The 113,669-nt window shown below is 72.7% G+C and carries 110 protein-coding genes (1 of these 110 only partly in view); 41 read left to right on the top strand and 69 right to left on the bottom strand.

The genetic code is table 11. The annotated features are described in order from the left end of the window. From BLT76_RS12695 to BLT76_RS12680, 4 genes are all read right to left on the bottom strand, one after another. On the bottom strand, positions 1–89 hold the beginning of the coding sequence (locus BLT76_RS12695) for a Mur ligase family protein (protein ID WP_090856247.1). 1,597 nt of this gene lie to the left of the window's left edge; 89 of the gene's 1,686 nt are visible here — the first part of the coding sequence; the start codon lies at positions 87–89; the stop codon falls past the left edge of the window. Positions 90–116: 27 nt separating this feature from the next. Then, positions 117–899 (bottom strand): enoyl-ACP reductase FabI, encoded by a 783-nt coding sequence (gene fabI, locus BLT76_RS12690; RefSeq protein WP_090856243.1) that lies wholly within the window; start codon positions 897–899, stop codon positions 117–119. Position 900: 1 nt separating this feature from the next. Then, on the bottom strand, positions 901–1,626 hold the full coding sequence (locus BLT76_RS12685) for a beta-ketoacyl-ACP reductase (RefSeq protein ID WP_090856239.1): 726 nt from the start codon (positions 1,624–1,626) through the stop codon (positions 901–903). Positions 1,627–1,838: 212 nt separating this feature from the next. Continuing rightward, positions 1,839–2,051 (bottom strand): dodecin, encoded by a 213-nt coding sequence (locus BLT76_RS12680; protein WP_090856236.1) that lies wholly within the window; start codon positions 2,049–2,051, stop codon positions 1,839–1,841. Positions 2,052–2,138: 87 nt separating this feature from the next. On the opposite strand from BLT76_RS12680, the gene BLT76_RS12675 reads away from it, so the two are divergent. After that, positions 2,139–2,477, top strand: a complete 339-nt coding sequence (locus BLT76_RS12675; RefSeq protein WP_090856233.1) for a DUF3099 domain-containing protein — start codon at positions 2,139–2,141, stop codon at positions 2,475–2,477. Positions 2,478–2,532: 55 nt separating this feature from the next. Further along, positions 2,533–2,805, top strand: coding sequence for a hypothetical protein (locus tag BLT76_RS12670; protein ID WP_218856831.1), 273 nt, complete (start codon positions 2,533–2,535; stop codon positions 2,803–2,805). Between the two features lie 2 nt (positions 2,806–2,807). On the opposite strand, the gene moaA is transcribed toward BLT76_RS12670, so the two are convergent. Beyond that, positions 2,808–3,815 carry a GTP 3',8-cyclase MoaA gene (moaA, locus tag BLT76_RS12665; RefSeq protein WP_090856230.1) on the bottom strand — a complete coding sequence of 336 codons (1,008 nt, stop codon included), beginning with the start codon at positions 3,813–3,815 and terminating at the stop codon, positions 2,808–2,810. Positions 3,816–3,856: 41 nt separating this feature from the next. Between moaA and BLT76_RS12660 the strand changes: the two genes are divergently transcribed. After that, positions 3,857–4,819: an SURF1 family cytochrome oxidase biogenesis protein gene (locus BLT76_RS12660; RefSeq protein ID WP_090856227.1), complete on the top strand. Its 963-nt coding sequence runs from the start codon at positions 3,857–3,859 to the stop codon at positions 4,817–4,819. Here the strand turns inward: BLT76_RS12660 and BLT76_RS12655 are convergent. Genes BLT76_RS12655 through BLT76_RS12645 form a run of 3 tightly spaced genes read right to left on the bottom strand, consistent with a single transcriptional unit; the run spans position 4,705 to position 8,179 of the window. Beyond that, entirely contained in the window at positions 4,705–5,460 is a 756-nt protein-coding gene (locus BLT76_RS12655) for an SDR family oxidoreductase (protein ID WP_090856224.1), read from the bottom strand. The genes BLT76_RS12660 and BLT76_RS12655 overlap by 115 nt on opposite strands. After that, positions 5,460–7,361: an ABC transporter ATP-binding protein gene (locus BLT76_RS12650; protein WP_090856221.1), complete on the bottom strand. Its 1,902-nt coding sequence runs from the start codon at positions 7,359–7,361 to the stop codon at positions 5,460–5,462. The genes BLT76_RS12655 and BLT76_RS12650 overlap by 1 nt, the downstream gene beginning before the upstream one ends. A gap of 23 nt (positions 7,362–7,384) precedes the next feature. Then, positions 7,385–8,179: an enoyl-CoA hydratase/isomerase family protein gene (locus BLT76_RS12645; RefSeq protein WP_090856634.1), complete on the bottom strand. Its 795-nt coding sequence runs from the start codon at positions 8,177–8,179 to the stop codon at positions 7,385–7,387. 127 nt (positions 8,180–8,306) lie between these two features. On the opposite strand from BLT76_RS12645, the gene BLT76_RS12640 reads away from it, so the two are divergent. The 5 genes from BLT76_RS12640 (at position 8,307) to BLT76_RS12620 (ending at position 16,603) form a co-directional block, all read left to right on the top strand. Then, positions 8,307–8,981, top strand: a complete 675-nt coding sequence (locus BLT76_RS12640) for an SDR family NAD(P)-dependent oxidoreductase (RefSeq protein ID WP_090856219.1) — start codon at positions 8,307–8,309, stop codon at positions 8,979–8,981. Continuing rightward, positions 8,981–10,033, top strand: coding sequence for an S-adenosylmethionine:tRNA ribosyltransferase-isomerase (locus BLT76_RS12635; protein ID WP_090856216.1), 1,053 nt, complete (start codon positions 8,981–8,983; stop codon positions 10,031–10,033). Before BLT76_RS12640 ends, BLT76_RS12635 begins: the two co-directional genes overlap by 1 nt. A 289-nt stretch (positions 10,034–10,322) precedes the next feature. After that, on the top strand, positions 10,323–11,819 hold the full coding sequence (locus BLT76_RS12630; RefSeq protein WP_170867039.1) for a dicarboxylate/amino acid:cation symporter: 1,497 nt from the start codon (positions 10,323–10,325) through the stop codon (positions 11,817–11,819). Next, positions 11,816–13,165 (top strand): fibronectin type III domain-containing protein, encoded by a 1,350-nt coding sequence (locus tag BLT76_RS12625; RefSeq protein WP_090856210.1) that lies wholly within the window; start codon positions 11,816–11,818, stop codon positions 13,163–13,165. The genes BLT76_RS12630 and BLT76_RS12625 overlap by 4 nt, the downstream gene beginning before the upstream one ends. 168 nt (positions 13,166–13,333) lie before the next feature. Then, on the top strand, positions 13,334–16,603 hold the full coding sequence (locus BLT76_RS12620) for an Ig-like domain-containing protein (protein WP_090856207.1): 3,270 nt from the start codon (positions 13,334–13,336) through the stop codon (positions 16,601–16,603). Positions 16,604–16,671: 68 nt separating this feature from the next. On the opposite strand, the gene BLT76_RS12615 is transcribed toward BLT76_RS12620, so the two are convergent. Beyond that, a complete protein-coding gene (locus BLT76_RS12615; protein WP_090856204.1) occupies positions 16,672–18,270 on the bottom strand; it encodes an ABC-F family ATP-binding cassette domain-containing protein in 1,599 nt (532 codons plus the stop codon). Positions 18,271–18,329: 59 nt separating this feature from the next. Between BLT76_RS12615 and ypfJ the strand changes: the two genes are divergently transcribed. From ypfJ to BLT76_RS12595, 4 genes are all read left to right on the top strand, one after another. Then, entirely contained in the window at positions 18,330–19,217 is an 888-nt protein-coding gene (gene ypfJ, locus BLT76_RS12610; protein WP_090856201.1) for a KPN_02809 family neutral zinc metallopeptidase, read from the top strand. Between the two features lie 42 nt (positions 19,218–19,259). After that, the gene (locus BLT76_RS12605) at positions 19,260–19,697 is read left to right on the top strand and encodes a response regulator (protein WP_090856198.1); all 438 of its coding nucleotides are present in this window, start codon (positions 19,260–19,262) and stop codon (positions 19,695–19,697) included. Between the two features lie 270 nt (positions 19,698–19,967). Beyond that, positions 19,968–21,014 (top strand): cytochrome P450, encoded by a 1,047-nt coding sequence (locus BLT76_RS12600; RefSeq protein WP_170867038.1) that lies wholly within the window; start codon positions 19,968–19,970, stop codon positions 21,012–21,014. 145 nt (positions 21,015–21,159) lie between these two features. Next, complete coding sequence (locus BLT76_RS12595) at positions 21,160–22,479, top strand: sensor histidine kinase (protein WP_090856192.1); 1,320 nt, start codon at positions 21,160–21,162, stop codon at positions 22,477–22,479. A 3-nt stretch (positions 22,480–22,482) separates the two neighbouring features. Here the strand turns inward: BLT76_RS12595 and BLT76_RS12590 are convergent, their stop codons facing one another. The 12 genes from BLT76_RS12590 to BLT76_RS12535 all read right to left on the bottom strand — a co-directional run bounded on the left by BLT76_RS12590 (position 22,483) and on the right by BLT76_RS12535 (position 31,605). Then, positions 22,483–23,382 (bottom strand): phosphotransferase, encoded by a 900-nt coding sequence (locus BLT76_RS12590; RefSeq protein WP_090856190.1) that lies wholly within the window; start codon positions 23,380–23,382, stop codon positions 22,483–22,485. A 40-nt stretch (positions 23,383–23,422) separates the two neighbouring features. Next, positions 23,423–24,046, bottom strand: coding sequence for an acVLRF1 family peptidyl-tRNA hydrolase (locus BLT76_RS12585; RefSeq protein ID WP_090856186.1), 624 nt, complete (start codon positions 24,044–24,046; stop codon positions 23,423–23,425). A 201-nt stretch (positions 24,047–24,247) separates the two neighbouring features. Continuing rightward, complete coding sequence (locus tag BLT76_RS12580) at positions 24,248–24,628, bottom strand: metal-sulfur cluster assembly factor (RefSeq protein ID WP_090856182.1); 381 nt, start codon at positions 24,626–24,628, stop codon at positions 24,248–24,250. Beyond that, on the bottom strand, positions 24,621–25,076 hold the full coding sequence (gene sufU, locus BLT76_RS12575) for a Fe-S cluster assembly sulfur transfer protein SufU (protein ID WP_090856180.1): 456 nt from the start codon (positions 25,074–25,076) through the stop codon (positions 24,621–24,623). The genes BLT76_RS12580 and sufU overlap by 8 nt, the downstream gene beginning before the upstream one ends. 4 nt (positions 25,077–25,080) lie before the next feature. Further along, on the bottom strand, positions 25,081–26,331 hold the full coding sequence (locus tag BLT76_RS12570) for a cysteine desulfurase (protein ID WP_090856177.1): 1,251 nt from the start codon (positions 26,329–26,331) through the stop codon (positions 25,081–25,083). A gap of 3 nt (positions 26,332–26,334) precedes the next feature. Beyond that, positions 26,335–27,093, bottom strand: coding sequence for a Fe-S cluster assembly ATPase SufC (gene sufC, locus BLT76_RS12565; protein ID WP_090856174.1), 759 nt, complete (start codon positions 27,091–27,093; stop codon positions 26,335–26,337). Next, positions 27,090–27,425 carry a non-heme iron oxygenase ferredoxin subunit gene (locus BLT76_RS12560; protein WP_090856171.1) on the bottom strand — a complete coding sequence of 112 codons (336 nt, stop codon included), beginning with the start codon at positions 27,423–27,425 and terminating at the stop codon, positions 27,090–27,092. The genes sufC and BLT76_RS12560 overlap by 4 nt, the downstream gene beginning before the upstream one ends. A 3-nt stretch (positions 27,426–27,428) precedes the next feature. Further along, entirely contained in the window at positions 27,429–28,601 is a 1,173-nt protein-coding gene (gene sufD / locus BLT76_RS12555) for a Fe-S cluster assembly protein SufD (protein ID WP_308632299.1), read from the bottom strand. 52 nt (positions 28,602–28,653) lie between these two features. Further along, positions 28,654–30,072: a Fe-S cluster assembly protein SufB gene (sufB, locus tag BLT76_RS12550; RefSeq protein WP_090856163.1), complete on the bottom strand. Its 1,419-nt coding sequence runs from the start codon at positions 30,070–30,072 to the stop codon at positions 28,654–28,656. Next, positions 30,069–30,767 carry a helix-turn-helix transcriptional regulator gene (locus BLT76_RS12545; RefSeq protein WP_090856159.1) on the bottom strand — a complete coding sequence of 233 codons (699 nt, stop codon included), beginning with the start codon at positions 30,765–30,767 and terminating at the stop codon, positions 30,069–30,071. Before BLT76_RS12545 ends, sufB begins: the two co-directional genes overlap by 4 nt. Positions 30,768–30,815: 48 nt before the next feature. Further along, positions 30,816–31,247 (bottom strand): hypothetical protein, encoded by a 432-nt coding sequence (locus tag BLT76_RS12540; protein ID WP_244509384.1) that lies wholly within the window; start codon positions 31,245–31,247, stop codon positions 30,816–30,818. After that, positions 31,240–31,605, bottom strand: coding sequence for a hypothetical protein (locus BLT76_RS12535; RefSeq protein WP_090856156.1), 366 nt, complete (start codon positions 31,603–31,605; stop codon positions 31,240–31,242). Before BLT76_RS12535 ends, BLT76_RS12540 begins: the two co-directional genes overlap by 8 nt. Before the next feature lie 97 nt (positions 31,606–31,702). Between BLT76_RS12535 and BLT76_RS12530 the strand changes: the two genes are divergently transcribed. From BLT76_RS12530 to BLT76_RS12520, 3 genes are read left to right on the top strand one after another with little or no spacing between them, the layout of a single operon-like run. Then, positions 31,703–32,641: an ABC transporter ATP-binding protein gene (locus BLT76_RS12530; RefSeq protein ID WP_244509383.1), complete on the top strand. Its 939-nt coding sequence runs from the start codon at positions 31,703–31,705 to the stop codon at positions 32,639–32,641. Then, positions 32,638–33,402 carry an ABC transporter permease gene (locus BLT76_RS12525; protein ID WP_308632298.1) on the top strand — a complete coding sequence of 255 codons (765 nt, stop codon included), beginning with the start codon at positions 32,638–32,640 and terminating at the stop codon, positions 33,400–33,402. Before BLT76_RS12530 ends, BLT76_RS12525 begins: the two co-directional genes overlap by 4 nt. Then, positions 33,393–34,361 carry a COX15/CtaA family protein gene (locus BLT76_RS12520; protein WP_244509382.1) on the top strand — a complete coding sequence of 323 codons (969 nt, stop codon included), beginning with the start codon at positions 33,393–33,395 and terminating at the stop codon, positions 34,359–34,361. Before BLT76_RS12525 ends, BLT76_RS12520 begins: the two co-directional genes overlap by 10 nt. Here BLT76_RS12520 and BLT76_RS25710 read toward each other — a convergent pair. The 9 genes from BLT76_RS25710 to BLT76_RS12475 form a co-directional block, all read right to left on the bottom strand. Beyond that, the gene (locus BLT76_RS25710; protein ID WP_170867037.1) at positions 34,343–35,545 is read right to left on the bottom strand and encodes a glycosyltransferase family 4 protein; all 1,203 of its coding nucleotides are present in this window, start codon (positions 35,543–35,545) and stop codon (positions 34,343–34,345) included. The genes BLT76_RS12520 and BLT76_RS25710 overlap by 19 nt on opposite strands. Beyond that, entirely contained in the window at positions 35,542–36,450 is a 909-nt protein-coding gene (locus tag BLT76_RS12510) for a glycosyltransferase family 2 protein (protein ID WP_090856153.1), read from the bottom strand. The genes BLT76_RS25710 and BLT76_RS12510 overlap by 4 nt, the downstream gene beginning before the upstream one ends. Further along, entirely contained in the window at positions 36,441–37,226 is a 786-nt protein-coding gene (locus BLT76_RS12505; RefSeq protein ID WP_090856150.1) for a polysaccharide deacetylase family protein, read from the bottom strand. The genes BLT76_RS12510 and BLT76_RS12505 overlap by 10 nt, the downstream gene beginning before the upstream one ends. Further along, the gene (locus tag BLT76_RS12500; RefSeq protein WP_211752914.1) at positions 37,223–38,173 is read right to left on the bottom strand and encodes a glycosyltransferase family 2 protein; all 951 of its coding nucleotides are present in this window, start codon (positions 38,171–38,173) and stop codon (positions 37,223–37,225) included. The genes BLT76_RS12505 and BLT76_RS12500 overlap by 4 nt, the downstream gene beginning before the upstream one ends. 253 nt (positions 38,174–38,426) lie before the next feature. Continuing rightward, on the bottom strand, positions 38,427–40,886 hold the full coding sequence (locus BLT76_RS12495) for a hypothetical protein (protein ID WP_090856145.1): 2,460 nt from the start codon (positions 40,884–40,886) through the stop codon (positions 38,427–38,429). Continuing rightward, entirely contained in the window at positions 40,883–43,111 is a 2,229-nt protein-coding gene (locus BLT76_RS12490; protein WP_090856142.1) for a hypothetical protein, read from the bottom strand. The genes BLT76_RS12495 and BLT76_RS12490 overlap by 4 nt, the downstream gene beginning before the upstream one ends. After that, complete coding sequence (locus tag BLT76_RS12485; RefSeq protein WP_090856139.1) at positions 43,108–44,232, bottom strand: glycosyltransferase family 4 protein; 1,125 nt, start codon at positions 44,230–44,232, stop codon at positions 43,108–43,110. Before BLT76_RS12485 ends, BLT76_RS12490 begins: the two co-directional genes overlap by 4 nt. Next, the gene (locus BLT76_RS12480; protein WP_090856136.1) at positions 44,229–45,044 is read right to left on the bottom strand and encodes a glycosyltransferase family 2 protein; all 816 of its coding nucleotides are present in this window, start codon (positions 45,042–45,044) and stop codon (positions 44,229–44,231) included. The genes BLT76_RS12485 and BLT76_RS12480 overlap by 4 nt, the downstream gene beginning before the upstream one ends. A 191-nt stretch (positions 45,045–45,235) precedes the next feature. After that, positions 45,236–46,192 carry a heme o synthase gene (locus tag BLT76_RS12475; protein WP_090856133.1) on the bottom strand — a complete coding sequence of 319 codons (957 nt, stop codon included), beginning with the start codon at positions 46,190–46,192 and terminating at the stop codon, positions 45,236–45,238. A gap of 99 nt (positions 46,193–46,291) precedes the next feature. Here BLT76_RS12475 and tkt point away from each other — a divergent pair, with 99 nt between their 5' ends. The 7 genes from tkt to BLT76_RS12440 are packed head-to-tail and all read left to right on the top strand — an operon-like array spanning position 46,292 to position 55,559. Next, a complete protein-coding gene (tkt, locus tag BLT76_RS12470) occupies positions 46,292–48,394 on the top strand; it encodes a transketolase (RefSeq protein WP_280139641.1) in 2,103 nt (700 codons plus the stop codon). A gap of 51 nt (positions 48,395–48,445) precedes the next feature. Further along, positions 48,446–49,552, top strand: a complete 1,107-nt coding sequence (gene tal / locus BLT76_RS12465; protein WP_090856127.1) for a transaldolase — start codon at positions 48,446–48,448, stop codon at positions 49,550–49,552. Further along, a complete protein-coding gene (gene pgi / locus BLT76_RS12460; protein ID WP_090856124.1) occupies positions 49,549–51,204 on the top strand; it encodes a glucose-6-phosphate isomerase in 1,656 nt (551 codons plus the stop codon). The genes tal and pgi overlap by 4 nt, the downstream gene beginning before the upstream one ends. Further along, positions 51,201–52,733: a glucose-6-phosphate dehydrogenase gene (zwf, locus tag BLT76_RS12455; RefSeq protein ID WP_090856121.1), complete on the top strand. Its 1,533-nt coding sequence runs from the start codon at positions 51,201–51,203 to the stop codon at positions 52,731–52,733. The genes pgi and zwf overlap by 4 nt, the downstream gene beginning before the upstream one ends. Beyond that, on the top strand, positions 52,733–53,671 hold the full coding sequence (locus BLT76_RS12450; RefSeq protein ID WP_090856119.1) for a glucose-6-phosphate dehydrogenase assembly protein OpcA: 939 nt from the start codon (positions 52,733–52,735) through the stop codon (positions 53,669–53,671). The genes zwf and BLT76_RS12450 overlap by 1 nt, the downstream gene beginning before the upstream one ends. Then, positions 53,668–54,411: a 6-phosphogluconolactonase gene (pgl, locus tag BLT76_RS12445; protein WP_090856117.1), complete on the top strand. Its 744-nt coding sequence runs from the start codon at positions 53,668–53,670 to the stop codon at positions 54,409–54,411. The genes BLT76_RS12450 and pgl overlap by 4 nt, the downstream gene beginning before the upstream one ends. A gap of 50 nt (positions 54,412–54,461) precedes the next feature. Beyond that, entirely contained in the window at positions 54,462–55,559 is a 1,098-nt protein-coding gene (locus BLT76_RS12440; RefSeq protein ID WP_090856618.1) for a YibE/F family protein, read from the top strand. Positions 55,560–55,712: 153 nt separating this feature from the next. On the opposite strand, the gene BLT76_RS12435 is transcribed toward BLT76_RS12440, so the two are convergent. After that, positions 55,713–56,252, bottom strand: coding sequence for a hypothetical protein (locus BLT76_RS12435; RefSeq protein WP_090856115.1), 540 nt, complete (start codon positions 56,250–56,252; stop codon positions 55,713–55,715). Positions 56,253–56,444: 192 nt separating this feature from the next. Here BLT76_RS12435 and BLT76_RS12430 point away from each other — a divergent pair, with 192 nt between their 5' ends. After that, positions 56,445–56,984 (top strand): PAS domain-containing protein, encoded by a 540-nt coding sequence (locus tag BLT76_RS12430; RefSeq protein ID WP_090856615.1) that lies wholly within the window; start codon positions 56,445–56,447, stop codon positions 56,982–56,984. Next, complete coding sequence (locus tag BLT76_RS26585; RefSeq protein WP_090856113.1) at positions 56,954–57,934, top strand: methyl-accepting chemotaxis protein; 981 nt, start codon at positions 56,954–56,956, stop codon at positions 57,932–57,934. The genes BLT76_RS12430 and BLT76_RS26585 overlap by 31 nt, the downstream gene beginning before the upstream one ends. Positions 57,935–58,043: 109 nt before the next feature. Here BLT76_RS26585 and BLT76_RS12420 read toward each other — a convergent pair whose 3' ends face one another. The 9 genes from BLT76_RS12420 to uvrC all read right to left on the bottom strand — a co-directional run bounded on the left by BLT76_RS12420 (position 58,044) and on the right by uvrC (position 66,759). Then, positions 58,044–58,403 carry an RNA polymerase-binding protein RbpA gene (locus BLT76_RS12420; RefSeq protein WP_090856111.1) on the bottom strand — a complete coding sequence of 120 codons (360 nt, stop codon included), beginning with the start codon at positions 58,401–58,403 and terminating at the stop codon, positions 58,044–58,046. Positions 58,404–58,449: 46 nt separating this feature from the next. After that, on the bottom strand, positions 58,450–58,683 hold the full coding sequence (secG, locus tag BLT76_RS12415) for a preprotein translocase subunit SecG (RefSeq protein ID WP_090856108.1): 234 nt from the start codon (positions 58,681–58,683) through the stop codon (positions 58,450–58,452). A 31-nt stretch (positions 58,684–58,714) separates the two neighbouring features. Continuing rightward, positions 58,715–59,515 carry a triose-phosphate isomerase gene (gene tpiA, locus BLT76_RS12410; protein ID WP_090856105.1) on the bottom strand — a complete coding sequence of 267 codons (801 nt, stop codon included), beginning with the start codon at positions 59,513–59,515 and terminating at the stop codon, positions 58,715–58,717. A 5-nt stretch (positions 59,516–59,520) separates the two neighbouring features. Continuing rightward, positions 59,521–60,720 carry a phosphoglycerate kinase gene (locus BLT76_RS12405; RefSeq protein WP_090856102.1) on the bottom strand — a complete coding sequence of 400 codons (1,200 nt, stop codon included), beginning with the start codon at positions 60,718–60,720 and terminating at the stop codon, positions 59,521–59,523. A 2-nt stretch (positions 60,721–60,722) separates the two neighbouring features. Continuing rightward, positions 60,723–61,718: a type I glyceraldehyde-3-phosphate dehydrogenase gene (gene gap, locus BLT76_RS12400; protein ID WP_090856099.1), complete on the bottom strand. Its 996-nt coding sequence runs from the start codon at positions 61,716–61,718 to the stop codon at positions 60,723–60,725. Positions 61,719–61,845: 127 nt separating this feature from the next. Beyond that, on the bottom strand, positions 61,846–62,832 hold the full coding sequence (gene whiA / locus BLT76_RS12395) for a DNA-binding protein WhiA (protein ID WP_090856096.1): 987 nt from the start codon (positions 62,830–62,832) through the stop codon (positions 61,846–61,848). Positions 62,833–62,899: 67 nt separating this feature from the next. Continuing rightward, the gene (locus BLT76_RS12390; protein ID WP_090856093.1) at positions 62,900–63,877 is read right to left on the bottom strand and encodes a gluconeogenesis factor YvcK family protein; all 978 of its coding nucleotides are present in this window, start codon (positions 63,875–63,877) and stop codon (positions 62,900–62,902) included. Next, positions 63,874–64,758 carry an RNase adapter RapZ gene (rapZ, locus tag BLT76_RS12385; RefSeq protein WP_090856090.1) on the bottom strand — a complete coding sequence of 295 codons (885 nt, stop codon included), beginning with the start codon at positions 64,756–64,758 and terminating at the stop codon, positions 63,874–63,876. Before rapZ ends, BLT76_RS12390 begins: the two co-directional genes overlap by 4 nt. A 3-nt stretch (positions 64,759–64,761) precedes the next feature. After that, positions 64,762–66,759, bottom strand: a complete 1,998-nt coding sequence (uvrC, locus tag BLT76_RS12380; RefSeq protein WP_090856087.1) for an excinuclease ABC subunit UvrC — start codon at positions 66,757–66,759, stop codon at positions 64,762–64,764. A gap of 94 nt (positions 66,760–66,853) precedes the next feature. Here uvrC and BLT76_RS12375 point away from each other — a divergent pair, with 94 nt between their 5' ends. Then, on the top strand, positions 66,854–68,182 hold the full coding sequence (locus tag BLT76_RS12375; protein WP_179714422.1) for a tetratricopeptide repeat protein: 1,329 nt from the start codon (positions 66,854–66,856) through the stop codon (positions 68,180–68,182). Here BLT76_RS12375 and BLT76_RS12370 read toward each other — a convergent pair. Further along, entirely contained in the window at positions 68,126–68,677 is a 552-nt protein-coding gene (locus BLT76_RS12370) for a Rieske (2Fe-2S) protein (protein ID WP_244509381.1), read from the bottom strand. The genes BLT76_RS12375 and BLT76_RS12370 overlap by 57 nt on opposite strands. Before the next feature lie 103 nt (positions 68,678–68,780). Continuing rightward, positions 68,781–71,759: an excinuclease ABC subunit UvrA gene (uvrA, locus tag BLT76_RS12365; RefSeq protein ID WP_090856084.1), complete on the bottom strand. Its 2,979-nt coding sequence runs from the start codon at positions 71,757–71,759 to the stop codon at positions 68,781–68,783. Between the two features lie 147 nt (positions 71,760–71,906). Here uvrA and BLT76_RS12360 point away from each other — a divergent pair, with 147 nt between their 5' ends. Continuing rightward, positions 71,907–72,614 carry a maleylpyruvate isomerase family mycothiol-dependent enzyme gene (locus BLT76_RS12360; protein WP_170867036.1) on the top strand — a complete coding sequence of 236 codons (708 nt, stop codon included), beginning with the start codon at positions 71,907–71,909 and terminating at the stop codon, positions 72,612–72,614. Then, the gene (locus tag BLT76_RS12355; RefSeq protein WP_090856081.1) at positions 72,608–73,282 is read left to right on the top strand and encodes an MBL fold metallo-hydrolase; all 675 of its coding nucleotides are present in this window, start codon (positions 72,608–72,610) and stop codon (positions 73,280–73,282) included. The genes BLT76_RS12360 and BLT76_RS12355 overlap by 7 nt, the downstream gene beginning before the upstream one ends. A gap of 343 nt (positions 73,283–73,625) precedes the next feature. On the opposite strand, the gene BLT76_RS12350 is transcribed toward BLT76_RS12355, so the two are convergent. From BLT76_RS12350 to BLT76_RS12335, 4 genes are all read right to left on the bottom strand, one after another. After that, positions 73,626–74,240 (bottom strand): hypothetical protein, encoded by a 615-nt coding sequence (locus BLT76_RS12350; protein WP_139175506.1) that lies wholly within the window; start codon positions 74,238–74,240, stop codon positions 73,626–73,628. Positions 74,241–74,529: 289 nt separating this feature from the next. After that, entirely contained in the window at positions 74,530–75,639 is a 1,110-nt protein-coding gene (locus BLT76_RS12345; protein WP_090856075.1) for a ferredoxin--NADP reductase, read from the bottom strand. A 4-nt stretch (positions 75,640–75,643) separates the two neighbouring features. Next, positions 75,644–75,937 (bottom strand): hypothetical protein, encoded by a 294-nt coding sequence (locus BLT76_RS12340; RefSeq protein WP_090856072.1) that lies wholly within the window; start codon positions 75,935–75,937, stop codon positions 75,644–75,646. A 6-nt stretch (positions 75,938–75,943) separates the two neighbouring features. After that, entirely contained in the window at positions 75,944–77,128 is a 1,185-nt protein-coding gene (locus BLT76_RS12335; RefSeq protein WP_090856069.1) for a 3-ketosteroid-9-alpha-monooxygenase, oxygenase component, read from the bottom strand. A 137-nt stretch (positions 77,129–77,265) separates the two neighbouring features. Here BLT76_RS12335 and BLT76_RS12330 point away from each other — a divergent pair, with 137 nt between their 5' ends. From BLT76_RS12330 to fadD1, 4 genes are all read left to right on the top strand, one after another. Beyond that, complete coding sequence (locus BLT76_RS12330) at positions 77,266–78,453, top strand: acyl-CoA dehydrogenase family protein (protein WP_090856066.1); 1,188 nt, start codon at positions 77,266–77,268, stop codon at positions 78,451–78,453. A gap of 103 nt (positions 78,454–78,556) precedes the next feature. Beyond that, positions 78,557–79,669 (top strand): acyl-CoA dehydrogenase family protein, encoded by a 1,113-nt coding sequence (locus BLT76_RS12325; RefSeq protein ID WP_090856064.1) that lies wholly within the window; start codon positions 78,557–78,559, stop codon positions 79,667–79,669. Continuing rightward, on the top strand, positions 79,666–81,231 hold the full coding sequence (locus tag BLT76_RS12320) for an AMP-binding protein (protein WP_090856061.1): 1,566 nt from the start codon (positions 79,666–79,668) through the stop codon (positions 81,229–81,231). Before BLT76_RS12325 ends, BLT76_RS12320 begins: the two co-directional genes overlap by 4 nt. 48 nt (positions 81,232–81,279) lie before the next feature. Then, positions 81,280–82,869 (top strand): fatty-acid--CoA ligase FadD1, encoded by a 1,590-nt coding sequence (gene fadD1 / locus BLT76_RS12315; RefSeq protein WP_244509380.1) that lies wholly within the window; start codon positions 81,280–81,282, stop codon positions 82,867–82,869. Positions 82,870–82,935: 66 nt separating this feature from the next. Here the strand turns inward: fadD1 and ykgO are convergent, their stop codons facing one another. From ykgO to BLT76_RS12295, 4 genes are read right to left on the bottom strand one after another with little or no spacing between them, the layout of a single operon-like run. After that, entirely contained in the window at positions 82,936–83,058 is a 123-nt protein-coding gene (gene ykgO / locus BLT76_RS12310) for a type B 50S ribosomal protein L36 (protein ID WP_090856055.1), read from the bottom strand. Continuing rightward, a complete protein-coding gene (rpmF, locus tag BLT76_RS12305; RefSeq protein ID WP_090856052.1) occupies positions 83,055–83,249 on the bottom strand; it encodes a 50S ribosomal protein L32 in 195 nt (64 codons plus the stop codon). Before rpmF ends, ykgO begins: the two co-directional genes overlap by 4 nt. Further along, positions 83,249–84,322 carry a CobW family GTP-binding protein gene (locus tag BLT76_RS12300; RefSeq protein WP_244509379.1) on the bottom strand — a complete coding sequence of 358 codons (1,074 nt, stop codon included), beginning with the start codon at positions 84,320–84,322 and terminating at the stop codon, positions 83,249–83,251. The genes rpmF and BLT76_RS12300 overlap by 1 nt, the downstream gene beginning before the upstream one ends. Beyond that, a complete protein-coding gene (locus tag BLT76_RS12295; protein ID WP_090856049.1) occupies positions 84,319–84,576 on the bottom strand; it encodes a type B 50S ribosomal protein L31 in 258 nt (85 codons plus the stop codon). Before BLT76_RS12295 ends, BLT76_RS12300 begins: the two co-directional genes overlap by 4 nt. Before the next feature lie 62 nt (positions 84,577–84,638). Here BLT76_RS12295 and rpmB point away from each other — a divergent pair, with 62 nt between their 5' ends. The 4 genes from rpmB to BLT76_RS12275 all read left to right on the top strand — a co-directional run bounded on the left by rpmB (position 84,639) and on the right by BLT76_RS12275 (position 85,832). Then, positions 84,639–84,875: a 50S ribosomal protein L28 gene (gene rpmB / locus BLT76_RS12290; RefSeq protein ID WP_090856046.1), complete on the top strand. Its 237-nt coding sequence runs from the start codon at positions 84,639–84,641 to the stop codon at positions 84,873–84,875. Next, positions 84,875–85,045, top strand: a complete 171-nt coding sequence (rpmG, locus tag BLT76_RS12285; RefSeq protein WP_090856043.1) for a 50S ribosomal protein L33 — start codon at positions 84,875–84,877, stop codon at positions 85,043–85,045. The genes rpmB and rpmG overlap by 1 nt, the downstream gene beginning before the upstream one ends. Continuing rightward, entirely contained in the window at positions 85,045–85,350 is a 306-nt protein-coding gene (gene rpsN, locus BLT76_RS12280; protein ID WP_090856040.1) for a 30S ribosomal protein S14, read from the top strand. Before rpmG ends, rpsN begins: the two co-directional genes overlap by 1 nt. Before the next feature lie 77 nt (positions 85,351–85,427). Beyond that, complete coding sequence (locus BLT76_RS12275; RefSeq protein WP_170867035.1) at positions 85,428–85,832, top strand: Fur family transcriptional regulator; 405 nt, start codon at positions 85,428–85,430, stop codon at positions 85,830–85,832. Here BLT76_RS12275 and BLT76_RS12270 read toward each other — a convergent pair. The 4 genes from BLT76_RS12270 to BLT76_RS12255 all read right to left on the bottom strand — a co-directional run bounded on the left by BLT76_RS12270 (position 85,823) and on the right by BLT76_RS12255 (position 90,297). Next, entirely contained in the window at positions 85,823–86,503 is a 681-nt protein-coding gene (locus tag BLT76_RS12270) for a TIGR03943 family putative permease subunit (RefSeq protein ID WP_090856033.1), read from the bottom strand. The genes BLT76_RS12275 and BLT76_RS12270 overlap by 10 nt on opposite strands. After that, on the bottom strand, positions 86,500–87,477 hold the full coding sequence (locus BLT76_RS12265) for a permease (RefSeq protein WP_090856605.1): 978 nt from the start codon (positions 87,475–87,477) through the stop codon (positions 86,500–86,502). Before BLT76_RS12265 ends, BLT76_RS12270 begins: the two co-directional genes overlap by 4 nt. 76 nt (positions 87,478–87,553) lie before the next feature. After that, a complete protein-coding gene (locus BLT76_RS12260; RefSeq protein ID WP_090856030.1) occupies positions 87,554–88,654 on the bottom strand; it encodes an NAD(P)H-dependent flavin oxidoreductase in 1,101 nt (366 codons plus the stop codon). After that, positions 88,654–90,297, bottom strand: coding sequence for an acyl-CoA synthetase (locus tag BLT76_RS12255; RefSeq protein WP_090856027.1), 1,644 nt, complete (start codon positions 90,295–90,297; stop codon positions 88,654–88,656). The genes BLT76_RS12260 and BLT76_RS12255 overlap by 1 nt, the downstream gene beginning before the upstream one ends. Positions 90,298–90,344: 47 nt before the next feature. Here BLT76_RS12255 and BLT76_RS12250 point away from each other — a divergent pair, with 47 nt between their 5' ends. Beyond that, positions 90,345–91,142: a crotonase/enoyl-CoA hydratase family protein gene (locus BLT76_RS12250; protein WP_090856024.1), complete on the top strand. Its 798-nt coding sequence runs from the start codon at positions 90,345–90,347 to the stop codon at positions 91,140–91,142. 84 nt (positions 91,143–91,226) lie between these two features. Here BLT76_RS12250 and BLT76_RS12245 read toward each other — a convergent pair whose 3' ends face one another. The 3 genes from BLT76_RS12245 to BLT76_RS12235 all read right to left on the bottom strand — a co-directional run bounded on the left by BLT76_RS12245 (position 91,227) and on the right by BLT76_RS12235 (position 93,060). After that, a complete protein-coding gene (locus BLT76_RS12245; RefSeq protein WP_090856021.1) occupies positions 91,227–91,658 on the bottom strand; it encodes a hypothetical protein in 432 nt (143 codons plus the stop codon). A 28-nt stretch (positions 91,659–91,686) separates the two neighbouring features. Continuing rightward, positions 91,687–92,244: a M15 family metallopeptidase gene (locus BLT76_RS12240; protein WP_090856018.1), complete on the bottom strand. Its 558-nt coding sequence runs from the start codon at positions 92,242–92,244 to the stop codon at positions 91,687–91,689. Between the two features lie 78 nt (positions 92,245–92,322). Further along, positions 92,323–93,060 carry an SDR family oxidoreductase gene (locus tag BLT76_RS12235; protein WP_090856016.1) on the bottom strand — a complete coding sequence of 246 codons (738 nt, stop codon included), beginning with the start codon at positions 93,058–93,060 and terminating at the stop codon, positions 92,323–92,325. Between the two features lie 52 nt (positions 93,061–93,112). On the opposite strand from BLT76_RS12235, the gene BLT76_RS12230 reads away from it, so the two are divergent. The 3 genes from BLT76_RS12230 to BLT76_RS12220 all read left to right on the top strand — a co-directional run bounded on the left by BLT76_RS12230 (position 93,113) and on the right by BLT76_RS12220 (position 95,146). Next, the gene (locus tag BLT76_RS12230; RefSeq protein ID WP_090856013.1) at positions 93,113–94,198 is read left to right on the top strand and encodes an NAD(P)H-dependent amine dehydrogenase family protein; all 1,086 of its coding nucleotides are present in this window, start codon (positions 93,113–93,115) and stop codon (positions 94,196–94,198) included. A 44-nt stretch (positions 94,199–94,242) separates the two neighbouring features. Further along, positions 94,243–94,578: a hypothetical protein gene (locus tag BLT76_RS12225; protein WP_090856011.1), complete on the top strand. Its 336-nt coding sequence runs from the start codon at positions 94,243–94,245 to the stop codon at positions 94,576–94,578. 88 nt (positions 94,579–94,666) lie between these two features. After that, positions 94,667–95,146, top strand: a complete 480-nt coding sequence (locus BLT76_RS12220; protein ID WP_170867034.1) for a GNAT family N-acetyltransferase — start codon at positions 94,667–94,669, stop codon at positions 95,144–95,146. On the opposite strand, the gene BLT76_RS12215 is transcribed toward BLT76_RS12220, so the two are convergent. Both BLT76_RS12215 and BLT76_RS12210 read right to left on the bottom strand, forming a co-directional pair. Next, positions 95,133–96,368: a hypothetical protein gene (locus BLT76_RS12215; RefSeq protein ID WP_090856005.1), complete on the bottom strand. Its 1,236-nt coding sequence runs from the start codon at positions 96,366–96,368 to the stop codon at positions 95,133–95,135. The genes BLT76_RS12220 and BLT76_RS12215 overlap by 14 nt on opposite strands. Before the next feature lie 14 nt (positions 96,369–96,382). Then, positions 96,383–96,934: a TetR/AcrR family transcriptional regulator gene (locus BLT76_RS12210; protein ID WP_211752912.1), complete on the bottom strand. Its 552-nt coding sequence runs from the start codon at positions 96,932–96,934 to the stop codon at positions 96,383–96,385. Between the two features lie 65 nt (positions 96,935–96,999). On the opposite strand from BLT76_RS12210, the gene BLT76_RS12205 reads away from it, so the two are divergent. Then, positions 97,000–97,551 (top strand): GNAT family N-acetyltransferase, encoded by a 552-nt coding sequence (locus BLT76_RS12205; RefSeq protein WP_090856002.1) that lies wholly within the window; start codon positions 97,000–97,002, stop codon positions 97,549–97,551. Beyond that, entirely contained in the window at positions 97,548–98,432 is an 885-nt protein-coding gene (locus BLT76_RS12200) for an aldo/keto reductase (RefSeq protein ID WP_090855998.1), read from the top strand. The genes BLT76_RS12205 and BLT76_RS12200 overlap by 4 nt, the downstream gene beginning before the upstream one ends. Before the next feature lie 94 nt (positions 98,433–98,526). On the opposite strand, the gene BLT76_RS12195 is transcribed toward BLT76_RS12200, so the two are convergent. The 10 genes from BLT76_RS12195 to BLT76_RS12150 all read right to left on the bottom strand — a co-directional run bounded on the left by BLT76_RS12195 (position 98,527) and on the right by BLT76_RS12150 (position 113,354). After that, the gene (locus BLT76_RS12195; RefSeq protein WP_244509378.1) at positions 98,527–100,212 is read right to left on the bottom strand and encodes a PucR family transcriptional regulator; all 1,686 of its coding nucleotides are present in this window, start codon (positions 100,210–100,212) and stop codon (positions 98,527–98,529) included. 86 nt (positions 100,213–100,298) lie between these two features. After that, entirely contained in the window at positions 100,299–101,405 is a 1,107-nt protein-coding gene (menC, locus tag BLT76_RS12190; RefSeq protein ID WP_090855995.1) for an o-succinylbenzoate synthase, read from the bottom strand. Continuing rightward, positions 101,402–102,277: a GNAT family N-acetyltransferase gene (locus tag BLT76_RS12185; RefSeq protein WP_244509377.1), complete on the bottom strand. Its 876-nt coding sequence runs from the start codon at positions 102,275–102,277 to the stop codon at positions 101,402–101,404. Before BLT76_RS12185 ends, menC begins: the two co-directional genes overlap by 4 nt. 32 nt (positions 102,278–102,309) lie before the next feature. After that, positions 102,310–103,434, bottom strand: a complete 1,125-nt coding sequence (locus tag BLT76_RS12180) for a M20/M25/M40 family metallo-hydrolase (protein WP_090855992.1) — start codon at positions 103,432–103,434, stop codon at positions 102,310–102,312. Beyond that, complete coding sequence (locus BLT76_RS12175) at positions 103,434–106,724, bottom strand: serine hydrolase (RefSeq protein WP_090855989.1); 3,291 nt, start codon at positions 106,722–106,724, stop codon at positions 103,434–103,436. Before BLT76_RS12175 ends, BLT76_RS12180 begins: the two co-directional genes overlap by 1 nt. Continuing rightward, positions 106,721–107,458 (bottom strand): ABC transporter ATP-binding protein, encoded by a 738-nt coding sequence (locus tag BLT76_RS12170; RefSeq protein WP_090855988.1) that lies wholly within the window; start codon positions 107,456–107,458, stop codon positions 106,721–106,723. Before BLT76_RS12170 ends, BLT76_RS12175 begins: the two co-directional genes overlap by 4 nt. Further along, the gene (locus BLT76_RS12165; protein ID WP_244509376.1) at positions 107,455–109,377 is read right to left on the bottom strand and encodes a dipeptide/oligopeptide/nickel ABC transporter permease/ATP-binding protein; all 1,923 of its coding nucleotides are present in this window, start codon (positions 109,375–109,377) and stop codon (positions 107,455–107,457) included. Before BLT76_RS12165 ends, BLT76_RS12170 begins: the two co-directional genes overlap by 4 nt. Positions 109,378–109,380: 3 nt before the next feature. Beyond that, positions 109,381–110,379 (bottom strand): ABC transporter permease, encoded by a 999-nt coding sequence (locus tag BLT76_RS12160; protein ID WP_090855985.1) that lies wholly within the window; start codon positions 110,377–110,379, stop codon positions 109,381–109,383. Positions 110,380–110,382: 3 nt separating this feature from the next. Continuing rightward, complete coding sequence (locus BLT76_RS12155; protein ID WP_090855981.1) at positions 110,383–111,930, bottom strand: ABC transporter substrate-binding protein; 1,548 nt, start codon at positions 111,928–111,930, stop codon at positions 110,383–110,385. A gap of 35 nt (positions 111,931–111,965) precedes the next feature. After that, entirely contained in the window at positions 111,966–113,354 is a 1,389-nt protein-coding gene (locus tag BLT76_RS12150) for a serine hydrolase domain-containing protein (RefSeq protein ID WP_090855978.1), read from the bottom strand. Between the last annotated feature and the right edge of the window lie 315 nt (positions 113,355–113,669).

Below are 113,669 nucleotides of genomic sequence, written 5' to 3'. Positions count from 1 at the left end.
CCGCTGATGTCGAGGGTCAGCTTGACCGCGGCGCGCGGGAAGTAGAGGTTCGGCCCTTCGAGGACGCGGAGCTCGACGAGTGAGGTCACGCCCGGGACGTTACCCAGACGGGAGGGCTAGGCCCCCATCGCGTGGAAGCCGCCGTCGACGTGGACGATCTCGCCCGACGTCGCCGGGAAGAAGTCCGACAGCAGCGCGCAGACCGCCTTGGCCGTGGGCGTGTGGTCGGCGTTGTCCCAGCCGAGCGGGGCGCGGGTCTCCCACATCGCCTCGAGGTCGGAGAAGCCCGGGATCGCCTTCGCGGCCAGCGTCTTCAGCGGACCGGCGGAGACCAGGTTGCAGCGGATGCCGTCGGGGCCCAGGTCACGGGCGAGGTAGCGCGACGTGGACTCCAGGCCGGCCTTCGCCACGCCCATCCAGTCGTACGCCGGCCACGCCACCGTGGCGTCGAAGGTCAACCCCACCACGGAGCCGCCCCGGCCCATCAGCGGCTTGGCCGCCATGGCGAGCGACTTCAGCGAGTACGCCGAGACCTGCACGGCCTGGGCGACGTCCTCCCACGGACCCTCCAGGAACTTGCCGCCCAGCAGCGTCTCGGGGTTGCCGTAGGCGATCGAGTGGACCACGCCGTCGAGGCGGGCGTCCGGACCGAGGTGCTCGCGCACCTGGTCGACCAGCCCCGCGAGGTGCTCCGGGTCGGTCACGTCCAGCTCGAGCACCGGCGGCTCGGCGGGGAGCCGCTTGGCGATCCGGCGGGTGATGCTCAGCGCCCGGCCGAAGTTGGAGATGAGCACGGTGGCACCCTGCTCCTGCGCCACCTTGGCGGTGGCGAAGCCGATCGAGCTGTCCATCGTCACGCCTGCGACGAGGATCGTCTTGCCGTCCAGGATTCCGCTCATGTCAGTGCCCCATCCCTAGTCCACCGTCGACCGGGATGACGGCCCCGGTGACGTAGCTCGCGCCGTCGCCGGTCAGCCACAGCACGGTCGACGCGATCTCCTCCGGCGCGGCGTACCGCCCCAGCGGGACCTGCGCCTTGATCGCGGCCTTCTGCTCGTCGGTGAGCACGCCGGTCATGTCGGTCTCCACGAAGCCGGGCGCCACGACGTTCGCCGTGATCGACCGAGAGCCCAGCTCCCGCGCGATCGAGCGCGCCATCCCGACCAGGCCGGCCTTGGAGGCCGCGTAGTTGACCTGCCCCGCCGAGCCGAGCAGGCCGACCACCGAGGAGATGAAGACGATGCGGCCGCGGCGCAGCCGCAACATGCCCTTCGAGGCCCGCTTGGCGAGCCGGAAGGAGCCGGTGAGGTTGGTGTCGATCACCGAGGACCAGTCGTCCTCGGACATCCGGAGCAGCAGCGTGTCGTGCGTGACGCCGGCGTTGGCCACCAGCACCTCGACCGGACCGTGCGCGGCCTCGACGGTCGCGAACGCGGCCTCGACCGCCTCGGGGTCGGTGATGTCGCAGCGGACGTCGAGCGTCCCCTCGGGCGCACCGCCGCTGCGGGTGGTCACGGCGACCCGGTCGCCGTTGGCGACGAACGCCTCGGCGATCGCCCGGCCGATGCCGCGGTTGCCGCCGGTCACGAGGACCGACCGACCAGTGGACTCGTCTGTGTCGCTCACGGCAGCGACGCTATCGACTACCAACCAGTACGCCGAACCGGGGCCGTGGTCGCGTCAGCTGCCTCGTCGGTCGAGTAGCGAGCGCCAGCGAGCGTATCGAGACCCTCCGTCCAGGTCTCGCTACGCCGGTCGCGACCTCGTTCCTCGGTCGCGCGGCTACTCGACCTCGCGGCAGCCTCTCAGCCTTCGCAAGCTCAGGCTGAGGCCGCGGATCAGTCGTCTTCGAGGCGGAAGCCGACCTTCATGCTCACCTGGAAGTGCTCGACCGCGCCGTCCTTGATCTGGCCGCGCACCTGGAGGACCTCGAACCAGTCGAGGTGACGCAGGGTCTGGCCCGCCCGCGAGACGCCGTTCCGGATCGCCTCGTCGATGCCCTCGGGCGAGGTGCCGACGATCTCGGTCACGCGGTAGGTGCGGTTGGACATGGATCCTCCGAACGGTCGTGGGAGGCCGATCGTAGGCCACCCGGGAGGGGGCTCCGGTCGGTCGTCCGCCCGACGTACGCTGAAGGCATGGCCAGGGACCGGAACCGCTCTCCCCAGGCGGTCCGGATCACCACGGCCGCCTCGGACCGCAACGCCGACATCGCGATCCGGCAGCGCCGCTACCTGCTCTCGATGAGCCTGCGGTCGCTCTGCTTCGTCGGCGCCATCATCGCGGCGCTCGCCGGCGTCGGGTGGCTGTGGCCGATCCTCATCTTCGGAGCCCTGATCCTGCCGTACATCGCCGTGGTGATGGCCAATGCGGTGAGCATGCGCTCGGACGCCTTCGACCTCGCCGACACCGCCTACCGGCGCGAGCTCGACGCCTCCACGGCGAAGCCAATCGACGACGGCCGGGAGCGCCTGTGAATACCTCCCCCGGCATGGGAGAATCGCCGGCGCGTGGTGCCGGAGAGCTCCCCCCGTGGCCTTCCGGCACCACGTCCCGTACGGCGGGTCGCCGGTGACCGCGCTCGGTCCCGAGGCGCCCACCTGCTCCTCGAAGGGCTGCACGACGGCGCCCGCGTGGGACCTGCTGTGGAACAACCCGCGCCTGCACACCCCGGAGCGGCGCAAGATCTGGCTGGCCTGCGACGAGCACCGGCCGACGCTGTCCGACTTCCTGGGCTCGCGCGGATTCCTGAAGGACGTCGAGCCGCACGATCCCGAGCGCGAGGATCCGGGCCGGCCCGTCTGAGGTCAGCCGCCGATCGCGGACATCGGCCGATCGGGCTGTAGGAACGTGGGGTCGTCGATGCCGTGACCGGCCCGCTTGCCGCGCATCGCGACCACCCAGCGGTCGGCGAGCTCCTCGTCGGTGGCCCCGCTGCGCATCGCGGCGCGCAGGTCGGACTCCTCGCGGGCGAACAGGCAGTTGCGCACCTGGCCGTCGGCGGTGAGCCGGACCCGGTCGCAGTCGCCGCAGAAGGGCCGCGTGACCGAGGCGATCACGCCGACGGTCGCCGGACCGCCGTCGACCAGCCACAGCTCGGCGGGGGCGCTCCCCCGGGGCTCGACCGCCGGCGTCAGGTCGTACGCCGCCTGCAGCGAGGCCAGGATCTCGTCGGCGGTGATCATGTCGTCGCGGGTCCAGCCGTGCTGGGCGTCGAGCGGCATCTGCTCGATGAACCGCAGCTCGTAGCCGCGCTCGACCGCCCAGCCGAGCAGCTCGGGCGCCTGGTCGTCGTTCACTCCGCGCAGCAGGACGGCGTTGACCTTGACCGGACCCAGGCCCGCGTCGTACGCCGCCTCGAGGCCGGCGACCACGTCGTCGAGCCGGTCGCGCCGGGTGATCTCGTGGAAGGTATCGCGGCGCACCGTGTCGAGGCTGACGTTGACCCGGTCGAGGCCGGCCGCCTTCAGCGCCGGAGCCGTCCGGGCCAGGCCGAGGGCGTTCGTGGTCATCGACAGCTCGACGTCGGGCGAGATCTCCCGGCTGCGGCGGACGATGTCGACGACCCCCCGGCGCACCAGCGGCTCCCCGCCGGTGAACCGCACCTCCTGCACGCCCAGCAGCTCGACGCCGACGCGCACCAGGCGGACCACCTCGTCGTCGGTCAGCACCCGCTCGTTCTCGAGCCAGTCAAGGCCCTCCTCCGGCATGCAGTAGGAGCAGCGCAGGTTGCACTTGTCGGTGAGCGAGACCCTCAGGTCGCGCGCGACCCGGCCGTATCGGTCGGAGAGCTCGCGAGCAGTGGGGGTCGGCACCCCTGAAGTGTAGGTCGGGTGGGGGCGACTAACCTCGTGGCGTGCGGTCGTTCGGGTTCCTGCTGAGCCGCCGCTGGCTGCTCTTCGCCGCGGCGATCGCCGTCGTCGCCTACGCCACCTGGTGGCTCGGCGAGTGGCAGTTCCACCGTCTGGAGGACCGGAAGGCCGACAACGCCGTGGTCCGGGCCAACGAGGCGCGGGACCCGGCGGCGGTCGGCGACGTGCTGGCGCCCGGTCGCGAGGTGGACGACGGGGACGAGTGGCGGGTCGTGACCGCCACCGGCACCTACGCCCCCGCCGACACGGTGGTGGTCCGCTACAGCGCCAGCCCGCGCACCGAGGAGAGCGGCGTGGACGTCGTCGTCCCGCTCGTCACCGACGACGGCACGGCCCTGCTGGTCAACCGGGGCTGGATGCCCACCATCAACCAGGGCGGCGACATCGGCACCGTGCCCGAGCCCCCGGCGGGCGAGGTCACGGTCACCGGCTACGTCCGCGCCGACGGCTCCGGCGACAGCACCCGGGTCAACGACGGCTCCACCCGCGCGGTCGACAGCCACGCGATCGGCGCGGCGCTCGACCGCGAGGTGTACGGCGGCTGGGTCGAGCTCCGCTCGGAGGACCCGCCGGCCGCCGAGCCACTGGTCGCCGTCGAGCTTCCGGAGCTCGACAACGGGCCGCACTTCTTCTACGGCCTGCAGTGGTGGTTCTTCGGCGTCCTCGCGATCGGCGGATTCGGCTGGTTCGCGTACGACGAGTGGCGCGGCGGCCCGTCGGCGCGTCGCGACCGAGGGTCCGGGAAGCCCGGTCGTCCCGACCGGGACGCCCGCCGCGCCCGGCGCGAGCGCTACAAGCAGGCGGTCGCGGCCGAGGAGGCGCGCCGCCGCGGTCAGATCCCCCGCAGTGACCCGCCGTCGACCGGGAGCATCGCCCCGGAGACGTACGAGGCCGCCGGCGAGAGCAGGAACGCGGCCGCCCGGCCGAACTCCTCCGGCTCGCCCTGACGACGCAGCGGGATCCGGGCCAGCGCCGACTCGCGGGCAGCGGCCGGGTCGTCCGCCGCCGCGTCCAGCTCGGCCACCCGCTCGGTGGCGACCCGTCCCGGCAGCAGTCCGTTGACGCGGACGCCCCGCGGGCCCACCTCGTCGGCCAGCGTCTTGGCGACCATGGCCAGCCCCGGGCGCAGCCCGTTGGAGATGGCCAGGTCGGCCAGCGGCGCGCGGACGCTCGTGGAGAGCACGAAGGCCAGCGACCCACTCTCGCCCAGCCCGGCGGCCAGCACCCGACCCAGCCGGACCGCGCCCAGGAAGACCGACTCGAACGCGGTCGTCCACTGCTCGTCCGTGACTTCGCTGACGGCACCTGGCGGCGGACCGCCCACACTGATCAACGCTCCGTCCAGGCGACCCCAGGCCCCCTGGGCGGCGGCCACCAGACGGTCCGGCGTGGCCGGGTCGGCGTTGTCGGCCACGACGGCGACGGCCGCGGGACCGAGGTCGGCCACCGCCCGGTCGAGGGAGACCGCCGACCGGCCCGAGAGCACCACCCGGGCGCCCTCGGCCACCAGCACGTCGGCTGTGGCGCGGCCGAGCCCGCGGGCCCCTCCGGTGACGACGAAGACCCGGTCCGTCAGGCCCAGGTCCATCAGACGGTCCCCCAGACGGCCTCGACCGCGTCGGGCGGGGCCCCGTCGTCCTCCACGAACTGGGTCCGGTAGAGGTCGGCGTAGAGACCGCCCTGGGCCAGCAGCTCCAGGTGGGTGCCGGACTGGACGATCCGGCCGTCCTCCAGGACCAGGATCAGGTCGGCGTTGCGGACGGTGGAGAGGCGGTGGGCGATGACCAGTGACGTCCGGCCCGCGAGGGCGGCGTCGAGCGCGCGCTGGACCGAGGCCTCGGACTCGCTGTCGAGGTGGGCGGTGGCCTCGTCGAGGATCACGATCGACGGCGACTTCAGCAGCAACCGGGCGATCGCCAGTCGTTGGCGCTCGCCTCCCGAGAGCCGGTAGCCGCGGTCCCCGACCACGGTGCCCAGCCCGTCGGGCAGGGCACGGACCAGGCCGGCGATCTGGGCCGCCTCCAAGGCCGCCCAGACCTCGTCGTCGGTGGCGCCGGGCCGGGCGTAGAGCAGGTTGCCGCGGATGGTGTCGTGGAACATGTGCGCGTCCTGGGTGACGTAGCCGACCACGTCCTCGAGGGACTGCAGGCTCACGTCGCGCACGTCGTGGCCGTCGACGCGCACCGTCCCGGCCGTGGGGTCGTAGAGCCGCGCCACGAGGTGGGTGACGGTGGTCTTGCCGGCGCCCGAGGGACCGACCAGCGCCACCATCTGGCCGGAGTCGGCCACGAAGGTGACGTCGTGGAGGACCTGGGTGTGCTCCCGGGACTCCACCCGGGCGATCCCCTCCAGGGAGGCGAGCGAGACGTCGTCGGCGCGTGGGTAGGTGAAGTCGACGTGCTCGAGCTCGAGCCGCGACGCGGTGGCCGGGAGCCGGGTCGCGCCGTGCCGTTCCTGGATCAGCGACGGCAGGTCGAGCACCTCGAAGACCCGCTCGAAGCTCACCAGCGCCGTCATCACGTCGATCCGGACGTTGGACAGCCCCTGGAGCGGACCCAGCAGGCGCAGCAGCAGCGTCGCGAGAGCGAGCAGGGTCCCGACCGTGAGCGTGCCGCTGATGGCCAGGTGCCCGCCGACGCCGTAGACGAGCGCGGCGGCGAGCGCGGGCACCGCCATCATCGACGCACCGAACAGCCGGGTGATGAGGGAGATCCGGATCCCGAGGTCGCGGACCCGGGCCGCCTTGACCGCGAACAGCTCGTCCTCCTCGCGGCGCCGGCCGAAGAGCTTGAGCAGCATGGCGCCACCGACGTTGAAGCGCTCGGTCATCACCGTGCCGAGGTCGGCGTTGCCGTCCATCTGCTGGCGGGTCAGGCCGGCCAGCCGGCCGCTGACGAACCGCGACACCAGGAAGAGCAGCGGGAACATCGCGAGGCAGAGCAGGGTCACCTGCCAGCTGAGAGCCAGCATGGTGATGCCGACGACGACCACGGCGATGGAGTTGGAGACGGTGCTGGACAGCGTGCTGGTGAAGGCCCGCTGGGCTCCGATCACGTCGTTGTTGAGCCGGGAGACGAGGGCGCCGGTCTGGGTGCGGGTGAAGAAGGCCAGCGACTGGCGCTGGACGTGGGCGAAGACGCGGGTGCGGAGGTCGAAGATCAACCCTTCGCCGATCCGCGAGGACAGCCACCCGCTGAGCACGCTCAGCACGGCGCTGAAGAGGGCGAAGCCCGCCATCGCCAGGGCCAGGGTCGTGACCAGGCCGCTGTTGCCGGCCAGGATGCCGTCGTCGACGACCCGCTGCACGAGGAGCGGGGTGACCACCACGGTCGAGGCGTCGATGACCGTGAGCAGCAGGAAGACCGCGATCAGGCCCCGGTGGGGGCGCGCGAACCCGACCACGCGGCGCACGGTGCGCGCCTCGATCCGGTTGTCGACCACGCTGCGGTCGGCCCGCAGGTTGCGCCAGGCCGTCCCGGCGCCGTACATCCCCGACACGGTGCCTCCTCCCGTCAGTCCCCCGCGAGCGCGCGGGCCACGTCGCGGAAGCGACGCACCTGCGCCTCGCGCTCGAGCCGTCGCTGGTCGTCCAGCGACCGGTCGGCCGCCCCCTGCAGCAGGGCCGTGGTCTCCCGGACGGCGCCCGCCATCGGCGCGGTCAGCGCACCGACCAGCTCGGCGACCGCGGCGTCCAGCTGCCCGGCTGGTACGACGGACGCCACCAGACCGATCCGCAGGGCCTCGTCGGCCTCGACCGTCCGGGCCGTCGCGCAGATCTCCAGCGCCCGGGCGTAGCCCACGGACTCGACCAGCGGCTTCGTGCCCGTGAGGTCCGGGACCAGGCCCAGCGCGGACTCCTTCATGCAGAACCGGGCGTCGTCGGCCGCGATCCGCAGATCGCAGCTGAGGGCGAGCTGGAAGCCGGCCCCGATCGCGTGGCCCTGGACCGCGGCCACCGACACGAACCGCGGGTCGCGCAGCCAGGTGAAACCGCGCTGGTAGTCGTCGATCGTCGCGGACATCTCCTCGTCGGACAGCGCTAGCAACCCGGCCACGGTCTCGACCCCGTCGCCGCCCGCCGTCGGGTCGAGCATCGAGCGGTCGAGACCGGCGGAGAAGCTCTGGCCCGAACCGCGCAGCACCACGACCCGCACCTCGTCGTCGAGCGACTCCCCCACCGCGGCCAGCGCACGCCACGTGGCCGGCGTCTGGGCGTTGCGCACATCGGGTCGGTCGAGCGTCACGGTCACGACCGGTCCCGTCCGGTCGACGAGGAGACCGGCGGCGGCGAGGGCGTCGGGAGTCATGGCGTCAGCGTAGGCCGGGTCGCCGACAGCCACCCGTTGGCGTCTCTTGCCCTCAACTTAACTTCAAGTTCAAGACTGGTGCGGACCCGCCGAGATCCGGCGGGACCCACGACCGAAGGAGGACGGGATGCCCGTCGCCCTCGTGACCGGAGGATCGGCCGGGCTCGGCCGCGCCCTCACGCACACCCTCGCCGACACCGGCTGGACGGTGCTCACCGACGGACGCCGCGTCGACCGGCTCCGCGCCGCCGGCCGGCCCGGCGTGCACGCCCTCGTCGGCGACGTCGCCGACGAGGACCACCGCCACGCTCTGGCCCGTGAGGTCGAGCGGCTCGGCCGACTCGACCTGCTGGTCCACAACGCGAGCACCCTCGGACCGCTCCCGCTGCGGCCGCTCCGCGACGTCGACGACGCGCACCTGCGCGCCGTGTGGGAGGTCAACACCGCAGCCCCGCACGCCCTGACCCGGCTCCTGCTCCCCGCCCTGACCACGAGCGGCGGCGCGCTGGTCTCGGTGTCGTCCGACGCCGCGGTCGAGCACTACGAGACCTGGGGCCCGTACGCCGCGAGCAAGGCCGCGCTCGAGCACCTGACCCTGACCCTGGCCGCCGAGGAGGGCCTCGCGGCGTACGCCGTCGACCCCGGCGACCTGCGCACCGAGATGCACCAGGCGGCCTTCCCGGGCGAGGACATCTCGGACCGGCCGCTGCCCGAGACCGTCGTACCCGCTCTGGTGGGCCTGGTCCGGGACCGGCCTCCCGCGGGCCGCTACCGGCTGGCCGATCGGCTGGCGGTGGCCTGATGCGGATGCTGGAGGAGCACCCGTCCACCACCTTCGCGCCGGCCGCGTTCGCCCCCGCCCCGGCCGAGGAGCGCGGCCTGACCCGCGACGCCACTCGTCTGCTGGTCGCCGGACCGGACGGCGTGCGGCACACCCGCTTCCGCGAGCTGGCGCGGCACCTGAGCCCCGGGGACGTCGTGGTGGTCAACAACTCCGCGACCGTCGCCGGGCAGCTGGACGCGGTCTCCTCGCGCCACGGGCCGGTCGTCGTGCACCTCGCGACGCCCCTCGACGACGGCGACTGGGTGGTCGAGGTCCGCAGCGCGCCGGACGCCGCCCGCGCCGTCCTGGACGCCGCGCCGGGCGAGGAGCTGCGAGCGGGACCGGTGCGCCTGCGCCTGCGGGCGCCGTACCCCCGGGACGGGTCGTCGCCGACCGGCCGGGGCGACCGGCTCTGGCGCGCGAGCGTCGAGGGCGACCTGGCCTGCCACGCGTCCCGCCACGGCCGGCCGATCTCCTACGGCTACCTCGACCGGGCCTACCCGCTCGCGGCCTACCAGACCGTCTTCGCCACCGAGCCCGGCAGCGCCGAGATGCCCTCGGCCGGACGCCCGTTCACCCCCGCCCTGGTGACCGAGCTGGTCTCCCGAGGCATCGCGGTCACGCCGATCACGCTGCACACCGGCGTCTCGTCGCAGGAGGCGGGCGAGGCCCCGCAGCCGGAACGGTTCGAGGTGAGCGCCGCGACGGCCCGGCTCGTCGAGGCGGCGCGCGCCGGCGGCGGTCGGGTGGTGGCGGTCGGAACCACCGTCACCCGTGCTCTCGAGTCGGCCGTGGACGGCCGCGGGCGGCTGGCCGCCGCCCGCGGCTGGACCGAGCGGGTCGTCACCCCGGCGGACCCGCCCCGGGTCGTCACCGGCCTGGTCACCGGCTGGCACGACCCGGCCGCCTCGCACCTGCTGCTGGTGGAGGCGGTCGCGGGAGCCGATCTCACCCAGACGTCGTACGACGCCGCGGTGGCCGGCGGCTACCTCTGGCACGAGTTCGGCGACGCCGCCCTCCTCCTGCCCTGAGCGACCCCTCAGCGCGTCGGCGACCACGGCCGGAACGCCGGCGACACGCGGCCGGTCTAGTCCGCCCCCGAGAGCACTCCTTAGAAGTCGACGGCCCGCCAGCCCAGGCGTGGCGCGGAATCCGGCCCGGCGATTGCCTGCGCGTTGCCATCTCGTTTCGACCGGATGGCCGCAACGGCCCCACATTCCGTGATAAAACTCCACAAAGTTGATCGACTTAAGAACTCCTGGTCAGTGTGGCCCCGGATTCGCAGAACGATCGCCCCGCACCGATGGAGGAAGAACAAGCGTGGATACCTGGGCCCTGGCCGCACTGGCCGTGACACTCGGCCTGTTCGCCGGTATAGCCGCACTGTCGCGTCGACACCTCAACTTCAGCGTGCTCACGTTCATCGGCCTGTTCCTCGGGGTCGGCGTGGGCTACGTGTTCCGCGACCACCTCGACTACGTCGAGCCGCTGGGACAGGTCTACGTCAAGCTGCTGATGACGATCGTCGCGCCGCTGGTGATCGTCTCGATCCTGTCGAGCATCACCTCGCTCGGCTCGACGTCACAGCTCAAGCGGATCGGCGGCTCGTCGGTGTTCTGGCTGCTCGCCCTGAACCTGATCGCCATCCTGCTCACCCTCGGCCTCTCGCTGCAGCTCGGCGTCGGCAACGGCGCGGACCTCGCAACGCAGGGAGTCCCGACCGGCACGCTCGACGAGTTCAAGGAGTCCTTCGCGGAGGTGTTCCTGGGCTTCTTCCCCTCCAACATCGTCTCCGACATCGCCGAGGACAAGATCATCCCGATCATCATGGTCTCGGTCGCGGTGGCGGTCGCCTACTCCATGATCGCCGAGAGCAAGCCGGAGTCCATGGCACCCATCAAGGGGGTCATCGACGGCTCCCGCGAGCTGGTGTTCAAGGTCGTCGGCTTCATCATCAAGCTGACGCCGTACGCCGTGCTCGCCCTGACCGCGGGCGCCGCCGCCACGACGTCGCTGACGGCGGACGCCCTGAAGCCGCTGCTGGCCCTGCTGGTGGTCGGCTACCTCGCCTGCTTCGCGCACGCCTACGTCGTGAACGCCGTGGTGCTGCGGGTCTGGGCCGACGTGAACCCGTTCGTGTTCTTCCGCAAGATCTTCCCGGCCCAGCTGACCGCGTTCACCACCCAGAGCAGCGCCGGCACGCTGCCGGTCACCACCGGGCTGCTGACCCGCCGGGTCGGGGTGCCGGCCGACATCGCGGGCTTCACCGCGCCGCTCGGGACCACGATCGGGATGCCCGGCTGCGCCGGTGTCTGGCCGGTCCTGCTGGCCGTCTACGCGGTCAACGGGCTCGGGCTGTCGTACGGCCTGGCCGACTACGCCGTCCTGGTCTTCCTGGCCCTCGTCGTCTCGCTCGGCACGGCCGGCGTGCCCGGCACGGCCACCGTGACGGCGACGACGGTGTTCGCGGCCGCCGGGCTGCCGCTCGAGGTCATCATCCTCACGCTCCCGATCAGCGCCATCGTCGACATGGCCCGGACCCTGAACAACGTCACGGCGGCCGCGGTCGCGGCGACGCTCGTGGCCCGGCGCGAGGGACGCCTCGACGACGCGGTGTTCGCGGCCCCCGACCTCGACGACGACGATCGGCCCGGCGCCGCCACCGCGACCGCCCCGGAGCCACCGCCGACGCCCGTGCCCGAACCGCCGCTGACGACGGCGGCGCTGCTCGACACCCCCTCGTTCCCGCCAGGCCTGCTCGGTGCCTGCGACATCAACGACCGACCCAACCTCAAGAACCCCGTGGAGGCCCGATGACCGCCCAGATCGCCGAGCTCGTGCGCCGCCGCCCCTGGTGGCTGGCGCCCTTGCTCCTGATCCCCATCCTGCTGCTGACCGTCCAGGGCATGACCTTCCGTGCCGACGCGGCGGGTCTGGACTGGATCGACGGCGGCGACGACCAGCTCTGCCTGCAGGACGACAACGGGGCCGCGCTCTCGCACCCCGAGATCGTCGTCTGCTCCCCCATCATCGGCTGCGAGACCGGGGAGACGAACGGCAAGGCCTGGATCCGCTTCCCGAACAAGAACGGCATCTGGCAGCCGAAGGACGAGTACAAGGACTACATCGTCTACTACGGCTCGGAGCCGACGACCTCACCATCACCATCGTCCGGTCCGACGACGAAGCCGACGACCAAGCCCTCGGCCAGCCCCACCAAGAAGCCGACCAAGGGATCGACCACCAAGCCGTCGGCCAGCCCGACGAAGCCGGCCAGCGGCGCCACGGCGACCCCGACCGCGGGCGCGACGACGCCCTCGACCACCGACGACCTCGGCATCGACGAGAACGAGGAGGTCGCGGCGGGTGCGCCCACCGCGCCGGCCGCCCCGACCGTCGCGGTGGACGGCGACAGCGTCACCGTCACCTGGACGGCCTCGGCCGACGCGGAGCTCGAGGGCGTGACCGGCTACAGCCTGCGCTTCAGCAACGTGGCCGAGGCCGTCGTGACCGACGCCGCCACCACCTCGCACACGTTCACCGGGCTCGCCGACGGCAACTACCGCGCGGCCGTCCGAGCCGTGAACACGGCCGGCGAGTCGCCGTCGTCGCCGCCGTCCGACATCGCGACCGTGGGCGCCCCCATCGACCAGGTCAAGGGTGAGGTCACCGTGGACGGCGAGCTCCAGCCGGGCGCCGAGGTCACGGTCACCGGGACCGGCTACGCCGCCAGCGTGCCCGAGCTGGTCCTCGAGCTGCACTCGACGCCGGTCCAGCTGGCCACCGTCGCGACCGACGCCGACGGCGGGTTCTCCACCACGGTGACGGTGCCCGTCGACATCGAGCCGGGCGAGCACCACCTCGTCGTCCTGTACGACGGCGCCGAGGTCACCAGCACCCCGGTCCAGCTCGTCGCCGCCACCACCGAGGCCGACACGGACGCCGAGACCGAGGCTGCCGAGGACGTGGCCACCGTCCCGGCCGCGAGCGTGCCGCCGAACACCGGCGTGGCCATCCTCGGCGCGCTGGCCGCGCTCGGCGTCCTCGCCCTCGCATGGCACCCGCTGCGCGCGCGTCGCCGGCGCCGCTCGCAGCACGCTCGTGGCGCCCAGCTCGCACCGACCGTCCCCGCCGTCGCGGGCCGCAGCGCGGAGGTGGTCTGAGGCACGCGCGCGACGACGAGTGGCTGGATTGCCCGACCCTTCGCACGCGCCCGGCAATCCAGCCCACCGAGACGACTCCTGAAAGGCACTCGGCCTGCCCAGTGTGGCAGCAGAAAGTGAAGAACGCCTGTGAACGCCATCCGTAGAACCCGCCGGGGCCGTACCGCTGTGAAGGCCGCCGCGGTCGCCGCAGCGGTGGCCCTCGCGCCGCTCTCCCCGCTCGGCGCCCTGAGCGCCGCCCACGCGGCCGCCCCGGCCGCGACCCACGGCATCGACTTCGACTACTTCGACGACGCCTACACCGACCTGGGTGCGAACAGCGTCTTCGAGACCGTCACCCTCGAGCGATTCAAGTACATCCTCAGGGACAAGCCCGGCAACTTCGCCTTCCTGATCGGCGACCCGGCGGACGCCAACACCCAGGCGACCATCGGCCACATCAACGACGTGGCCAAGGACCTCGGCATCTCGAAGATCTACAACTTCACGCCGAAGATCGACGGCGGCAAGTGGAACCTCTGGAACTGGGCCGACCTCGAGTCGGTCGTCGGCGGCAACGGCCTGGCGTACTGGAAGGCGGAAGGCACGGGTGCCAACACCGCCGCCCTCTCGACCAGCTACCTCAACCAGGACACCACCCCGCAGTTCGTGCGCAACGAGGCGGGCGTGGTCGACGCGCCGTACCTCTTCGTCCACAACAAGGACCGCACCGTCGACGTCGGTGGGACGCCGACGGCCGACCACATCGTGTCCTCGCTCGCCGACCGCAAGACCGCGGCCGACCTGGACACCCCGGCCGAGGTGACGGCGTTCCGTGACCAGGTCCGCGGCGTGCTCGACGACGTCCCCGCCGGCCAGTACGCCGTGAACTCGGCCTTCACCTACTGGAAGGACGAGGGCAACCGGCGCCACGCCGCCGGCTACAACGAGGGCGCGGAGCCCGGTCGGTACGGCGGCACCGAGATCATCACCGACGCCGACAACGTCGACGGGTGGCGGATCCAGCCGATCACCTACCCCGAGTGGATCGCGCTGCTGAAGAAGCCGGGCGACATCCCGTTCCTCTTCGGCGGCACCTGGTGCCACAACACCCGGGCGATCATCAAGGAGGTGAACCGGCTGGCCCAGGAGAACGGGGTGAAGAAGGTCTACAACTTCGACTACTCCCTGTTCTCGACGTCCAACGGCGGCACCAACTACGACCACAGCCGGAGCTCGGGGACCACCATCACCACCGGCACCGGTGACGCGACCCGCCTGCTCTACCCGAGCCACCTCTACGGCCAGACGATCAACACCTACCTGTCCAACGCGATCGCGCAGTACGGCAAGGTCGACCAGGTCGGGCAGAGCCCGAACTACTACCACCCCGACGGCGACGTCACGAAGCCGGTCGAGAACGCGGTCCGGATCCAGGTCGGTCACTTCCTGACCTACAACAAGGACCACAAGGACGCGGCCGGCGCCCCGGCGCCGGTGGTCGACCAGGCGCTGCGCCAGAACGACGACGGCGGCAACACCGAGCACATGACCGAGTGGTGGTTCGTCAAGAACCGCGAGCTCCCGTCGACCGACCACACCGGCCGGGGCAGCATCAACGTCACCGCGGGCCAGGCCAACAACGGGCTGGCCAACCAGCGGGCCTTCGCCAAGGAGGCCATCGACGACATCGAGCAGGTCTTCCGCGGCTTCACCACGGACCTGCCGAGCACGACCACCGTCGCAGGCATCGGCCCCTCGGTCGACAAGGGCGCGACGCCGACGCTGCAGGTGTCGCTCGACGCCGCGGGCTACGCGCCGTACTCCTCCTCTCAGGGGACCGGCTCCGCCACGCCGGGCACCCTGATCGCCAAGCCCCGCGGCTGGGTGCGTCTCCTGAACGGCACCACCGAGATCGAGCGCAAGCGGGTCACCCGCGCCGGTACGACGTCGTTCACCCTGCCGGCGCAGAACACGCCGGGTCCGCAGTCCTACTCGGTGCAGTACCTCGGCCGCGGCGAGCTGATCCAGCCCTCGACCCAGCAGGTGTCGTTCGCGGTGGCGCCCACCACGACGACGCTGGCGGGCGCGGCCTCGGCCGCGGCCGGTCAGTCGACGCAGTTCACGGCGACCCTGACGCCCGCGACGGCGACCGGGTCGGTGACCCTCACGGGCCTGCCGGGTGCCGCCATCACCGGGACCATCAACGCCGGCTCGGCCACGCTGACGGTCCCCGGCACGGTGCCCTCCGGCACCTACCAGGTCAAGGCGGTCTACGCCGGCAACGACGACAACGCGGCCAGCGAGAGCGCCACCCAGGCGTTCCAGGTGGTCGCCAACCCGTCGACCACCACCCTCACCGGCCCGGAGTCGACGACGTACGGCGCCGGCGGCACCTACACCGCCACGGTGACCACCGGAGCGACCGGGACCGTCCGGCTGCTCGGCCTGCCGGACGCGATCGACGCCACCATCTCCAGCGGTACGGCGTCCTTCACCCTGCCGGCCGGACTGCCGGTGGGCGCCTACCAGGTGCACGCCCAGTACCTCGGCGACAGCCAGTTCGGCTCCTCGGAGTCGGCCCCGCGGTCGCTGAGTGTCGCCAAGGCGGCCACGACCACCACCGTGGCCGGCCCGGCGTCGCTGGCGCTCGGTGCCGGCGGCACCGTCACCGCGACCGTGCCCGGCGCGACCGGTCCGGTGACGCTGTCCGGCCTGCCGGGCGGCAACCGCACGGCCCAGCTCGCCTCCGGCGTCGCCCAGTTCACGGTGCCGGCCTCGACCCCCGCCGGGGCGTACGCGCTCACCGCGAGCTACGCGGGCAACGCGTCGTACCTCGCCTCGGCCTCGACGGCCTACTCCCTCGCGGTGGCCAAGGGCACGGCGTCGCCCGCATCGACGGCGACGAACCAGGCCTACGGCAAGGCGGGCTCGGTCGCCGTCACGGTGCCCGGCACCGCCGGCATCGTGCCGACCGGGACCGTGCGGGTCCTGGAGGGCGCCTCCGTGCTCGGTACGGCGACCCTCGCCGGCGGCCGGGCCACGATCGCGCTGCCGAAGACCGCGACGGTCAAGAAGCACGTGCTGAAGGTCGAGTACGTCGGCGACGCGAACTACCTGGCCTCCACCGGGGCCGGCAGCTTCACGGTCACCAAGGGCACGACCAAGGCGCCGACCTTCAAGGTCACGGGCACCCTCCGGTCCTCCAGGGCCGGCTCCGCGACCGTGACCGTCGGCACCGCCGCCGGCCTCGCCAAGGCCGGCGGCAAGGTCAAGCTGGTGCTGAAGAGCGGCCGGACGACCAAGACCGTGAACGCCCGGCTCGGCACGCGCGGCACGGCGACGGTGAAGCTGCCGAAGCTGGCCAAGGGGAAGTGGACCGTCCAGGTCACCTACCTCGGCAGCACCACCTACGCGGCGGTCAGGGCGAAGGCCGTCAGGCTCACCGTCAAGAGGTAGTCCGTACGGCGTGGCCGCTCCGGGTTCGCCCGGGGCGGCCACGTCGGCATGTCAGGAGCCGGTGCGGCTCAGGCCAGCGACACCAGGTCGGCGTAGTCCTCGTTCCAGAGGTCCTCGTCGCCGTCCGGGAGCAGCAGCACCCGGTCGGGCTCCAGTGCGCGTACGGCGCCCTCGTCGTGGGTGACCAGGATGATCGCGCCCTCGTAGGTGCGGATCGCGGCCAGCACCTCCTCGCGGGAGGCGGGGTCGAGGTTGTTGGTGGGCTCGTCGAGCAGCAGCACGTTGGCGCTCGAGACCACCAGCGAGGCCAGAGCCAACCGGGTCTTCTCGCCGCCGGAGAGGACCGCGGCCGACTTGTTGGCGTCGTCGCCGGAGAACAGGAACGAGCCCAGCACGCTGCGGGCCTCGGTGTCGGTGAGCTGTGGCGCCGCGCCCTGCATGTTCTGCAGGACCGTGCGGTCGGTGTCGAGGGTCTCGTGCTCCTGGGCGTAGTAGCCGATCTTCAGGCCGTGCCCGGGCACCACGCGTCCGGTGTCGGCCTGGTCGACTCCGGCCAGGATCCGCAGCATCGTGGTCTTGCCCGCGCCGTTGAGGCCGAGGATGACCACGCGGGAGCCCTTGTCGATCGCCAGGTCGACGTCGGTGAACACCTCGAGCGAGCCGTACGACTTGGACAGCTCCTCGCCGGTGAGCGGCGTCTTGCCGCACGCCGCGGGGGCGGGGAACTTGATCCGGGCCACCTTGTCGGCGGCGCGCTCGCCCTCGAGCCCGGCCATCATCTTCTCGGCGCGCTTCAGCATCGACTGGGCCGCCACGGCCTTGGACGCCTTGGCGCGCATCTTGTTGGCCTGGTCGGTGAGCGTCTTCGCCTTGCTCTCCGTGTTGGCCCGCTCGCGCTTGCGACGCTTCTCGTCGGTCTCGCGCTGGGTGAGGTAGTGCTTCCAGCCCATGTTGTAGACGTCCATGACGCAGCGGTTGGCGTCGAGGTGCATGACCTTGTTGACGGTCTCCTCGAGCAGCGCGTTGTCGTGGCTGATGACGATGAACCCACCCTTGTGGGCCTTCAGGAAGTCGCGCAGCCAGACGATCGAGTCGGCGTCGAGGTGGTTGGTCGGCTCGTCGAGGATCAGGATCTCGGCGCCCGAGAAGAGGATGCGGGCCAGCTCCACGCGGCGCCGCTGGCCGCCCGAGAGCGTCTTCAGCGGCTGGGAGAGGATCCGGTCCTCGATGCCGAGGCTGGCCGCGATCGTGGCGGCCTCCGACTCGGCGGCGTAGCCACCGCCGGCGTGCATCTCGTCGTCGGCCCGCGCGTAGCGGCGCATCGCCTTGTCGCGCTTCGCCGGGTCGTCACTGCCCATGTCGAGCTCGGCCTGCCGCAGTCGTCGTACGACGTCGTCGAGCCCGCGGGCCGAGAGGATCCGGTCGCGCGCGATGACCTCGGGGTCGCCGATGCGCGGGTCCTGCGGCAGGTAGCCGACGTCGCCCGAGCTGGTCACCTTGCCGCTGGCGGGCAGCGCCTCTCCGGCGAGGATCTTGGTCAGGGTGGTCTTGCCGGCGCCGTTGCGACCGACGAGGCCGACCTTGTCGCCGGCGGCCACCCGGAAGCTGACGTTCTCCATGAGGAGACGCGCGCCGGCGCGGACTTCCAGCTGGGAGGCGGTGATCATGAGGACACCCATCCTAGGTCTGGGTACGGGTCGACCAGCGAATCCGAGGAGGCGGCGAGATGCGGTTCAACCCCAAGGCCAGGCTGGACACGGGCCGGGTGAGTGACGCAGGTCGCGGTGGCGGCGGCTCGCGGGCGGGCATCCCGGGCGGCCTCCCCGTCGGCGGCGGCATCGGCGGCGTGCTCGTCCTGGTCCTCGTCTACGTCGCGATCCAGGTCCTCGGAGGGGGCGGCGGCACCGACGACGCCGTCGACGGCAGCGAGCGGTACGCCGGCTGCGAGACCGGGGCCGACGCCAACGAGAGCGCCGACTGCTTCCGGGTCGGAGTGGCGAACTCCCTCGACGACTACTGGTCCGGCGAGCTGGGTGCGGACTTCCGGCCGGTCGACCGGCTGGTGACCTTCACCGGGAACGTCCAGACCGGCTGCGGCGCCGCATCGTCCGCGGTCGGACCGTTCTACTGCCCGGGCGACGAGCGGATCTACCTCGACACCTCCTTCTTCGACGAGGTCCTGGAGCGGCAGCTGGGCGGGCCGGACGGTGGTTTCGTGGAGTCCTACGTGCTCGCCCACGAGTACGGCCACCACATCCAGCACCTGCTCGGCACGATGGGACGGGTGCGGACCCAGCAGGGTGCCCAGAGCGACGCCGTACGGCTGGAGCTGCAGGCGGACTGCTACGCCGGCCTGTGGGCCCGCTACGCCACCAGCACCGAGGACCGGGACGGACTGGTGCTGATCACCGACCTGACGGAGGAGGACATCGACCTGGCCCTGGCTGCGGCGTCCGCCATCGGCGATGACCGGATCCAGGAACGGACGCAGGGCCAGGTGACCGAGGAGACCTGGACGCACGGCTCCGCGAAGGCCCGGGCGACGTGGTTCCGCACCGGCTGGGACGGGGGCACGGTGCAGGGCTGCGACACCTTCGACGCCCCGAACGGGTGAGACCTGATTAAGACAGGTCCCGAGGGGCGATAGCGTCTACCCATGACTTCCGGCCAGCGACCCGACACACCCCGCCCCGCCGGGGCCGGAGGTGAGGGCACGCCGGGACCGCTCCGGGTGCTGGTCGCCGACGACTTCGAACCCGTCCGCATGCTCGCCGTCCGGATGCTGCAGAAGCTCGGGTACAGCGAGATCGAGGAGGCCGAGGACGGCCAGCAGGCGGTCGACGCCCTCGCGGCCCGGCGCTTCGACCTGCTCTTCCTCGACCTCTCGATGCCCAAGCTGTCCGGCCAGGACGTCGTCCGCTGGCTGCGCTCGCACCCCGACCGCTCAGACGGTCTCTCGATCGTCGTCATCAGCGCCTCGGCCCACGCCGAGCGCCCGGTGCTCAACGAGCTCGGGGTCACCCACGTGCTCCCGAAGCCCTTCCGCAGCCAGGAGATCGCCGACGTGATCAAGGCGATCTACGGGCCCGCCTGAGCCGTCCGGATTTCGGGCGCATGACCCGGGACCGACCGGGTAGATTGACCCACGAAGTGGGGACTTCGATGTGGGAGCAGTACGAAAGGGACACGACATGATCAAGAACTTCCGCCAGCGCCGTGCGATCGCCCAGGCCGGCCGCAGCCTGCGCGCCATCTACACCTGGCGCAAGCCGGGCATCTGAGCACGACCGCTGGACCACACGGCGCCGAGGACCCCGACGGGGTCCTCGGCGCCGTCGTACGTGCGGCCGGAACGTCCGAGCCCGTGCGCCTGGCTCCCGGCGGCCCGGTCCTGGTCCCCTCCTTCGACGGTGCGCGCACGGTCCTCACCGACCCCGATCGCTTCGTGCTGCCCTTCGACGTCAGCCGTCGGGCCGTCCGCCGCCACGGCCGATCGGTGCCCAAGGACACGACTCCCCTGCCGGCCGACGCGGTCGCCCTGGGGCGCGAGGTCTTCGCCCGTGAGCTGGCCCGGGCCGCTGCCGGTCTCGGGCCCGAGTCGACCGAGGTCGACACCCTGGTGCTCCTGCGCGAGCCGGTGGGACGGTCGACGACGGCCGCCCTGCTGCCCGACCTCGATCCCGTACGCCGCGACGGCATCGCCGACCTGGTGGTCGCCTGGGTCGACGCCCTCGGTCCGGTGATCTCGGCCCAGCGCCCGCCCGGCCGCTGGAGCCGCGTGCGGCGGACCGAGCAGCGGTCCTGGCGCGCCCTGCTCGCCGGCCTGCGCGCGGCCGGCGTCCCGGGGCCCGCAGCCGTCGCGACCGCCCTGGCCGCCGGCGTCCAGGTGCCGATCGCGGCCGGCTCGTGGTGCCTCACCCTGCTGGCCGCCGACCCCGATCTCCAGGACCGGCTCCGCGCCGAACCGGGGCTGGTGCTGCCCTTCGTGTGGGAGGTGCTCCGGCTCTACCCGCCCACCTGGCTGCTCGCCCGGATCACCGCCTCCGAGGTGGAGGTCGACGGCACCCGGCTGCCGCCGTACACGCCGGTGGTCGTCAGCCCGGTCGCGCTCGGACGCCTCCCCCGACTGGTCCCCGGTCCAGACCGGGGCCGGTCCTCACTGGACCGGCTGGACCCGGATCGCTGGACCGGGTCCGACGTCCGTCCCGGTGCGTGGCTGGCCTTCGGCGCCGGTCCCCACGCCTGTCCGGGACGCAGTCTCGGCCTGGCCCAGCTGACCCTGCTGACCTCCTGGGCGACGACGACCGACCTCGAAGCCACCGCGCCGCTGCAGGTCGACACCGACCGCGGGCTCTCCCCGCGACCGTCCGCCGTGGTGGTCTCGGCGCACGCGCATCCCCCGGGCTCCTAGCGGCGTGCGTCGCGCGCCCCGCGCCGCGTTGCCGACGGCAGCCGGACGGCCCGGCGTGACGGCACGTCGTACGCCTGGCGCGCCACCCGCTCCGAGCACGCCAACCGGGCCACAACTTCCGACGCGCGACACTAGGCTGTCGCCTGTGGAGAGCGACGCGATGCAGTCGATCCCGACGCAGATGGCGGCCTCCCCCGAGGCGCTCGCCCTGGCGACGGAGATCCTGGCCGGACACGGCACCATGACGGCCGCCATCGAGCAGGTCGGCGGCCTGCTCTCCGGCCTCGACGGCGTCGACCTGGTCGCGACCACGCTGGTCCTGCTGCGCCCCGCGGACACCGAGCAGTGGATCCCGCTCGGCGAGCGCGCCTGGCTGCGCGAGTGGCGCCGGCCCGGGGCCCACTGCTCCGTCGCGCCCCAGGAGGGCGGTGGCCCCGAGCAGGCGCTCACCATGCCCTGGCTCTCGCCGCGCGCCCGCTCCAGCGTGATCGCCGTCGTCGACGTCGAGCGCCTGCCCGAGGAAGCGGCCCAGGACCGGCGCGAGCTGACCGGCTGCGGGGTCCGCGCGGTCGTGAGCCAGTCGATCTCCCACCACGGCGTGCTCTACGGGAGCGTGGCGATGGCCCGCGAGGAGGCCGGTCCCTGGCCGGAGTCGCACCTGTCCGACGTACGCCTGCTCAGCGCGGCCGTCGCCTCCCGGATGGCCGAGGAGCTGGCCCAGCTCGCGCTCATCGACGCGATCCGGCGCGGTGACGACGCCCACCGCAGCAAGGAGCACTTCTTCGCCGCGCTCGGCCACGAGCTCCGGACCCCGATCGCCGCGATCCTCGGCACCGCCGAGCTCCTCGGCGAGGACGCCCGCGAGCGGGTCGAGACCGATGGCTCCGGGTTCGCCGCCGACGTCGCCCGCGACGCCGGCGTCGTGCTGCGCGCGGCCGAGCAGCTGCACGCCGTCGTCGAGGAGCTGCTCGGCACCGGGCAGGAGCTCGGGGGCGGGACCGAGACCCAGTGGGTCGATGTCGCCGAAGCGCTCGCCGACGTCGGGCACTGGCTGGCTGCGCCCGCGCGCGCCGGCGCGATCACGGTCAGCACCGACGTGGCACCGGGCGTCCTGGTCCGCACCACGCCGTCCGCGCTCCGCCAGATCCTGACCAACCTGCTCGGCAACGCCATCGCCTACAACTCCCCCGGCGGCAGCGTGCACGTCACGGCGAGCCGGGCGATCGACGAGTTCGGCCGCCCGCGGGTGCGGATCGGCGTCCGCGACGACGGTCCGGGCCTCACCCCCGAGCAGCAGCGCCAGGTGTTCGACCCGTTCGTGCGCTTCGCCGGCGCGGAGGTCCGCGGTACCGGGTTGGGGCTGTCGCTCTCGCGCTCGCTCGCGGAGCGCGACGGCGGGCTGATGGGCGTGGAGTCGACGCCCGCTGAGGGCTCGGTCTTCTGGCTCGACCTGGCGTCGTCCTAGCGGCTACAACAGCGTCTCGATCTGGGGGAACTGCCGCTGGAGCGCCCGCAGGTGCGGGGCGACGGCCGGGTGACGGTACTTGCCGGCCAGCGCTCCCTCGCCGCCGGCGACCCGGGCCAGCGCCCATTCGGCGCGGTTGAAGGCGGTGAGGACCGCGGTGACCCGCGCGCCCTGGGCGGCGTCCTCCCGGGCGGCGGCTCCGTCGGGGAGCCCCATCAGGTAGGCGTCGAGCAGCGGCTCGAACTCCTCGCGCGCCATCAGCATGAAGTAGCCGAGGTCGGCGCCGACCGGGCCGCGCCCGAGCATCGACCAGTCGATCGCGACGACGTCGTCGCCGTGCCGGCCGGGCAGGTTGGCCGGCACCGGGTCGCCGTGCTGCGCGACCTGGGGCAGTGCGTCGAGCTCGTCGAGCAGCGCGTACCGCTTGCCCCACAGATGCTCGGCGACGTCGGCCACCGTGGTCCGGGCCAGCGTGCGCCAGCCGCCGTGGCGCTCGACCCGGCGCATCCGGTCGCGCAGCTGGTCCTGCGCCAGCCAGCGGATCCCGCCGAGCTCGACACCCGCGAAGCGGCCGAGCCCGTGCGCCGCGAAGAGCCCGGTCACCGCCGCGTCCTCGACCCACTCCTGGGTCAGGGTGATGCCCTCGGAGTCCTCCTCGACCGCCGAGACGGGGCCGCGGAGACCCGGCGTACGGTCGACCAGGCAGGCGGTGACGACGTCGGCGCCCCGGCGCCAGTAGGCGAAGTGTCGTGGGTCGCTCAGCTCCGCCGGGTCGTGCTCGGCGGGTGCGGAGAGACGCTTGACGACCACGGGACGGTCGCCGACCACCGTGCGCCAGACGCCGACGGTGGACGTACCGGTGCCACCCGGGAGCGGGTGCCAGCCGGGCTCGGGCTGCCACATGCCGTCATCGTGGCAGAAAGAGACCCCGGGGACGGGGAGGTCAGGCCGATCCGGCGTCGGCGTTGACGACCTCGACCTGGACCGAGCACGCGTCCGCGACCGCCTGCTCCAGCACCGCGCGGCGCGGATCGGGTACGGCGAGCCACGGCCCGACCACCTCGAGCGAGCGCAATCGTGGGTCGCCGAGCACCTCCTCCACGGCCGGTCGGTCTCCCCCGGTGATCAGTGGGCCACGCAACCCGGCGAGGATCCGCGCCGCGTGCTCGGCGGCCGCCTCGTAGGCCTGCCGCGCCTGGTTGTCCCGGCGGCGGGCGAAGCGCTGCTGGCTCTGCCCGCCCGCTTTGGTGCGGCCCTGGACGTGCCGCTGACCGACCTTGGACTCGCCGGTCCGGTCGCCGGCCAGCCGGGCCACGGCGAAGCCGCCCTTGCGCACCAGGAGCACGCCCCAGTCGTCCGGCGCCACGGCCGCCGCGGCGAAGGCCTCGGCGTCCGGCAGGCCGTCGTACCCCTCGGCGAAGGGGAGGCGCGCCTGGAACGTCGAGCCGTCGGAGGCCGCTCCGGCCAGCGCGCCGCCGGCGAGCGTGAGTCCGGTCGCGCCGTGCCGGCCCTGGAAGTTCAGGACCCACCGCTCGAACCGGGCGGCTGGGACGAGGACGGGGGGCACGGGGACCACCCTAGGGCGGCGCCGAGTCAGCAGAAGACGAGGGCCGAGTCAGCACCACTGGTGCTGACTCGGCCCTCGTTCGGTCTCCTCGCGGAAACAGGAGCCCGGTCTCGACACACCCACCGCGACTTCGCAGGCTCAGTCGCGGGGCTTGCTCGACCTCTTCGGGTTGCTGCGGTTCACTTCGTTCACCGCAGCACCTCAGACATTGAAGCCGAGGGCGCGGAGCTGCTCGCGACCGTCGTCGGTGATCTTGTCGGGACCCCACGGCGGCATCCAGACCCAGTTGATGGCGACGTCGTTGACCAGGCCCTCCAGGGCGGAGTTGGTCTGGTCCTGGATGACGTCGGTCAACGGGCAGGCCGCCGAGGTCAGCGTCATGTCGATCACCAGGTTGCTGCCCTCGTCGAGGTGCAGGCCGTAGACCAGGCCCAGGTCGACGACGTTGATGCCGAGCTCGGGGTCGACGACGTCCTTCATCGCCTCGGTGACGTCGTCGACGGAGACGGTGGAGACTCCCCCGCCGGTCGCCTCGGGGACCTCCGGGAGGTCACTGTGGTCGATGGATCCGGTGTCAGCCATGTGCAGAGTCCTCCAGGGATCGGGCCGTGGCGTCCTTCCAGGCCATCCACGACAGTAGTGCGCACTTCACGCGGGCCGGGAACTTCGCGACGCCGGCGAAGGCGATGCCGTCCTCGAGCACGTCCTCGTCCGGCTCCACGGTGCCCTTGCCCTGCATCAGGGTCAGGAACGACTCGTGGATGGCCATCGCCTCGGCGACCGGCTTGCCGATCACCAGGTCGGTGAGCACCGACGCCGAGGCCTGAGAGATCGAGCAACCGACGGCGTCGTACGACACGTCGGCGACGGTTCCGTCGGCGACGTGCACGCGCAGCGTCACCTCGTCACCACAGGTCGGGTTCACGTGGTGCACCTCGGCCTCGTAGGGGTCGCGCAGTCCCCGGTGGTGCGGGTTCTTGTAATGGTCCAGGATGATCTCCTGGTACAGCGCGTCGAGCTCCTGGGTCATCGCATCAGCCCAACTTGAAGTAGGAGCGGGTGTATTCCAGGCCCTCGACCAGCGCGTCGATCTCCGCCGGTGTCGTGTAGAGGTACGACGACATCCGCGTCGAGCTCTGCACGCCGAAGCGGGCGTGCGCCGGCTTGGCGCAGTGGTGCCCGGCGCGGACGGCGATGCCGCGCGAGTCCAGCACCTGCGCCACGTCGTGCGGGTGCACCCCGTCGAGCTCGAAGGAGATCGCCCCGCCGCGCTCGGCCGCGTCGAGCGGTCCGAGGACCTTCAGCCCCGGGACCGTCGCGAGGCCCTCGAGCGCGTACGCCGTGATCGCCTGCTCGTGGGCGTGGATCGCGCCCAGGCCGACGTGGCCGAGGTAGTCGACCGCGGCACCGAGCCCGACCGCCTCGACGATCGGCGGCGTGCCGGCCTCGAAGCGGTGGGGGGCCCGGGCGTAGGTCGAGCGGGCCATCGTCACGGTCTCGATCATCTCGCCGCCCCCGTGGAACGGCGGGAGCTCGTTGAGCAGCTCCTCGCGTCCCCAGAGCACGCCGATGCCGGTCGGGCCGACCGTCTTGTGGCCGGTGAAGACCAGGAAGTCGCAGCCGGTCGCCGCCACGTCGACGGGCAGCTGCGGGGCCGCCTGGGAGGCGTCGACGACGGAGTAGGCGCCGACCGCCTTCGCCCGCGCGACCAGGTCGGTCACCGGGTTGATCGTGCCGAGCATGTTGGAGACCCAGGTGAAGGCCACCACCTTGGTGTGCTCGTCGACGAGCGCGTCGGCGTTCGACAGGTCGAGGTGGCCGTCGTCGGTCAGCCCGAACCAGCGCAGCTCCGCGCCGGAGCGCTCGCAGGCCAGCTGCCACGACACGATGTTGGAGTGGTGCTCCATCTCGGTGATCACGACGTTGTCGCCGGGACCGAGCTCGATCGTGCGCGCCAGCAGGTTCAGCGCCTCGGTGGCGTTCTTGGTGAAGATCACCTCGTTGCGCGAGGGCGCGTTGAGGAAGGCCGCGACCTGGTCACGGGCACCCTCGAAGGCCTCGGTCGCCTCCGCGCCGAGCGTGTGCATCGCCCGCGCGACGTTCGCGTTGTGCCGCTCGAGGTGGTCGACCATCGTGTCGATGACGACCTGCGGCTTCTGCGACGAGTTGGCGCTGTCGAGGTAGACCAGCGGCAGCCCGCCCGCGACGGTCCGGGACAGGATGGGGAAGTCGGCGCGGATCACCTCCAGCTCGGGGAGGAGGCCGGCCAGCTGGGTCTGGGTCATGGCTCAGACGCTCGCCGTCAGGAAGCGCTCGTACCCGTTCGCCTCGAGCTCCTCGGCCAGCTCGGGACCACCGGACTCGGCGACCTTGCCGTCGACGAACACGTGGACCCGGTCGGGCTGGATGTAGCGCAGGATCCGGGTGTAGTGGGTGATCAGCAGGACGCCCTTGCCGTCCTTGGCCCGGAACCGGTTGACCCCCTCGGAGACGACCTTCAGCGCGTCGATGTCGAGGCCCGAGTCGGTCTCGTCGAGGATCGCGACCTTCGGGTCCAGCAGCTCGAGCTGGGCGATCTCGTGGCGCTTCTTCTCGCCACCCGAGAAGCCCTCGTTGACCGAGCGGGTGCCGAAGGTCGGGTCCAGGTTGAGCTGCTCCAGGGCGGCGTTGACGTCCTTGACCCAGGTGCGGAGCTTGGGGGCCTCGCCGTCGATGGCGGTCTTGGCCGTGCGGAGGAAGTTGGATACCGAGACGCCCGGCACCTCGACGGGGTACTGCATGGCCAGGAACAGCCCGGCGCGGGCCCGCTCGTCGACGGACATCGCGAGGACGTCCTCGCCGTCGAGGGTCACCGAGCCGCCGGTGATGTCGTACTTCGGGTGGCCGGCGATCGAGTAGGCGAGCGTCGACTTGCCGGACCCGTTGGGGCCCATGATCGCGTGCGTCTCGCCGTCGTCGATCGTCAGCGTGACGCCCTTGAGGATCTCCTTGGGGCCGTCGTCGGTGCTGACCGAGACCTGCAGGTCCTTGATCTCAAGAGTGCTCATGAGGGGGTGACTCCGTTCAGGGTGGTGGTGACGTCGACGTAGACGACGTCCTCGCGGATCTCCACGGGGAAGGTCGCGACGGGTTCGGTGGCCGGGAGGCCGGTGGGCTTGCCGGTGCGGAGGTCGAAGCGGGAGCCGTGCAGCCAGCACTCGATCTGGCAGTCGGACACCTCGCCCTCGGACAGCGCGACGGCGGCGTGCGAGCAGAGGTCCTGCAGCGCGTACACCTCGTCGCCGTCGCGGGCGATGGCGAGCGTGTAGCGGCCGACGTCGACGGCCAGGCCCTCGTCGAGGGGGACGTCGGCGAGGGCGCAGGCGCGCTCGTACGACATCGCTCAGAGGCCCTTCAGGACGTTCTTCGCGAGCTCGGCCTCGACGGTCTCGAGGAGCTTCTCTTCGATGTCGGGGATGCCGATCTTGCGGATCAGGTCGTTGAAGAAGCCGTGCACGACCAGGCGGCGGGCCTCCTTCTCGGAGACGCCGCGCGAGCGGAGGTAGAACAGCTGCTCGTCGTCGAACCGGGCCGTCGCGGACGCGTGGCCCGCGCCCTCGATCTCGCCGGTCTCGATCTCCAGGTTCGGGACCGAGTCGGCCTGACAGCCGTCGGAGAGGACCAGGTTGCGGTTCTCCTCGTAGGTCTCGATGCCCTCGGCCACCTTGCGGATCAGCACGTTGCCGATCCACACGGTGTGCGCACCCTGGCCCTGGAGCGCGCCCTTGTAGACGACGTTGCTCTTGGTCTTGGGAGCGGTGTGGTCGGCGAACAGCCGGTGCTCGAGGTGCTGACCGTCGTCGGCGAAATAGAGGCCGAGCAGCTCGGCCTCGCCGCCGGGGCCGGCGTACTCGACGTTGGCGTGCATGCGCACCAGGTCGCCGCCGAAGGAGACCGACGTGTGGCGCACGTGCGCGTCCCGGCCGACCCGGATCGCGTCGCGGCCGAGATGGACCGCGTCGTCGTCCCAGTCCTGCAGGGTCAGCACGTTGAGGTCGGCACCGTCGCCGACCAGCACGCTGGTGATGGCGGAGTAGCGGGCGGAGCCGGTGTGGGCGATCACCACGGTCGCCTTGGAGAAGCGGCCCGCGCGGACGATGAGCCGACCCCAGACCAGGTGGTCGACCGACTCGCCGTGCAGGCGGACGACCACCGGCTCGGTGAGCTCGGTGTCGCCGGGCACGTCGAGCAGCAGCGCCGCCCCGGCGTTGGCCGCGGCCAGCGCGGACGGCCGGTCGTTGGGCGCCAGCTCCCCGATCTCGAGGGCCTGCTCGGCGCTGATCTCGGTGAGCGTCACGCCCTCGGGCAGCGACGTCTCCCAGGTCAGGTGGTCGGCCGAGGCCTCGCCCTCGAGGATCCCGCGCAGCCGCTTGAGCGGGGTGAACCGCCAGATCTCCTCGCGGCCGGTCGGGATCGGGTGGTCACCGAGGAGGTACGACGGCGGTGGGTTGAGGTGGCTCACCACCGGCGCCTGCTCGAGGGCCGACTCCACGCTCTCGCGGGCAGCATCAGTCACAGTCACTACGCGTTCTTTCTCGATCGGGGATGCGGGACGGGGCGGGGCTGGCTCAGCCCACCGCCCCTTCCATCTGGAGCTCGATGAGCCGGTTGAGCTCGAGGGCGTACTCCATCGGGAGCTCCTTGGCGATCGGCTCCACGAAGCCGCGGACGATCATCGCCATCGCCTCGTCCTGCTCCATGCCGCGCGACATCAGGTAGAAGAGCTGGTCGTCGGAGACCTTCGAGACGCTCGCCTCGTGGCCCATGGACACGTCGTCCTCGCGGATGTCGACGTACGGGTAGGTGTCGCTGCGGCTGATCTGGTCGACCAGCAGCGCGTCGCACAGCACGTTGGACTTCGAGCCGTGGGCGCCCTCGTTGACCTGGATCAGGCCCCGGTACGACGTCCGCCCGCCACCGCGCGCCACCGACTTGCTCAGGATCGAGCTGGAGGTGTGCGGCGCGGCGTGCACCATCTTGGCGCCGGCGTCCTGGTGCTGGCCCTCGCCCGCGAACGCGATGGAGAGCGTCTCGCCCTTGGCGTGCTCGCCCATCAGGTAGATGGCGGGGTACTTCATCGTCACCTTGGAGCCGATGTTGCCGTCGACCCACTCCATGGTCGCGCCGGCCTCGCAGGTGGCGCGCTTGGTGACGAGGTTGTAGACGTTGTTCGACCAGTTCTGGATCGTCGTGTAGCGGACGCGGGCGCCCTTCTTCACGATGATCTCGACGACCGCGGAGTGCAGCGAGTCGGAGCTGTAGATCGGCGCCGTGCAGCCCTCGACGTAGTGCACGTACGAGTCCTCGTCGGCGATGATGAGGGTCCGCTCGAACTGGCCCATGTTCTCGGTGTTGATCCGGAAGTAGGCCTGCAGCGGGATGTCGACGTGCACGCCCTTCGGCACGTAGATGAACGAGCCGCCGGACCACACCGAGGTGTTGAGCGCGGAGAACTTGTTGTCACCGACCGGGATGACGGTGCCGAAGTACTCCTTGAAGATCTCCTCGTGCTCGCGCAGCGCCGTGTCGGTGTCGACGAAGATGACGCCCTGCTCCTCGAGGTCCTCGCGGATCGAGTGGTAGACGACCTCCGACTCGTACTGCGCGGCGACGCCCGAGACGAGTCGCTGCTTCTCCGCCTCCGGGATGCCGAGCTTGTCGTAGGTGTTCTTGATGTCCTCGGGCAGGTCGTCCCAGGTCGCGGCCTGCTTCTCCGACGAGCGCACGAAGTACTTGATGTTGTCGAAGTCGATGCCGCCGAGGTCCGAGCCCCAGGTGGGCATGGGCTTCCGGTCGAAGAGCTTCAGGCCCTTCAGACGCAGGTCGAGCATCCACTGGGGCTCGCTCTTCTTGCCCGAGATGTCGCGGACCACGTCCTCGTTGAGCCCACGCTTCGCCGTGGCGCCGGCGTCGTCACTGTCGGCCCAGCCGAACTCGTAGCGACCGATGCCCTGCAGCTCCGGGTTGAGTTCTTCGATCGAGGTCATGTGGTGACCTGCTCCTTCTTCTCGGTGGTCGTCGGAACGGTGGGGATGCAGGTCGTGCACACCCCGTCACCGTGGGCGATGGTGGCCAGGCGCTGGACGTGGCGGCCGAGCACGCGGCTGATCGCCTCGGTCTCGGCCTCGCACAGCTGGGGGAACTCGTGGGCGACGTGCGCGACTGGGCAGTGCTGCTGGCAGAGCTGGTCCCCCACGCTCTGCTTGTTGACCAAGGGCAGCTGCTTCACCGACGCGGCGTACCCCTGCTCGGTGAAGACCTGGGCCAGCACCTGGGCCGGGGACAGCGACGGGTCGGCCTGGCTGACGCCCGCGAACCTCTCCTCGATGAACGCAACGCGGCGCTTCGAGAATTCCCGTACGGCGCCCTCGCCGCCGGTCTCGGCCAGGAACCGGAGCGCCTGGGCCGCGAGGTCGTCGTACTGCTGGTCGAAGTTGTCGCGTCCCGCCTCGGTGAGCGCGAACGTCTTGGCGGGCCGGCCGCGGCCGCGGGTGGCGTCGCTGCGCGGGTCCCGGGCCTCGACGGCCCCCTCGGCGACCAGTTGGTCGAGGTGCCGGCGGACCGCCGCGGCGGTCAGGTCGAGCCGCTCCGCGAGGGCCGCGGCGGTGGACGGTCCGTTGACGAGGATCGACCGCGCGACGCGCTCGCGCGTCGGCTCGTCGTGCGTCCCGTCGAATTCCACAACACCAGTGTGCCGTTATTGTTTTGCCCGCTTCAAGCAAGGCAACCCTTACCCCAGGCGGGACGGTGACGTGTGTCTCAGCCAGGCCAGGCCGGCGAACGGCAGCAGCAGGGGCAGGAAGCCGTAGCCCTGGCCGAAGTGCGACCACACCGTCTTGTCGGGGAACAGGTCGGTCGCGAGGTAGCTCAGCGTGCCGACGACCAGGACGCCGACGGCCTCGACGGAGCAGGCCGCCACCGCCGCGGACCAGGCGCGACGACCACCGAGCAGCAGGCAGGTGGTCGCGGCGAGGTAGACGACCGCGGCGAGGAGCGAGAGCGAGTACGCCAGCGGCGCCTTCTCGGCGTCGACGCCGAGCTGGACCAGCGAGCGGCCGGTCGCGGCGACCGCGAACACGCCGTACACCGCGACCAGGATCCGGCCCGGGCCGGACGACAGCTCGTCGATCGACGGCCGGGGGGCCTGCTCCCGGCTAGCCACCGGCGGTCCAGATCGACTGCAGGCGCGCCTCGCAGGCGGCGACGGTGATCAGGGCGACCAGCAGCACCCCGGTCCCCCAGCGGGTCCGCTCGACCAGCGCCAGTCCGGCGCCGACGGGGAGCACCAGCAGCGCGGTGAACAGGTAGGCGACGAAGGTGATGCCGTCGACGTCGCGCTCGGTCGCGCCGAGCGCGACCAGGCCGCCGACGACCTGACCGAGCAGCACCAGCGCGAGGACGCCGAGCAGCGCGAAGTAGGGGTCGCTCGGCGGGCTCTGGTCGCGAACGATCATCACGACCGTCCACACGGCGGCGGCCGCGGTGAGGGCCAGCACCAGCCCCAGGACCCAGACGTTCACGGGCGGAACGCTAGCCGCGTGAGGCAGGTCTCGCGACGCGGGCCCCGTCGGACGGCCCCGGAGGGTCCGCGCGGGAGTGACTTCCTACACTTGGCCCGTGTCCGACACCGCTCCTGCCGTCGTCGTCGACGGCCTGGTGATGCGGTACGGCGACAAGGTGGCCGTCGACGAGCTCTCCCTGACCGTCGGGCGCGGCAGCATCACCGCCGTCCTCGGGCCGAACGGCGCCGGCAAGACCACCACCCTCGAGACCTGCGAGGGCTACCGGAGGCCGCAGCGCGGCACGGTCCAGGTGCTCGGGCTCGACCCCGTCAAGGACCGACGCGACCTGCTCCCCCGGATCGGCGTGATGTTGCAGGGTGGCGGGGCCTGGAGCGGGGTGCGGGCGATGGAGATGCTCCGCCACGTGGCCAAGCTGCACGCCCACCCGCTCGACGTCGAGATGCTGTCCGACCGGCTGGGCCTGGCCGACTGCGGGCGGACGCCGTACCGGCGGCTGTCGGGGGGTCAGCAGCAGCGGGTCGGGCTGGCGATGGCGCTCGTCGGGCGGCCCGAGGTCGTGTTCGTGGACGAGCCGACGGCCGGCATGGACCCGCAGCTGCGCCGGACGACCTGGGAGCTGCTGGAGGAGCTGCGCGGCGACGGCGTCAGCGTCGTGCTCACGACCCACTACATGGACGAGGCCGAGCGGCTCGCCGACCACATTCACATCATCGACCGGGGCCGGCTGATCGCGTCGGGGTCGCCGCTGGAGCTGACCCGCGGCGGCAGCACCGCCACCATCCGGCTGGTCGTCACCCGGCCGTTCCCGCCGGGCTCGCCGGAGTCGCTCCGCGCCGCCCTCGGCGAGGCGATCGTGGTGACCCAGCTCGACGACGTCAGCCTGCTCGTCACCGGGCCGGCCGACGCCTCGACGCTGGCCAAGGTGTCGCGCTGGTGCGACGAGAACCAGGTGCTCCCGGAGTCGCTGACCCTGGGCGTGCGCAACCTCGAGGACGTCTTCCTCCAGCTGACCGGACGGGAGCTCGCCACGTGAGCGGCACCTTCACCCCGCGTCCCGGCGCCGCGCCGCTGCACCGGATGGTGCTCGCCCAGGCGTCCATGGAGGCCCGGCTGATGCTGCGCAACGGCGAGCAGCTGCTGCTCGCCATCGTGATCCCGGTGATCGTGCTGGTGGGCGCGGTTCAGGGTGCGGACCGGATCGACCTGGAGCTCTCCGGGCGACCGATCGACGAGTTCGCCCCGGGCGTGCTCGCGCTCGCCGTGATGTCGACCGCGTTCACGTCGCTGGCGATCGCCACCGGCTTCGAGCGCCGGTACGGCGTCATCAAGCGGCTCGGCAGCTCGCCACTCCCCCGCACCGGTCTGCTCCTCGGCAAGATCGGCGCGCTGCTGCTGGTCGAGCTGCTCCAGGGCGTGGTCATCACCGCCGTCGCGCTCGGCCTGGGCTGGGACCCGGACGTCTCCGTGCTCGGGGTGCTGCTGACCGTCGTGGCCGGCACCGCCGCGTTCGCGTCCCTCGGCCTCCTGCTGGCCGGCGCGCTCCGTGCGGAGGCGACGCTGGCGGCCGCCAACCTGGTCTACCTGCTCCTGATGGCCGGCGGGGCCGTCGTCCTGCCGTCGACGGCGTACGGCGCGTTCGGCGACGTCGTCCGCTGGCTGCCCTCCGGCGCGCTCGGCGACTCGATGCGCGCCGCCCTCCTCGACGGCGCCCTCGACCCGATGGGCCTGGCCGTGCTGGCCGGCTGGGCCGTGGTCGGCGCCGTCCTGACCGCGAGGACCTTCACGTGGGAGTGACGAGGTTCCTGCGCCCGGTGGCCGCGCGGCTCGCCCCCTGGCTGTGGCCGGTCGCCGTCGCCAACCTGCTGGCCAACATGCTGCTGGTGGTCACCGGCGCCGCCGTACGCCTGACCGGGTCGGGGCTGGGCTGCCCGACCTGGCCGCGGTGCACCGACGAGTCGTTCGTGACCCACCCGAGCATGGGCATCCACGGGGTGATCGAGTTCGGCAACCGGATGCTCACCTTCGTGCTGGTGGTGGTCGCCGTCCTCTGCGTGCTCGCCGCCCGGGGCACGCGGGACCGGCGTTCCACGCGGCTCAGCACCGTCGTGCTCCTCGGGGTGCCGCTGCAGGCGGTCATCGGCGGGATCACCGTGCTCACCGACCTGAACCCGTGGGTGGTCTCGCTGCACCTGGTGGCCTCGCTGCTGATGGTCATGGTGTGCCTGGCCCTCCTCGACCACCTGCGCAGCCCGGCGCGTCCCGACGCGCCGCCGCTGCCCCGCGCCCTGGCGACCGCGGTGCTCGTCGTCGGCGCCGTGGTGCTCTACCTCGGCACCATGGTCACCGGCGCCGGGCCGCACGCCGGAGACCTCGAGGCGGTCCGCAACGGACTGACGCCCCGGGTGATCTCCCACGTGCACGCCGCATCGGTCTACGTCCTGGTGAGCCTGACCGTGGCCCTGCTGGTCGTCGCGGTGCGCCGCGCCGACCGGTGGCTGACCGTCGTCGTCGGCGCCCTGCTCGCCCTCGAGCTGGCCCAGGGCGTCGTCGGGTGGACGCAGTACCTCCTCGACCTGCCCGAGCTGCTGGTCGCCCTGCACCTGCTGGGCGCCTCGCTGCTGGCCGCCGGGTTCGCGCGGGTGTGGCTGGCGGTGCGGGCCCACGAGCCCGTGCAGGAGCACACCGGGCGACTGCTGGCCTGGGCCGCCGGCCGGGACGCGACGACCGCGGCGCGTCAGACCAGCGACGCGTAGATCCCCTCCAGCCGGGCCGCGACGCTGCTCTGCAGGAACCGCTTCACCTCGACCTGCCCGCGATCGGCGAGACCACGGGCCCGTGCGGGATCCGCGATGAGCGTCGTCAGCGACGACGCCAGCGCCGCCACCTCCCCCGGCGGTACGACGAGCGCGGACTCGCCCGGCACGACCATGTCCGCGATGCCGCCGCGCCCGGTGGTGACGAGCGGGGCCCCCACGGCCATCGCCTCCAGGACCGTGGTCGGGCACGGATCGGGCCACTCGCTCGGCAGCACCGCGGCGACCGCGTGCCGGAAGCCCGACAGCACCCGTGCGTGCTCCCAGTGGTGGTGCACGTGCACGCCCTCCGGCAGCTCGCCCAGCGGATCCGCCGGGCGGCCCACGAGCACCAGCTCCGGGCGCCCCTCGGGCAGCCGCCGCCAGGCCTCGAGCAGCGTCCGCACCCCCTTCTGCTCGCTCAGGTCCCCCGCGAAGAAGAGGTACGGCGCCCGCGGGAGCGCGTCGTCGCGCACCGGCTCCGGCAGCGCGGTCAGCGCGTCCGGGACGAAGTTGGGGACCACCTCCCAGCGCACCCCCTGCTCGTCAAGCCGGTTCGCCTCGCCGACGTACCGGCTGACGGGGGTGAAGACGTCGACGACCCGTTTGCGCAGCGGCAGCTCGGCGGCCACGGCGGTGGCGACCAGCTGCCCGCGCCCGCGCCCGTAGTGGTCGGAGGCGCACGAGAGGCACTTGCGCAGCCCCGGGCCGGAGCAGACCTCGCCCTCGAACATGAACCGCTTGGTGGCGCAGACGTGGCTGTAGTCGTGTAGCGAGAGCACCAGCGGGAGCCGCCGCGCGGCCGGCAGCACGGCGTACGACGCGACGATCCAGTTGTGGGCGTGCACCACGTCCGGCTCGAGCCGCTTCACCAACCGGGCCAGGTCGCGGGTGGTCCACGGGTCCGGGACGGGTACGGCGAGCGGGCGGTCAGCGGTCGGGTAGAGCCGGGGCGCCCGGCGGCCGACGTGGTCGAGCAGGTGCACGGTCACGCCCGGGTCGCGCAGCGGCGCCAAGTCTGCGTCGAGCGTGGCCACGTGCACGTCGTGGCCGCGCTCCGCGAGCGCCACCGCCAGGTTGCGGACGTGCCGCTCCTCGCCGCCGATCACCGGCGGGTAGAGCTGGGCCAGCAGCAGGATCCTCACCCGCGGGCTCCGCGCAGCAGCCCGGCGAGCACGGCGACGCAGCCCAGCACCAGGCCCGCGGCCCGGCGTGGACGCCCGCGCAGCAGCGCGGTCAGCACGGCGGCCGGCATCCGGCGTGCGAAGGCGGTCTCGGGGCCGAGCGCGCCCGACGCCTCCTGCTGACGCGCCATCCGGGCCTTCATCCGGCCCTCGCCGTAGCAGCGGGCGGCGAAGTAGCCCCAGGTGAGCCGGTCGACGGGCACCCGGTGGTGGATCCTTGCCTCGGGCTCGAAGGCGAAGACTCCTCCGGTCGCGGCGGTGGCGCGCAGGCAGAAGTCCGCCTCCTCGCCGCCCCCGATTTCGTTGCCGTGGTGGCCGACCGTGGCGTCGAAGCCCCCCACCTCCAGGAAGACCGCGCGTCGGACGAGTGCGCAGCCCCCGAAGAAGTTGCGCACCCGCGCCGGCTCGGTCGGCATCCCCCGGTAGCTGCAGCCGACCACCCAGAGGAACTCGTCGGCCAGCCAGCCCGGTCGCGGCCCGGCGAAGTCGGCCAGGGACCGCCCGCTCGACCCGAGCACCTGCGGGTCCGCCATCGGGCGCAGCAGCACCGCGAGCCAGTCCGGCTCGGCGACGGCGTCGTCGTCCAGGAAGACGACGAGGTCGGTGCTGAGCGCCTCCGCGCCCCGGGTCCGGGCCACCGAGACGCCCTGGTTGCGGCCGAGGCAGAGCACCTTCTCGTCGGGCAGCGCGGTCCGGACGACGTCGGCGAGCGCCTCGTCGCCGTCCACGACGACCAGCAGCTCGTCGGGCGGCCAGGTCTGGCCGCGCACGGACGCGACGGCACTCAGCAGCTGGTCGAGCCGCTCCGCCTGGTGGGTGCAGACGAGCACGCCGATCGACGAGCCGGTGAAGTCGGTCAGGTCCATGTCGTCCCCGTGGTCCCCAGGGCCGTACGGCGGGCGAGCCGCCAGGCCGGTGTCGCCGCGCGCTTGGCCAGCGGCAGGAGGCCGCGGGGGCCACCTGCCACCAGGTCCAGCAGCGTGGCCGGGTCGTGGTCGGGGCGCACGTGCAGCCGCGAGACGGCGTACGGGTCCTCGTCGGGGGCGTGCAGCCGGTGGCCGATCGCGCAGGCGTGGGCGTAGCCGGCGGCCGCGACCTGCCGGCGCAGCCGGCGGGCGTGGTAGCCGTGGGGGTAGCAGAACGCGTCGACGCGCCGCTGGACGACGTCCTCGAGGACCGCCCGGCTCTCGCGGAGGTGGTCGGCCGCGTCCGAAGGAGGCAGCACGTCCATCGGGACGTGGACGGCGCCGTGGCTGCCCACCTCGATCCCGCCGGCGGCCACGTCGGCGAGATCGTCCGGGCCGAGCAGCGGCAGGCCGGACGCGCCGTCGGAGAGCCAGGAGGCGGTCCCGCCCAGGTCCCGGGTCGGCACGTAGAGGGTCGCGCTCGCCCGCGCGGCCGCCAGTACGGCGATCGCCTGCTCGGCGAAGTCGACGTACCCGTCGTCGAAGGTGAGGGCCACCGCCGTGCGCCCCGCCGCGTGGGCGGCGAGCGCGTCGGACAGCCCGAGCAGCGCGTAGCCGGCCTCCGACAGGGCGGACAGCTGCTCGGCGAGCAGGCCGGTCGGCACGCTCAGGTCGGCGAGCCGGCCCGGCATCGGGGTCCCGACGGCGTGGTACATCAGCACGGGCAGGTCACTCATGCGGTCCTCGCCTCCTCCGCCCGCCGGACCAGCCGGGCGCGCGGTCCCAGCCGGCCCCGGGCGTAGCCCGCGGTGGTCGCGGCCAGGGCGGTGACGATCCCCGCGGCGCCCTGCCAGCCATCGCGGTCACCCCGAGCGGCGCGGGCCAGCTCGCGCCGAACCCCGCCGGGGAGCACCCGGGTGACGTAGCCGCGCTCGACCGCGGTCGCGTCGGTGCTGCCGACCACGGCGGCCATCGCGGCCTTCGAGAGGCCCTCCGCGTAGGAGCGCGTGCGCAGGTAGCGCCAGGTCGTGCGGTCGGCGGTGACCCGGTGGTCGACGACCGAGGCCGGCTCCAGGACCACCCGGGCGTGCGGGTGGCGCTGGCGCAGCCGGATGCAGAGCTCGGTCTCCTCGCAGCCCAGCGGCAGCGCCCCGATCCGGCCCGCGCCCTCCGCGAAGCCGCCGAGCTCCTCGAGCGCCGTACGACGGAAGGACATGCTGCAGCCCATCAGGTTGCGGACGTCGGCACGTTCCTCGGGCAGGCCGCGGTAGGTGCAGCCGACGACCCAGTCCAACTCGGTGGCCAGCTGGCCGGGGCGGGCGCCGTCGGGCCAGACCGGCCGAGCGGCCCCACCGACCGCCAGGACGTCGGGGTCGTCGTACGGCTCGAGCATCCGCTCCAGCCAGTCGGGACGCGGCACGGCGTCGTCGTCCAGGAAGGCCACGACCTCACCGCGGGCGAGCCCGACCGCGGTGTTGCGGGCCCCGGAGAGACCGCGCAGCCGGGTGCTCGGGACCGCCTCGACGTCGGGGAAGGCCTCCCGCACACGGGCCAGCAGGTCGTCCTCGTGGTCGACGACGACCAGCACCTGGCTCGGGGCCACGGTCTGAGTCGCGAGCCCGTCCAGCGCCGCGACCAGGTCGGTCCAGCGCGCCGCGGTGTAGGCGCACACCACGGCGGTCACGTCAGGTCGGCGCGTCGTCCCCGTCATCGGCCGGCCGTCCAAGGAGGGAACCCAGCCGCAGCCGGAACCGCCGGCAGGTGCCGGGGCACAGCGCGCAGTCGCTGCCCCGGCGCAGGTGGCGGTGGGCCGAGCGTGGGTGCCCGCAGCGGCACTCGGCCGCGTCGCTGCGCAGCGTACTGCGTGGCACGTCGTGTCTCCCCGGTCGTGGAACCTCGAACGGACGCCCCATTCGTCCGGAGGTCGAAACGTAGCATCAGGACACGTCCTTCACGGCGCGACTCCACTGTTGCAGCGCGCGGTAGGTCTCCGAGGGTCGCAGGTCCTCGTCGAGCAGCGTCCAGGACGCGGGATTCCAGGGCGTCGGGTGCAGGTAGTACCACGACAGCACCTCGACGTACGGCGTGCAGGTGACCGCCCCGAGCGCCTCGCCCAGGTACTCCGCGCGGGTGGCGTCGGGGACGCCGGCCGCCTCGCTCCACGCGGTGGTCGACCAGCCGAGCTCGCCGACGTAGATCGGGACGTCCCCGTCGCCGTGCTCGACCATCAGCGCGTGCACGTCGCGGTAGCCGAGCAGGCTCTCGTCGACCGTCCCGAAGGTGCCGCGGAACCGCGAGGCCGCAGCCCGCTCCAGCGGGGCCGCGCCGTCGGTGTAGGGGTGCAGCCCGAGCAGGTCGAACGGTCGCTCGCTGCCGAGTGCCTCGTAGGTCCGGGTCAGGAAGCCGAGGTCGTTGCCCGCCAGGCCGCCGCTGACGACCAGGACGCCCGGGTCGGCCGCGCGCACCGCGTCGTACGTCGTGGTCAGCAGGCGGGCGAAGGCCGCCGGGTCCGGACCGGTGGCCCAGAAGTCGGCGCTGTTGGGCTCGGTCCACGCCTCGAGGAACGCCGCGCGCCCGTCGAGGTGGTCCACGACGTCCGTCACGAACCGGGACCAGCGGGCGAGCTCGACCGTCGACAGGGGCGGACGCCAGCCGGTCGGCCCGACCAGGTCGAGCGGCCCCGTCCGGGCCCACTCCGGGAGACCGGAGAGCTGCACCCGCACCGTGAGGCCGCGCGCCCGGGCGGCGTCGACGACCCGGTCGAGACCGGACCAGTCGTAGCCCCCGGCCCGCGTGGGGCGAGCCATCTGCCAGGACACCCCGGTCGACACGACCGACGCGCCGGCGTCCACGGCCCGCGCCACCAGCTGCTCCACCTCGGCCTGCGACAGCAGCGGGCGGGCCGGGTCGCCGGTGGCCGCCTGCACGCCGAGGTCGACCAGCGGACCCGGGCGGGTCGACGTCGGCGGGCAGGCGACGGCGTCCGGGACCGGCTCGGCCTGCGATCCGGAGGACCCGCCGCGGGCCGCGACGACGCCGAAGGCCACCGCCACGACCAGGACCACGGCGGCGGACGCGAAGGCCCAGCTCGCGGCGCCCCGCTCGGAGTGCGCACGAGCCCGACCGGGCAGCGCCGGCAGCTGCCAGGGCAGTCCGCCGAGCGCTCCGCGCACGAGAGGTACGGCGAGCAGCGCCTCGAGGGCGATCGCGGCCAGCCAGCCCGCGGCCAGCCCGGGACCGCCGCCGACCACGCCGCCGACGGCCGCGCCGGTCACCTCGAGCACGACCGCGCCACCGGCCAGCCGGGTGGCCAGCGCGAACCGGCGCTCGACCCGCCACAGCGCGACCAGGTGGTCCTTGACGACCATCCACAGCCCGGCCGGCACGAGCAGCGCGAGCAGGATCCAGGACTCCTCGGCGTACCCGTCTCCGAAGACGTGCAGGGCCGGTCGGCCGAGCACCCAGGCTCCCAGGCAGAGCAGCAGACTGAGCCCCAGCGAGGCGGGCAGGGTGGTGGACATGCTGGCGCGGAGCTCCTCGGGAGTGACCCGCGAGCCGTGCGCGAAGAGCGCGACCGCGAGCAGGTACGGCGGCAGGAAGACGAAGGTGGCCACCAGCCAGGCGATCGCGAACTCGGCGTTGCCGACCGACGACAGGGTGAGCGCCGCGACGACCGGCATCAGCTGCGGGCCCGCGGCGAGGGAGAGGTTGAGGCCGTGGTGCCGCAGCGCGGCCCGGCCGTACGACGTGACGTCGGCGCCGAGCGCCGGTCCGCCGGCGGCTCGGGGCAGCCGGAGGGCGAGGAGCGCGCCGCCGATCGAGACCAGCAGGGGCAGCACCCAGCAGACCATCAGCACGGTCGCGTCGCGGACGCCGCCGAGCAGCAGCGCGGCGGCCAGCGGGAACCGGAGGCCGGCCGCGACCGTGTTGCGGACGACCTGGACGCGGGAGCGGCGCAGGCCGAGGACGGCCTCGTCGAGGACGACGGCCCAGCCGGCGGCCACGACGCCCGCGACGAGCACCGGGGCACCGATGCCGTCCACGGCCGCACGCAGGTTGTCGCCCAACGCTCCCCCCTGACCGAGGACGGCCACCAGACCCCCGACGAGCGTGCCGGCGACCGCGACCGCGGCCAGCGCCCGCAGCACCAGCTGGCGCTGGCGTCCCGGCACGTGCCGCGGGAGCTCGGCGATCAGCAGGGTGCCGAGCCCGAGGGCCGTGGCCGTGCCGAGCAGGGTCTGGGTGCTGATCGCCGCCGCGGCGACGCCGACCTCGTGGCCCGGGACCAGCCGGGCCACCATGACCCAGAAGAGCAGGCCGAGGGCGGTGCCGATCACCTGGGCGCCCAACAGCGAGCGGAACGGGGCCAGGATCCCGCTGTCGGTCCGGGCCCTCACGAGAGCGTCCCGGTGACGGGCGGCGGGAGCGGCTGGTCGGGCAGCTGGTGCTCCCACGCGGCGCGGGTCGCCACGCCGGTCGCGGCGAGCAGCACCACGGCCGCGACCACGACCGGCCAGGGCACCCGCGGGACCCGCGGGCGGGCCGGCAGCCCGGCCAGCACGAGCACCCCGGCGAGCAGGACCAGCGACCCCGCGACCGGGGGCATCCCCAGCTGCACGCCGGCGGCGCCGACGAGCATCAGGGCGGGCAGGGCGAGCAGCAGGCAGGCCAGGTCGACGCGCCGGCGGACGACCAGCAGCAGGCCGACCAGCAGCAGGACGGCCGCCGCGCCGGCCTGGGCCGGGTTCCAGGACCCGGGCAGCCCGGGCGGCTCGCGGTCGGCCCAGGTCTGGGGCTCGCCGCGCAGCGAGCGGACGTCGTACACCCGGATCGGGCCGTCGAGCACCAGGTCGAAGCCGGGGGTGATCGCGAACTTGGTGATGCTGACCGGGTCGACGGTGACGGCGCCCGGGCCGAACGACGAGCCGGCCTCGAAGAACGAGCCGGAGCGCACGGTCTGGCCGGCGAGTCGGGTGTCGACCACGACGAAATCGACCTCGCCCTCCCGGAGCAGGCCGAGCTCGGCGTCGGTCAGCCAGCGGGCCGCGAAGACCGGCGTGGTGTTGACCGACCCGTCGGCGCCCGTCACGGGCAGCACCGGGGCGAAGTTGGGCAGCACCCGGTCCAGCGTCGTGTCCGAGGCGATCCGCGAGCCCGCGGGCAGGTAGGTGCCGGCCCACTCCCCCACGGCGACCGCCTCGGAGTCGACCGAGCGCTGCTCGGCGCCGGCGACGTACGGGCCGGGGACCCGCTGCCAGTCCGGGCCGCTGCCGAGGATCGTGCCGCCGAGCACCAGCACCACCGCACCCGCCGTGACCAGCCCCCGCAGCTGGCCGGACCGCGACGCGACCCAGATCCCGACGACCAGGGCCAGTCCGAGGCCGACGAAGGTGGAGGCCCGGTCCGCGACCTCGGAGGCCGTCGGCGAGAAGCGCGCGAGCGGCAGCGCCGGGTAGACGACCGCCAGCCCGAGCGGCAGCAGCCGCACCGGCCGGCCCGACAGCGTCTGTCCCCGGAGGCCGGCCCAGGCGGCCGGCACGAGCAGCAGGCACCACAGCAGGATCGCCGCGGCCATCACACCGACCTGCCAGACCGGAGCCGGGTCGCCGCCACCGTCGGCGAGCAGCTGGCGGCCCGTGTCGAGCTCAAGGAGCGCGCGGACCTCCACCCCCGCGGTCTCGAAGACCGGCCCGAGGTACGACGCCAGCAGCGGCACGACCAGCGCGGTCCAGCCAGCGGTGACCAGGGCCGCCAGCGCGACCGTCGTCCCCGCTAGCCGGGCTCGACGCCGCTCGCGGCCGACCAGGTGCAGCAGGGCCAGTGCGGCGAGACCGAGGAGGGCCAGCCAGGAGGTCAGGTGATGCGTGACGGTCAGCGCGGCCAGGCACGCCTGGGCGGCGACCAGCGGCAGCCAGGGCCAGCGAGCGGGGTCGTCGTACGCGCGGAGCAGGAAGGCGGCCGCGGCGACGAGCAGCGCGACCGCGACCGTCTGGTAGCTGTACTGGGCGTTGAAGAAGTAGAACTGCGAGGTCGCGGCGTAGAGCAGCACGACCGTGGAGCCGACCCGGGTCGAGCCGCCGACCCGGCTGGCCAGCGCGAAGAGCGCCACCACGAAGGCGGCGCGGGCGAGCAGCACCACAGCGACCTGGCAGACCATCAGCGGGAGCCCGGTCAGCCAGGCCACCGCCGCCGTGGCCAGCTCCAGGCCCGGGTAGTGCGGGCTCACCGGCAGCATCGGGTTCGACGCGAACCAGCCGTCGCCTCCGGTCAGGCCGAGCAGGGTGGTGACGTGCAACGACTCGTCGAAGCGGGTGGCCAGCACCGGGTTCGAGAGCAGGTACGACGCGTGCAGCAGCAGGGTCAGCGCGAGCGACCCGGCCATCCGCTGGGTGCCGCTCAGCCCGCGGCCGGTGAGCACCGGCGCGAAGACAGCCACCAGCAGGACGAGGCCGCCGTACCAGGCGAGCAGGGCGGGGCCGGTCGAGCCGGCCCAGCCCAGCGCGTAGCCGACCGCCTGCAGCAGCAGCGCGGCCGAGCCCGCCAGGGTCGCCAGGGCGACCGGCCGGCGCACGCGGGACGGCGCGGCAGGCGGGGGCGCCGGCCGCTCCAGGGTCAGCGTCATGCAGCCCTCACGGGGATGGGGCCCGCGCCGGCCGGCAGCACCTCGGAGTAGAGATCGGCCAGCGCGGTGGCGCAGCCCTCCCAGGTCGGCAGCTCGGCCGGTCCGGGGACGACCGGGGCGGTCAGCTGGGCGTCCAGCGCCGCCGCCACGGCTGCGGGGCCGGCCGCGGGATCCAGGCCCACGGCCCAGCCCCGGTCGGCGAGCTCGGTCAGGCCGGAGGTCCGACTGACCACGACGGGCCGACCGGCGACCAGCGCCTCCATGACGGCCACCGGGTGCGCCTCGTAGTCGCTGAGCAGCGCCACCACGCCGGCGTGGGCCAGCGCGTCGGCCATCGCGACCCGGTCGACGGGCGGCACCAGCCGCACGCTGACCCGGTCGGCGACCCCCAGCCGCGCGGCCAGGGCCAGCAGCTCGGCCTCGTAGGGGCCGCTGCCGAGGATCTCGACCCGGGCCCCGGGACGGGTCTCCAGCAGGTGCGGCAGCGCCTCGATCACCCGGTGGTGCCCCTTGTAGCGCTCCAGGCGTCCGGCGCTGACCACCAGGTCGGGCTCCGGCTCGACGATCTCGTGCACCGGGGGCAGGGCGCCGCCGTTGCGGACCAGCCGGACCCGCGGCTCGGGACCGACGACCTCCTGGAAGCGGGCGACCTCGAAGTCGGAGACACCGACCAGCGCGCGAGCCCGGCGCAGCAGCGGCGCGAGCAGCCGGAACTGGGTGCCGCGCGCCCGGGAGCGGAAGGTCGAGGACGACCCGCCGCTGTGGAAGGTGAGCACGAACGGCGTACGCCGCAGCACCGCGGCCAGCATGGCCAGCGGCGGCACCAGGGTGTGGATGCCCTGGACGTGCACCAGGTCGGCCCGGGTGCGCAGGACGGCGAGGAAGAGACCGGGGCTGAGGTACCAGTCGCGGGTGCGCGGGTAGGCCCGGAAGCGACGGACGACGTACCCCTCGACGCGCTCGGCGCGGGGCAGCGTGCCGCTGCGGTCGGTGGTCAGCACCTCGACGTCGACGCCGGCCTCGGCCAGGCGTCGAGCCACCTCGGCGACGTGCGCCTCGATGCCGCCGATCTCGGGCTGGCTGCGGGCGGTGACCATCGCGACGCGGGTCGCGCCGGTCATGACGCGATGGAGACGTGGCGGCGCGCAGCGGCGCCGACCGGAGGCGGTACGGCGCGGGCGCGGGACCGGCGGTGCTCGGTGCGGACCGTGCGCAGCACCCGCAGCCCGTCGGAGACCGCGTGCAGGTTGCTCTCGCCGAAGATCCGGAGCCGCTCGACGCTGGGCACCTCGGTGATCGCGACCCGGGCCGCCGCGAAGCGGCAGTTGATCACGGTCTCGATCTCGAAGCCGTCGCCCCACAGCATCTTGCCGCTGGCCGGCCCCGGGACGTCCGGGTCGGGCAGGTCGAGCACCGGCAGCTGGTCGGCCCAGAAGGCGTTGTAGCCGTAGCAGAGGTCGCTGAAGGCGGTGCCGAACGCCCGGTTGGTCACGGCGTTGAGGAACTGGTTGCCGGCCCGCCGGACCGGCGTGATGTCGGCGCTGCCACCGCCGGCGCAGAAGCGACTGCCCTTGGCGAAGTCGGCGCCGGCCCGCAGGGCATCGACGAAGCGCGGGATCTCCGCGGGGTCGGCGCTGCCGTCGGCGTCGAACATCACGACGACGTCGCCCGTCACCCGGGCGAAGCCGGCCGCCAGGGCGTTGCCCTTGCCGCGGCGGACCTGGGTCACCACCTCGATCTCGGGCATCGCCTCCCGGCCGGCAGCGACGGTGCCGTCGACCGAGCCGCCGTCGACGAGGACGACCTGGTGCACCTCAGGCAGCTCGGGCAGCACCCGGGTGAGATTGCGGGCCTCGTTGAGAGCGGGGACCACCACGCTGATGCGCGGGTCGTCCGGTCGGTCCGTTCGTGGTCGGTGCGCGTGCGGCTGCATCTGGTCCAAGACCCCCCAAGGTCGCCATGGGGGTGCCACGGTCTTGACCCCCCGGTCGCGCCGACCGGGTTGCGACCGGCGCCACTAGACCCCTGCCCGACCTGGGTGGCCTTTACACACGATTCGACGTGCGACGGCTCACTTCAGTGAACATTTGTACCGCGAAATGCGCCCGGGGGTGTCCAGCAGGCTCAGCGGGTGAGCAGGGGATCCAGCGCGACCGCGACGAAGAGCAGCGTGAGGTAGAGGTTCGAGTGGTGGAACAGCCGCATCGGCTGGATCACCGAGAGGTCCTCGGTGCCCTTGGTCCGCTGCCACATCCGGTGCGCCTCGACCAGGAAGACCGCGCCCAGGACCGCGGCTGCGACCGGGTACACCGGCCCGGTGCTCGCGACCGGCCACAGCAGCAGCGAGGTCGCCACCATCACCCAGCTGTAGAGGACGATCTGCCGGCCGACCTCGCGGGCGGGCTTCACGACCGGCAGCATCGGGACGTCGACGTTCGCGTAGTCCTCGCGGTAGCGCAGGGCCAGCGCCCAGGTGTGCGGCGGCGTCCAGAAGAAGACCACCATGAAGAGCACGACCGGCGTCCAGGACAGCGACCCGGTGACGGCGGTCCAGCCGATCAGGGTCGGGAAGCAGCCGGCGATGCCGCCCCAGACGATGTTCTGGGTGGTGCGCCGCTTCAGCAGCATCGTGTAGCCGAAGACGTAGAACGCGATCGCGGTCACCGACAGCACGGCCGACAGCGCGTTGACGCCGAAGTACAGCACCACGGTCGAGAGGATGCCGAGCACGAACCCGAAGACCAGGGCCGCCCGGGGCGACACGATGTGCCGCGGCAGCGCCCGCCGACGGGTACGACGCATCTGCTCGTCGATGTCGCGGTCGTAGACGCAGTTGAAGACCGAGGCGGAGCCGGCGGAGAACGTGCCGCCGAGCACGGTCCACACGACGGCGTCGAGGTCGGGGACCCCACGGGCCGCGTAGAACATCACCGGCACGGTCGTCAGGAGCAGCAGCTCGATGACCCGCGGCTTGGTGAGGCCGACGTACGCCATCACGACGTCGCGGAGGGACGCGCGGGCTCCGGGCTCCCCCGGGTCGCTCTGCTGGGCTGCAGAGGCCGACTGGCCGACGTACGTCACAGGTGTCCTCAGCAGATCTCGGGAGCGTGGAGCGGGTGTGAGTCTATCGCGCGGCGTGAGTAGGCTCGGAGGTGCCTGATCACCCCGGAGAGGAACCCCGTGAGCACTGCTGCTGGACTGGACTGGACCGAGCTCGACGAGAAGGCCGTGGACACCGCGCGGGTGCTGGCGATGGATGCCGTGCAGCAGGTCGGCAACGGCCACCCCGGGACGGCCATGAGCCTGGCGCCTGCGGCGTACCTGCTCTTCCAGAAGGTCATGCGCCACGACCCGGCCGACCCGACCTGGATCGCCCGCGACCGCTTCGTGCTGTCGTGCGGTCACTCGAGCATCACGCTCTACACGCAGCTCTACCTCGGTGGCTTCGGCCTCGAGATCGAGGACATCAAGGCGCTGCGCACCTGGGGCTCGAAGACCCCCGGCCACCCCGAGCTCGGCCACACCGCCGGCGTCGAGGTGACCACCGGCCCGCTGGGCCAGGGCGTGGCCAACGCCGTCGGCATGGCCCTGTCGGCCCGCCGGGTGCACGGTCTGCTCGACCCGAAGGCCGCGCCGGGCGAGAGCCTCTTCGACCACCAGGTCTACGCGCTCTGCTCCGACGGCGACCTGCAGGAGGGCGTGAGCGGCGAGGCGAGCTCGATCGCCGGCACCCAGCAGCTCGGCAACCTCACGGTCATCTACGACCGCAACAAGATCTCGATCGAGGGCGACACCGACATCGCCTTCACCGAGGACGTCGCCGCGCGCTACGAGGCCTACGGCTGGCACGTCCAGACCGTCGACTGGACCAACGGCGGCAAGAAGTACGTCGAGGACGTCCCCGCGCTGTACGACGCCGTCCGCGCCGCGGCCGAGGTGACCGACAAGCCGTCGCTCATCGTGCTCGACACGATCATCGCCTGGCCCGCCCCGAACGCCCAGGGCACCGAGAAGGCCCACGGCTCCGCGCTCGGCGACGCCGAGGTCGCGGCCACCAAGGAGATCCTGGGCTGGGATCCGGAGCAGCGCTTCCAGGTCCCGCCCGAGGTCATCGAGCACACCCGCGCGCTGCGTACCCGCGGCTCCGACTGGGGCCGGGAGTGGGACGAGAAGTACGCCGCCTGGGCGAAGGCCAACCCCGAGGGTGAGCAGCTGCTCCACCGGCTGAAGAGCCGCGAGCTGCCCGAGGGCCTCGCCGACCTGCTGCCGACCTTCGAGGCCGACGCCAAGGGCGTGGCCACCCGGGCGGCCTCCGGCAAGGTCATCAACGCGCTGGCCGGCGCCCTGCCCGAGCTGTGGGGCGGCTCGGCCGACCTGGCCGGCTCCAACAACACCACGATCACCAGCGCCCCGTCGGTCGGCCCGGCCGTGGCCGAGGTCGGCGAGTGGTCGACCGACCCCTACCAGGGCCGCGTGCTCCACTTCGGCATCCGTGAGCACGGCATGGGCGCGATCATGAACGGCATCGCGGCCGACAAGCTGACCCGCGTCTTCGGCGGCACCTTCCTCACCTTCTCCGACTACATGCGCGGCTCGGTCCGCGTCGCGGCCCTCAGCAAGCTGGCCGTGACCTACGTCTGGACCCACGACTCCATCGGCCTCGGCGAGGACGGCCCGACCCACCAGCCGATCGAGCACCTGGCCGCGCTGCGGGCGATGCCGGGCCTCGACGTGATCCGCCCGGCCGACGCGAACGAGACGGCCGCCGCGTGGCTCGCCGTCCTGCACCACGTCGACCGGCCGTCCGCGCTGGTCCTGACCCGCCAGAACGTGCCGGTCTTCCCGCGCGGCACCGACGGCTTCGCCACCACCGACGACGTCGCCAAGGGCGGCTACGTCCTGGTCGACGCCGAGAGCGGCGACCCCGACGTCGTCCTGATCGGCACCGGCTCCGAGGTCCAGCTCGCCGTCGAGGCGCGCGAGCTCCTGGCCGCCGACGGCATCTCGGCGCGTGTGGTGTCGATGCCCTGCCAGGAGTGGTTCGAGGAGCAGTCGGTCGCCTACCGCGAGACCGTCATCCCGCCGACCATCAAGGCGCGCGTCGCCGTCGAGGCCGGCGTCAAGCAGGGCTGGCGCGAGTACGTCGGCGACCACGGCCGGATCGTCTCGATCGACCAGTACGGCGCGTCGGCCGACTACGCCCGCATCTACACCGAGTACGGCGTCACCGCGCAGGCCGTGGCCGACGCCGCCCGCGACAGCATCCGGGTCGCCACCGTCTGATCCGGCGTCCGACCCGCCGCACCCCACCAGCACCCACCTCAGGAGGAACCCATGAGTGACCGCTTGGAAGCGCTGGCCAACGCCGGCGTGTCGATCTGGCTCGACGACCTGTCCCGCGAGCGCATCGAGTCCGGCAACCTGGCCGACCTGGTCAAGGAGAAGTCGGTCGTGGGGGTGACCACCAACCCGACCATCTTCGCCGGCGCGATCGCCAACGGCGAGCGCTACGACGAGCAGGTCCGCAAGCTCGTCGCGGCCGGCGAGCCCGTCGACAAGGTGATCTTCGAGCTCACCACCGAGGACGTCCGCAACGCGTGCGACGTGCTCGCGCCGGTCGCCGAGCGCACCGCCGATGACGGCCGGGTCTCGATCGAGGTCGAGCCCGACCTGGCCAACGACACCGAGAAGACCATCGCCTCGGCGCAGGCCCTCTGGAAGGCCGTCGATCGGTCGAACGCGCTGATCAAGATCCCGGCGACCAAGGAGGGCCTGCCGGCCATCACCGCGGTCGTCGCCCAGGGCATCAGCGTCAACGTCACCCTGATCTTCGGCGAGCAGCGCTACCGCGAGGTCATGGACGCCTACCTCACGGGCCTGGAGCAGGCCCGCGACGCCGGCCTCGACCTCAGCGGCATCCGCTCGGTCGCCTCGTTCTTCATCAGCCGCATCGACACCGAGGTCGACGCCCGCCTCGACAAGATCGGCACCGACGAGGCGAAGGCGCTGAAGGGCAAGGGCGCCGTCGCCAACGCCCGCGTCGCGTACGCCGCCTTCACCGAGGTCCTGGCCAGCGACCGCTGGGCCGTCCTCGCCGAGGCCGGCGCGAACCCGCAGCGCCCACTGTGGGCGTCGACCGGGGTCAAGAACCCCGACTACTCCGACACCCTCTACGTCACCGACCTGGTCGTGGCCGACACCGTCAACACGATGCCGGAGAAGACCCTCGAGGCGTTCGCCGACCACGGCGAGGTGCACGGCGACCAGGTCACCGGCAAGGCCGACGAGGCCCGCCAGGTCCTCGACGAGCTGACCGCCGTCGGCATCGACTTCGAGAACGTCCTGTGGACGGTCGAGCAGGAGGGCGTCGACAAGTTCAAGAAGTCCTGGACCGAGCTCGTGGAGACCGTCGAGGGGCAGATGGAGAAGGCCCGCTCGTGAGAGACGCCCCGGTGGACCCGACCTCGACGGCCGCCTGGGGCCGCCTCACCGAGCTGGCTGAGGCCTACGAGCCCGACCTGCGCTCCTGGTTCGCCCAGGACGCGGGTCGGGTCGAGCGGCTCACCTTCGGGGCGGGCGACCTGGTCGTCGACCTCTCGAAGGCACTGCTCGACGCCGATGTCCTCGCCGCCCTGCTGGACCTGGCCGACGAGGTCGGCCTGGCCGAGCGACGGGAGGCGATGTTCCGCGGTGAGCACATCAACGTCACCGAGGACCGCGCCGTCCTGCACACCGCCCTGCGGCTGCTGCCCGACGCGACCCTCGTGGTCGACGGGCAGGACGTGGTCGCCGACGTGCACGAGGTGCTCGAGCGGGTCTACGCGTTCGCCGAGCAGGTCCGCAGCGGCGCCTGGACCGGCGTCACCGGCGAGCGGATCCGCACGGTCGTCAACATCGGGATCGGCGGCTCGGACCTCGGCCCGGTGATGGCCTACGAGGCACTGGCGGCCTACCGCCAGGACGGGCTGGAGTGCCGGTTCATCAGCAACATCGACCCGACCGACGCGGCCACGACGCTGTCCGGGCTGGACCCGGCCACGACCCTGTTCATCGTCTCGAGCAAGACCTTCGGCACCCTGGAGACGCTGACCAACGCGCGGCTGGCCAAGGCCTGGCTGCTCGAGGGCCTGACCGGTCAGGACGAGGCGGACGCCGTACGACGGCACTTCGTCGCGGTCTCGACCGCGCTCGACAAGGTCGCCGACTTCGGGATCGACCCCGCCAACGCGTTCGGCTTCTGGGACTGGGTCGGCGGCCGCTACTCGATGGATTCCGCGATCGGCACCTCGCTCGTGGTGGCGATCGGCCCGGACCGGTTCACCGAGCTGCTGGCCGGCTTCCACGCGATGGACGAGCACTTCCGCACCACCGAGACCGCGCACAACGTGCCGGCCCTGATGGGGCTGCTCAACGTCTGGTACACCAACTTCCTCGGCGCCCAGACCCACGCGGTGCTCCCGTACGCCCAGCTGCTGCACCGGTTCCCGGCCTACCTCCAGCAGCTGACCATGGAGTCGAACGGCAAGGGCGTGCGCTGGGACGGCACCCCGGTCACCGCCGACACCGGCGAGGTGTTCTGGGGCGAGCCCGGCACCAACGGCCAGCACGCGTTCTACCAGCTGATCCACCAGGGCACCCGGCTGATCCCGGCCGACTTCATCGCGTTCGCGAACCCGTCGTACCCCCTGCAGGACGGCGACACCGACGTGCACGAGCTGTTCCTCGCCAACTTCCTGGCCCAGACCCGGGCCCTGGCCTTCGGCAAGACCGCCGACGAGGTCCGGGCCGAGGGCACCGCGGAGGCCGTCGTACCGGCCCGGGTGTTCGAGGGCAACCGGCCGACGACCTCGATCATCGCCCCCGAGCTGACCCCGTCGGTCCTCGGTCAGCTGATCGCGCTCTACGAGCACCTCACCTTCGTGCAAGGCGTGGTCTGGGGCATCGACAGCTTCGACCAGTGGGGCGTCGAGCTCGGCAAGCAGCTGGCCCAGCAGGTCGGGCCGGCGATCGCCGGCGACGCCGACGCCCTCGCCGAGCAGGACGCGTCCACGCGCGCCCTGATCGCCTACTACCAGGAGCACCGGCGCCGATGACGCCTCCGCCTTACGTCAATCCGCTGCGCGACCCCGCCGACCGCCGCCTGCCCCGGATCGCCGGGCCGTGCGGTCTGGTCCTCTTCGGGGTGACCGGCGACCTGTCGCGCAAGAAGGTCATGCCGGCCATCTACGACCTGGCCAACCGGGGGCTGCTTCCCCCCGGGTTCAGCCTGGTCGGGTTCGCCCGCCGTGACTGGGCCGACCAGGACTTCGCCCAGATCGTCCACGACTCGGTGAAGGAGCACGCGCGCACCGAGTTCCGCGAAGAGGTCTGGCGCCAGCTCGCCGAGGGCATCCGCTTCGTGCCGGGCGCCTTCGACGACGACCAGGCCTTCGCCCAGCTGCGCCGGACCATCGAGGAGCTCGACGAGCTGCGCGGCACCGAGGGCAACCACGCCTTCTACCTCGCGATCCCGCCGGGCGCCTTCGGGCAGGTCGTCGGCCAGCTCGACGAGCACGGCTTGGCCCGGGCCTCCGACGGGTCCTGGCGGCGGGTGGTCATCGAGAAGCCGTTCGGTCACGACCTGGCCTCCGCCCAGGAGCTCGACCGGGTGCTGGCCGGGGTCTTCTCCGAGGACTCGGTCTTCCGGATCGACCACTACCTCGGCAAGGAGACGGTCCAGAACATCCTGGCCATCCGGTTCGCCAACGAGATGTTCGAGCCGCTCTGGAACGCCAACTACGTCGACCACGTGCAGATCACCATGGCCGAGGACGTCGGGATCGGCGGCCGCGCCGGCTACTACGACGGCATCGGCGCCGCTCGCGACGTGATCCAGAACCACCTGCTGCAGCTGATGGCCCTGGTCGCCATGGAGGAGCCGACGTCCTTCGACGCCGAGAGCCTGCGGATCGAGAAGCAGAAGGTGCTCTCGTCGGTGACGCTCCCCCGCCGCCTGGACCTCACCACCGCCCGCGGGCAGTACGCCGCCGGCTGGGCCGGGGGGCAGAAGGTGGGCGGCTTCCACGACGAGGACGGCGTCGCCGCCGACTCCACCACGGAGACGTACGCCGCCGTCACCCTGCACGTCGCCACCCGCCGCTGGGCCGGCGTGCCGTTCTACCTCCGCACCGGCAAGCGCCTCGGCCGTCGGGTCACCGAGGTCGCGGTCGTCTTCAAACGCGCCCCGCACCAGCCGTTCAGCGAGAACTCGACCGAGGAGCTGACCCAGAACGCCCTGGTGATCCGGGTCCAGCCCGACGAGGGCATGACCGTCCGGTTCGGCTCCAAGGTGCCCGGCACCCAGATGGAGATCCGCGACGTCAACATGGACTTCGTCTACGGCGGCACCTTCACCGAGTCGTCGCCGGAGGCCTACGAGCGGCTCATCCTCGACGTGCTGCTGGGCGACCCGCCGCTGTTCCCGCGCAGCGAGGAGGTCGAGCTGTCCTGGAAGATCCTCGACCCGATCCTCGAGGCGTGGGCCAAGAAGGGGACGCCGGAGCCGTACGCCTCCGGCGGCTGGGGACCCGAGTCGGCGGACAAGATGCTGGCCCGCGACGGCCGGACCTGGCGGAGGCCCTGATGATCGAGCTGCTGGACACCAACTCCTCCAAGATCGCGGCGGAGTTCCTGCGCGCCCGGACCCGGGCCGGCAGCCCCGCGATGGGCATGGTGATGACCCTGGTCATCGTGGTCGACGAGGACGACGCCGAGGACGCCATGCGGGTCGCCCGCGAGGCCGCCCACGAGCACCCCGCCCGGGTGCTCGGCGTGATCCTCGGCGACGCGCGCGGAGCGGGCGTCGTGAACGCCCAGGTCGGCACCGGCTCGGGCTGGACCGGCGAGACCGCGCTGATCCGGCTGAAGGGCGAGGTGGTCAAGCACCCGGAGTCCGTCGTACTGCCGCTGCTGCTGCCGGACTCGCCGGTCGCCGCGTGGTGGCCGACCGACCCGCCCGAGGACCCCGCCGCCGACCCGCTCGGCCGGCTCGCGCAGCGCCGGATCACCGACGCCGCCGGGGCGACCAAGGCCCGCACCAAGGCCATCCACGTGCAGTGCGCCCGCTACACGCGCGGCAACACCGACCTGGCCTGGACCCGGATCACCCCGTGGCGCGCCCTGCTCGCCGCGGCCCTCGACCAGCACCCGCTGAAGGTCACCGGCGCCTCGGTGGCGGGCGAGAAGGTGAGCCCGTCCGCCGACCTGCTGGTCGCCTGGCTGGCCCACCGGCTCCGGATCCCCGTCGAGCGGAGCACCACCGCGGGCCCCGGCATCACCGAGGTGGTGCTGGAGACCGCCGCGGGACCGATCCGGATCTCGCGCGCCGACGGCAAGAACGCGACCTTCGCGACCCCCGGTCGGCCGGACCGCCCGATCGCCCTGAAGCGGCGTGACCTGCCCCAGCTGCTCGCCGAGGAGCTGCGCCGCCTCGACGAGGACGACGTGTACGCCGCCACCGCCCGCTACCTGGCCCAGCAGGACCAGCAGACCGCGCCCACCCGGAAGAAGGCCTCGTCGTGACCGTCTCCCCCCGCATCGAGGTCCACCCGGACGCCGCCGACCTGGCCACCGCGGTGGCCGGCGAGCTGCTGTCCCGGCTGGCCGACGCCCAGGACGCCGGACGGGTCCCCCACGTCGGGCTGACCGGCGGCAGCATCGCGGAGGCGATCCACCGCGAGATCGCCCGCCTGTCCCCCGGCTCCGAGGTCGACTGGACCCGGGTCGTGGTCTGGTGGGGTGACGAGCGGTTCGTCGCCCCGGACTCCGCCGACCGCAACGCCGTCGACGCCCGTGCAGCGTTCCTCGACGCGCTGGGCGTCCCGGCCGAGCACGTGCACGAGATGCCGTCGACCGCCGACGCGCCGGACGTCGACGCCGCCGCCGCGTCGTACGCCGCCGAGCTGCGCGAGCACGGGGCCGGCCAGTTCGAGGTGCTGATGCTCGGCATGGGCCCCGACGGCCACGTCGCGTCGCTCTTCCCCGGTCACCCGGCGCTCGACGTCACCGGTCAGGTGGCGGTCGGGGTCACCGGCTCCCCCAAGCCGCCGCCCGAGCGGGTCACGCTGACCTTCGACGCGCTCAACCGCTCGGCGTCGGTGTGGTTCCTGGTCAGCGGCGAGGGCAAGGCCGAGGCGGTCGCCCGCGCCCACGCCGGCACCGCCGACGCGCCGGTCGACCCGCACGACGTCCCGGCGGCCGGCGTGACCGGCCAGGAGGAGACCATCTGGTTCCTCGACCGGGCCTCCGCGTCCCTGCTCTGACACGGATGGGGGCGCACCACCCGCGGCACGCGACGACCGACTCGCGGTGGATGCGCCGCCTGAGCCTCGCCGTCGTCCTGCCCCTGGCGGTCGTCACCCTCGCCGCGGTCGTGTGGCTGTGGCCCTCGGACGGACCTGACCGCGCCGACTCGGCCGCCGAGGAGTTCGCGGGCCTCGTGACCGGCCTGGACCGGCAGCCCTGCACCGAGGAGCTCAGCGACGACGTCAACGGCTGCGGCACCGCGACCGTCGAGCTGACCGAGGACGGCCAGACCCGGGAGCGCGACGTACCGCTGCCCAACGGCGCGGGCGCGCCTCGGGTCGCCGAGGGCGACCAGGTGGTGCTGATCGCGACCCCGGGGCCGGACGGGGCGTCGTACACGATCGTCGATCACCGGCGCGGCAGCCAGATGTGGGTCCTGGCGATCGCGTTCGCGCTGGCGGTGGTCGCGTTCGGCCGCTGGCGCGGCCTGCTCGCACTCGGGGGGCTCGCCGTGACCTTCGGGGTGCTCCTCGCCTTCGTCGTCCCCGCGATCCTGGCCGGCGAGTCACCGCTGCTCGTGGCCGTCGTCGGCTCCGCCCTGATCGCCCTGGTCGTCCTGTACCTCACCCACGGCCTCACGCTCTCGACGACGGTCGCGCTGGTCGGCACGCTCGGCAGCCTGGCGCTGACCGGGCTGCTCGGCTACGGCGCCGTCGCCGCGCTGCACCTCACCGGCGTCACCGACGACCTCTCCGCCTCCGTCGGTGACACCTACGGCGTCGACACCGCGGGCCTGCTGCTGGCCGGGATCGTGATCGGCTCGCTCGGCGTGCTCGACGACGTCACCATCACCCAGGCCGCCACCGTCGCCGAGGTCAAGCAGGCGGATCCGTCGTACGGCTTCCGGCAGCTCTACCGCGCCGGCAGCCGCGTCGGCCGGGCCCACGTCGCGTCGGTGGTCAACACCATCGTCCTGGCCTACGCCGGCTCCTCGCTGCCGCTGGTGATCCTCATCGTCGCCAGCAACGACTCGCTCGGCGGCGTCGTCACCAACCAGGTCATCGCGCAGGAGATCGTGCGCAGCGCGGTCGCGACCCTCGGCCTGGTCGCCGCGGTGCCGATGACCACGGCGCTGGCCGCGCTCACCCTCACCCGCGTCCGCTGAGATGACGAGGGCCGAGGGGCGTGCATGCGAGCGGTGCTCAGCGCGTGCGCTGGCAAGGCGGAGGAGGGAGACATGACGGAGTCATGGCGACCGACGACAACGCCGCCAGCGTGCGTGATGAGCACCGCGGAGCGTGCGATCCCTGGGACCTCGTCATCTGAGCCCCCGGCGGACGTCGGTCAGGAGGTCGGCGAACCTCCGGCCGGGCCACTCCGGAAGCTCGCAGCCACCCCGGTCGACAACCAGCTTCTGGGGGTGCCGGCCGTCGAGCAGGACGGCGGCGTCCGTCGTACCGTGGCGGCGCTCGGGGCGCGAGGCGACCAGCACCCGCAGACCCGCGGGCAGGGCCGTGCGGACCTCGGCGAGCGTGGGGTGCGGATCCTCTCGGAGCGGTGTCCCGTCGAGTCGCAGTGCCTCGGTCCCCCGGGGCAGCGACACGTCGACCGCGGGTCCGTGCACGACTCCCTCGCCGTCCTTGAGCACCTGCAGGACGCTCACGCGCACCAGCACCGTGCGGTGCCGCACCGGACCGTGCCAGGCGGCCGTCACGCGGTCCGGCCCGGCCGCGACCCGCTCGATCACGCCGACCAGGACCACCGGCTGGTCCGCGACCAGGCGCCGCGGCGTGCGCCAGGCGATCCCGTGCACCCCCTCGCGCAGCCGTCCCAGCACGTCGGTCCCCTCACTGCCCATGCACGGCTCCCTCGTCCCGGGCGAACTCACCGGTACCGACGATGACCCGTCGGCACCGCTCGCACACCCGACCGGCGAGGACGACGCCGGGAGTTGGCACGCGGATGACAAGTTCTCGGGACTTTGGTCCCGAGAAGTCCCGATCCGGCGGCTTCACCTCAACGCGTGACGGACGCCACCGATGGTCCCGGCATGCCGACCACCCTCCGCCCGACCGGCGTCGAGCGCACCTTCGGGGCCGACGAGGTCATCGTGACCAAGACCGACCTCCAGGGCCGGATCACCTACGCCAACGACGTCTTCTGCCGCGTCTCGGCCTACCCCGAGAGCGAGATGCTCGGCAGTCCGCACAACATGATCCGCCACCCCGAGATGCCCCGCGGCGTCTTCCGGCTCCTCTGGCAGACCCTCGCCGAGGGCCGGGAGATCTTCGCCTACGTCGTGAACCTGGCCGGCGACGGCGCTCACTACTGGGTGCTCGCGCACGTCACCCCCAGTCTCGATGCCGCGGGCCGGGTGGTGGGCTACCACTCCAACCGTCGGCTCCCCGACCCGCAGGCGATCCGAGCCGTGCAGCCGGTCTACCAGCGGATGCTGCTCGAGGAGCGTCGCTTCACGAAGGCCCCCGAGGCCGCGGCCGCAGGTCTGGCCCTGCTGGAGTCCCACCTCGCAGAGCTCGGCACGTCGTACGACGAGCTGGTGTGGAGCCTGACCTCGCGGTGCGCGGCATGAAGCGCCGCCGCGCGAGCGGTCCCGACGCCGCCGCCGTGCACGCCGCGGCCGTCTCCGAGTGGCTGCGCACCTGCCGCGCCGCGGCCGACGGTGACCTGGAGGTGCGGGCGGCCGCCGTACCCGGCACGGACGGGCATCCGGACCTGCTGGAGCTGCGCACCGCGCTCAACCGGCTGCTCGACCGCACCGACGCCTACGTGCGCGAGTCCGCCGCCTCGCTGGAGGCGGCCAGCGCCGGCCGCTTCTACCGACGGTTCCTGGCGGCCGGCACCCGCGGTGTCTTCCGCGCCGGCGCCGTCACCATCAACGCCGCGACGGCCGAGATGGCGGCGACCCAAGAACGCCTGGACGCCGCGACCGCCCGACGCCTCGAGCTCGCCGACCGGCTGGAGCAGACCGTCGCCCAGGTCGCCGAGCAGCTGGCCGCCGCCGCGACCGAGCTGAGCGCCACCGCCGCGGGACTCTCCGACTCGGCCCGCCACGCGGTCACCCAGTCCGACGAGGCCGGCACGACCGTGCGCGGTCTGGAGGCGGCGTCCACCGAGATCCAGGACGTCGTCCAGGTGATCTCCTCGATCGCCGCCCAGACCCGGCTGCTGGCCCTCAACGCCACCATCGAGGCGGCCCGCGCCGGCGAGACCGGCCGTGGCTTCGCGGTCGTGGCCACCGAGGTGAAGTCGCTCGCCGACTCCACCGCCCGCTCGACCGAGCGGATCACCGAGCAGGTGCAGGCCATGCAGGAGGCCGCGGTCGCCAGCACCGCGGCGATGGGCACCGTGGAGACCACGGTCCGTGAGATGTCCCCGATGGTCGACGCCGTCTGGGTCGCCGTCGACGGCAGCCAGAGCACGGCCGCGGGGGTGGACGCCGGTCCGATGCAGGGCCTGGCCGAGCTGGCCGAGCTGCTGCGGGCCGAGGTCGGCGAGTTCGTGGACGAGCTGCGGAGCTGAGGAACTGCTCGCGGGAACAGGATCAGGTCTCGACACGCGGGTCGCGACTTCGTGCCTCAGTCGCGCCGCTCGCTCGACCACCAACGACGAGTCCGCTGGCGCGTCCTCGTCAAAAGATCAGGTCGCCGGACTTGCGGCGCGAACGCAGCAGCTGGAGCGCCTCGTCCAGGATGTCCTGGGCCTCCTGGTCGGAGCGACGCTCCTTCACGTAGGCCAGGTGCGTCTTGTAGGGCTCGATCTTCGTCGCCGGCGGCGCGTTCTCCGAGTCACGCCCGGCCGGCAGGCCGCACTTGGGACAGTCCCACGAGTCCGGGACGACCGCCTCGACGGCGAACGTCACCACGGCACTGTGGCCGCGCGAGCAGAAGTACGACACGGCCTGCCGCGGGGCAGCCTCGCCACGCTCCGCCTCGCCCATCGGGCCGGCACCGACCCGACTTCCACGAATGGCGTTTCCTCCACCAGCCACTACGACGGTGTCCTGTCTCTTCGAGGGGATCCCGAGGGGGAACTGATCAGGGGTAAGCGAGCAGCAGGCCGAGCGCGATCACGGTGGCGAACCAGATGACGCCGATCCCGACCGTGAGCCGGTCGAGGTTCCGCTCGGCGACAGAGGAGCCGCCCAGGGAGCTGGAGACGCCGCCGCCGAACATGTCGGAGAGGCCACCTCCGCGACCCTTGTGCAGGAGCACCATGAGGATCATCAGGCCGCTCGTGATCATGAGCACGACAGTGAAGACGGTAGTCACGGGGCGAAATCCTACGGCACGTCTGCGCGGATCACAGGACCGGCATGTCGTAGAAGCGGCAGATCCCACTGAACTCGTCGACCTGCAGGCTCGCGCCGCCGACCAGGCAGCCGTCGACGTCGTCCTTGGCCATGATCCCGGCGACGTTGCCCGCCTTCACGGAGCCGCCGTACTGGATGCGGACGGCGTCGGCCGCGGCGTCGCCGTGCTGCTCGCGGATGCCCACCCGGATGGCCGCGCAGACCTCCTGGGCGTCCTCCGGGGTGGCGACCTCGCCGGTGCCGATCGCCCAGACGGGCTCGTAGGCGACCACCAGCCCGGCGACCTCCTCGGCGGTGAAGCCGGCCAGCGAGCCGGTGACCTGGGTCAGGCAGTGGGCGACGTGCTCCCCCGCCTGGCGGACCTCCAGGCCCTCGCCGACGCAGACGATCGGGGTGATCCCGGCGTCCAGGGCCTTGCGCGCCTTCGCGTTGACGACCTCGTCGGTCTCCCCGTGGTACTCACGGCGCTCGCTGTGCCCGACCACGACGTACGAGCAGCCGAGCTTGGCCAGCATGCCGGCCGAGATCTCGCCGGTGTAGGCGCCGGAGTCGTGCACGGAGACGTCCTGAGCGGCGTACTTGACCGCGAGCCGGTCGCCGTCCACGAGGGTCTGGACCGAGCGCAGGTCGGTGAACGGCGGGACGACGACGACCTCGACCTTGGCGTGGTCGTGACGCTTGTCGGACAGCGTCCAGGCCAGCTTCTGGACCAGCACCACCGCTTCCTGGTGGTTGAGGTTCATCTTCCAGTTGCCCGCCATGATCGGGACGCGGGCGGCAGCCTTGGGCATGGGTGTCAGTCCTCCAGGACCTTGATGCCGGGGAGCTCCTTGCCCTCGAGGTACTCGAGCGAGGCGCCACCGCCGGTGGAGATGTGTCCGAACGCGGCCTCGTCGAAGCCGAGGGTGCGCACGGCCGCGGCGGAGTCGCCGCCGCCGACGACCGAGAGGCCGTCGACCTTGGTCAGGGCCTCGGCGACCGCGCGGGTCCCCTCGGCGAACGCCTCGACCTCGAAGACGCCCATCGGCCCGTTCCAGAAGACCGTGCGGGCGTCGGCCAGGGCCGCCGCGAAGGCGGCACCGGACTCGGGGCCGATGTCGAGGCCCAGGGCGTCGGCCGGGATCTCGGTGGCCGCCACGACCTGCGGCTCGGGGGTCCGGTCACCGGCCGGGAACGCGGTGTCGACCACGATGTCGGTCGGCAACACGATCTGCACGCCGGACTCCTCGGCCCGGGCCAGGTAGGCCCGGCAGGTGTCGAGCTGATCCTCCTCGAGGAGGCTCTTGCCGACCTCGTGGCCCTGGGCCTTGAGGAACGTGAAGACCATGCCGCCGCCGATCAGCAGGCGGTCGGCCTTACCGAGCAGGTTGTCGATCACGCCGAGCTTGTCGGAGACCTTCGAGCCGCCCAGGACGACGACGTACGGGCGCTCCGGCGACTCGGTCAGCCGCTTCATGACGTCGAGCTCGGTGGCGACCAGGCCGCCCATGGCGTGCGGGAGCCGCTGCGCGACGTCGTACACCGACGCCTGCTTGCGGTGCACGACCCCGAAGCCGTCGGAGACGAACGCGTCGGCCAGCGTCGCCAGCTGGTCGGCGAACGCCCCTCGCTCCGCGTCGTCCTTGCTCGTCTCGCCCGCGTTGAAGCGGACGTTCTCGAGCACCGTGACCTGACCGTCGGCCAGGGTCTCGACGGTCGAGCGCGCGGAGTCGCCGACCGTGTCGGTCGCGAACGCGACCTCCTGGCCGAGCAGCTCGCCGAGACGAGCGGCGACCGGGCGGAGGGAGTAGCGGTCCTCGGGCGCACCCTTCGGGCGGCCGAGGTGGGCGGTGACGACCACCCGCGCGCCGGCCTCGGCCAGCGCGCGGATGGTCGGGACGCTGGCCCGGATCCGGCCGTCGTCGGTGATCGTCGTGCCGTCGAGCGGCACGTTCAGGTCGGATCGGACGAGGACGCGCTTGCCCGCGACGTCCCCGAGACCAGCGAAGTCACTCACGGTCAGAGGGTCTCGCCGATGTAGTCGATCAGGTCGGCGAGGCGGTTGGAGTAGCCCCACTCGTTGTCGTACCAGCCGACGACCTTGACCTGGTTGCCGATGACCTTGGTCAGCGGCGCGTCGAAGATGCACGACGCCGGGTCGGTGACGATGTCCGAGGACACGATCGGGTCGGTGGAGTACTTCAGGAACCGGCCGTCAGCCGCCGCCTTGACGATCTCGTTGACCTCCTCGACCGTGGTCTCGCGAGCCGCCTCGAAGGTGAGGTCCGTGGCCGAGCCGGTCGGGACCGGGACGCGCAGGGCGTAGCCGTCTAGCTTGCCCTTCAGCTCCGGGAGGACCAGGCCGATCGCCTTGGCGGCACCCGTCGAGGTCGGCACCACGTTGAGGGCGGCGGCACGGGCGCGGCGCAGGTCCTTGTGGATGTTGTCCTGGAGGTTCTGGTCCGCGGTGTAGGCGTGGATCGTGGTCATCAGGCCCTTGTTGATGCCGAGGCCGTCGTTGAGCGCCTTGGCCATCGGGCCCAGGCAGTTCGTGGTGCACGACGCGTTGGAGATCACGGTGTGCTTCGCGGCGTCGTACTGCGTGTGGTTGACGCCCATCACCACGGTGATGTCCTCGTTGGAGGCGGGCGCCGAGATGATGACCTTCTTGGCGCCGGCCTGCACGTGGGCGGCGGCCTTGGTGGCGTCGGTGAAGAAGCCGGTGGACTCGACGACGACGTCGACGCCCAGGTCGCCCCACTTGAGGTCGGCCGGGTTCCGCTCGGCGAACGCCTTGATCTCCTTGCCGCCGACGACGATCGCGTCGTCGGTCGCGGACACGTCGGCGTCCAGGCGGCCCAGGATCGAGTCGTACTTCAGCAGGTGGGCCAGGACCGCGTTGTCGGTCAGGTCGTTCACGCCGACGATCTCGATGTCGAGACCGGACGCACGCACGGCGCGGAAGAAGTTGCGGCCGATCCGGCCGAACCCGTTGATACCTACACGAACGGTCACTGCGCTTGCTCCTCAGGACGCGGGCTTCTGGCTGTCACACCGACCCTATATGCCCCGGGCGGCCCACCCGAGGGCCGGACCGGCCTACGTGCGGGTAACCGACGAACGTCCTGGCGAGATCAGGACGTCATGCCTCTTCAACCAGCATGTCCGGGGTCAGCGAGGCCTCGGTGTCGGGGATGCCGAGCTCCTCGGCGCGCTTGTCGGCCATGGCCAGCAGCCGCCGGATCCGGCCCGCGATCGCGTCCTTGGTGAGCACCGGGTCGTGCAGTTGGCCGAGCTCCTCGAGCGAGGCCTGCTTGTGCTCCAGCCGCAGGGAGCCCGCGAGCTGGAGGTGGTCGGGGATGTCCTCGCCGAGGATCTCGATCGCCCGCTCGACGCGGGCGCCCGCGGCGACCGCAGCGCGGGCCGAGCGGCGCAGGTTGGCGTCGTCGAAGTTGGCCAACCGGTTGGCCGTCGCGCGGACCTCGCGCCGCATCCGCCGCTCCTCCCAGGCCATCAGCGACTCGTGGGCGCCGAGGCGGGTCAGCAGCTGACCGATGGCGTCGCCGTCGCGGATCACGACCCGGTCGACGCCGCGGACCTCGCGGGCCTTGGCCTGGATGCCGAGCCGGCGGGCCACTCCGACGAGGGCCAGCGCGGCCTCGGGGCCGGGGCAGGTGACCTCCAGCGAGGACGACCGGCCGGGCTCGGTCAGCGAGCCGTGGGCCAGGAAGGCGCCGCGCCAGGCGGCGACGGCGTCGCAGCCGCCCCCGGAGACGACGGCCGGCGGCAGCCCCCGCACCGGGCGACCACGAGGGTCCAGCAGTCCGGTCTGACGGGCCAGGGCCTCACCGTCGCGGGCGATCCGAACGAGGTACCGGCTGCCCTTGCGCAGGCCGTTGCCCTGGACCACCACGACGTCGGCCTGGTGGCCGTAGACCTCGAGGATGTCGGTGCGCAGCCGCCGCGCCGCGGCGCCCGTGTCGAGCTCCGCCTCGACCACGATCCGCCCGCTCACGATGTGCAGGCCGCCGGCGAACCGCAGCAACGAGGCCACCTCGGCCTTGCGGCAGCACGTCTTGGTGGTCTGGGTGCTGGCGAGTTCCGCCTTCACCTGTGCCGTCATCGCCATGCGGCCGATCCTGCCACGGCCGTCAATCACCGTCCGAGGTCAGGGGCACCGGCCCGTGAGCCGGATCTCAGCCCCAGCGCCGCTCGAGGATCCGGGCGTACGCCGCCGCCAGCAGAGCCGGGTCGTGCCGCGCGGAGCCGACGTGCTCGGCGACGTCGTCGACGACCAGCGTGGCACCGCTGGCCGTCACCAGCTGCTGGAGCTCGGCGAGGTCGTCGCCGACGCTGCCGCGGTCGGCGAGCACGGTGTGGACCTGCAGGTCGGGGGCGTGCTCGGCGAGCACCGCGAGGTGGTCGGCGGGGCCGAAGCCGGGGGTCTCCCCTGCCTGCTCCTCCAGGTTGAGCACGACGACGACCCGGGCGTCGGAGCCCACGAGGGCGTCGCGCATCGCCGGCACCTTGAGGTGCGGGATCACCGAGGTGAACCACGAGCCGGGGCCGAGCACCACCCAGTCGGCCTCCTCCACCGCCGCCACGGCCTCGGGACAGGGCTCGGGGTCGGGCGGGTCGAGGGCGATCTCCACGATCACCCCGTCGGTCGTCGCCACCTCCACCTGGCCGCGGACCAGGGTCAACGCGTCGGGGTCGCCGGGGACCAGGCCCCGGACGTCGGCCGTGATGTCCATGGGGGTCAGCGCCATCGGGAGCACCCGTCCGGTCGCACCGAGGAGCCGTCCGACCCGGTCGAGCGCATCCACGTGGTCACCCAGGAGCTCCCAGAGCCCGACGATCAGCAGGTTGCCGACGACGTGGCCGTTCATGTCGCCGTCGCCCGCGAAGCGGTGCTGAAGGACGTTGGACCAGGTCGTGCCCCACTCGTCGTCGCCGCAGAGGGCGGCGAGGGCCATCCGGAGGTCGCCGGGAGGGAGCACCCCGAACTGGCCACGCAACCGGCCGGACGAGCCGCCGTTGTCGGCGACGGTCACGACCGCCGTGAGCTCGTCGACGGTCAGGTCGTCGACCAGGCGACGCAGGGCCCGGAGCGAGGCGTGCAGGCCGTGCCCGCCCCCGAAGGCGACGACCGACTGGGCACGGGGCCCGGTCATTCCTTGCCCAGGTCGCGGTGCACGGCCCGGGCGACGAAGCCCTGCTCCGAGAGGCGGCGCGCGATCTCCTCGGTCATCGCGACGCTGCGGTGCTTGCCGCCCGTGCAGCCGATGGCGACCCGCATGAACCGCTTGCCCTCGCGGAGGTAGCCGGCGGCCACCCCGGTCAGCACCGGCACATAGCCGTCGAGGAACTCCTCGGCCCCCGGCCGGCTGCGCACGTAGTCGGCGACCTCGGTGTCCTGACCGGTGCCGGGGCGCAGCTCGGGGATCCAGTGGGGGTTGGGCAGGAACCGCATGTCGGCGATGAAGTCGGCGTCGACCGGGATGCCGTACTTGAACCCGAAGCTCAGCACCGTGACCCGCAGGCGGGTCGTGTCGGGCGTGCCGAACGCCTCCGAGATCCGGTCGGTGAGCTGGTGGACGTTGAGCGCGCTCGTGTCGATGACCAGGTCGGCGTTGGCGCGCAGGTCGGCCAGGGCCACCCGCTCGCGCTCGAGCCCGTCGAGCAGCCGCCCGCTGCCCTGCAGCGGGTGCGGACGTCGGGCGGCCTCCTGACGCCGGACCAGCACCTCGTCGGTGGCGTCGAGGAAGACCAGGGTGGCGTGCCGCCCGCTGGACTCGTGGGCCAGGTTGGCCTGGAGGGAGTCGAAGAACGACCCCGACCGGACGTCGACCACGACGGCGATCGGCTGGCGCGCGCCGCGGCTCTCGTCGACCAGGCGCACCACGTCGCTGAGCAGGCTCGGCGGCAGGTTGTCGATGACGAAGAAGCCGAGGTCCTCCAGCTCCTTGGCGGCCGTGCTGCGTCCGGCGCCCGTCATGCCGGTGACGACGACCAGCTCACCCGTCGGCGCTGGGGAAGTGGCGGAGTGGTCCATGGCTCAGCCCTCGTCGATCTCGCCGGTCGCGGTGTTCACGGAGACAGTCTTGCGGGTCTCGGCGGCGGCCGCGACGGAGTCCTTGATCGCGGTCGCCGTCCGGGTGCCGATGCCGGGCACCTGGGCGATCTCCTCGACGCTCGCGGCCCGCAGCTTCTTCAACGACCCGAAGTGCTTCAGCAGCGTCTTGCGACGGACCTCGCCCAGACCCGGGATGTCGTCGAGCAGGCTGTCGACCATCGTCTTCGACCGCCGCGACCGGTGGTGGGTGATGGCGAACCGGTGGGCCTCGTCACGCAGCCGCTGGAGGAGGTAGAGCCCCTCCGAGGAACGGGCCAGGATCACCGGGTCCTCCTGGCCCGGGAGCCACACCTCCTCGAGCCGCTTGGCCAGCCCGCAGACCGCGATGTCGTCGATGCCGAGCTCGTCGAGCGCGCGCTGGGCGGCCGCGACCTGGGGCGGTCCGCCGTCGACGACCACCAGGCCCGGCGCGTAGGCGAACTTGCGCGGGCGGCCCGTCTCGGGGTCGACGAGCATCGGACCGGACGTCTCGTCCCCCGGCTTCACCTCGGATCGGGCCTGCTCGTCCAGCAGCCGCCTGAACCGACGGGTGATCACCTCGTGCATCGACGCGACGTCGTTCTGCCCGTCGACGCCCTTGATCACGAACCGGCGGTACTCCCCCTTGCGGGCCAGGCCGTCCTCGAAGACCACCATCGAGGCCACCACCTCGGTGCCCTGCAGGTTCGAGATGTCGTAGCACTCGATCCGCAACGGCACCTCGTCGAGCTCCAGGGCCTCCTGGATCTCCTCGAGCGCGCGGTTGCGGGTGGTCAGGTCGCTGGCCCGCTTGGTCTTGTGGAGCACCAGCGCCTGGCCGGCGTTGCGGGCGACGGTCTCCTGGAGCGTCTTCTTGTCGCCGCGCTGCGGCACCCGGATCTCGACCTTGGCCCCGCGCAGGTCGCCGAGCAGCTGCTCGAACGTGGCCGGGTCCGGCGGCATCGCGGGCACCAGGATCTCGCGCGGGATCGACTCCGGGTCGCCGGCGTAGAGCTGGAGGAGGAAGTCCTCGACCAGCTTGTCGGTGCCGCCCTCGTCGACCCGATCGGCCACCCAGCCGCGCTGACCGCGGATCCGGCCACCGCGGACGTAGAAGATCTGCACCGCCACCTCGAGCGGATCCTCGGCGAGGGCGATCACGTCGGCGTCCGCGCCGTCGCCCAGCACCACCGCCTGCTTCTCCAGGGCCCGCTCCATCGCCCCCAGGTCGTCGCGCAGCCGCGCCGCCTTCTCGAAGTCGAGGGCGTCGGACGCGGCGTACATCTCCTGCTCGATGCGGCGCGTGAATGGACGGGTGCGGCCGGCCATGAACTCGCAGAAGTCCTCGACGATCTCGCGGTGCTGCTCGGCGCTGACGTTGCCGACGCACGGCGCCGAGCACTTGTCGATGTAGCCGAGGAGGCAGGGTCGCCCGATCTGGCTGGAGCGCTTGAAGACGCCGTTGCTGCACGAGCGCATCGGGAACACGCGCAGCAGGATGTCGACGGTCTCGCGGATCGCCCAGGCGTGGCTGTAGGGGCCGAAGTAGCGGGTGCCCTTGCGCTTGGCGCCGCGCCCGACCATCACCCGCGGGAACTCCTCGCCGACGGTCACCGCCAGCCACGGGTAGGACTTGTCGTCGCGGTACTTCACGTTGAAGCGGGGGGCGTACTCCTTGATCCAGGAGTACTCCAGCTGGAGCGCCTCGACCTCGGTGTTGACGACCGTCCACTCCACGCTCGCCGCGGTGGTCACCATCGTCGCGGTGCGCTGGTGAAGGTTGCCGATGTCCTGGAAGTACGACGACAGCCGCGCCCGGAGGTTCTTGGCCTTGCCGACGTAGATCACCCGACCCCGCGGGTCACGGAACCGGTAGACCCCCGGCTGGGTCGGGATCGAGCCCGGCTCGGGACGGTAGGACAGGGGTCCTCGGGAGGTGCGGCGAGGACGGGCGGGAGGCACGACTCAACCCTACGGTCCACCGGGGACAGTCCAGCCTCGGCCACTTCCCGCGCGTCCGCCACACCGCTTTACTCCAGTGCCTTACTCTTCTTTCATGCCGTGTCGCGACTCCTACGGGTACGCCCTCACCACCAGCCGCGAGGCTGCCGCGGCGTACGACCGCGGGCTGGGCGACCTGCTGCGACTGCGAGGCGGCGGCGCCGAGGCCGTCGCGACCGCCGTCGCCCTCGACCCGACCTTCGCGGTCGGGCATGCCACGCTGGCCCTGCTCGGCCACGAGATGTGCCTGAACGTCGACCTCGACGCCCGGCTGCGCGACGCCGAGCTGCACGCCAACCGCGCGACCGAGCGCGAGCGCAGCCACGTGCACGCGGTCGCCGCCCACGTGCGAGGCGACTCGCGCCCGCTGCTGCAGCACCTGCGCACCCACCAGCGCGACGCCCTGCTGCTGTCCGCCGCCGTCCCGACGATCGCCTTCGCGGGCGCGACCGAGGTGCCCGAGGAGGCCTGGGACCTCGTCGAGCGGGCCATCCCGGCTTACGGCGACGACTGGTGGTTCACCGGCCTGCTCGCCTTCGTGCGTCAGGAGCAGCGCCGCTTCGACGAGGCGATGGACCTGTCCTGCCGCTCGCTCGCCGTCGAGCCGGCCGCGGGCCACTCGGCCCACGCCCGGGCGCACGCCCACTACGAGACCGGTGACCACCGTGTCGGGCTGGCCTGGATGGACTCCTGGGTGACCGGGTCCGGCCGGCGTACCGAGAGCCTGAGCCACTTCTCGTGGCACGCGGCGCTGCACGAGCTCTCGCTGGGCGACCTCGACGCCGTACGACGACGCCACGACACGCAGCTGCGTCCCGAACTAGGCCTGGGCTGCCGCGCCCTGGTCGACACCGGGTCCCTGCTCTTCCGCTGGGCGATCACGCCGGGCGCCGAGGACGTGCCCGGTCTCGAGGAGGTTGCGGCGGTCGCGGGTCGCGGGGTGCTGGAGCGGCCCGCGACGCCGTTCCTGGCGATGCACGCCGCCGTGGTGCTGCTCGCGCTCGAGGACGGCCCGGGCCTGGACCGACTGGCGACCTACGCCCAGGCCCACCCGAACCCCACGCACCGCGAGGTGGTCGCGCCGCTCGCCCGAGCCCTGCGCCGCCTGGTCGACGGCCGGGCGGGGGCAGCCGCCGACGAGCTGGCCGCCCTGGCGGTCGCGGCCCGCCGCCTGGGCGGGTCCGACGCCCAGCGCGAGATCGTCGAGGAGGCGCGGATCGCCGCCCTGCTGCGCGCCGACCGGTACGACGAGGCGCGGCAGCTGATCGACGCGCGGCTGGACCGCCGCGCGTCGACCCGCGACCGGTGGTGGCTGGCGTCGATCGCCTCAGGCGAGGCTGATGGAGTCGCCCTCGACCGTCAGGGCGACCTCGTCGAGCGCTGACGACGCCGGCCCGCCCTGCACCGAGCCGTCCTCGATCGAGAACGTGCTGTTGTGACAGGTGCAGACGATCGAGCCGTCCTCGACCCCGGTCACCGGGCAGCCCTGGTGGGTGCAGATGTTGGAGAAGCCCTTGAACTCGCCCTCGGTGGGCTGGGTGATCACGACACCCTCGTCGGCGAAGATGGTGCCGCCGCCGACGGGGATGTCGGCCGTGGTCGTGAGGCCCGCGGCGGCACCCTCGGATGTGGCCGGTGCCGCCGGCGAGGATGCGGCGCCCGACGAGCCCGCGGACGAGGGGGTGCTGGACGCGCCGGTGCCGCTGCTGGCCTCGTCCGAGCCGCAGGCGGCGAGGAACGGAACGCCGACCCCGAGCGTCACCGCGCCGGCGAGCGCACGCCTCCGGCTCAGGCAGGCGCAGGCCCGCGATTCGACGGCGGATTCCTGCTCAGGGGCGGGGCTGGACGGGATCCGGGTGGTGCGGCTCTCCGTGGTCACGATCGGGGTCCTCTCGGCGGGAAGTCGTTGAAGATGACACTACCGACGGCGGTCGTGAGTACAACGGCTGCAACCTGTGGACTCGATGAGAATGTCCTCATCATCAGGAGGACCGACTCGCTCCCCGGCCCCGGGACCGCTCCACACGCTCGCCCCGCTTGGAGGCCGAGGCCGCGGTCCGGCCCCGCGGCTCTGGCGCGGACGCAGCCGGCAGCTTGCGGGCCGGCTGCTTGGCCTCCTTGCCGGACAGCACCGGGGCCAGGAACTGACCGGTGTAGCTGTCCGGGACCGCGACGACGTCCTCGGGGGTGCCCTGCGCGACCAGCGTGCCGCCGCCCGACCCACCCTCGGGACCCATGTCGACCAGCCAGTCGGCGGTCTTGATGACGTCGAGGTTGTGCTCGATCACCAGGACCGTATTGCCCTGGTCGACCAGCCGACCCAGGACACCGAGCAGCTTGCGGATGTCCTCGAAGTGCAACCCGGTGGTCGGCTCGTCGAGCACGTAGAGGGTGCGACCGGTCGAGCGGCGCTGCAGCTCGGTGGCCAGCTTGACCCGCTGTGCCTCGCCGCCCGACAAGGTGGTGGCGGGCTGGCCGAGCCGGACGTAGCCGAGGCCGACCTCGACCAGCGTGGTGAGGTAGCGCGAGATCACCGGGACGGCGGCGAAGAAGTCGACCGCCTCCTCGATCGGCATGTCCAGCACCTCGGCGATGGTCTTGCCCTTGTAGTGCACCTCGAGGGTCTCGCGGTTGTAGCGCGCACCGTGGCAGACCTCGCACGGGACGTAGACGTCCGGCAGGAAGTTCATCTCGATCTTGATGGTGCCGTCGCCCTGGCAGGCCTCGCACCGGCCGCCCTTGACGTTGAACGAGAACCGGCCCTGGAGGTAGCCGCGCATCTTGGCCTCCGGGGTGTCCGCGAAGAGCTTGCGGACCCGGTCGAAGACCCCTGTGTAGGTCGCCGGGTTGGAGCGCGGGGTCCGGCCGATCGGCGACTGGTCGACGTGGATGACCTTGTCGACGTGCTCCAGCCCGGTGATCCGGGTGTGCCGGCCCGGGATCGTGCGGGCGTTGTAGAGCTGCTTGGCCAGCGAGGTGTAGAGGATGTCGTTGACCAGTGTCGACTTGCCGGAGCCGGAGACGCCGGTGACCGCGACGAACAGACCGAGCGGGAACGTGACGTCGATGTTCTTCAGGTTGTTCTCACGCGCCCCGACCACGGTCAGCTCGCGCCCGGTCGTCCGCGGCCGCCGCACCGGGGGTACGGCGATCTCGCGACGCCCGGAGAGGTACTGGCCGGTGATCGAGTCGGGGTGGGTCAGCAGATCGGCGACCGGACCGCTGTGCACCACCTGGCCCCCGTGCTCCCCCGCCCCCGGGCCGACGTCGACGGCCCAGTCGGCGACCTTGATCGTGTCCTCGTCGTGCTCGACGACGATCAGGGTGTTGCCGAGGTCCTTGAGCCGGACCAGGGTCTCGATCAGCTTCTGGTTGTCGCGCTGGTGCAGGCCGATCGAGGGCTCGTCGAGGACGTAGAGGACGCCGACCAGGCCGGCACCGATCTGGGTCGCCAGCCGGATCCGCTGGGCCTCGCCACCGGACAGCGAGCCGGAGGCCCGGTCGAGCGAGAGGTAGTCGAGCCCGACGTCGAGCAGGAACTGGAGGCGCTGCTGGATCTCGCGCAGCACCACCTCGGCGATCTGCTTCTCCCGGGGTGAGAGCTCGAGCGAGCCGAGGAACGCCGACGACTGGTCGAGCGAGAGCGCGCACACCTCGGCGATGCTCTTGCCGCCGAGGGTCACCGCCATCGAGACCGGCTTGAGCCGGCTGCCGCCGCAGGTCGGGCAGGGGACCTCGCGCATGAACCCCTCGAGCCGCTCGCGGCTCGTGTCGGACTCGGCCTCGCGGTGCCGACGCTCGATGTAGGACCGCACGCCCTCGAACTCGGCGTAGTAGGCCCGCTCGCGCCCGTAGCGGTTGCGGGTGACGACGTGGACCTTGGTCGGGTGGCCCTCGATGATCGCCTTGCGGGACTTGGCCGACAGCGCGTTCCAGGAGGTGTTGAGGTCGAAGCCGAGCTCGTCGCCCAGGGCCGCCAGCAGGCGGAGGAAGTAGTCGGCCACCGTCGCGTGGCTCCACGGCTGGATGGCGCCCTCACCGAGGGTCGCCTCCGGGTCGGGCACGACCAGCTCGGGGTCGACCTCCATCCGGGTGCCGAGACCGTGGCAGGCCGGGCACGCGCCGAACGGCGAGTTGAAGGAGAAGGAGCGCGGCTCGAGGTCGTCGGTGTCGATCGGGTGGTCGTTGGGGCAGGCCATCTTCTCGCTGAACTTCAGCTCGCGGCCCGGGTCGGACTCGTCGAGGTCGACGAAGTCGAAGAGCACCAGCCCGCCGGCGAGACCGAGCGCCGTCTCCACGGAGTCGGTCAGCCGCCGCTTCGAGGACTCCTTGACCGCCAGGCGGTCGACCACAACCTCGATCGTGTGCTTCTTCTGCTTGTCCAGCTTCGGCGGATCGTCCAGCGTGTGGGTCTCGCCGTTCACCCGGGCGCGGGAGAACCCCTGCGTCTGCAGCTGGCGGAAGAGCTCGACGTACTCGCCCTTGCGGCCGCGGATGACCGGCGCGAGGATCTGGAACCGCCGTCCCTCCTCCAGGCCGAGCACCCGGTCGACGATCTGCTGGGGCGTCTGGCGCTCGATGGGCGCGTGGCAGACCGGGCAGTGCGGCCGTCCGGCCCGGGCGTAGAGCAGCCGGAGGTAGTCGTAGACCTCGGTGATCGTGCCGACCGTCGAGCGCGGGTTCTTCGACGTGGACTTCTGGTCGATCGATACCGCGGGCGAGAGTCCCTCGATGAAGTCGACGTCGGGCTTGTCCATCTGGCCGAGGAACTGGCGCGCGTAGGCCGACAGCGACTCGACGTAGCGGCGCTGCCCCTCGGCGAAGATCGTGTCGAAGGCCAGGGAGGACTTGCCGGAGCCCGAGAGCCCGGTGAACACGATCAGGGAGTCGCGCGGGAGGTCGAGCGAGACGTCCTTGAGGTTGTGCTCCCGGGCGCCCCGGATGATCAGCTGGTCGGCCACGAAAACGGTCCTCACTTGTTCGAACAGGCGTTCGCCATCGTACGGGGTGCGACAACTCCGGGCACCGTGCTGTGCACGATCTCACGGGCCACCGACAACCCGGCGCGGGCACTGGCGACCCTCCCCCGCGCGGGGGAGGATGACGGGGTGCCGGTACCCACTCCCGATCCCCGCGCCCTCGATCTCCTCGCCCCGGCCTCGCACCGGCTGGTCCGCACGGTCGACGCCCTCGACGACACCGGCCTGCGCGCGCCCAGCGGCCTGCCCGGATGGTCCCGCGCCCACGTCGTCGCCCACCTCGCGCTGAACGCCGAGGGGCTCGCCGGCGCGCTCGGCGGGCTGGCGGCGGGCGAGCGGGTGCCGATGTACGTCTCCGACGAGGCGCGTGACTCCGACATCGACACCCTCGCCTCGGCGGGTCCCGCCACACTGCGCGATCGGCTCCTCGGCTCGATCACCCGGTTCGCCGACGCCGCCACCTCGGTGCCGGACGACGCGTGGCCCACCCGGATCGAGCGGACACCCGGCGGCCGGTCCTTCGCGGCGGCCGCCGCGCTCGACATGCGCCTGCGGGAGGTGGAGATCCACCACGCGGACCTCGACTCGTCGTACTCCTGGGCCGACTGGCCGGACGCCTTCGCGGTGCTGCTGCTCGAGTCGGTGGCGGGCCGCCGGGACGAGGGGATGGACCTCGTCGCGGTCGCGTCCGATCTTGACCGGTCGTGGACGATCGGGGACGGTGGGCCGGCGGTGACCGGACCCGCCGCGACCCTGGGCTGGTGGCTCACGGGGCGGGGGGACGGCGCCGGACTGAGGAGCGAGGGCGGCACGCTGCCCCGGATTGGAGCATGGTGACCTACACCGGAGAGGTGACGCCCGGAGGCGCACCCGACACCCGTGAGCTGGCCGCGCTGACCATCACCAAGGTCGCCGTCGACGAGCAGATGTCGAACAACTGCTACCTGCTGCGGTGCACCCGCTCCGGCGAGCAGGTGCTCGTCGACGCCGCCGCCGAGCCCGACACCCTGCTCCCGCTGGTCGGCGAGTCCGGCCTGACGACCGTGATCACCACCCACCAGCACTGGGACCACCACCGCGCGCTCGCCGAGGTCGTGAAGGCCACCGGTGCCGACGTCGTGGCGGGCGAGCCGGACGCCGACGCCATCACCTCGCAGACCGGCGTCCCCGTGACGCGCCGCGCCGTCCAGGGCGACACCGTGTCCGTCGGCGACGCCACTCTCGAGGTGATCGCGGTCGCCGGCCACACGCCCGGCTCGATCGTGCTCCTGTACGACGACCCGCAGGGCCACCCGCACCTGTTCACCGGCGACTCGCTCTTCCCGGGCGGAGTCGGCAACACCTTCGGCGACGAGGCCGCGTTCGCCCAGCTCATCGACGAGGTCGAGACCAAGATCTTCCAGCGGCTGCCGGACGAGACCTGGTTCTACCCCGGTCACGGCAACGACTCGACCCTCGGCGACGAGCGCCCCAACCTCGGAGAGTGGCGCACCCGCGGATGGTAGCGGTGAAGGACGCGAAGCGGACTTCACGTTGGTGGTCGAGCGAGGACGCGCCAGCGGACTCGCTGATGGTGGTCGAGCGAGCGCTCTGACTGAGCTTGCGAAGTCAGAAGGCGCGTGTCGAGACCCATCTGTTCCCGCGAACCCATCCGCCCGCGACGCCCGCACCGGTAGTGCCGACTCGACCGCAAACTTCTGCCGACTCGGCCCGCAACTTCTGCCGACTCGGCCCGCAACTTCTGCTGACTCGACCCGCAACTTCTGCTGACTCGGCCCGCAGGACGACCACGGCCCCCGACAACGGGTGCTGTCGGGGGCCGTGGACGCCCGGGAGGTTCTGGGTGGCTCAGGCGGCGAGCTCGCCCGGGTCCCCGGGGGCCTCCGGCCAGGTCGGCAGGTCGGAGAACTGGTCGTAGGGCCAGGAGCCCGGCTCGAAGATGGGGGGCATCTTCGAGGTGATCGGGCCGGCCTCGGCCGTGACGCCCGGCGTCGCGGTGCGTACGGCGACCGCCGCGGGCCGCGACAGCGCGGGGCGGGAGGCGGGGCGGCGAGCGGCCTTCGACTGAGCGGCGGGCAGCCCGTTGATCGCGGCGAACACCTCCAGCTCGCAGAGGTCGGGCAGCGTGCCGTTGCCGAGGTGGAGCAGCAGCTCCTCATGGCTCAGCTCGGCCGCGATGACGACGGCCAGGGTGTGCACGTCGAAGCGCTGGATCCAGCTGAGCATCGTCCACGGCTTCACGCCGAGCGCCTCGGCCCGGTCGATGATCAGGTCGACGTCCGAGCGGTCGAGCTCACGGGAGAGCATCCGGCTGATGTCACCGGTGTTCACCTGCTCGGGGTGCCGGGCGACGTAGCGCAGGCGACGGTCGCGCTCACGTCCGCGAGGGGACGATCCGGGCAGACCGGTGACGAGCGGCACCGCCAGAACAGCGGCGGCGGCGACGAGAAGAAAAATGACCATGACCCCCTCCTTCCAAAACACGGACGACCGTGGCCGGCGGGTGCCGGCCTGTGGGGGGAGCCGTCCGTACTTCGTGGGCAGGTTCTGACCCAGTCAACGGGACCGAAAACCTCGGGGTTAGGGAAACCGTCTGAAATTGTTTTGTGGACTAGACCGCACCGGCCTGTAGGAGTGCTGTTACCAAACTGTGGATTTCGCGGGTGGTACTGGTCCAGACGACCGGATCGGTTGTTGCCGGGACGTGGAGACCACTGTTCCCGGCTCGCCACCCCTATCGGCAGCAACGGACTCAGTTGTAGGTGACCTTCACGGTGTCCGTCACCGGGACCGCCTGGCAGCCCAGCCGGATCCCGTCGGCCAGGTCCTCCTCGTCGAGGACGTCGTTGTGCAGCATCTTCACGTCGCCCTCGAGGAGCCGGATCGCGCAGGCCGAGCACTCCCCCTCGCGGCAGGAGTACGGCGCCTTGACGCCTTTCGACTCGAGGTGGTCGAGCAGCTTGGTGCCGGGCGCCCAGTCGTCGAAGGCGTGGTGCTCCCCGTCCAGCTCGACCTCCAGCCGGACCGGCCCCTGGGGCCGGTCCGCCGCGGGGTCGGCGTCCAGGTCGACTCCGGTGTCGTCGGAGTCGCTCTCGGCGGCCTCGATCTCGTGCTCGGCGACCTCCTGGTCGTGCAGATCCCCGAAGGGATTGCCGCCCAGCGAGATGAACTTCTCCTGGTGCCGGCGCTCACGTGGGAACTCCAGGTCCTTCAGGGCGGCGACGGTGAGCTTCATGAAGGGCGCAGGACCGCAGACGAAGGCGTCGTACGACGGGTAGGCGCTCGCGAAGGCCCGGACCTGCTCCTGGCTGGGCAGCCCCTGGACCGACTCCAGCCAGTGCACGACCAGCAGCCGGTCGGGGTGCTCGGCGGCCAGCTCGGTCAGCTCGCGCGCGAAGATCACCGAGCTCTCGTCGCGGTTGGCGTAGAACAGCACGATCCGCCCGGTGCCCTGCTGGAGGGCGGTGCGGGTGATCGAGACGATCGGCGTGACGCCGGACCCGCCCGCGAAGAGCAGGAGGTCGGCGCTGAGGGAGGCGGGGGTGAAGATGCCGCTCGGCGGCAGCACCCGGATGCTGTCACCCTCGCGCAGGTGGTCGCAGATCCAGTTGGAGGCGTAGCCGTCCGCGGTCCGCTTCACCGTGACCGTCAGCGCTCCGCCGCCGACCGGGCTGCTGGACAGCGAGTAGCAGCGCGCAGCCACCCCGGTCCGGTCGGACGGGACGGCGAGGGTCAGGAACTGGCCCGGCTTGTAGGCGAAGCGCTCCTCGGCGCCGGCGGGGACCTCGAAGGAGATGGAGTGCGCGTCGGCGGTCTCCTCGACCACGTCCACGACCTTCAGCTCGAAGGACTCGTCGGACATCAGCTCAGTAACCGTCCTCGGCTCCGATGGGGATCTGACCGTCTCGTGCGGCAGCCTCGATGCTGGCCAGCATCCGCGGGCAGGCGGGGTGCACGTCGCGACCACCGGAGCGCCGGGCGAGGTCGGGACAGTGCGCCCGGGCCTCGGCGTTCCACTGGACGGACGTGTGGTGCTCGCTGTTCTTCTTCACGCCGACCCGGGCCAGGCAGTCCAGGCAGGCGACCTCGGTCAGCCGGGCCTGGGTGTAGAGGCGCTGGTCCTCGAGGGTGTCGGCGTCGGTCGGGACGAAGGAGGCCATGGGCGCTCAGGTACCCGTCATGACCTGGGGGCTGCCGGCGTCCGCGCCGTCGCCGTCCGGGCCGTGCGGGTCGCCGTCCTCCTCGGCCTTCTTCCGGAGGTTCTCGGCGACCTCGTCCTGCCAGAACTCGTTGGCCTTCGTGGTGTCGACCTCGAACTCGAACCGGTCGGTCATCTCGGGTGCGATGTCGTCCACGTCGACGTAGAACTGCTCGTACCAGCGGCGCAGCTGGTAGACGGGGCCGTCCTCCTCGCACAGGAGCGGGTTCTGGACCGGCACCTTGTTCTTCCAGATGTGCACGTCCTGGAGGAAGCCGCTGCCGAACATCTCGGCGTACTTCTGAGCGATGAAGTTGGCGGTCTTGTCGTCCATGCCCTGCGGCTTCTTGACCACGATGCCGTACTGCAGCAGGAACGAGTCGGGGCCGGTGGGGACGTGGCAGTTGAAGAGCACGACCTCGGTGTTGAAGCCCTTGTAGTCGGTGTCGAGCCAGTTGATCATGTACGACGGCCCGTAGTAGGTGGCCTCCGACTTCAGGAACAGCTCGGCGTCGCCGTACCCGCCGGTCTTGTCGGGGCGGCCCTTGGACTCCATGAACTGGGTCGCGACGTGGCCCTCGAAGACGTTGCGGAAGCTCGTCGGGAACGCGAAGTGCACGTAGTAGAAGTGCGCCATGTCGACGACGTTGTCGATCAGCTCGCGGCAGTGCGAGCCCTCGATGTGCTCGGACTCCCAGACCCAGTCGGTGTACTCGCCCTCGGCGAGGCCGGGCAGCTGCGGCGGCAGGATGTCGTGGTCGGGCGCGGAGCCCTCGACGTCGTGCCAGACCAGCACCTGGTCGTTGCGGATCGCGACCGGGTAGCGCTGGGTGCGGGCGCGCAGCGGGACGCGGCGGGCGTAGGGGATCTGCTTGCACTTGCCGTCGCCGCCCCAGCGCCAGTCGTGGAAGGGGCAGGCGACCTGATCGCCCTTCACCTCGCCCTGGGTCAGGTCGCCGCCCATGTGGCGGCAGTAGCCGTCGAGCACCTGGATCTCGCCCTGCGAGTCCGCCCAGACGACCAGCTTGGTGCCGAACGCGTGGACCGCGTGCGGCTTGCCGTCGCGGAAGGTCTCGGCGAGGCCCAGGCAGTGCCAGCCGCGCGCGAACCGCGCGGGCGGGGTGCCCTGGTCGAGGAACCTGGTGTCGCTCATGCGTGCCTCCTGAGTCCGGCCCGGTCGGGGTCGCTCGTGCCTGTGGACCAAAACGAGAACAGGTTATAGTTTTTGCGGCGGCGGTGCCAGCGCACCCCCGCATCATCGACTGTCACACCTTCTGGCCGGGAGACCGCATGCACCTCGCTCTGGACCCCGAGCACCTCGCCCTCCGCGAGGAGCTGCACGAGTACTTCACCGCCCTGGTGACCCCGGAGGTGCGCGCCGGTCTCGCGTCCGCGACCGGCGAGTTCGGCGAGGCCGGCGTCTACAAGGGGGTGATCCGCCAGCTCGGCACCGACGGCTGGCTCGGCATCGGCTGGCCCGAGGAGTACGGCGGACAGGCGCGCTCGATGGTCGAGCAGCTGATCTTCACCGACGTCGCCGCGGACCACGGCGTCCCGATCCCCTACCTGACGCTGAACACGGTCGGGCCGACGATCATGCGCTACGGCACGGATGAGCAGAAGGAGCTCTTCCTCCCGAAGATCCTCGCCGGCGACCTGCACTTCTCGATCGGCTACTCCGAGCCGGGCTCCGGCACCGACCTGGCCTCGCTGAAGACCAAGGCGGTCCGCGAGGGCGACGAGTTCGTGATCAACGGCCAGAAGATGTGGACCTCGCTCATCCAGTACGCCGACTGGATCTGGCTGGCCTGCCGCACCGACCCCGACCTGCCGCGGCACAAGGGCCTGTCGATGATCCTGGTGCCGGCCGACGCCCCGGGCGTGTCGTACACGCCGGTGCACACCGTCGCCGGCGTCGGGACCAGCGCGACCTACTACGAGGACGTCCGGGTGCCGGTCGGCAACCTGGTGGGCGAGCTCAACGGCGGCTGGTCGCTGATGACCAACCAGCTCAACCACGAGCGGGTCGCGCTCACGTCGTCCGCCCCGCTGACCCAGTCGCTGAAGCTGGTGCGGGCCTGGGCGCAGGAGACCAAGAACCCCGACGGGCAGCGGGTGATCGACTCCGAGTGGGTGCAGATCGCCCTCGGCCGGGCGCACGCCCGGGTCGAGATGCTGACCCAGCTGAACTGGAAGCTGGCCTCCGACGCCGACCACGGCGTCGACCTCTCCCCCGCCGAGGCGTCGGCGACCAAGATCTACGGCTCCGAGCTGGCCACCGAGGTCTACCGGTCGCTGATGGAGGTCGTCGGCCCGAACGCGGGCCTGACCGGCACCTCCGACGGAGCCCTGCTCGCGGGCCGCCTGGAGCGGATGTACCGCTCGTCGCTGGTGATGACCTTCGGCGGCGGCACCAACGAGATCCAGCGCGACATCATCGGCTACGTGGGCCTCGGCCTGCCGGCAGCGAAGCGCTGAGGTCTCGGGTCTCGAGACACCCGTCGCTCGTTCCTCACGACGGGCACTCGACCACCGAAAGCCCGCCTCACACCCGTCCACCGCAAGCGATCTAGGACTGAGCATGGACTTCTCCTTCACCCCCGAGCAGGACGACGCGGCCGAGCTGGCCGCCAAGATCCTGGGCGACCGAGCCACCAACGAGCGGATGCGCGAGGTCGAGAAGGCCGGCAGCCGCTTCGACCGCGAGCTGTGGGCCGAGCTCGGCAGCGCGGGACTGCTGGGCCTCGCCGTCCCCGAGGAGTACGACGGCGCCGGGCTCGGCCTGATCGAGCTGGCCCGGGTGCTGGTCGAGGTCGGTCGCACCGTCGCGCCGGTGCCGCTGGCCGCTCACGGCCCGGCCGCGCTGCTGTTGGCCGAGCACGGCAGCGACGAGCAGCGGCGGGAGTGGCTGCCCGCGGCGGCCTCGGGCCGCCAGGTCCTGACGGCGGCGGTCTCGGAGGAGCGGGCCTTCGCCCCGGCGCGACCGACGACCCTCGCGGCGGCCGACGGGGCGTCGTACCGGGTGACCGGGAGCAAGGCGGTGGTGCCGGCCGGCGCGTACGCCGACCTCTTCCTGGTCCCGGCCGAGACCCCGGCCGGGGTGGGCGTCTTCCTCGTCACGCCCGGCGACGAGGGCGTCACCGTGGTCCCTCAGACCTTCTCCGACGGCGAGGCGGTGGCCCGCCTCGACCTCGACGGCGCCCTCCTCGGCCCGGAGCGGCTGGTCGGCCCGGCCGACGGCAGCGTCGACCGTCGGCTGCGCAACCTGCTGGTGCTGGCCGCCTCGGCCGAGCAGCTCGGGCTCACCGAGGGCGCCCTGAAGCTGACGGCGTCGTACGCGAAGACGCGCGAGCAGTTCGGCCGGCCGATCGCCACCTTCCAGGCGGTGAGCCAGCGCCTCGCCGACGGCTACATCGACACCCTCGGCCAGCGGCTGATGCTGTGGCGCGCGGCCTGGCTGCTCGACCAGGGCCTCCCGGCCGACACCGACGTCGCGATGGCCAAGCTCTGGGCGGCGGACGCCGGTCACCGGGTCGCGCACACGACCGTGCACGTCCACGGCGGGGTCGGCATCGACCTGGACGGGCCCGTGCACCGCTACTTCACCGGCGCCAAGCGCTTCGAGTTCCTGTACGGCGGCGCCACCGAGCAGGCCCTGCTGGTCGGGAAGACGCTCGCCGCCGAGCCCGCGTGACCGTCCGCGACCTGCTGCTGGCGCGCGCCGAGGACGGCTCGGCCGGGCTGCTCGCGGGCGACGACTCGTCGACCTGGGCCGACGTGGTCCGGGCCGCGGCGGTCCGGGCGGCCGTGCTCGACGCGCTGCTGCCGGCCGGCGCCCCGCCGCACGTCGGGCTGCTGCTCGACAACGTGCCGGAGTTCTCGCTGGTCCTCGGCGGCGCGGCCCTCGGCGGCCAGGTCGTGGTCGGGCTGAACACCACCCGGCGCGGCGCGGCGCTGGTCGAGGACGTCCGGCGCTCCGACACCCAGGTCGTGCTCACCGACGCCGCACACGCCGGGCTGCTCGACGGCGTCGACGTCGGCGTCCCCGTCGTACGGCTGGACGGGGCGGAGTGGGCCGGACTTCTGGAGACCCACGCCGACGCCCCGGTGCCGGACGTCGAGGTCGGGGCGGACGACCTGTTCATGCTGATCTTCACCAGCGGCACCTCCGGCAACCCCAAGGCCGTCCGGGTCACGCACGCCAAGGTGGCCGGACCGGGCGAGCTGCTCGCCGGCCGGTTCGGTCTGACCGGCGAGGACGTCGCCTACCTGGCGATGCCGCTGTTCCACTCGAACGCGATCATGGCCGGATGGGCGGTGGCGCTCGCGGCCGGCGCGGCGATGGCGCTCGCCCCCCGGTTCAGCGCGTCCGGCTTCCTCCCCGACGTCCGCAGGTACGGCGCGACGTACGCCAACTACGTCGGCAAGCCGCTCACCTACGTCCTCTCCACCCCCGAGCAGCCGGACGACGCCGAGAACCCACTGCGCCTGGTGTTCGGCAACGAGGCCAACGAGCGCGACATCGACGCGTTCGGGAAGCGGTTCGGGTGCACCGTGGTCGACTCCTACTCGTCGACCGAGAACGCCGTCATCGTCCAGCGGGTGCCCGACATGCCGCCCGGGGCCCTGGGCCGCCCGCTCGAGGGCGTGGCGGTCCTCGACCCCGAGACCATGTCCGAGACCGCCGACGCCGTGTTCGGCCCCTCGGGCGAATTGCTGAACGCGGACGAGGCGACCGGCGAGCTGGTCAACACGACCGGCAGCGGGGCGTTCGCCGGCTACTACCGCGACCCGGACGCCGAGGCCGAGCGGATGCGCGGCGGCATGTACTGGTCGGGCGACCTGGCCTACCGGGACGCCGACGGGTTCGTCTACTTCGCCGGCCGCACGGCCGACTGGCTGCGCGTCGACGGCGAGAACCTCGCGGCCGCCCCGGTCGAGCGGGTGCTGCTGCGCCACCCGGCGGTCGCCGAGGCCGCGGTGTACGCCGTCCCGGACGAGGCCGTGGGCGACCAGGTCGCGGCGGCCCTGGTGCTGCGCGGCGACCTGTCGCCGGCGGACCTCGAGGCACACCTGGCGGGTCAGGCCGACCTGTCCCCGAAGGCCTGGCCCCGGTTCGTCCGGGTGGTCGACACGCTGCCGCGCACGGCCACCAACAAGGTGCTGAAGCGGGAGCTCGCGGGCCTTCCCGGCGGCTTCGACTGGGCGCGCGACCAGCGCGGCTCCGCCTACCGGGACCTGCTTGACCACGTGTGACCGTCGCCATATTTTGACACGCGTCAACTCGTCGGAGATGGGGGAATCGTGGCCGAGAACGTGCAGCAGCTGCTTCGGGGACTGCTCGAGGACGACGGTCCCGCCGTCCGGTACGACGACCGCAGCTGGACCTGGCGCGAGCACCTCGCCGAGGCCTCGTCCGAGGCGTCCGCCCTGCTCGCCACGGTCGACCACGCGCGTCCGGTCCACGTCGGCGCGCTGCTCGGCAACACCCCGGCGATGCTGCGCTCGATGGCCGCGGCCGCGCTGGGCGGCTACGTCCTCGTCGGCATCAACGACACCCGTCGCGGCCCGGCGCTGGCCGCCGACGTGCTGCGGGCCGAGTGCCAGGTGCTGCTCGTCGACGCCGAGCACCTGCCGCTGATCGCCGACCTCGACCTGCCCGGCGTCCAGGTGGTCGAGGCCGACTCCCCGTCGTACGACGCCCTCGTGGCCGGCGCCGCCCCGCTCGTGCCGCTGCGCGAGGTCGAGGCGATGGACACCTTCATGATGATCTTCACCTCGGGCACCAGCGGGGAGCCCAAGGCCGTCCAGGTCGCACACCTGATGGTGCTGTTCGCCGGCCTGACCCTGGTCGACAAGTTCGCGATCACCCGCGACGACCTGGTCTACCTCTCCATGCCGCTCTTCCACTCCAACGCGCTGCTGGCCGGCTGGACGGTGGCGGCCTGCAGCGGGGCGCCGATGGCTCCGGCCCGGTTCAGCGCGACCGGCCTGCTCGACGACGTGCGGCGCTACGGGGCGACGTACCTCAACTACGTCGGCAAGCCGCTCGCCTACGTCCTCGCCACCCCCGAGCACCCCGACGACGCCGACAACCCGCTGCGGGTCGCCTTCGGCAACGAGGCCAGCGAGCGCGACATCGAGGAGTTCGGCCGGCGCTTCGGCTGCACCGTGTGGGACGGCTTCGGCTCCACCGAGAGCGCGATCATCGTGACCCGCGAGCCGGGTACGCCGTCCGGCTCGATCGGCCAGCCCTACGAGGGCGTGGCGGTTTACAACTCCGAGACCGTCGAGGAGTGCCCGCGCGCGGTGTTCGACGAGCACGGCGCGCTGCTCAACGCCGACGACGCGGTCGGCGAGCTGGTCAACACGCAGGGCGCCGGCTACTTCCAGGGCTACTACAACGACGCCTCCGCCAACGAGGAGCGGATGCGGCACGGCATGTACTGGTCGGGCGACCTCGCCTATCGCGACGCCGACGGCTGGGTCTACCTCGCCGGCCGGACCGCCGACTGGATGCGCGTCGACGGCGAGAACCTCGCCGCGGCGCCGATCGAGCGGATCCTGATGCGCCTCGAGGTCATCAGCCGGGTCGCGGTGTACGCCGTCCCGGACGAGCAGGTCGGCGACCAGGTGATGGCCGCGCTCGTGCTGCGCGACACCGCGACCCTCACCCCGGCCGCCCTCGAGACGTTCCTGGCCGAGCAGGCCGACCTCTCCCCCAAGGCCTGGCCGCGCTACGTCCGGGTCGCACCCGACCTGCCGAGCACGGCCACCAACAAGGTGATCAAGCGCGAGCTCGCCGCCCAGGGCCCCACCGCCGGCGACGGCGTGCTCTGGGTCCGTGAAGCGCGCGGCACGTCGTACGCCGTGGCGGAGCCGGCATCCGTCTAGCCCCGCCGACCCGTCATTGGATGACCAGATTCTGCGGCGTGTCGGATCGTGATCGACGGGTCGGCGTCAGCCCTGTCGGGCCTTGAGTCGCGGGTTCTGCTTGTTGATCACGTAGACGCGGCCGCGGCGGCGCACGACCTGCGAGCCCGGCTGGTTCTTCAGCGAGCGCAGCGAGTTGCGTACCTTCATCGTCCCTCCTTCCGGAGCCGTCCGGTGGCGGGGTCGACGAGCCCGCGGTGCACCGCGGCGACCAGGCGTCGGGGCACCCGGTGGCGCTCGCCCGCGTGGTCGACGGTGACCAGGTCGGGTCCGGCCGCCTTCCACTGCGCGCGGCGGTGCCGCGTGTTGCTGCGCGACGTGCGACGCTTGGGGACCGCCATCAGGCCGCCCTCCGCACCGGGCCGAGCCAAGGCTCGAACCCGTCCTCGGCGACCCGCCAGCCACCGCCGGCCGCCGCTTCGTCGGGACCGAGCAGCATCGCCGCGAAGGCGTCGCGCAGGTGGGCCGGCTCCGCCCCGACGCCGGTCAGCACGATCCGGGTGCGTGGCTCGCGGTCGCGCCACGGCCCGCCGGCGCCGATGCTCAGCTGGCCGCCGGCGCCGTCCCAGACCAGCACCTGGTCGGGACGGGTCGGGAGCCAGAAGCTGCCGCGCGAGCGGTGCCGCCCACCGCCGAGGCTCTCCAGGTCCTCCAGGAGGCGCTCGGGATGGAACGGCTGGGGCGAGGTGAGGTCGACCCGCCAGACCCGGCCGGACGCGAGCGGCGGGAGCGGGTCCCGGCGGATCGGGTCGACCCACGCGCGACTGCGGCCGTGCTGGTGGCGGTCGCGGGTCAGGCCCGCGGCCTCGAGGTGCTCGACCCCGGCGACGACGTCGGCGTCCGGGCGGGCCAGCGCCCGCAACAGGGCCTCGCCGGTCGGGTCGGGCTCGCCGCGGGTGACGACGACGTCGGCGTACTCGACCATCGCGCCGTTCACCTCGGCCACTCCGCGCCGGTCGTCGACCGCACTGTGATCGCCCCGCTCGGCGAGCAGGTCGTCACCGACCAGGTCGTCGACCACGCGCTGGCCGTCGACGGCGACGACCACCCCGGACACCCGCAGGTGCCGGGCCAGGCGGGTGTCCCACGAGAGCACCTGGCAAACCTGGGCCGCCTCGGCCCCGACCGGCAGGTGGGCGACGATCGTCGACCACCGCCCCGAGCGGGCCAGCCGCTCCAGCGTGGGGACGACGTCCTCGCGGATCGCGCACGTCACGCACGCGTGCTCCAGCTCGTGGTCGACGCGCTCGACGACGCCCGTCACGTCGCTGACCACCCGCTCCAGCACCCCGCGCTCGACGTCGATGTGGTGCCGTACGGCGACCGCGGCCGGCAGGTCGAACTGCAGCCCGACCATGGTCGCCGCCATCGCGTCGCGGTCCACGCCGGTCAGGAGCACGACCGGGGTCCTCACGAGCCCGCCCCGTAGCGCCGACGGAACTTCTCGACGCGCCCCTCGGTGTCCATGACCCGCCCCCGGCCGGTCCAGAACGGGTGGCTGTCGCTCGAGACGTCGACGTCGACGACCGGGTACGGCGTCCCGTCGACCTCGACGGTCTCCCCGCCGACGCCTCGGCCGGCCAGAGTGGACCTGGTCAGCAGCAGGCTCCCGGTCGAGCGGTCGCGGAACACCACCGGGCCGTACGCCGGGTGGATGCCGTCCTTCATGCGTCCTCCTGTGAATGTGGTTAGAATGAGAATCGTTCTCAGTATGACCCAGAGGAGCAACGATGTCACGTACCTGCCAGGTGACGGGACGGGTGCCGGGGTTCGGCCACCGCGTCTCGCACTCCCACCGCCGCACCAACCGCCGCTTCGACGTCAACGTCCAGCGCAAGCGCTACTGGGTGCCGAGCCTGGGCCGCACGATCACGCTGCGGGTCAGCGCTCGCGGCATCAAGGTGATCGACGCCCGCGGCATCGAGGCGGTCGCCGCCGAGATCCTGCGCCGCGACGGGCGGATCTGATGGCCCGCCGCGGGAGCGACGTACGCCCGATCGTGAAGCTGCGCTCCACCGCCGGCACCGGCTTCACCTACGTCACCAAGAAGAACCGGCGCAACGACCCCGACCGGCTGGAGCTGCGCAAGTACGACCCCCGGGTCCGTCGCCACGTCGCGTTCCGCGAGGAGCGCTGATGGCCAAGCAGAGCAAGATCGCCGCCCAGCGACGGCGCGAGCGGGTCGTCGCCCGGTACGTCGAGCGCCGGGCCGCGCTCAAGGCCACGATCCGGACGGCGCCGCCCGGCTCGACCGAGCAGGCGGTGGCCGTCCGCGCCCTGTCCCGGCTCCCCCGCGACGGCTCGCCCGTGCGGCTGCGCAACCGCGACCAGGTGGACGGTCGTCCGCGCGGCTACCTGCGCAAGACCGGCACCTCGCGGATCCGGTTCCGCGACCTCGCCCACCGCGGCGAGCTCCCCGGCATCAGGAAGTCGAGCTGGTGAGGCGGGTCACCGCCGTCGGGCCCGCGAGCCTTGTAGGTTGGGCGGATGCTCCGACCGACCCAGCGCGGCCCGCGGTGGTGACCGCCCCCCGCCAGCGATCGACCCGGCAGCGCCGGGCGCTGCTGGCCGTCCTCGAGCAGTCCGACGGGTTCCGCAGCGCGCAGGACCTGCACGGCGCCCTCCGTGGCCAGGGCGACGCGGTCGGCCTGGCCACGGTCTACCGCGCCCTGCAGGCGATGGTCGACGCGGGCGAGCTGGACCAGGTGAAGACGGATGCGGGCGAGGCCGTCTACCGGCTCTGCAGCGCCCACCACCACCACCACCACCTGGTCTGCCGCCAGTGCGGGCGGACCGTCGAGGTCGAGGGGCCGGCCGTCGAGCGCTGGGCGACCCAGGTCTCGAGCGAGCACGGCTTCACCGACGTTCGGCACACCCTGGAGCTGTTCGGCACCTGCGCGGACTGCGCCCCGGCTCAGCCGTAGGTGACCGCCGGCGTCCGAATCCGTCGTACGGACTCGGCGGCGAGGACCGCCTGCTCCCCCGCCCGCACGCCCGTGCCGTCCTGCCAGGTGCCGGTGACGGCGACCCAGCGGTCGCGCTCCGGACGGTCGGCACCGTCGACCTGGACCCGCACCACGGCCGCGTCGGCGGCGCAGCAGCCGATGACCATCCGGGTGACGTACCAGACGCCGTCGGGGCCGTGGCTGACGAAGCCGCGCACCTCGACGCTGCGCCCGGCGAGCGTGGCCCCGTCGTCGTCCAGCGCCCGCCAGAGCAGCTCCTCGACCTCGAGGACCGGCGTGCCGCCCTCCGGAAGCGGCGCGAAGCTCGCCACGGGCGAGGCCGGCGGCGCCTCGCCGGCCCGCCGCTCGGCCAGGTACGCACCGAGCGCGGGCGGGCTGACCACGAAGACCACCAGCGCGGGCAGCAGCAGCAGCCAGGTCACCGCCGGCACTCCGTCCGCGTGGTCCTGGTCGGCCTGACCGGCCGAGAGCAGCGGGCGTACGGCGAGCAGCACCAGCAGCACGCCGCTGACCAGGAGCGGCCAGCGCATCCACTCGGTCACGAAGCGGAGGTAGGCCCCCTCCCAGGCCAGGCGCACCAGCACCGCCCCGAGGAACGCGAGCACCAGGCCCTGGGTCGTCGTCCTCACAGCAGCCACCACCCGACGAGCGAGGCGGAGAGCACGGCCGTGCCGATCACGACCGGCACGAACCGGACGGCGAAGGCGCTGCCGAACTGACCGGCCTCCATCGCGGCGAGCTTCACGTCCATCGCCGGCCCGACCACCAGGAAGACCAGCTTGGCGGTGTCCGAGAACGCCGTCAGGCTCGCCGCCACGAAGGCGTCGGACTCCGAGCACAGTGCGACCACGAAGGCCAGCGCGGCGAGGGTGAGCACGCCGACGACCGCCTGGCCGGCGACCGTGTCGACCACCGAGCGCGGGACGAAGGTGTTGACCGCCGCAGCGATCATCGCGCCGAGCACCAGGAACCCCGAGGCGTGCAGGAAGTCGTGCCGGACCGTGGCGACGAACCGGCCCGGTCCGTGCAGGTGCGGCGGGTCCGGACGGCGCCGCAGCGGCAGCCGGTCACCGCGACTCAGGCACCACCAGCCGACCGCGACGGCGGTCAGCAGCGACGCGCCGAAGCGGGCCAGCACCATCTCGGGCTGCCCCGGGAAGGCGACGGCGGTGGAGACCAGGACCGCCGGGTTCACGGCCGGTGCGGCCAGCAGGAAGGTGAGGGCGACCGCCGGCGCCAGCCCGCGCCGGATCAGGCTCCCCGCGACCGGTACGGCGGCGCACTCGCACCCGGGCAGCCCGATCCCGGCCAGCCCGGCCACGGGTACGGCGAGCACCGGGTTGCGCGGCACGATCCGCTGGAGCACCCGCTCGGACAGCAGCACCGAGATGGCCGCGGAGAGGAGGACGCCCCCGAGGAGGAACGGCGTCGACTGCACCACGACCGCCACGAAGATCGTGCACCAGGTGCCGAGCGCCTCGTTGTCGAGCGTGTCGGCCAGCCGCCCCTGCGCGAGCAGGGCGGCCAGCAGCAGCACCCCCACGACCTCCGGCTGGCCGATCGCCCGTCGTCGGGTGTCGGTCGGTGGATCCGCGGTCGTCATCACGCGGCTGATTATCACTCTCAACAAGCGCCGGACGTCGTACGCCGCCCCGGCGCGTCGGGTGACGTGCGCCGCGTCAGACCTTGTTCAGGCGCGCGACCGTGTCCTCGAACTCGGCGACCAGCTCGGCCATCACCTGCGCGACCGGCTTGACCTCGTTCATCCGACCGACGATCTGACCGATCGGCATCGAGATGACGTCGGGGTCGTTGGCCGCGACGATCCGGTTGTGGGCCTCGGCGACCAGCAGGTTCTGCAGCGGCATGGGCAGCGGCGCCGGGGCGCCCTCCTCGGCCCATGCCTCGACCCACTTGGTCTTGAGCAGCCGGGCCGGCTTCCCGGTGTAGATCCGGGTGCGGACGGTGTCGGACGAGGTGGCCCGGGTGAACGCGGTCTCCCACGCGGAGTGGTTGGCCGAGAGCTCGCGGTACTCCGCCGTCCCGAGCCAGATCGAGCCGGTCCACACGCCCTGCGACCCGAGGGCCAGCGAGGCGGCGATCTGGCGACCCGAGCCGATCCCACCGGCTCCCAGGACGGGTACGTCGGGACCGACCGCGTCGACGATGTCGGGCTGCAGCACCATCGAGGCGACCTCGCCGGTGTGACCACCGGCCTCGTAGCCCTGGGCCACGATGATGTCGACGCCGTTGCGGACGTGGGAGAGCGCGTGCTTGGCCGCGCCGGCCAGTGCCGCGACCTTCACGCCGTGCTCGTGGCACTTCTCGATCACGTCGACCGGCGGCGAGCCGAGCGCGTTGGCGATCAGCACCGGCCGGTGCTGGAGCGCGACGTCGAGGTGGGAGCGGGCGACCGAGTGCAGCCAGCCCAGCACGCCCTCGCGACCCTCGCCCTCCGGAAGCGGCGGGACGCCGAGCTTGAGCAGCGTCTGGTCGACGAACTGCTTGTGCTCGTCCGGGATCATCGACGACACATCGAGGCCCTTGACCTCCTCGGGCACCTTCATCGGCATCACGATGTCGACGCCGTACGGCTTGCCGTCGGTGTTCTCGTCGAGCCAGGACAGGGTCCGCTCGAGCTCGTCGGTCTCGTTGAACCGCACGCAGCCGAGCACGCCCAGCCCACCGGCGCGTGACACCGCCGCGGCGACGTGCTCGGACGGGGTGAACGCGAAGATCGGGTACTCGATGCCGAACTCGTCGCAGAGGGGCGTGCGCATCAGGGGGTCGCTCCAGCGGTCTGGGCGCCGAGGACCAGCTCCTTGGCGCGGGGGTACTGCGCCTTGCCGGTGGCATTGCGCGGGATCTGGTCGACGAAGGTGAGGCTGCGCGGCAGCTTGTAGCCCGAGAGGTGGGCGCGCAGGAAGGTGCGCAGCTCCTCCAGGTCGAGCGTCGCGCCCTCGCGCAGCTCGACCACGGCGGCCACCGCCTGGCCGTACTTCTCGTCGGGGATGCCGACCACGAGGACGTCGTACACGGCGGGGTGGCCCTTGATCGCCATCTCCACCTCCTCGGGGTAGACCTTCTCGCCACCGGTGTTGACGCAGTTGGAGCCGCGACCGAGGAGCGTCACCCGGTTGCCCTCCTCGATCCGCGCGTTGTCGCCGGGGACGGAGTAGCGCTCGCCGTCGATCACCAGGAACGTCTTCGCCGACTTCTCGGGGTCCTTGTAGTAGCCGACCGGCACCGAGCCGCCGCGGCCGAGCCGGCCGACCTTGCCGACGTTGGCCGCCAGGTCGAGGACCCGGTTGTCGTCGTCGATGACCACGCTGCTGGGGCCCAGCCCGACGACCGGGCCGTCGCCGCTGATCTGCTCCTTGTCCTGCATGCCCATGCCCTGGAAGCCGGTCTCGGACGCGCCGACGGAGTCGGTGAAGACGGCGTTCGGGAACGCGGCGATCCAGCGCTGCTTGACCTGCGGGCTGAAGATCGCGGCGCTGCTGGAGATGGCGAACAGACTCGAGCCGTCGTACGGCGAGCCGGTGGCGGCCTTCCGCTCGAACTCCTCGATCAGCGGGCGGGCCATCGCGTCGCCGGTCATGAAGATCAGCTGGATCTTCTCCCGGTCGATGATCTCCCAGGTGCGCTGCGCGTCGAACTTCGGCTCCATGATCGTCAGGTGGCCGGCGAACAGGTGCATGAGCAGGCCGGCCTGGGCCCCGCCGTGCATCAGCGGGCTGAGCGGGAAGGTGACCATCCGCGGGTCGGTGGCCTGCTTCGACTGGTCGAACTCCTCCAGCGGCTCGCCGGAGTAGAAGTCGATGCCGCCGCCGAGGGTGCGCCAGAAGTCCTCGTGGCGCCACATCACGCCCTTGGGGAAGCCGGTGGTGCCGCCGGTGTAGATGATGTGCAGGTCGTCGGGGCTGCGCTCGCCGAAGTCGCGGGCCTCGCTCTGCCCGGCGAGCGCGTCCTCCCACAGGACCCCGTCGTACGACGAGACGTCGCTGGCGTCGTCGGGCTCGATCGCGTCGGGCATCACCACGACGGTGTCGAGCTTCGCGTGCTTGGGATAGCAGGCGGCGACGAGCGGGGCGTACGGGCGCTCGTGGATCAGCGCGACCATGTCGGAGTTGTCGAAGAGGTAGTCGAGCTCGCCCTCGACGTAGCGGTAGTTCACGTTGATGCCGACGGCGCGGATCTTCAGCACCGCCAGCAGCGCCACGACGTGCTCGATGCTGTTCTTGGCGTAGATCCCGACGTGCTGCCCGGGCCGCACCCCACGGGCCTGCAGGAAGTGCGCCAGCCGGTTGGAGTCACGCTCCAGGTCGGCGAACGTGACCGTCCGCTCCCCCACCTTCACCGCGGGGTTCTCAGGGGCGGCGTCGACGGCGTGTTCGAAGAGATCAGCGATGTTCAGAGCCACGCGGCGAGACTAGAACACGTTCTCGTTCTTGGCTAGCATCGCCCGGCATGACCGAACCCCAGCCTGAACCTCACTGCCTGGTGGAGCAGGACGGGCACAAGCTCGTCGTCACCATGAACCGTCCCGAGACCCGCAACGCCCTCTCCGGCGAGATGATGGCGATCATGGAGGAGGCCTGGGACCGGGCCAACACCGACGACTCGGTGCGGGTGGTGATCCTCACCGGGGCCGGTGGCTACTTCTGCGCCGGCATGGACCTCAAGGCCGCCACCAAGCGCTCGCCCGACGACAGCTTCAAGGCGGGCTTCGACCCGTCGGTCATCAAGGGCCTGCTCAAGGGGTTCCGACTGACCAAGCCGCTCATCGCCGCGGTCGAGGGCCCGGCCATCGCCGGCGGCACCGAGATCCTGCAGGGCACCGACATCCGGATCGCCGGCGAGTCGGCCCGCTTCGGGGTGGCGGAGGCACGCTGGTCGCTCTACCCGATGGGCGGCTCGGCGGTCCGCCTCCCGCGGCAGATCCCGTACACGATCGCCCTCGACCTGCTTCTGACCGGCCGGGCCATCAAGGCGCCGGAGGCCAAGGAGATCGGCCTGATCGGCCACGTCGTCCCCGACGGCGAGGCGCTGGCCAAGGCGCACGAGATCGCCGACCTGATCTGCGCCAACGGCCCGCTGGCCGTCCAGGCCATCTTGAGGACGGTCCGCGACTCCGAGGGCAAGCACGAGGAGGACTGCTGGGCGGACGACGCGAAGGTCGGCATGGCCGTCTTCGCCTCGAACGACGCCAAGGAGGGGCCGCGGGCGTTCGCCGAGAAGCGGGCGCCGCAGTTCACCGGGACCTGAGGCCGGGGCGCCCGGGGCGTGCTGATTGGTCACAAACGTCAACTGAGACGACTCTTAGCTGCCGTTTGTGACCAAGCGGCGTCTTTAGGTCCCCGCGACCGGCACCAGCGCGGCCCGGACTCCCCCGGCCTCGACGTCGCGCCGCAGCAGCTCCCGCGAGGTGGAGCCGTCGTCGGCGATCGAGGCGTCCGCGACGAGGACGGCGGCGTGGCCGAGTGCGACCGCGCGGTCGAGCCAGGCCGGGTCGAGGTCGGTCAGCGGGATCCGACTGGCGCCCACCTGCTCGCCGATCGCGACCAGCAGCTCCAGGTCGGTGAGGCCGGTCCGGGTGAGGGCGCAGCCGTTGGCGGCCCGCAGGTCGAGCCGGTCGGCCTCGTCCACCGGCCGGAAGCCGCGCTGGGCGAAGAGCGCCTTCATGGCGTCGTGGGCGACCGACTCGTGCACGACCGGGACTGGAGGGAGCTGCAGCACCAGGAAGTCGGGGTCGGCGTGCGTCGCCCAGCGGTAGTCGTCCACCCCTCCAGCCTGCCAGCACGACCCACTCCTAGGGACGGCTGCTCCCGTCGGGAAGCTGCTCGGGGCACTCGCCGCCGGGCGTGGTGGCCAGCTCGAAGTGCCACATCTCGTTCGCGAAGGTCTGGCACAGGCCGTGGGCGGACCCGTGCCGCCCCATCCAGTCCGCGGCGTCCGTCGGACCGATGTCGACGGCGTCGCCGGTGACGTGGGCCGAGGCGTCGGGGGTGGCGACGTACCGGCGCGCCTCCTCCTCACTGCCGTAGCGGGTCACGGCCTCGTCGTACAGGCGCTGCTGGTGCTCGCGGCTGCGCCAGCCGCTGGTGACCTGGACGGTGATGCCGTCGGCCCGCGCGTCGCGCGCCGCGGCCTGGACGGCGGCGAGCAGGTCGGGGTCGAGCCGGTCGGCGTCGACGATGGCCAGGTCGACGGGAGGCTCGGCGGCGGGGAGATCGGTGGCCGGGAGACCGGTGGCCGACCGGGCCCGGACGCCGCTGGACGAGGTGGGGTCCGTCGACCCACAGGCGCCGACAGCGAGGGCGACGGCCACGAGGGTCGTGAGGACAGGGCGGGAGAGTGAGGTGAGCACCCGAGCACGCTAGGCAGCGTGGGGCGGCCGGGACCTCCGTCGCAGGTGCCGGGTCGCAGCACCCGGGGCCCGGACCTCTCAGACGTTGGTCGGGATGTGCATCACGGTGCCGCCGTCGACGACGTACTCGGAGCCGGTCGAGAACGACGACTCGTCGCTGATCAGGAAGACCACGAACGACGCGACCTCCTCCGGTCGACCGGCCCGGCCCAGCGGGATCGGGATCAGGCCCTCGGGCATCTGGTCGGTCGCGGGGGTGCTGATCCGGCCCGGGTGCAGGGAGTTGGCCCGGATCCCGTGCGGGGCGAGCTCGGTGGCCACCGACTTGGTCAGCCCGGTGAGGCCCCACTTCGAGGCGACGTACCCGTGCGCCCAGCCGGTGCCCCGGAGCCCCTCGATCGAGGAGGTGTTGATGATCGAGCCGCCGCCGGCGGCGATCAGCGCCTCGGTCGCGGCCCGGATGCCGAGGAAGGCGCCGGTGAGGTTGACGTCGAGCATCTGCTGCCAGAGGTCGCGCTTGTAACGCTGCAGCTGCCCGCCGTTGAAGATGCCGGCGTTGTTGAAGAGGCCGTCGAGGCGCCCGAACTCGGCGACCGTGAACGCGACCGCCGCACGCCAGTCGTCGTCACTCGTGACGTCGAGGTGGACGTAGCGGGCGCTCTCCCCCAGCTTCTCGGCGAGCGCAGCGCCCTCCTCGTCGAGCAGGTCGCCGATGACGACCCTCGCCCCCTCCGCCACCAGCATCCGGGCGCTCGCGCCCCCGATGTTGCGCGCGCCGCCACTGATCAGGACGACCTTGCCCTCCACACGACCCATGTGCGGCAAGATAGCAGCGCAACTAGAACCGGTTCTAGAAACGAGACTCCGCATGACGATCCGCGTCGCCCAGGTCAGCACCGGCAACGCCGGCCGGCTCACGCTGCGCCAGCTCATCGCCGACGAGCGGTTCGAGCTGGTGGCCGTCTCGACGTCCACCGCCGAGAAGGTCGGCCGGGACGCGGGCGACCTGGCCGGGGTCGACACGGTCACCGGCATCACGGCCGTCGGGAGCCTCGACGAGCTGATCGCGGCCCGGCCTGAATGCGTCGTCTACTGCGCGATGGGCGACACCCGCCCGGTCGAGGCGACCAACGACGTACGGCGGCTGCTGGAGGCGGGCATCGACGTGGTCGGCTCGGCGCCCGGGACGCTGCAGTACCCCTGGGGCACGATGCCCGAGAAGGTGATCGCCAAGGTCGAGGCCGCGGCGCAGGCCGGCGGCGCGAGCGTCTACATCACCGGCGTCGACCCGGGTTTCGCCAGCGACCTGGTCCCCCTGGCCCTGGCCAGCACCTGCCAGCGCGTCGAGCAGGTCCGCTGCTACGAGCTCGCCGACTACGCGACGTACGACGGCGCCGAGGTGATGTTCGACCTGATGGGCTTCGGCAAGCCGCTGGACGAGACCCCGCTGCTGTTCCTGCCCGGCGTGCTGGCCATGGCCTGGGGCACGGCGATCCGGATGCTGGCCACCGGGCTCGGCATCGAGGTCGACGAGATCGTCGAGTTCTGGGAGGCCGAGCCGGCGCCCGAGTCCTACGACATCGCGGCCGGCCGGATCGAGGCCGGCACCATCGCGGCCCTGCACTTCTCCATCTCCGGCCTGGTCGACGGCCACCCCGCGATCGTCGTCGAGCACGTCACCCGCACCCGTGACGACCTCCGCCCCGACTGGGCCCGGCCCGCCGCGGGCGGCGGCTCCTACCGGGTCGAGATCGTCGGCGAGCCGTCGTACGTCGTCGACGTGGTCCCCAGCAGCGAGCACGGCGACCACAACCACGCCGCGATCGTCGCCGCCTGCGGCCGGATCGTGAACGCCATCCCCGACGTCCGCGCTGCCGCCCCGGGCATCCGGACCACGCTGGACCTGCCGCTGCCGACCGGCCGCGGGACCTATGCAGGGCCGCGCGGCGCCTGAAAATGACACGACGCGCGACTACGTCGAGTCCTAGCGTTGCCCGGGTGAGCAGGATCAAGGACCCGCAGGAGAAGAAGCGACTCTCGCTGGCGCGCGACCGGCGCAACACCTACGGCGAGAACGACAAGGCGTCGCGCAAGAACGTGCCGCGCGCCCAGCGCAGGGTCAACCGCGCCAACCGCCGCGCCGACTCCGTCGCGCTGGAGGGTGCGCGAGGCGCTCTCGACCTGGACCTCGCCGTCCGTGCCGAGCAACGGCTCGTCGGACGCCGGCGCAAGGTCTGGCGGAAGTGGCCCGACCAGCCTCTCGGCACGGTGCTGGCCGCGCGACGGGGCGAGCTCCGCGAGGACCAGCACCTGTCGCGCAGCCCCTACCGCTGACCCGGCAGCATCCGCCCGACCAGACGTCGTCGTGCGACGGACGTCGACGTGCAGCGCGCCCATGGCGTGCCGTGAGCAGGATGGACCCATGACCAGTACGACGGAGCCGTGGTCGGTCAGGGCGGCACGTCCCGAGGACCGCGACGAATGGACGACCCTCTACCGGGCGTACGGCGCGGTCGCGGGCCAGGACCTGTCCGTCGCCCACCTCGACCGGGTCTGGTCCTGGATCGCGAGCCCCGCGGCCCAGACCGAGTGCGTGCTCCTGCGACGCGGGCGGGCGGCGGCGCCGGCCGGCCTCGCCCACTACCGGAGCTTCGAGCGACCCCTCGACGGGTCCCACGGCTGCTACCTGGACGACCTCTTCGTCGCACCGACTGCGCGCGGCCGCGGAGGCGCACGCGCCCTCCTGCAGCACCTGGCGTCCACGGCCCAGGCCCGGGGTTGGTCCACGGTTCGGTGGACGACCGGGCCGGACAGTCCTGCCCGCTCGCTCTTCGACAGGCTCGCCGAGGAGAGCGACGTCCTCACCTACAACCTGAGGCCCGGACGCCTCAGACCGGCGTGATCGGCAGGCTCATCCGCGGCTCGAACTCGAAGGCCGCGCCGGTGCTGAACCGGACCACGGCCACCTCGCCCGGCTCCGGAGCGGGCTCGTCGCGCTCGACCACCCGCAGCGACCAGTCGCGCGCGGAGCCGCTGACCTCGACGTCGAGGCGCGGGTCGACCGCGCGGACGACCGCCTGCAGCGGCGCGAGGGAGTCGGGGCCGCAGAGGGCGATCCAGGTGCCGTCGTCGTACGCCGGGGAGTCGGTGACCTCGAGGGTGAGGTCGCTGAAGGAGGCCGCGACGTACGCCGCCGGGTTGAGCAGCGGGTGCAGCGCGAGCAGCCGGAGCGCGCCCGCGGGTCCGCCCGGGAGGTCGAGCGCGCGATGGATCCGCTCGGCGGCGACGCCCGCGATGCCGACCAGCTGCTTGAGGCAGATCTCGCGCAGCTGGGCGGTGTCGGTCGCGCGCTGCTCGACCGCGTGGACGAACGAGATGTTCAGCAGGTGCATCTGCAGGCAGACCTCGTCGGCGATCCGGACCAGCGCCGAGCGTGAGAAGGCCGCGAAGTCGAGATCGGCGAGGAGCGGGCCGGAGTAGTCGGCGCGGCCGTCGTCGGCGGGGTCGATCGGGTCGAGGTCGACGGTGGCCGCGTGCGTGGTCTCGACGACGTAGTAGGCCGGGAGCGGCGACACCGGCGGGTGCGACTCGTCGATCACCACGGTCCAGGCGCAGTGCGGGTTCCGGTCGGCCGGGAGCCGTGGGGGCCGGTGGACCGGCCGGACCTGGGCGCGCGGGTTGGTCGCGACCGCGGTCGCGTCGAAGGTGGGGTCCTCGATGTCGTGGCACATCGAGCGGACGTAGTCGGGCCCCATCGGCTCCACGTCCATCAGGGCGCCGCAGTGGTCGAGGTGGAACTCGCCGTGCCAGCGGTCGTGGACGGCGTAGCGGAAGTCCATGAATTGCGGCGGGGCGCCGATGTCGAGCTGGAGCCCCTTGAAGATCGTGACGATGTCACCCTCGCCCGGAGGCGCCTGGTAGCCCAGCGCGCGCTGCATCCGTCGCGTGTAGATCGGGCTGGAGCCGGCCCACTCCTCGATGGCGATCTGGGCCATCTCCTCGCGGCCGAACGCCGAGATGCACCAGGCCATCCCGGAGCGGTCGATGAGCTGGCCGATCAGCAGCAGCTCGGGGACGAGGACGGCGAGCTCCTCGCGGGACAGGTCGGCGTACCGGCTGGGCATGGGCCGATCGTGGGTCAGCCCGACGGCGGTGTCAACAGTGTTGACACTGCAGCCCCGTAGAGGCGCGCGACGGCCGCCGCATCCGCGTCGACGACGGCCGGGTCCTCCAGGATCACCAGCGCCTCCAGCAGGCCGCCCACCTGGGCGGCGACCAGGTGGGCGCGCAGTTCCGCGTCCGGACCGTCGAGCCGCTCGGCCAGCGGCCGCGCCAGCGTGGCCTCCATCGCCGCCACCAGCTGCTCGCGGACGGCGGCGCTGTCGGTGGCCCGGATCATGGCGCGGTACGGCGTCCGCAGCACCCCCGAGAGCCGCTCGTCCAGGACCAGCGCGACCAGTCGCTCCCCCATCCCGGTGAGCGGGCCGGCCAGTGCCGGCGCGAACGGACCCTCGACGTCGACGGTCGCCAGGAACAGCTGCTCCTTGGACCCGAAGTGCCGGATCACCAGGGCCGGATCGATCCCGGCCGCGCCCGCCACCCCGCGCACCGACGTGGCGGCGTACCCCTGGGCCATGAACTGCCGGCGCGCCTCGGCGGCGATCAGCTCCCTCGTCGTCCCCACGGTCACGGGGCGAGGCTAGTGGCGCCGTGGTCGACTGGGCACGCCGTACTCCCGCCGCTCCTGGAGGTCCGATGCTCGCCCACTCCCTCGGCGCCGACGCCGAGCTCCGCCCGCTCGAGCCGTGGCAGGCGCCGACGTTCGCGGCCTACGTCGAGCGCCATCGCGCGCACCTGGCTCCCTGGCTCCCCTGGGGCGTGTCGATCACCGACGAGGACGCGGCCCGCGCCTTCCTGCAGCGGTACGCCGACGGCACCGCCGCCGACGGTGGCCGGATCTACGGCCTCTGGGCGCACGGCGAGCTGGTCGGCGGGACGCTGTTTCGGATCTTCGACGCCCGCGCCTCGCTCTGCGAGGTCGGCGTCTGGCTCGCCCCGGGGTCCGAGGGACGTGGGCTGATCACCCGCGCGGTCACGGCGATGGTCGACTGGGCGGTCCGCGAGCGCGGCATCCGGCGGGTCGAGTGGCACTGCGTGCCCGAGAACACCCGCAGCCGCGCGGTCGCCGTACGGCTGGGCATGACGCACGAGGGCACCCTGCGCCAGGACTTCGAGCACGCCGGTCGCCGCTGGGATACCGAGGTGTGGGCGGTCCTCGCCGAGGAATGGGTAACGATGCATCCATGAGGACACGCACCCTGGGCAACGGCACCGTCGGCACCGTGGAGGTGGGCGCGATCGGGCTCGGCCTGATGACGTTCGACCAGACCGGGACGCAGCCTCGCGAGCAGCTGCTCGACACCATCCGTACGGCGCTCGACGCCGGCGTCACGCTCTTCGACACCGCCGACGCCTACGGTCCCGGCGAGGAGTTGGGCGAGCACGCGCAGGGGGCCAACGAACGGCTGATCGCCTCGCTCCTCGACGAGCTCGGCGTGCGGGACCGGGTCCTGCTCGCCACCAAGGGCGGGCACGTCCGCAGCGCCGGCGGCGCCTGGGCACTGGACTCCTCGGCGGAGCACCTCCACCAGGCCGTGGACGCCAGCCTGGAGCGGCTCGGGGTCGAGCAGATCGCCCTGTGGCAGCACCACCGCCCGGACCCGAAGGTCCCCTACGAGCAGGTCGTCGGCACGCTGCGTGAGATCGCCGAGTCCGGCAAGGTGCGGATGGTCGGTCTCTCCAACGCCGACCCCGCCCAGATCCGGCTCGCCCACACCGTGCTCGGCGAGCACCTGGTGAGCGTGCAGAACCAGTTCTCCCCCGCCTTCCGCACCAGCGCCCCCGAGATCGACGTCTGCGACGAGCTCGGCCTGGCCTTCCTGCCGTGGAGCCCGCTCGGCGGCCTCGGTGACGCCAAGGAGCTGGCCGAGAAGCACCCGGCCTTCGCCGAGGTCGCGACCGCCCGCGGGGTCAGCCCTCAGCAGGTCGCACTGGCCTGGGAGCTGGCCCAGTCGCCGCAGGTGACCCCGATCCCCGGCGCCAAGCGGCCCCAGTCGATCCGCGACTCCGCCGCCGCGGCCGAGATCGACCTGACCGCCGACGAGCTGGCCCGGCTCGACGCGTCGTAGCCGGCCGGGTCGTGCTGATTGGTCACATTCAGCAACTAGGAGGGCTCTTAGTTGCCGTTTGTGACCAAGCGGCGTCTTTAGGTCAGCCCACGGCTCACCCGCCGTCCGCACCGAGCACCCGCAGCTGCAGCATCGCCACGAACCGGGCGTCGGGGTCGGTGAGGTCGAGCTCGCCGACCTCGGCGACCCGGCGCAGCCGGTAGCGGAACGTGTTGGGGTGGACGTAGACCGTCGCCGCGGCGGCGACCACGTCGCCGAACGCGTCGAGCCAGGCCTCGAGGGTCTGGACGAGCTGGCTCTGGTGGACCCGGTCGTAGTCGATCAGTCGGGCCAGCGAGCCGGTCGGGCGGTCGCCGCGGGCGGCGACCATGTCGCGCAGGTCGGTCATCAGGGCCTCGACCTGGACGTCGGCGAGCCGGGCCACCCGGCGTTCGCCGCGCCCCTCGCGGAGCACGCGGAGGGTGCGGTCGACGCCGGCCCGGGCGTCGGGGAGGGCGCCGACCTCGGCGGCGACCGGGCCGATGGCCACGACCACGGTGGCCCGGTCGCCGACCCGCTCCAGGAAGTCGCGGGCGATCCGGACCGCGCGGTCCTCGCCGTCCGCGACGCCGCGCGGCAGCGGCACCAGTCCGTAGGTCACGTCGCCGACCAGCGCGGACGCCGAGCGCGGGTGCAGCGCGCTGAGGTGCATCGCGAACGCGTCGCCCACCCGTTGCCGATCGTGCGCGACGACCGGATCGCCCTCCAGGTCGACGGCGGGGTCCGCGTCGGGCGCTGCCTCCACCGACGGACGTACGACGGACACGCCCAGCACCATCAGCGACTGCCCGGTCAGGCCCAGCCGCTCGGCCGCCTCCCGCGCGCCCGGGCCGCCCTCCAGCGCCTGGCTGAGCAGGTCGGTGCGCAGCCGCCGCTGCACGTCCGCGCCCGCGCGGACCCGCAGGAGGTGCAGTGCGACCAGCTTGGCCGCGTCGCAGAGCGCCTCGGTGCGCTCGGCGCTGAGGGGGCCGCGCACGGCGGCCCAGATGGAGCCGAGCACCTCCTCGCCGGCGCGGACCGCGACCGCCACGCGGGGCATCGAGAACGGGTCGCCGGCCTCGTTCACCGGCTCGATGTAGACCGGCCGGTCGCTGCGGTGCAGCTCGCGGAAGACCCCGCGCTCCTGCAGGATCCGCGAGTAGCGCTCGGGGACCTGACGCCCCAGGATCGTCTCGACCCGGGACGGGTCCGCCTCGTCCTGGCGGCCCGAGAAGGCCAGCACCCGCGAGCTGCGGTCCTCGATGGTGACCGGGGCGTCGAGCAGCGCGGCGACCGCGTTGGCGACCGCGAACAGGTCGCCCGACGGCAGCCCGCCGAGCGACTCCGAGTCGGCGACGGCCACGTCGCCCTCGGCGAGCAGGGAGCGCAGCATGGCGGCCAGGTGGGCCCAGGGGGCACCTCGGCTCAGCCCCAGCACGGCCACCCCGGCCCGGTCGGCGGCCGCGCGCACCTCGTCGGTCACCGGCACCGGCGCGCGCAGCACCAGCCCGGCCGCGTCCTGCTCCCCCAGCGACCCCAGCAGGTCGGCGACGTCCTCGGCGGCCACGCCGACCCCGAGCACCAGCGCGCCGGGCGGCAGCACCGGCTGGTCGGCGGGGTCGTGGATCACCACGCCCCCGATGTCGAGGTCGCGCTCGGGGACGCCGTGGACCAGGTCCAGCAACGACGCTCCCAGGTCGTCGAGCACGCGACCGAGACTCGCGCGGGGTCGGACGGCGGGCGTGCTCATGGTGGTGGCCACCTCTGGACCGTAGGGGTCGGTACGGCGACCCTACGTCGTCCGATCCGACCGCATCCAGCGCCCGGTTCGTCGGATCGGACGAACGCTCAGACCGCGACCCACCCCACGCCCGTGGTGACCTCGGCCAGCGCCTCCGGGACCGGCTCCACGCCGAGCCCCGGCCCCTGGGGCACCGCGAGGTGGCCGTCGGCGAGCACGAACGGCTCGGTGACGTCGGTGCGGTAGTAGCGGCCCGACCCGGAGGTGTCTCCCGGCATCGTGAAGCCCGGCAGCGCGGCCAGCGCCACGTTCGCCGCCCGACCGAGGCCGGTCTCCAGCATCCCGCCGCACCAGACCGGGACGCCGTGGGCGGCGCACAGGTCGTGGATCCGCCGCGCCTCCAGGTAGCCACCCACCCGCCCGGGCTTGATGTTCACCACCGAGCAGGCCCCCAGCCGCAGCGCGGCCGCGGCCGACTGGGCCGAGGTGATCGACTCGTCGAGGCAGACCGGCGTGCGGATCAGCCGGGCCAGGTCGGCGTGGCCGAGAACGTCGTCCTCCTCCAGCGGCTGCTCGATCAGCAGCAGGTCGAACGGGTCCAGCCGGGCCAGGTGCCGCGCGTCGGCGAGCGTGTACGCCGTGTTCGCGTCGACCTGGAGCAGCACGTCGTCGCCGTACCGCTCCCGGACGGCGCGCACCGGCTCGACGTCCCAGCCGGGCTCGATCTTCAGCTTGATCCGCAGGTAGCCCTCGTCGAGGTAGCCGCCGACCGCGTCGAGCAGGGCCGGGATGCTGTCCATGATCCCGACCGAGACGCCGCACGGGACCCGGTCGTGGACCGCGCCGAGCTCCCGGGCGAACGAGCGGCCGCCGGCGCGCAGCTCCGCGTCGAGCACCCCCATCTCCAGCGCCGCCTTGGCCATCCGGTGGCCCTTGAAGGGGGCCAGCACCCGCGCCACGGCCGGTGCGTCGAGGTCCCCGGCGGCACCGAGGGCCGGGACCAGGAAGCGCTGCAGCACGTCGACGGCGGCGTCGACGTACTCGGAGGAGTAGAGCGGGTCGACCATCGCGACGCACTCCCCCCAGCCCTCGCCGACGTCGGTGACGACCCGCAGGAGCAACAGGTGCCGGGTGGTCTGGGTGCCGAAGGACGTGCGGAACGGCGCGACCAGCGGCATCGAGATCCGGCGCAGCTCCACGCCCTCGAGCTTCATCGCGTGCCCCGGACGACGTACCAGCCGGCCCGGTCGAAGCCGCTCACCCGGCCCCCGCCCGCGACCAGCGTGGTCAGCGCCTCGCGGACGGCGTTGCGCCAGGCGTGCGCGAGCTCCGGGTCCTCCGCCCGCAGCACCCCGATGTCCGCGGGTACGGCGACCAGCGAGACCGGTCCGTCGAGCGGGCCGGCGACCGGGGTCCCCGTCCGCGAGCGGCCGAGGGCGACCACGGCACCGGCGGCGAGCTCGTCGGCGACCGAGACCGGGGCGAGCCCGGGGCCGCCGGCACAGGCGGCCACCACCGCCGGGTCGCGCAGCCGCCACCGCACGAGCAGCCGGTCGGAGTCGTCGACGCCGTTGATGGTGTCGAGCATGGTGCCGTAGAAGTTCGGCAGGTACTCGACCGGCTCGGCGGCCAGCTTGGCCAGGTTGAAGTAGGCGTTCCGGCTGACCAGCGGGTCGAAGGTCCAGGCGATGTCGGAGACGCCGCGCAGCATCGCCCAGGCCCGTTGGTGAAGCTTCAGCGCGAAGCCGACGTGTCGGCCGGCCAGGTCGCGGGCCACCCCGGCGATGTGGCTGTGCAGGGCGTCCTCGGACGGCGCGTGGAAGAAGCCGACGCAGGCGCCGACCAGGCGGTGGCCGTCGAAGGCGCCGCCGACGTAGTTGCCGGCCTTGGCGAAGGCGCGGAGCAGCTCGACGGTCACCGGTGGGTTCGCGTCGCGGCCCCAGATGGTCGCGTAGAGCCTCACCGCGTCCTCCAGGTCCGACAGGTCGGTCAGCTCGCGGACGGCGACCCCGGCCGCGAGCGCGGCGGCGTCGGCCGCCTGCACGGCGTGGTCGAGGTCGGGGTCGACGGCGGTCAGGTTGCTCACGGTTCCCATGCTGGTCGGGTCGGGGCGCTGCGTCATGGTCGTCCCCGACCAGCCGCGGCGAGGGAGTTCGTCGGGTCGGCCAGCGGCCGGTCGAGCAGGTCGGTGACGAGCGCACGGAGCAGCGTGGCCCGCGGCAGCAGGTGCTCGACGAGGACGTGCTCGTCCTCGGCGTGCGCCCCGCCACCGACCGCTCCGAGTCCGTCGAGGGTGGGCGTGCCGACCCCGGCGGTCAGGTTGCCGTCGGAGGCACCCCCGACGGCGACCGCGCTCAGCGGCTCCGGGCTCAGCGCCCGGGCCCGGGCCAGCAGCGCGGCGGACGACGCCGCCTCGAGCGGCGGGCGGTTGGGTCCGCCGGCGACCTCGACGGCCGCGCCGTCCAGGGTCGGGCGCAGCGCCCGCAGGGCGGCGTCGACCCGGTCCTGCTCGGACCGCGTCCGGACTCGGACGTCGACGGCGAAGGAGCCCGCCGCCGGCACGGTGTTGGTCGTCGTCCCCGCCGCCAGCAGGGTCGGCGTGACCGTCGTGCCCAGCGCGGGGTCGGCCAGCGCGCTGACCGCGAGGGCCTGGTGGGCCAGCTCGAGGGTGGCGTTGACGCCCTGCTCGGGCTCCAGGCCGGCGTGCGCGGCGCGACCGGTCACGCGGACGTCGTACAGGGAGACGCCCTTGCGCTCGGTCTTCAGCGCGCCGCCGTCGGCCGAGGCCTCCAGCACCAGCGCTGCCTCGTGGGCGCGGGCCTCGTCCTCGACCAATCCGCGCGAGGACGGCGAGCCCAGCTCCTCGTCACCGGTGACCAGCAGCGTCACGCCGTCGAGGCCGGGCAGGGCGTGGAAGGCCAGGGCCAGGCCGGCCAGCATGTCGAAGCAGCCGGGACCGCGCAGCACCCCGCCCACCACCGAGTACGGCGTCCGCTGCAGCGTCCCGATCGGCCAGACCGTGTCGTGGTGGCCGACGACCAGCACCCGGTGCGGGCCGGCGCCGAGCCGCCAGCGCAGGTGGGTGCGACCGTCGGCGACCAGCGTCTCCGGGGCGACCCCGAGCCGCGCGGTGCCGATCTCCGCGACGACCGCCGCCGAGCGGGCGACCGCGGCCAGGTCCGACGAGGGCGACTCGCACTCGATCATCGTGCGCAGGTCGTCGAGGAGCAGGTCGAGGTCCATCAGTCGACCCGCGGGGTCGCCCGCACGCCGAAGTGCAGGTAGCGCTCCCCGGTCGGCAGGTCGTAGAAGGTCACCGGCGCCCAGGTCTCCACGCCCTCCGGGCGGACGGCGAACAGGCCCGGCCCGACCGGGACCAGCGGGTGCTCCTCGACCGGGTCCGGGACCATCTCGGCGATCGGGCCGAGCAGCGTGGTCCGCAGGGTCGGCCCCTCGGCCAGCACCTCCATCCGCACCGACGCGCGGGCGTAGGTGCCGACGTACGGCGTGACGTCGACGTCGACCGGCTCCGCGGGCGGGGCGAACGCCACCGGGATCTCGACGTCGGCCAGCTCGGCGAATAGCTCGCGGTAGAGGTCCTCGTAGAGGTCGCGGGTGTGCCCGCCGTTGGTCAGCAGCGCGACCGCGAGCCCGGCCTCGGGCAGGACGCGCAGGAAGGCGGCCTGGCCGATGGTGTTGCCGTCGTGGCCGATCACCCGGTGCCCGCCGTCCTCGCCCCAGCCGAAGCGGATCCAGCCCAGGCCCCAGGAGTCGCCGAGGATGTACTTGTCCGGCAGGTCGGCCTGGTGCTCGGCCATCTGCGCGGCGGCGGCCTCGCTCAGCAGCCGGGTCCCGTCGGCCGCCAGCCCGCCAGTGAGGTGCATCCGGGCGAAGCCGAGCAGGTCGGTGACGGTGGACGTGATCAGCCCGGCGGGGCCGAGCGAGCGGGGCAGCTGCCAGATCGGCGCGGTGACCGGGACGCCGTCCTGGTCCTCGTGGCCCGCGGCGGCGCCGTACAGCAGCGCCTCCTCGGGGAGGGTGACGGTGCTGGTCAGGCCGAGCGGGGTGAAGAGCCGCTCGCGCATCGCGGCGTCCCAGGTGAGCCCGGTGACCTTCTCGATCAGCCGGCCCATCAGCGAGTAGCCCGAGTTGCAGTAGGACCAGGTCGCGCCGAGCGGGTGGTTCTGGGCGGCGTCGGCCAGCAGGTCGACGTACTTCTCGAGGCAGTCGTCGCCGCGGCCGGTGTCGGTGAACACGTCGCCGTCGATGCCGCTGGTGTGGGTGAGCAGGTGGCGCAGGGTCACCCTCTTGGTCACGTCGGGGTCGGCGAGACGCAGCTCGGGCAGCACCTCGACGATCGGCCCGTCGAGCTCCAGCAGCCCCTCGTCGACCAGCTGCATCGCCACCGTGGCGGTCCAGACCTTGGAGATCGAGCCGATCTGGAACAGCGACTCGTCGGTGGCCGCGACGCCGGTCCGCGTGTTGAGCACGCCGTACGACGAGGTCGCCAGCTCGTCGTCGCCGCCGGGCGTGAGCCGCAGGATGCCCAGCTGCGCGCCGGGGACACCGTGCCGCTCGGCCAGCTGCGCCAGCCGGCGCTGCCAGCGGGCGACGTCGACGCGCGGCCGGCCGGCCCGCAGCGTGTGCTGCTCGACCCAGTCGACGACCCGGCGGCCGTAGTCGATCCGCTGCGACGGCGGCCCGAGGAGGACGAACGCGTGCGCGGCGCCGGGGTAGAGCACCAGCTCGGTCGGCACGCCCCGCTCGCGCAGCGAGGTGAACCACTGCTGGGCCTGGCCGACCGCGCAGGTCCGGTCCTCGCCACCGTGCAGCACCAGGGTGGGCGTGCTGACCCCGGCGACATGGGTGAGCGGCGACATCGCGGCGTACCGCTCGGGCTGCTCCCAGGGGGTGCCGCCCAGCTCGAAGCTGCTCAGGCAGGTGCCGTCGTCGCAGGTGCCGTACATGCTGACCAGGTCGCTGACCACGCCGCCGGCGACCGCCGCCTTGAACCGGTGGTCGCGGCCGGTCAGCCAGCAGGTCATGAAGCCGCCGTAGCTGTAGCCGGTGATCGCCAGCCGCTCGGGGTCGGCCAGCCCCTCGGCCACCAGCGCGTCGACCGGCTCCAGGAAGTCGTTCGCGTCGGCGACGCCCCAGGCGCCGTGGACCGCGTCGTAGAACGCCTCGCCGTACCCGTCGCTCCCCCGCGGGTTGACCAGCAGCACCGCCCAGCCGCGCGCGGCCAGCTCCTGGTGGTAGGGGTGCATCTCGTCGGCCGCGCCGTTCCAGGCGTTGTGCGGGCCGCCGTGGACGTCGACCAGCAGCGGCCGCGGACCGCTCAGGGCCGGGTCGCGGACCAGCCAGGCCTGCACCTCGGTGCCGTCGGCGATCGTGAAGGTGCGCTCCTCGCGCACGAACAGCTCGACGTCGCCGAGCGCGGCGCCGTGGTCGGTCAGCACCGTCTCGGTCCCGGTGGCGAGGTCGACCGCCACGATCTCGCCGTACGACGTGGGGGTGGCCAGCGCGACCACCGCCGTGCCGCCGACGACCGACAGCCCCGACACGACCCGACCGGGCCCGGCAACGACGGGCCCCTCGTCGGCGCCGACCGCCCACAGGTGGGTGCAGCCGCGGTCGCGCAGGGCGAGCAGCACCCGGCCGTCGGCGAGCTCGACCGGCAGGGCTCCGGGGTACGCCGGGCCGCCGGGCATCACGTTGCGGTCCAGGTGGCCGGACAGGTCGGTCAGCGGCCCGCCGTCCAGCGGCACGCGGAGCAGGTGCTGGTGGCCCACCGGGCCGCCCGGGAAGCCGACCACCAGGAGGCTGGCGCCGTCGGGCGCGAAGGAGACCGTGCCGGCGACGCCGTCGGCCAGGGCGACGACCCGCGGCCGCGCCTTCGGGTCCTCGAGGTCGAGCAGGTGCACGGCGGTGCGGAAGGTCAGGTCGGTGTCCGCGCCGACCCCGCGGGTGAAGGCCAGCGTCGCGCCGTCGGGCGAGAACGCGGGCGAGCCGACGTGCTCGGGGCCGTCGGTCAGCTGCCGGACGTCGCCGGTGCCGAGGTCGACCAGGTGCAGCTGGCGTCGTACCGGGCCGACGAGGCCGGCGCCGTCGGACTGGTAGTCCAGCCGGGTGGTCACGAGCGGACCGGTGCCGTCGGTGGGGTCGACCGGCGCGAGGAGCGCCAGCCGGTCCCCGGCGGGTGACCAGACCGGCGCGCCCGCGCCGAGCGGCAGGTCGGTGACCCGCTCGGGCTCGCCGCCGGCCGCATGGAGGAGGTGGACCTGGCCGGCGCGCAGGAAGGCCAGCCGGGTTCCGTCGGGCGACCAGGCGGGCGACGAGTCCTCGGGACCGGCGGTCAGCGGGCGCGGGGTCCCGTCGGGCAGGTCGACGCTCCAGACCCGGTCGACGCTGCGGTCGGCCGCGGCGTCCAGGGTGCGGAGCACGTAGACGGCCCGCGAGCCGTCCGGCGCCAGCGCCGGCTGCGAGGGGACGGCGAGGTCGGTCAGGTCGTCGAGGCGCATGCGTGAGGTCATGAGGTGCTCCTTCTCCCGGGTACGGCGGCCAGCAGCGCGCGCGTGTAGTCGTGGTCGGGCTGGGCCAGCACCCGGTCGGTGGGGCCCTGCTCGACGATCCGGCCCTGGTGCATCACGGCGACGTGCGACGCGACGTACCGGACCACGGCGAGGTTGTGCGAGATGAACAGCATCGAGAGACCGAGCTCGGCCTGGAGCTCGCGCACCAGGTTGAGCACGGCGCCCTGGATCGAGACGTCGAGCGCGGAGGTGATCTCGTCGGCGACGACCACCTCGGGCCGGCCGGCGAGCGCCCGGGCCAGGGCGACCCGCTGCCGCTGACCGCCGGAGAGCCGCGCGGGCAGCGCCGCCGAGCGGCCGGGGTCGAGGTGGACCAGCTCCAGCAGCCGCTCGACCTCGGCCCGCCGCTCGGCCCGGGAGCTGCCCGGCGGGATCGCCTCGGCGATGCTCTCGCCGATGGACATCCGCGGGTCGAGGGAGGAGTAGGGGTCCTGGAAGACCATCTGGAGCGGCCGGTGCCGACCGCGGGTCGGGACCGGCTCGCCGCCGAGCAGGATCGACCCGCCGTGCACCGGCGCCAGCCCGACCGCGGCCCGGGCCAGCGTCGACTTGCCCGACCCGGACTCCCCCACCAGGCCGACGACCTGCCCGGAGGGCACGGTGAGGCTGACCCCGTCGACCGCGGTCGTGGTGCCGTAGCGCACGGTCACGTCATCGAAGCGCAGGCTGGTCACGACGCCTCCACCTCCGCCAGCGAGCCGAGCTCGTCGATCCCCGACTCCGGGGACTCGCCGGGGTGCCAGCAGGCCACCCGTCGCCCGGCCGCGTCGATCTCCAGCGGCGGGTCCTGCTCGCGGCAGCGCGCGGTGGCCAGCGGGCAGCGGGCGGCGTACGCGCAGCCGACGGGAACGTCGGCCGGGTCCACCGGCCGGCCCGGGATGACGGCGAGCGGCTGGTCCAGGTCCGTCTCCATGTCCGGTACGGCGGCCGCCAGCGCTCGCGTGTAGGGGTGCCGGGCGGCGGTGTGCAGGTCGGCGGCGGGCAGGTCCTCGACGATCCGGCCGGCGTACATGACCAGCACCCGGTCGCACACCTGCGCGACGACCGCCACGTCGTGGCTGATCAGCACCAGCGCGACGTCGTCCTGCTCCCGGATCGCCGCGAGCAGGTCGAGGACCTGCTGCTGGACGGTGACGTCGAGCGCCGTGGTCGGCTCGTCGGCCACGACCAGGGCCGGGGAGCCCATCAGGCCCATGCCGATCATCGCCCGCTGGCGCATCCCGCCCGAGAACTCGTGCGGGTACTGGCGGGCGCGGCGCTCCGGGTCGGAGATCCGCACCGCCCTCAGCCGGTCCACGGCCCGGCCCAGCGCGGCGCGCCGGTCCAGCCCGTGGTGGTGGCGCGAGACCTCGGCCAGCTGCCCGCCGATGCGCCGCGTGGGGTTGAACGACGTCATCGGGTCCTGGAAGACCATGGCCAGCGAGGTGCCGAGGAGCCGTCGCTGCGCCCGGGTGTCCGGCCCGCGCAGGTCGTGGCCGAGCAGCTCCAGCCGCTCCGCGTCGACCCGACCCGTCTCGGCCACCAGCCGGCTGACGGCCAGCGCCGTCAGGGACTTGCCCGAGCCGGACTCCCCCACGATGCCGACCGCCTCGCCCCGTCGTACGGCGAAGGTGACGCCGCGGACCGGGCGGATCGGACCGGTCGGCCCGGGGAAGGTGACTTCGAGGTCGCGGACGTCGAGAACCAGGTCGGAGCCCTCGTGGCCGGCCCCCTCCGCCACCGGCTCGGCCGGCGCGACCCGAGCGACGGCCGGGAGCGCCGGGATCCCGCCCACCACGCCGACGCCGAGCGCCTTGGCCGCCGACTCGCCGAGCAGGTTGAGCGCCAGGCCCGCGAGCAGCACCGCCGCTCCGGGGGCCAGCGCGGCGGCCGGGTTCACGTAGATCGAGGTGATGCCGTCGAAGAGCAGCCGGCCCCAGTCGTACGACGGCTGCTGGACGCCGAGGCCCAGGAAGGAGAGGCCGGCGAAGGAGAGCAGGGCGCCGCCGGCGCCGATGGTGGCGTTGATGACCAGGGGCTCGGCGATGTTCGGCAGCACGTGCCGCAGCAGGATCCGGACCCGGCCGACGCCGGCGACCCGGGCCGCCGCGACGTAGTCGCGCGCCTCGACGCCGGCCACCAGCGTCTGGGTCAGCCGGCCGAACATCGGAGCACCGGCGATGCCGATCGCGAGCACCGCCCCGGTGGCACCGACGCCGAACACGACCGCGAAGAACAGTGCGAGCAGGATGCCCGGGAAGGCCACGGCGATGTTGATGCCGGCCGTGACCAGTCGTCCGGACCGGCGACCGAGCAGGAACGACGCGGTGCCGAGCACCAGACCGACGGCGACGGCGATGGCTGTCGCGGCCAGGGCCAGCTCGACCGAGAGCCGAGTGGCCACCAGGGTCCGGAAGAAGATGTCGCGGCCCAGGTTGTCGGTGCCGGCCCAGTGCTCGGCCGACGGGCCGGAGAGGATGTTGTCGGTGTCGACCGCGTCCGCGTCGCCGGTCCAGAGCATCGGAGCGACGACGGCCAGCACCAGCACGGCCAGGGTGAGGATCGTCGCGGTCAGCCCCAGCGGGGTGCGGAGCACGGACTTCCAGCGCTGCACGGCTCAGTCCTCCCGGATCGTCGAGCGCGGGTCGAGCAGCGCGAGGGCCACGTCGACGAGGGTGTTCACGAGCAGCACGCCCACGCCGTACACGAGGACGACGGCCTGCACGACCTGGTAGTCCTTGGTGAGGATCGAGGAGACGATCGTGCTGCCGAGGCCCGGCCAGGCGAAGACGTTCTCGACCAGGACCGTGCCGGCCACCATCGAGCTGAGGAACAGCCCGCCCAGGGTGAGGGACGCGGTGAGCGCGTTCGGGAGGGCGTGGCCGAGGTAGATCGTGCGCCGGGGCAGCCGCTTGGCCCGCGCGGTCCGCACGAAGTCGGCTTCGAGCACCGCGACCATCTCGACCCGGACGATGCGGGCCAGGATCGCGGCCGGCCCGATGGCCAGGGCGAGCACCGGCAGCACGTAGGCGCTCGCGCTGTCGTTGCCGGCGACGGGGAGCCAGTCCAGCTGCACGCCGAAGACGTAGACCAGCCCGACGCCCAGCAGGAAGTCCGGCACGGTCCCGAGCACGACGCTGCCCGTGGTGAAGACCAGCTCGGTACGACGGCCGTGGCCGGCGCGGGTCAGCACGCCGAGGCTCACCCCCACCGGTACGGCGACCGCCACCGCGACCAGGAACGCCAGCAGCGCGAGCTGCAACGTCGCCGGCAACCGCTGGGACACGATCTGCGAGACCGGCAGCTGGGAGATGAGCGAGGTGCCGAGGTCACCGGTGAACAGGCCCTGCAGGTAGTGCCAGTACTGCACCAGGATCGGGTCGTCGAGCCCCATCGCCTCCCGCTTCGCGGCGACCAGGCTCGCGGGGGCCGTCGGCCCCAGGGCGCCCCGCACCGGGTCGCCCGGGATCAGGTGGATCATCAGGAACGACGCGGTGACCAGCACCCACAGGGAGACCAGCAGCCGCCCGAGCCGTCGTACGCCGAAGCGCACCCACGGGTGGACTCCCGCGCCCACCCGCGGGGTCGCCGGGGCGACCGAGCTCGCCGAGGCCATCGCTTACTTCGCCAGCATCCGGATGCTGGTGGGCACCAGCTGGCCCGGGTACTCGAACTCCGCCCCGTTGCCGTACGTCTTCACCTGGTTGTTGGCGAAGGGCACGATGTCGGCCGCGGCGAACAGGGCCGACTCGGCCTCCAGCCAGGCGTCGCAGCCCTCCACCCCGTTGGTGGCGCTCGCCGCCTCGACCCCGGCGGTGTAGCCGGCGTTGTCGATCCCGGAGAAATTGGTGCCCCCGTCGGCCGGACCGGCCCCGGACAGGAACGGCACCAGCTGGTCGGGGCTGTTCACGTTGAGCGGGACCCAGGCGATGTCCCACTCACCGCTCCCGAAGACCGCACCCTGGAGCGCGGTCTCGTCGACCCCCTTGGCCGTGACGGTCGCGCCGGCCTCGTCCCACTGCTGGACGGCCAGCTCGGCGGCCGCGGCCACCGCGCTGCCGGCCGCGCTGGAGTAGAGGAAGGTGAGCTTCTTGCCGTCGAGGACCGCCTTCGCCGCGTCCACGTCCTGGCCCGGGAGCGACCCCGAGACCGAGTCACCCGGGCACGAGGTGGGCTGGATGGCGGCGAGCGTGGTGGCCGGGGTCCCGGCACCGGCCGTCGCGACCGACGCCAGCTCCTCGAGGTCGAGGGCCTGGGTCAGCGCCATCCGCACGTCGGCGTCGCTGGCCGGCGACCCGGCGGCGTGGTTGTACCACTGCTCCCCGACCAGGGCCGGCGTCTCGGTGGTGAACAGGTCCGCCGCCTCGAGGCGCTTCGCGTCGGGACCCTGGACGGCCGCGGCGTTCAGGTCGCCGGCGAGCAGGAGGTTGGTGGCGGTGCCCTCGTTCTGGATGATCTTCAGGACGACGGTCGCGGGCAGACCCTTCTCGGCCGTGGTGGCGCCGTCCGGTCCCCAGACGTAGCCCTCGCGCAGCGCGTAGGTGTAGTGGTCGCCGGGCACGGCCTCGGTCAGCTCGTAGGGGCCCGAGCCGGAGGTGCTGTCCGCGAGCGACGCCCGGTCGGCCAGGCCCGCGTCGCAGACCATCGGCAGGCTGGCCAGGCCGTTGAGCACGAACGGCGCGGGCTCGGCGAGGGTGATGGTCACGGTGCCGGCCGCGTCGTCGGCCTTCGCGGTCGCCCCGGCCGGCAGGAAGACGCCGAGGTAGGCGCTCTGGTTGGCCGGGTCCCCGACGTACGCGATGTTCTCGGCGACGGTGGTGGCCGTCAGGGCGCTGCCGTCGGCGCAGGTGACGTCCTTCGCGAGGGTGAGGGTGACCGTCGTGCCGTCGACCGCCCAGTCGGTGGCGAGCTGGGAGCGGATCTCGCCGGTCTCGCTGTCCACCGAGACCAGGTTGTCGTAGGCGAGCTGGTTGACCGTGAAGAGCTGGGTGCTCGCCGACGAGTGCGGGTCCAGCTTCCCGGGATCGCCCGCCAGGGCCATGGTGAAGGTGGCGCCGTCGACGTACTCGCCGCTGCCTCCCCCGCCGCCCGAGTCGTCGGATCCCCCGCACCCCACGAGCAGGGCGGCGGTCAGGCAGAGTCCGAGAGCGGGCACGGCTGGCTTCATGGCGGGTCCTCTTCGTGGCGGTGCTGGCGGTCGGTTCAGGAGTCGGCGCGCCGGACGGCACGACCGATGTGGACGAACTGGGCGCGTCCCGAGCCGTCGTCGCCGACGAACGCGTGGGGCATGTGCAGGCCGTTGTCCGGCTCGGCGTAGATGAGGCTGTCCTCGCGGAAGGGCACCAGCTCCTTGCGCTCCGGCTGCTCGCCGAGGTCGGCGAAGAGCCCCTTCGGGACGTGCTCGACATAGATCCGGCCGTCCGCCTCCTGGCTGACGACCAGGTCCATCACCTGCGCGGAGTAGGTGCCGACGAAGCGGCTCGCGTCGACCTGCGTCGGCGTGGCCGGGGGCACCGGCAGGCCGGGCAGGGTGGCGTCGCTCAGCTCGGCGATCACGTGGCCGACCAGGTCGTGGTAGAGCGAGAGGACGTCGCCGCCGTTGGTCAGCAGCACGACGGCCAGCCCGGCCTCGGGGACCATCCGCAGGAACGCGTTCTGGCCCAGGGTGCTGCCGTCGTGGCCGATGATGGCGCCGGTCGGGGTGTCGAAGCGCTCGAAGCCCAGGCCCCACGAGTCGCCCATCACGCCGAGGTAGGGCACCTCGACCTCGCGGGCGTGCATCCGGGCGGCGGTGCCGGACGCCAGGACCTGGGTCCCGTCGTCGGCCCGTCCGTCCTCCAGGTGCATCCGCGCGAACGCGACCAGGTCACGTGGGCGCATCGACAGCATCGTCCCGGCCGGAGCGTTGGACCGGGCCAGCGCCCAGACCGGCGCGGGCTGGAAGCCCCCGCCGGGCGCGAGCTCGAGGTGGCCCATGGCGGCGCGGAAGGTGATCGCGTCGTACGGGCCGGTGGCGGCGTGGGTCAGGCCGAGCGGCGCGAACAGGTGCTCGCGCAGGCAGTCGTCGTACGTCTTCTCGCGCAGCACCTCGACCAGCCGGCCGAGGACGACGTACCCGGCGTTGTTGTAGGAGAACTGCTCGCCCGGCGCAAAGAGCTGGGGCACGTCGTGGAGGACCCCGAGGTACTTCTCGACCGCGTCGTCGCCGGGCCCGGTGTCGGTGAAGATGTCGCCCTCGAACCCGGCGGTGTGGCTGAGCAGCTGGCGGACCGTGATCGCCGCCGCCGCGGCCTCGTCGCCGATCACGAACTCCGGGAGGTAGGACCGCACCGTCGCCTCGAGGTCGACCTTCCCCTCGTCGACCAGCTGCATCACCAGCGTGCTGGTCCAGAGCTTGGTGATCGAGCCGATCTGGAAGACCGAGTCGGCCGTCGCGTCGACGCCGGTGGCCTTGTTCAGGACGCCCGCGGCGCCGTCGACGACCCGGTCGCCCTGCAGCACGGCCCACGCCGCACCGGGGACCTGGTACTTCTCGATCAGACCCGGCAGCGTCTCGCCGACACAGGCCTCCACCTCGCTCAGGGTGCTCATGGAAGGACCCTAGGAACGCCGTCCCCCGCGGTGTTCGTCGTACGCGACAACCCCGCCCGGGGTCACCTGTCGCCCCCGACGAGGCCGACCCCACCCCCGCCCTCCGGTGGTTGAGGAGGTGACCGAGCGACCGTCGCCCGGTGGTTGAGGAGGTCGCGCAGCGACCGTCTCGAAACCCGGTGAGCCAAGACTCGGCATCGATCAAGGCCGACACCCGGCGCGACAGGTTTCGAGACGGGACTTCGTCCCTCCTCAACCACCGAACCCCGGTGGTTGAGGAGGTCGCGCAGCGACCGTCTCGAAACCCGGTGAGCC

The organism is Nocardioides lianchengensis (assembly GCF_900101465.1).
GTDB lineage: Bacteria > Actinomycetota > Actinomycetes > Propionibacteriales > Nocardioidaceae > Nocardioides > Nocardioides lianchengensis.
The sequence above is the reverse complement of the archived record's forward strand: the minus strand, read 5'-3'. Positions and strand labels throughout refer to the sequence as shown.

Bases quoted from the DNA above. Each gene is read 5' to 3' on its own strand.
- fabI (WP_090856243.1), bottom strand. From the start codon at position 899: ATGAGCGGAATCCTGGACGGCAAGACGATCCTCGTCGCAGGCGTGACG.
- BLT76_RS12680 (WP_090856236.1), bottom strand. From the start codon at position 2,051: ATGTCCAACCGCACCTACCGCGTGACCGAGATCGTCGGCACCTCGCCC.
- BLT76_RS12675 (WP_090856233.1), top strand. From the start codon at position 2,139: ATGGCCAGGGACCGGAACCGCTCTCCCCAGGCGGTCCGGATCACCACG.
- BLT76_RS12655 (WP_090856224.1), bottom strand. From the start codon at position 5,460: ATGGACCTGGGCCTGACGGACCGGGTCTTCGTCGTCACCGGAGGGGCC.
- BLT76_RS12650 (WP_090856221.1), bottom strand. From the start codon at position 7,361: ATGTACGGCGCCGGGACGGCCTGGCGCAACCTGCGGGCCGACCGCAGC.
- BLT76_RS12645 (WP_090856634.1), bottom strand. From the start codon at position 8,179: ATGACTCCCGACGCCCTCGCCGCCGCCGGTCTCCTCGTCGACCGGACG.
- BLT76_RS12640 (WP_090856219.1), top strand. From the start codon at position 8,307: ATGCCCGTCGCCCTCGTGACCGGAGGATCGGCCGGGCTCGGCCGCGCC.
- BLT76_RS12635 (WP_090856216.1), top strand. From the start codon at position 8,981: ATGCGGATGCTGGAGGAGCACCCGTCCACCACCTTCGCGCCGGCCGCG.
- BLT76_RS12625 (WP_090856210.1), top strand. From the start codon at position 11,816: ATGACCGCCCAGATCGCCGAGCTCGTGCGCCGCCGCCCCTGGTGGCTG.
- BLT76_RS12615 (WP_090856204.1), bottom strand. From the start codon at position 18,270: ATGATCACCGCCTCCCAGCTGGAAGTCCGCGCCGGCGCGCGTCTCCTC.
- ypfJ (WP_090856201.1), top strand. From the start codon at position 18,330: ATGCGGTTCAACCCCAAGGCCAGGCTGGACACGGGCCGGGTGAGTGAC.
- BLT76_RS12605 (WP_090856198.1), top strand. From the start codon at position 19,260: ATGACTTCCGGCCAGCGACCCGACACACCCCGCCCCGCCGGGGCCGGA.
- BLT76_RS12590 (WP_090856190.1), bottom strand. From the start codon at position 23,382: ATGTGGCAGCCCGAGCCCGGCTGGCACCCGCTCCCGGGTGGCACCGGT.
- BLT76_RS12580 (WP_090856182.1), bottom strand. From the start codon at position 24,628: ATGGCTGACACCGGATCCATCGACCACAGTGACCTCCCGGAGGTCCCC.
- sufU (WP_090856180.1), bottom strand. From the start codon at position 25,076: ATGACCCAGGAGCTCGACGCGCTGTACCAGGAGATCATCCTGGACCAT.
- BLT76_RS12570 (WP_090856177.1), bottom strand. From the start codon at position 26,331: ATGACCCAGACCCAGCTGGCCGGCCTCCTCCCCGAGCTGGAGGTGATC.
- sufC (WP_090856174.1), bottom strand. From the start codon at position 27,093: ATGAGCACTCTTGAGATCAAGGACCTGCAGGTCTCGGTCAGCACCGAC.
- BLT76_RS12560 (WP_090856171.1), bottom strand. From the start codon at position 27,425: ATGTCGTACGAGCGCGCCTGCGCCCTCGCCGACGTCCCCCTCGACGAG.
- sufB (WP_090856163.1), bottom strand. From the start codon at position 30,072: ATGACCTCGATCGAAGAACTCAACCCGGAGCTGCAGGGCATCGGTCGC.
- BLT76_RS12510 (WP_090856153.1), bottom strand. From the start codon at position 36,450: ATGGACCTGACCGACTTCACCGGCTCGTCGATCGGCGTGCTCGTCTGC.
- BLT76_RS12505 (WP_090856150.1), bottom strand. From the start codon at position 37,226: ATGAGTGACCTGCCCGTGCTGATGTACCACGCCGTCGGGACCCCGATG.
- BLT76_RS12490 (WP_090856142.1), bottom strand. From the start codon at position 43,111: ATGACGCTGACCCTGGAGCGGCCGGCGCCCCCGCCTGCCGCGCCGTCC.
- BLT76_RS12485 (WP_090856139.1), bottom strand. From the start codon at position 44,232: ATGACCGGCGCGACCCGCGTCGCGATGGTCACCGCCCGCAGCCAGCCC.
- BLT76_RS12480 (WP_090856136.1), bottom strand. From the start codon at position 45,044: ATGCAGCCGCACGCGCACCGACCACGAACGGACCGACCGGACGACCCG.
- tal (WP_090856127.1), top strand. From the start codon at position 48,446: ATGAGTGACCGCTTGGAAGCGCTGGCCAACGCCGGCGTGTCGATCTGG.
- zwf (WP_090856121.1), top strand. From the start codon at position 51,201: ATGACGCCTCCGCCTTACGTCAATCCGCTGCGCGACCCCGCCGACCGC.
- BLT76_RS12450 (WP_090856119.1), top strand. From the start codon at position 52,733: ATGATCGAGCTGCTGGACACCAACTCCTCCAAGATCGCGGCGGAGTTC.
- BLT76_RS12440 (WP_090856618.1), top strand. From the start codon at position 54,462: ATGCGCCGCCTGAGCCTCGCCGTCGTCCTGCCCCTGGCGGTCGTCACC.
- BLT76_RS12435 (WP_090856115.1), bottom strand. From the start codon at position 56,252: ATGGGCAGTGAGGGGACCGACGTGCTGGGACGGCTGCGCGAGGGGGTG.
- BLT76_RS12430 (WP_090856615.1), top strand. From the start codon at position 56,445: ATGCCGACCACCCTCCGCCCGACCGGCGTCGAGCGCACCTTCGGGGCC.
- tpiA (WP_090856105.1), bottom strand. From the start codon at position 59,515: ATGCCCAAGGCTGCCGCCCGCGTCCCGATCATGGCGGGCAACTGGAAG.
- whiA (WP_090856096.1), bottom strand. From the start codon at position 62,832: ATGGCGATGACGGCACAGGTGAAGGCGGAACTCGCCAGCACCCAGACC.
- BLT76_RS12390 (WP_090856093.1), bottom strand. From the start codon at position 63,877: ATGACCGGGCCCCGTGCCCAGTCGGTCGTCGCCTTCGGGGGCGGGCAC.
- rapZ (WP_090856090.1), bottom strand. From the start codon at position 64,758: ATGGACCACTCCGCCACTTCCCCAGCGCCGACGGGTGAGCTGGTCGTC.
- BLT76_RS12375 (WP_179714422.1), top strand. From the start codon at position 66,854: ATGCCGTGTCGCGACTCCTACGGGTACGCCCTCACCACCAGCCGCGAG.
- BLT76_RS12355 (WP_090856081.1), top strand. From the start codon at position 72,608: ATGGTGACCTACACCGGAGAGGTGACGCCCGGAGGCGCACCCGACACC.
- BLT76_RS12350 (WP_139175506.1), bottom strand. From the start codon at position 74,240: ATGGTCATTTTTCTTCTCGTCGCCGCCGCCGCTGTTCTGGCGGTGCCG.
- BLT76_RS12345 (WP_090856075.1), bottom strand. From the start codon at position 75,639: ATGTCCGACGAGTCCTTCGAGCTGAAGGTCGTGGACGTGGTCGAGGAG.
- BLT76_RS12340 (WP_090856072.1), bottom strand. From the start codon at position 75,937: ATGGCCTCCTTCGTCCCGACCGACGCCGACACCCTCGAGGACCAGCGC.
- BLT76_RS12335 (WP_090856069.1), bottom strand. From the start codon at position 77,128: ATGAGCGACACCAGGTTCCTCGACCAGGGCACCCCGCCCGCGCGGTTC.
- BLT76_RS12330 (WP_090856066.1), top strand. From the start codon at position 77,266: ATGCACCTCGCTCTGGACCCCGAGCACCTCGCCCTCCGCGAGGAGCTG.
- BLT76_RS12325 (WP_090856064.1), top strand. From the start codon at position 78,557: ATGGACTTCTCCTTCACCCCCGAGCAGGACGACGCGGCCGAGCTGGCC.
- ykgO (WP_090856055.1), bottom strand. From the start codon at position 83,058: ATGAAGGTACGCAACTCGCTGCGCTCGCTGAAGAACCAGCCGGGCTCG.
- rpmF (WP_090856052.1), bottom strand. From the start codon at position 83,249: ATGGCGGTCCCCAAGCGTCGCACGTCGCGCAGCAACACGCGGCACCGC.
- BLT76_RS12295 (WP_090856049.1), bottom strand. From the start codon at position 84,576: ATGAAGGACGGCATCCACCCGGCGTACGGCCCGGTGGTGTTCCGCGAC.
- rpmB (WP_090856046.1), top strand. From the start codon at position 84,639: ATGTCACGTACCTGCCAGGTGACGGGACGGGTGCCGGGGTTCGGCCAC.
- rpmG (WP_090856043.1), top strand. From the start codon at position 84,875: ATGGCCCGCCGCGGGAGCGACGTACGCCCGATCGTGAAGCTGCGCTCC.
- rpsN (WP_090856040.1), top strand. From the start codon at position 85,045: ATGGCCAAGCAGAGCAAGATCGCCGCCCAGCGACGGCGCGAGCGGGTC.
- BLT76_RS12265 (WP_090856605.1), bottom strand. From the start codon at position 87,477: ATGACGACCGCGGATCCACCGACCGACACCCGACGACGGGCGATCGGC.
- BLT76_RS12260 (WP_090856030.1), bottom strand. From the start codon at position 88,654: ATGCGCACGCCCCTCTGCGACGAGTTCGGCATCGAGTACCCGATCTTC.
- BLT76_RS12250 (WP_090856024.1), top strand. From the start codon at position 90,345: ATGACCGAACCCCAGCCTGAACCTCACTGCCTGGTGGAGCAGGACGGG.
- BLT76_RS12235 (WP_090856016.1), bottom strand. From the start codon at position 93,060: ATGGGTCGTGTGGAGGGCAAGGTCGTCCTGATCAGTGGCGGCGCGCGC.
- BLT76_RS12230 (WP_090856013.1), top strand. From the start codon at position 93,113: ATGACGATCCGCGTCGCCCAGGTCAGCACCGGCAACGCCGGCCGGCTC.
- BLT76_RS12220 (WP_170867034.1), top strand. From the start codon at position 94,667: ATGACCAGTACGACGGAGCCGTGGTCGGTCAGGGCGGCACGTCCCGAG.
- BLT76_RS12215 (WP_090856005.1), bottom strand. From the start codon at position 96,368: ATGCCCAGCCGGTACGCCGACCTGTCCCGCGAGGAGCTCGCCGTCCTC.
- BLT76_RS12205 (WP_090856002.1), top strand. From the start codon at position 97,000: ATGCTCGCCCACTCCCTCGGCGCCGACGCCGAGCTCCGCCCGCTCGAG.
- BLT76_RS12200 (WP_090855998.1), top strand. From the start codon at position 97,548: ATGAGGACACGCACCCTGGGCAACGGCACCGTCGGCACCGTGGAGGTG.
- menC (WP_090855995.1), bottom strand. From the start codon at position 101,405: ATGAAGCTCGAGGGCGTGGAGCTGCGCCGGATCTCGATGCCGCTGGTC.
- BLT76_RS12180 (WP_090855992.1), bottom strand. From the start codon at position 103,434: ATGGACCTCGACCTGCTCCTCGACGACCTGCGCACGATGATCGAGTGC.
- BLT76_RS12175 (WP_090855989.1), bottom strand. From the start codon at position 106,724: ATGACCTCACGCATGCGCCTCGACGACCTGACCGACCTCGCCGTCCCC.
- BLT76_RS12160 (WP_090855985.1), bottom strand. From the start codon at position 110,379: ATGGCCTCGGCGAGCTCGGTCGCCCCGGCGACCCCGCGGGTGGGCGCG.
- BLT76_RS12155 (WP_090855981.1), bottom strand. From the start codon at position 111,930: ATGAAGCCAGCCGTGCCCGCTCTCGGACTCTGCCTGACCGCCGCCCTG.
- BLT76_RS12150 (WP_090855978.1), bottom strand. From the start codon at position 113,354: ATGAGCACCCTGAGCGAGGTGGAGGCCTGTGTCGGCGAGACGCTGCCG.